This is a genomic window from Paraburkholderia sp. JHI869 (assembly GCF_038900775.1).
Classification (GTDB): Bacteria; Pseudomonadota; Gammaproteobacteria; order Burkholderiales; family Burkholderiaceae; genus Paraburkholderia.
Genome location: NZ_JAYMSC010000034.1, coordinates 1 through 94,387, shown reverse-complemented (window position 1 = coordinate 94,387; position 94,387 = coordinate 1). Strand labels below are relative to the sequence as shown.

The following is a 94,387-nucleotide window of genomic DNA, read 5'->3' as shown; positions in this document are numbered from 1 at the left end:
TTCCTATGCCCTCTCACCCGGGGATGAGCGCCGGCGATATCCATTCCGTCGTGGGCTGGGTGCTCGCTGGAGCGCCTTCGAAGTAGGTTTGCTTGGGGTCAAATTTGACGCTTGGCAGAATGGATTTTGTGTGTGTAGAATCGATTGTTCGTTGGGGCGGTAGCTCAGCTGGGAGAGCGTCGCGTTCGCAATGCGAAGGTCGTGAGTTCGATCCTCATCCGCTCCACCAAGAAAATCAAAGGGTTACAGGTGATTTGCCTGTAACCCTTTTGTGTTTCTGCAGTCCGTGTAACCGCTGTGTAACCGGATTTGGTCAGCGTCAATCAACTTGCTCGATGCGACAAGTGCGTCAGTTAGGTTGGTCTCTCTGCCGCAGTAAGGCGGCCGCAGAGCGAGTGGTCGAAGTGCCCGGCGGTTGGGCGCGGTGTGACGACGGCCCGCGGAAGGTGCTTCTGACCGAACTGAGGCCGCGGTCAGGTCCGCAGGGCGGTCCGTGATTCGGAACATCACCCAGCGGACGCGCACACCGAAACGTGCGGAGTATGGATGCGCAGCCCGTTGCGGACGTGATTGACGACGGGCAGTTCGCTCTTACGTCTGCCAATCGATCCCATGTCCCCTCAAAGCCGGTACGCAAGGCTCGAATAGAGAACTGAAGGGATCAGTCAAGGTGATCCCTTTTGCCTGTTCCGCAATCAATGCGCAGACATGCGCTTCGCGATCTCCCGGGCCAATCCGGCGAACTCGTGAGCGGCTTCGGCCACCTGATCGTTGTAGCCCGAATTCACCCTCCCGCGAAGCTTGCCGATACCGATTCCAAACTCCTGTGCCTGGGGAGCCAAACTATGAAAATCCTTGATTGACGCGAGCTTGTTCGAAGAAAACGGAACTAGCTTAGGGTCGACAGCCCGCAGCACTTCCACGACGCGGTCCCGCACTCGCGGCGCAATCTTCCCTTCCCAATACTCGTGCGGCTTCGTTGAAGTGCGACCGGACGACACTTTGTAAGCAGACGTGACATAGCCGAGATAGGTCGGCCTGCCGTGCAGCAGCTCCTTGCTCAGTTCGCCGGCCAACGCCCGCACCGTCGACCAGTCAGTAATCCACCGAGCAACTGCGCGCCCAACGGTCGACAGAGCGCGGAGCGAGAAAAGGTCAGCAGCCACAGGGGTCGCGAAGTAATCCGAGTCCAAAATAATTGCTCGATTGAGCGGACCCACATTAGGGCCCATGTCGTAAATTACAACGTCGACCCCGTACCTCTTCCCCATGCCTCGGGCCGCCCGAGAAAGAGCGCACATCACATCATAGTCACGCCCTTTGCGCGCGAACGAACCGGTCCATGCTGCAGGTAACTCCTCCTCGTAATCTGCCAATAGCACGTCCCCTGGACACAGATACAAGCCATCGCGAATTTCATAGGCCTCCACTTCCTTGATTGGGCCCTTGCCGTCAACAACCGGCTTGATCGCCGACCATAACGTACCGCCATTTACATCGTCCGACTCGCCGAGCAGGGCGTCCAGCTCCTTCTCATTCAAATAGAACGATGTCAAGTTGCACTGCGGATCCGCGTCGACCATTAATACCCGTACGCCTTGGTCGACTAGTGAATCCGCCGTGTTAACGGTCAAAGTCGTCTTACCGACCCCACCCTTATGATTAAAAAATGCCAACGTCTTCACAAAAAACCCCGCTATTAGATCAACGCGACACGAGGCTATCACCAAAGCTCGATAACATGTTATCCACCGCACAACTCGTACCGTAGGGCGTTCGCATACGTAGGGGCGTGCAAAATCGACGGGATATCGGTTTCAAGGCTGGCGATCGGTAATGAGCAGGACGGGCACGTCGTCCACATCTGTATTCATCCCAGGTCCGGTCGCGAACGAAGGCTAGTTCGGCGGAAGCTCGGATCGAGGTCGTCAGCAACCGCCAACGCCCACTTCCGCCAAGTGAAATATTCGTCCTGGAGTTCAGCGGCGCGGCCTAGTTTACTGTCCAACGTGGTGACATAAGCACGGATCCGTTCCGCCTGTCGCCAATTCTCCGCCTCCGAAACTAATGCTTGGCGACCCCTGTTCTCCTCCTCAGCCTTGCCCCGTGTCTCCCTTTGTTTTCGGTCTTGCTCTAGCCGTCTGATTCCCGCCTCTTTGGATTGTCGCTCGCGTTCCTCCCGTTCCGCGACTCTTCGGGCGGAACCGTGATGTCGGTGGTCGATGGCTGCAAGAACGCCGTCGAGCTGTTGCTCCAGCAGTTGGTCTGCACGATCCGCCAGTTCAGTGTGTCCCGTGCCTTGTTGCTCGATAAACAGTGCAAGCTTTCCCGTGGGCGCCAGCGTCCGCACTGATTCACGCGACCTGTTCCAGCTATTTATTTGATATCGGGTGCCCTTTACTAGCTTCTCGCTGACGCGAATGTCGACGTGGGCACCTGCTTTCGCCAACCTTAGGCGTTGTTCGCCCTTCGCCATATCAACTGCGTACCCAGTCCGCTCCGCCAAGTGGCAGATGGCGTTGAGCAATTTAAGTCCCCGCTTATAGCTGCCTAGGGACAACCGTGCCACGAGTCTCCGGTGCGTTGTGGTAAGTAGTAGCTGGCCGGCATCGCAAAAGTGCAGCCAGCTCGCATATGCCGCGTCTCCGTCAGGCGGATGGTGCTTTCCGGGGTGAGCCTGCTCCCAGTCATGAGCCTTCTTAAGTCGATCGGCCCGTGCAGCGTCCGTTTCCATCTGTTGCCGAAGCCCATAAAGAGCTCGATGCCAGTGATGCAATTCTGCGGCCAACCCAACGCCGAAAGCAGCACCGCGTGCTCGAGCGGGTGCTGGACCGCTTGCATTATTTTGCGAACCTCTGGCATCTGCTTCGACCGCTGGGGCCACCGTTGACACGGGCGCAAGTGCCGGTGGTGCCGATGCGCGCCCTCTCGCAACTAGCGTCCAGTGCCCTCTCGCGGGCACCGGTACCTGAAGGGCGTCACATATGCGCCGAATCTCGGTTCCCGAAATGCCATACTTCTTGCCAACGTGCTTCATTGGAGCGGCCCACACATCTTCGAAGAGCTGTTCACGGTTGAACGAGTTCAATATGCTAGTGTCACGCATCGCACTTTCCCCTTAGTCTTCCGCGCAAACTTGACTGGCGGGAATAGGTTTTAGAAGCGAGCTTCGCCGGACCAGCCACCGCCGCAGAGCTTGATCCAGAAGTTCTAAAAACCTTCCCAAGATTGCCGGTCAAGCCGGTTCGCGCTGGCGGGAAAAATCTTACCGCCCGGCTATGTGTCCCCTTAAAATAGACAAAAGTCCCAACGGCTCAAGGACATGACTACAAACGAAGCGTTTTCCCGGGTGCTGATCGACGCGCTTCTGGCGGATCAGGGTTGGAAGACCACCGATCCGACTCAGGTGCGGTATGAGGTGGTGATGTCGGACGGCACGCGCGCCGATTACGTTCTATGTGATCGGCATGGACGCTCGCTGGCGGTGATCGAAGCTAAGCGCTTCACGACGAACCCGAATGACGCGGCGGAGCAGGCCAAGCGGTACGCCGAGCATCTGAACGTACCGTACATCTTCCTGACCAACGGCGCCGAGGTTCTGTTTTGGGAGTGGCGGAGTCAAGCCTATCCACATCCGGTCAAAACATTCTTCAAGCAGGACGACCTCGAACGCAGGTTCGCAAGCCTCACGGTGCGGAAGGATTTGCTGTCGGTGCCCATCGACCAGAAGATCGTCGAGCGAGATTACCAGACAAAGGGTATCGACAAGCTCTGCACGGAAATGCAGCAGGGCAGGCGCAAGTTGCTCGTCGAAATGGCGACCGGCACCGGCAAGACGCGAACGGCCGCAGCGTTGATCAAACGGCTCTTCGAAGCCAACGCGGTGACGCGCGTGCTCTTTCTCGTGGACCGGATCCCGCTGGCCAAGCAGACCGAGGACGCGTTCGTCGAGCACCTTCCGGATTATCCGGCGTACGTGCTGCGCGCCGGTCGCCGGTTCCAGGACGAGAAACGGATCACTGTGACGACGTTGCAGAGCATGATCAACGTCTACACCGAATACTCGTCCGGCTACTTCGACCTGATCATCTCCGACGAATGCCACCGTAGCATCTACGGCCAGTGGTCCGGTGTTCTCAAATACTTCGACGGGGTGCAGATCGGACTGACCGCGACGCCTTGCGTCGCCAACGTGGACGACGCGCAGGCGGACGAGGAAGACAAACAGTTCGTGCGCGACACGCTGCGGTTCTTCGAGGTCGATGAACCAACGTTCTCGTACAAAATGAAAGATGCGATCCAGGACGGTTGGCTCGTCCCGTATCAGGTCTATGCGGCACGGACGGTGAAGACGGCGGCGGAAGGCGGCTTCGAGGTCCATCGCAAGGATCTGGACTGGTCGGCCATGGACGCCGACACGTCCGCTGAATTCGAGCAACTGTTCGCCAACCGGGATCCAATCATGATTGACCCGGCGGCGCTTGAGCGAAAGTTCACCATCCCTGAGCGCAACCGTGCGATCGTCCGCGAGTTCCGGGACGTGCTGCAGAACGGCTTCACGGACCACAAGGGCGTGCTCCGGATGCCGCTCATCGGCAAGACCATCGTCTTCGCGGTAAACAAGAAGCACGCCGAGACTCTAGCCAACCTGTTCGACACCCAGTTCGCAGACAAGAAACCGTCACCGGACGTGCGCTTCGCTGACTATGTGGTATCGGGCGCCGGGCCGGACGACACGGTTGACGCGATGGCGAAGATCAAGCGGTTCAAGAAAGAGCAGTTCCCGCAGATCCTTGTGTCGGTCAACATGCTCGACACGGGTTTCGACTGTCCGGACGTTGTGAACCTGGTCTTTGCACGGTTCACGCGATCGGCGATCCTGTACCAGCAGATGCGCGGTCGTGGCACTCGCAAAGCCAAGAACAAGCCGGTTTTCACCATCTTCGACTTCGTCGGTGTGGTTGCCTACCACGGCGACGAGGATCCAGTTGGAGAGGGTGGCATCGTGGTGTCGAAGACGCCGCGAACAAAGCAACACGAGCCGACGCGCCTGCTGTCCCTGGACGTGGACGACCACATCGACCCGACCACGCGCGAATGGATCACGATGGACGAAGACGGGAACATGCAGTTCCCTGAAGCGTCACAGCAGCGCGCCGAAGAACTGGGGACACGGTTCGAAGCCTGGCGGTTGCAGCAGACCGTGACCGCCGAGCAAGATCGCTGGCTGCGGATTCTCGGCGCGCAGATTCGCGCAAACGCTGACGATTTGACGGAGTTGTTTCCCGAGCACTTCGCCTACTTCCACACCTTTTCGCAGATGGGCGGACTGAAAGAGGCCGAGCGCGTCTTTGGTTCGAGTGAGGTCGTCCAGAGCCTGATCGATTCACTTAACGCTGCCCTTTTCCCGATCGACGAATCGGGCGCGCCTGACGCACCCGCAGATCAGCCGGTCGCGCACTAACATTCATAAATACGCAAGGTAGCACCTATGCCATTAACGCCGAACATGCGGCGGTCAATCGACCAGATTCGTGATTACCTCTTCGGAGGCGGCTATCCCGATCCAGTGTCGAACGCTGAACAACTGTCGTTCCTGTTCTTCTTCTACCTGATCGAAGGCATCGACGCTGAGAACACCATGAAGGCGCGGGTGCTGAAGCGCCCATATCAAAGCATTTTCATCGGTGATTGGGCGGTGAAGAACCCGCTCAATGCCGACCAAGGGACGGACACCATCCCCCGCGATCGATTCAAATGGTCGGTGTGGGCGAAAGCGATGTCCGGCGAGGCGCTGGTGCGGTTCGTCCGTGACGAGGTTTTCCCGTTTTTCGCCGAAATGGGTGAAAGTGCTGCGCACAACTTCATGGACGGCGCGCGACTGAACATCGCCGACCCCACCGTGCTCACGCAGGTCGTCAACCTGGTGGATGGTCTGCGGCTCGATGCAGCGGACGCCGACACGAAAGGCGACCTCTTCGAACACGTCCTTCGTCAAATTAAGCAGGCGGGCGAACTTGGACAGTTCCGCACGCCACGACACATCATCCGCGCGATCACGGAGATCGTTGATCCGAAGATCGGTGAGACAGTCTACGATCCCGCGGCTGGTACAGCAGGGTTCTTGGTTGCGGCATACAACCACATTCGCGTGGCGAACTCGTCGCCCAACGCGGTCGAGACCGTCGAGGTGGACGGGAAGAATCAACGACGGGGCGGTGGCGACCGACTGTCAATCGCGCAGAACACGGCCCTTCAAAACGCTACGTTCTTCGGCAATGACGTGGACCCGAAAATGGTTCACTTGGCGACGATGAACCTGATCTTGCGTGGTTTGCCCAACGTTCGAGTTCTCCTGCGCAACGTTTTGACCACAACCATCGAGCGGGAGCAGAAGGAAGCGCTGGGTCTACCGGTGGACGGCTATCATGTGATCCTCGCCAATCCCCCATTCGCAGGCCGGATCGACAAAGATCGAGTTGTCGAGGACGTTAAGGTCGGGAACAGTACAGCCACAGAACTTTTGTTCCTCAAATACATGATCGATAGCCTTCGTCCTGGCGGCAGATGTGGCGTTATCGTCCCCGAGGGTGTGCTGTTTGGCACCACCGGAGCACATCTCGAACTGAGACGACAGCTGCTTGAGAACAACCAGGTTGAAGCGGTTTTGTCCCTCCCCGGTGGGGTCTTTCAGCCGTACTCGGTCGTTAAGACGTCCGTCCTGTTCTTCCGGAAGGGAGGTCGGACAAGCAATGTCTTGTTCCTACACGCGGACAACGATGGCTACAAGATGGATGCGAATCACGATTTGCCCATCGAGGCCGACGATTTGCCGGCAGTGGTGCAAAGTTTTCGTGACCGAGAAGCAAGGCTCGCCATTTGGCAGCAGCGAGACGCCAGCGTCGAATGGACGGAGAAATGGTGGTTTGCCGACGAGGACTCGATTCGCGGCAACAGCCTACGACTGTCAGCCGGTCAATATCGTCCTCGAAGCCAGTCGATGACCGAACACCGTAGTTCCATAGAACTTCTCGACGAGTTGGCGGCGCTCGAACGGGAAATCGTGGAAGAGGTTGAAGCGTTGCGGTTGATCGTGCGGAACGGTGAGCAATGAGCGGCATGGTGAAAATACGAGATGTCGTGTCTCGAGATACAGGCACGAGAAATCCCACGCGGCAGCCGGACGAGAGCTTCGAATATGTGGATGTCGCTGCGATCAACAACGAAAGCAAGACTATAGATGGAGCGAGAACACTGTTGGGTGCGGATGCACCCAGCAGAGCGCGACGCCTAATCCAAGCCAACGACGTTCTAGTCTCAACGGTCAGACCCAACTTGAACGCGGTTGCGCTCGTACCGGAACGATTGGGCGGACAGGTCGCGAGTACAGGCTTCTGTGTGCTTCGCGCAAACGGTCAGATTCTGCCCCAATATCTGTACTACTTTACTCGCTCTCGCGGATTTGTCGAAAACCTGTCACGCCTTGTTGCTGGGGCGCTGTATCCAGCGGTCACGGATGGGCAGGTATTGGATCAAGAGATACCGATGGTATCTCCCGAGAAACAAAGGGATGTGGTGGATTCGCTCGCTGCGGCCGAAAGCATCGTCAGACTGTGCACGGAAGCATCTGAAAAAACAGCCGAGCTTCTTCCCGTCATGTTCGTCGAAATGTACGGAGATCCGGCGACAAACCCAAAAGGCTGGCCGTTCCGGCAGGTGTCGGATTTCGTCGAAAAGTTCGAGGGCGGGAAGAATCTTCTGGCAGGATCAGAGAACGGATCGCCATTCCGTATCTTGAAGGTGAGCGCGGTCACGTCGGGACGCTACCTGGAAGAGGAAAGTAAACCAACCCCGGATGGGTACCAGCCGCCAGCCGCGCACCTCGTGCGTGTCGGCGACATGCTCTTCTCGCGCGCAAACACGGAAAAACTGGTAGGCGCGACGGCCCTTGTCGAGAGCACGAACGGGCGAACGCTGCTGCCCGACAAACTCTGGCGTATCGTGTGGTCCGAGCCGGCGGAGCCTGCGTATATGCACGCTCTGTTCCAGTCGCGCTACGTACGTCAAGAACTGAGTCGGATCTCCACGGGTACAAGTTCGTCAATGCGGAACATTTCCCAAGGGCGCCTCTTCGAAGTGAGCCTTCCGGTGGCGCCGTACGACGAGCAGAGAATGTTCGGCGAACGGGCGACGGCAATCAGGTCGATCCAAACTCAGCGTGCTGCCGCGCTGGAAAAGGCGCAGCAAACCTTTGATGCACTGATGGCCGCGGCTTTTCCGTACTAGGAGCGTAGCGGGCGGCCGGTATCGCGCCATTGAATCAACGCAATCACCTTCGCACGAGCGCTACCGACTTCTACGCCGGATTGACTGGACTGCACCTGCCTGACGGTCAGGACAAGTACGGCTTGGGCGATGGTCTGCACTTGCGTCGCGCGTACGAGCACTTGATGAGTTCGTCCACGATGGCGTTCAAGTCGCTCGAAGCGGAGGGGGAGCACCACCCGCACCGGGCGCCGTGGAAGGCAACGACGGGTTCGTCGTGCACTCGGAGTTGGTGATCCCGGCGGAGTAGGCGCCGCCGGGTCATCCTACAACGTGCCATGTAGTGCGAACGGTCACTAGCGTTCTGCTTTGTTTGACGACAAACGTCCTAGATGAAGTGCAGCAACAAGCGCCCGATTGAATTGGTCATGTCTCTGGCGAAGATCGCCAGCCATTTCTGCGCGTCATCCGCAAAATGAGACTCACTGAATCCGTTGCGCGAATTGGCGACGGCATTCGTCATCGTAGGAATCGCATTTACGATCTGTTCTGGGAAAGGGCCACGTGCCTTCAGCTTTTCCACGAGATCATCTTTCACGATTCGGCAGAGCTGGATCAGATCGGAGACGTCAGATCGGGCAACGACGTGCTTATGGACGTAGGCTTTATATAGTCCTTCGATGCAAGTGTATGCGAGTGTCGTCGCCCGGTTATAGTGTTGAGCGTCTATAGCGTGATCGATATCTCGCAGACTGTTATTCAGCTTCTCTGAGTTCCAGAGGTCGAGCGGAACAACGACAATCGGTACAGCGTAACCGCCACCGAAAACGATTGCGCGAATCGCGTCGACTTCATCCTTCGCATGTTGTTCAAATTCATCAATGAGCAGTCGGAACAGCCGAAAACGCTGCTCTTCTTGAAGCCCCATTATCACGTCCCAATAGTAATCACGTCGTGACGTGCTTCTGCCCTTACGCTTCAAGATGTCGATTAACTGGTTGTAGCTGGGCGTTCCCGGATCAATCTGCTGCACGAATTTCAGGAAGCTACCGCCTCCGAGATACGTCGGCGTACCGGTTCGATCCCATAGCGCAAAGAACCGATTGTAGGCTGTTATCCAGTTTACAGACGAAGCACACATGATTGAGATTTCCGTATCCGTAGGCGCAACCACCGCGGTCGCATAGCCTCGAAGTCTACCCAATCACGGATGTAGAATCTTGTCGATAGCGATCCGCTACCGGCAACGCACGAGCGGTTGACGACGGACCATGAGCAATATGGCACGAGTAGATCTATGACGAGACCACCAGTTCTTTACAAGTATCGCCACTTCAATGATCGGACTATCGAACTGTTGTGTGCGGACCTCGTTTACTATGCCGACCCGAGCACATTTAATGACCCGCTCGACACAAAGCCATGCGTAGAAGCCGACTGCGACATCAGCACGCTTGAGCGTACGGTCCACGAGATGGTGCGCCGGCGCGTCTATGCCGAGATGCGTGCTGCGGCAGATGCGGTGAAGTACCGCGGTCCGAAGACGATGGCCCACATCGAGAAGCATAGTGAGGCTGCGGCCCTGAAGATGATCGACACGCTGCAATATCAGGCGTCGGACCCGGAGTATTCCGATGACGTGCTGGATGCGTACGCATTCGTCATCACGAGGGCCATCGAGGACGAACTGCTCCGTCAATACAACAAGGGAATTCTGTCGCTCGCGAGCCGGCATGACTGCCCATTGATGTGGAGCCACTACGGCGACCAACACCGCGGTCTGTGCATCGGGTACACGGTCCCAACTCCCGAACAAGCGCCTGATTGGGTCATAGAGCTGCACGAGGTCGTCTATGGCGGAAACCGGAACGTGCGCGCAAGCCTCGTCGCCGCAATGGTACTCGAAGATAGTACGCAGGCAAGGAGAGAGGTGGACGCAGCCGTCTTATTGCGAAAAGCACCCGATTGGCAGTACGAAAAGGAGTGGCGGCTGCTCGGCTCGCGCGGAGCATCAGATTCGCCGCTGGAAATGACCGAAGTCGTGTTCGGCATGAGATGCGACGGCACTGTCATGCACACGGTGGCGCGTGCTTTGAGCGGACGCGACAAGGAAGTAAAGCTATACGAGATGCACGAGGTTCGTGGAGCGTTCGAGTTGACGCGAAGCGAAGTAGACGTAGGGGAACTGGCTGCGCACTACCCTCGGCGCGCGCGCACGATCTTCGAAGAGTTTGCCCCTTTCGCAGAGGAAGACGACAAACCGCGTTCTTAGGGTCCGGGGGCGAGGTAGTTCGGCGCTGTCGAAATCGGCGCCTTCACTCCTCGAGCCCACCGGAACGGAGGTCTATGGCCGAAATGCTCGGCTCCGCTGGTGGATGTCTGAGACTGGCTCTCAGCGGCCACAGGAGTCAAGACTGCCTCGACGGCCGCTTTCGCAATCGTAGTACCATTGGCGAGTGTAAGGTGGGCAATCAGCGTTCGAGGTCAGCGCGATCCCTCCGGCCATGATCGTGCACCGAACGATCAATCGACGGGCGAGCGCTGGGCGCGTTGGCGGGGTTACATATGGCGGCACGGGGCGAAATGCCCGAAACTTTTGGGACACACCTAGTGCAGCGTCTCATCGTCGCCACCTCGCTTGGCTTCGGTTGCCCGTTCATAGTACCGAGCCACCGCCGCTCGCAAAAATTCGTCGGCCGCCGCTTTGTTCGCCAATTCGTCCGCGTTCGTCTGCGGCGTTGCTTCGTCAGGCTCAACGTCGCGCGCAAACCGCCAGCCAGCCCTCGTGCGCAACCAGAAAATGCAGGCTGAGACCGTTGCCGCGCTATGGTTTTCCGCTGTGGCGATGCGGTAGAGATTCTGAGCGACGGCCGCATTCTGGCGCGTCACGCCCGTGGCGATCTCATCATTGAACGCTCGGCAGAACGTGTTGTATGAAAGCGGCTTGTTCGTCGCCGGGTTGATGACGTGAAGCCGGCAGTCTTCTAGTCGCACGCCGCAGCAGAGCAGCGCCTTTACGACTTCGCGCTGTGTTTCGTCAGGTTCGAATCGTGGTCGACCGTTCTTTTTCATCGGGATGCTCCGGGGGTTTTTGAACCCAAAACACTCACCCTATACAGCTATTAAAAACTCAGGCCACTTCGCACTCACTGGCTTAGCCCTTCGCTCGCGACTTTTTCACGGTGCTCTTGGATCATCGTGGCTCGTAGCGCCACACGCGACACGAATACAAGGCTCGCGTCTCGGCTTCGGCACGCGCAGCCGTCAACCGCTCAGCGAAGTGGGCGATGTTCGGGAGTAGGTCCGAGAGCGGACCGCGTACGGCGCGAGTCATCACGTCGTCGTACAGTCCAGGCGGCCAAGACTCCAGTCCGGCCAGCGCCTTGATCATCTCCACGAGTTCGACGCGCGTCCGGCGCACATCATCAGGCGACAGATACGGGCCCCAAGGCAGATACACGCCGCCGTCCGGGTCCGGGTCGATCAGCGCCCCTTCTTCTGCGTTCAAGAACGCGATGATCTCCGGTTTGTTCGCCGCGACCTCGGGTTTGAGTTCCTCCAGCGCTGAAGGTGGTCCTTTCATCCTCAGACGGTCGCCATCGATCCGTAGATGGACTCCCATCGCACGCGCCCTAGCCAAGATTTCCGGGGCGTTCATACGTCCACCTCAGGCTCGCCGTCGTCGTCCAGGTTGTCCATGTTGTCCAGCTTTTGAAACTGGCCAAGTTGGACAACATGGCTACCTTGAGGCAGGCTCCAATACCACCTATTACCTTCGCCGCGACGCTTTTTGACACCCAGCTCTTCGGATGCACGGCGTACCGTTCGCCATGCGATACCTGCTTCCCGCGCCTCAGTCTCGACGCTTTTACTTGGCACCACGTTACTGCCTAATACTTCGCCCAGGAATTCAATAGCCGAATCGAGCGCGGATTGCTCGCCGCTGCAGTCGTCGTCGTTCGGATCGGTCAGTAAATCGCGAGCCGATCCCACGACCGGTTCGCCCCATGCGATCCGCGAGGCAAAGATGCCGTCGAGTGCTTCGACCTGTTCAAGGTGATAGACGAAGCCACCTTCGTCCGGCCCAATGTTGGATTTCGCGCGGGCTAGGATGCGCCGGTCGTCACCGTCGTCGCCCTTCACCCTCGCGGCCACAAGCACCACGCGCGCAACAGCGACAAAGGCAATCGAACCGTTTACGCGTTGCGCCGGGTCCGCCACTCGGTTGCCTTTGTTGAAATGCGTGATGCCGATAAGCGCGGCGTCAATGCTCGCAGCCAGATCAACCAGCGGTTGCAGGGCGCGGCGCGTCTCGGTGTTTTTATGACTGTCGCCAGTGACGGCGGATACTATCGGGTCAACGACGATCAGCCGGACTTTACCGATGCGCTCGCACGCATCCAGAAGTGCCACCATGTCGCGGGCCGGGTCGAAAAAATGAACCTGGCCGCCGATCCGTGAACCGATCACGAAGAAAACCCTGTTGCGGTCAGCACCCGCTGCGATCAGGCGCGGCAGTAGTGTGTCGGCTGGGTCGTCCTCGCCACTCCATACGAGTACGTTTCCGGGGGCGCATCGCGAGCCGTCCGGCCAGCGTCCGCCACAGGTAATAGTCGCAGCCAGCCCCATCGCGATCGTAGTTTTTCCCTGTCCGGGCGCGCCGGCCAGAATGTGCAATTTGCCTAGCGCCAGCCAGTGCGGCCACAGCCACCGTATCGGTAGGGGCTTCAGTTTCGAACCGTTCACGAGTATCACGCCGTCGCGCGCCATTTCATCAAGTAGCGACGCGTCCGCGTATTCGGTTTTAGACATTCGTCAGCCCTTCTGCGACGCTTACGCGCGAAACGGCCAGCCGGAGACGTTCATATTCGGTGGGCGTCATCGAGCCACGGTGCAGTACCGCACTCAACACGATTAGGATCTCTAGAATTTCGACGTTAACGGCGCCTAGGACCTGCTGCGCGTTAAAACGGCGCTTCGCCGGCTTTGAGGCATGCACGCCATCAAATCGCGGGGGGAACAAGTCGGCCAAATCAATGCCAGCGGCGTTTGCGATATCGGCCACAGGGCAACCCTCGCGAAAGCAATGCAGCAGAGTCGTGCCGTCCGCCGTTTCGGTGATTGCCAACACGGCCTTGCCCGAGCGGCACGCTGGACACCTCGCACGCCAGCGGCCATTGCCGCACGAGCGCACACCGTCGAGTCGATCCAGCAGAGCGGCGGCGGCCATCACGCGACCTCGCCACGGAGCAGCATTGCCAGATCCAGTACTGACCATGCTAAGCGGCCGTTTATGCGAATCGGCCGAATCGGGCCATCTTCACGGCACGCCCACTTTCGAAGTGTTTGTGGCCGACGATGAATGACGGGGGCAGCCTCTTCCGTTGGCAGAGTGTCGCGCCCCTTGGCGACAGCGGCCAATCCCGCGGGAATGGGTTTGTTAGGTTCGCGCATGTCAACGCTCCGGTCACACTACACAGTGCGGCCTTGCGGCGCCGATACATGCCGAAAACTGCATCAGCGCCGAAAGTGTCCGCGCTATGCGGTTCTATGGTTCGGCGTTGATAGTTTGGGATTCGCGGTGCGATTCTCCGATAGGTGCGGGCACGAACGGGCGTAAGCGGGCAAAATCGGGCGAGGGCGGGCACTAGCGGGCGCTAGGCTTTACACGCTTCCTGAAGGCGTCTTTTGTGAGGAACTTCACCTGGCCGCCGTCCAGATACTTCACATACTCTTTTTTGTCCTCCAGCACGTACCCCAGTAGGGGACTCACCTTGTCCTGTGCGAACGCGACAAACCGGGTCCAGCCGCTGTGGTAATCATCCGGCCCGTCTGCCGACCGCATCGAGCGGTCAATGAGCGGAGTAAGCACGTCCCTGTGCGTTTTCGTCTTGTGGCGGACCACACGGTCATCGTCGGTAGCAGGTTTGGGCGGCGGCAATGCATTCGCAAGCGTGTCGCTCCCAGACGCGGGCGCCGTGCGTTGCTCATCGGTTTCGGATTTGTTGCGCGGCATGGCCTGCTGGCCGAGCGCATACGACACCGGCAGCGTCACGCCGTGACCAGGTTGAGCGTCCGTCATCTGCGGAGGCAGCTCAAAGCGCTTCGCCATCTCGCGCACGTATGGTGTCCGATCATCCGACTCGAACGGCACCAGATGCGGCTCAAGCCCCACGTACCTCGGGTTTCGCTGAATCGCGAGTTCGATGAGAAAGGCGCGGCGTTCATCGGCTTGCGCCAACAGCGGCGCGTAGTAGTTGCGCCAGTACGTGTCATGCTCAACGCGCAGCAGCCAATTCGGCTCGACGCCGAGCGAGAGCGCAATGAGTGCCCCCAGTTGCCCGAGTCCGCTCCACGACCAACGATCCCACTGCACGGGGCGCATCAGCTCGAAGTGCTCTACTTCCGCGCTCGACGGCTGCGCGTTACTATCGGCAGCAGCCATGGGACTCGCCTCCTATAAGACGGGTTATGTGGTCAGGCGGCGCGCACCGTTAGCGCGGTAGCGCGCCGCTGTCTATCGATTATTTCACAGCGTGAAGGCTCGGCGCCGTCTGCTCGGGCCTGAACTCAATTCCGGCCTGCTCCAGCATCCAGGTCTCAATCTTCACGTGCCACATCCGCAGCAGATCGAGGGGGCGGCGGCGGTAATGTTTTTCGGCGATGGCCGACGGCTTATGGCCTTGGATTTGGGCGACGACGCCGACAGGGACCTCGACCCACTCCGACAGTGTGCCGAACGATCGGCGCAAGCCATGCAGCGACATGTGCGGCAAACCTGTTGGGAGCAATGCGCGATTGTGCGCATGCCGCGGTTCAGCAATTTTTCCACCAGATGCGGTCTTGCTGGCGAACACCCACTCTGACGGCGCCCAGTGCTCGCCCTTTTCGGCAAGGCGCGCGGCCTGCCGTCTATTGGGTGGAGTCTCGTTCAGTCGTTGCAAATTCAACAATAGACTCGCTAAATACGGCGTCAACGGAATCGTTCTTCCCCCGGTACCTTCCACCTTGTCGTTAATGGTCAAGCTGCGCCAGCGGAAGTCCACGTCTTCCCAACGCAATGCGGCCAGCTCTTCCCGACGAGCGCCGGTGATCAATAGACCTTGCAGATACGCACTGATGACAGAATTCGGAATGGTACGTACCGCCCCAAACCAAGCGGACAGCTGTTCGCGCTGTAAACAGTCATCCTTCGCGACGCTTCGAGGGAGGATCCCTTTGACCTTTGGCGACGCGTAGGCGTCATGTGAGATGGTGTTTGCGTAGGCCTCGTGCGTATCACACCACCGAATGAATGCCTTGAACAGGCCGAACGCGTGAGCGGCATTCGTCGGTCCCCGGGATATTTCAACCTCAAGCCAGTCGGCCATGGTCGTCGACGTGATTTCGGACAACCTGCGAGGCATGAGCGGCGCCAATGGGCCGCGTACCTTTTCTTTGCCACCGCGTTTTGCAATTCCTCCCCCTGGCGAGGACAGGTTGATATGGTCGACAATGTACCGTTCGGATCGGGGTTTTTTGGTTTTGGGCGAAATCTTGGTACGCAGATGATCGAGATAGCGTTCCCACGCTTCGCTGACGGTCGCATCCTGACGACGCTTGGCTACCTGCCTTGCTTCGTGCGCTGCCTTTTGCTCAGCCTCGTGCTCGCGCGGATCAATGCCGCCGTCGATGAGCGTCTGGAGACCACGCGCCCGCTCCTGTGCTCGATCGATCGTCCAGCTTCTCGGATCGCCGATCGTGATTCGCACCGTCGATCCATGTATCTTTCCTTGGAAAATGTAGGCCTTCGCTCCGCCAGCTGTGGCGCGCAAACCCAGCCCAGGAGTCTTGCTGTCCCAGAGAAAGGACTGCGACTTACCTTCAATGCAGCGATGCGCTTCTACCCGAGCCGCAGTGAAATTCACTTTCGCCATCCAACCTCCTCGTTTTGATCTCGCAGCCCGTGTAACCGCTGTGTAACCGGATTATGCGGCATTAAAGGCATTTAGATCAATCTCGAGGAATAGCTGTGTTCAGGATTTGTTTCGTAAATACAATGGTTTATGGAAATTCGCGCATGCGGGTCAATCTCGGGTAATCTCGAGTTGTTCGTATTCGCAATGCGAAGGTCGGGAGTTCGATCCTCCTCCGCGCAACGGCACCGATTTTGGGGCATGTAATGGGGCACGCCAGATAGCTGTCTTGAGAACATCAACACCATTCTTTTGGTGTTTTCGCAACAGTTCAGGAGCCCTCCGCGTCAAGAATTCCCTTTAAAACCTTGCCAGATGGCAGGATAAATTAGTATTGCTGAGGAGCGGTCACTTGCTTTCCTGAATCCGTGCCACGCGAATTGTGACATCCCACCTGCTGAACGTGGCGTATGAAACCACACCGTTGTCGTGCAGTCTGAATGGCACGGACGCATCCACGCCGGGATACGCAGTCGCCAAATCGTAGTCCGCAGCATATGCGAAAAGTTTAACCATGCGTGGTTGATTCATTCCCTGGAGCCACCAGCCTGCCGCCGCGCCTATGGATACTGCCATTACCGCTGCTCCTGCCGCATGACCAAATGAACGCCAAATCAATTTTTGTCGTCCATTTGAAATTGCGTTCCTGAGCGTTGAATCATCGGGTAACAACCGTGCTATGAATAGCAGGGGCGCATTGAGCAAAGGTTGAGTCGATATCAGCGTCGCGGATGCAGCTAAGAGCATTAGCGTATATACGACGAGCGCTAGGAATGCCGTACCGGCAAGCCAAACCCCCGGGTAGCACAGGAGAGACCACATCGCGAGCGTTATTGGATAGTCTCCTGGCGGCAAATGAAGCGAATTCGAGAGAATGAATTTCGCTGGAATGCTGGAGAGCGCGAGCACTACCGCGTGGTAGAGAGCCAGCAGCCCTTTGCCATATGTTTTGCTACCCACATACATGAGTGCTGGGCGAGCTCGAATGCAGAATCCTAGCCCGAAGGACAGCGCGCATACAACTTCTAGGGCCGTGATGAACCACCCGCCAGATCTTAGAACCAGTGATAGTGCACCGATGAGAAAAAGTGTCGAAAATCCGGTCAGGTAAAGCAAGCGTGAGATTCTTGTGCCTTGAGGATTTGCTGCGATTTTGTTGTTCGTCATGATGGATGGTCTATTATTGGCGGGAGATCGATAAATATCTTCAGATTTTGATGGCAATAAAATTTATCCCAGAATCAATTCATCTGAAACATCGAGGGAAGTTGATGCACGCAGGAAGGTCGAAGCATTGTAAAGCGATGACGGAGATATCAGTGAGAATGTATTTGACACCCTTCGGAAAACTAACGATGGGGTGTTTGAGGAGTGGGTTCTGGATGACTCAACGTTGGCGTGGACCGGCTAATTCTTCTTAAATTTTTCAATCCCGTAGAAGGGAAATAAATATTTACTCAGTGTCGATTCCGTAAATTTTCGTTTGATTTCGAGGTGTAGATTTGATTTTAGTTAAGGAGATTATTCAGATTTTCGTTGGGAGTGTGGCAAAATAAGTATGTATTGAGAGTGAGGCTGAACGTTGTTGGAGGGCCGTTGTTCAAAATACTTTGGCCGGCGCATCCCCTGTGCGTAGAGCACACGGTAAGCCGTAACGCCAATTTTCCGAAGCGCTCGAAATCGGATAATAGAAGCCGGCGCACTAAAACCTCAGGCGCGCGCGTACCACTCTCCACGTTGATAGGATGATTCGATGTCTCGCTTACAACAGCAGACCGCCGCAATCGAACAGCTACCCAAAACCAAACAGCAATTCGTCTCAGAAATGTTGGACACCGCGCTCACACAAGCACGGAAGTAGAAAGAGTCTCAATGCAGTAAACGAAGCGCGGGCCATGAGTGTTACCAGCGCTCACAGCCCGCTGACCAAAACCAACTCACAGCAGGAGTTGACCATGGCTGACGCCAATCTTAATGCATCGCGCGCCCATCCCGAACGCCGGGTAACCATCCAGCAGTCCTGGCGGTACCGCAGCCTCAGCTCGCGGGCAAGAACTGACCCGCCGCTTTATCCATGGCTCAAGCTATCCGGCCGATGGCTCGAACTCGCAGGCTTTGAAGCGGGCCAGCGCGTGCGAGTCACGGTGGAGAACAAAAGGCTTGTGATCACACTGGACTGACCCACACGGCAGACCAAAGCCCGCCCCACACGAAGAAGAAGGCCACGAAGCCCCAAGGCTCGTGGCCTTCATACCTTCCACGCCCACCCACCCAAATTTTTTTTGAAAGACTGGATCCAAAAATCCACTTGGAGTAACCTGCCTCACAACTCGCAACAAACCCGCAACCGCAAGCGACGTCCTACCGCACCGCACAAAAATGCCTGCCACCAGCGTCCGCAACACCTCCGGCCTAGCCCTAACCGCCGAAGAAGAGGCCTACCGCTTCCTCCTAGAAGCAATAATCGAAGGCCGCTACGCAGCAGGCCAGCGCATCGTCGCCGAAACAGTCGCCGAACAACTCTCAATGAGCCGCATGCCTATCCGCGCGGCCCTAAAAAGACTCCAAACCGAAGGCCTGATCATCCAGCGCCCCAACCGAGGCGCAATTGTCCGCGGCCTCACAGTAGAAGAAGTCCAGGACATCTTCGACATGCGCATCGCGCTCGAATGCCTGGCCATGCGTGTCGCCGCGCCCCGCTGCACCGAAGCGCACCTCACCAAACTCCAGCGCCTGCTAGAAGACATGGACGCCTGCGTAGGCGACACCGACACCTGGGTCCAGCGCCACTGCGCGTTCCACGAATACCTGTGCGAAATCAGCGGCCGCACGCGCCTCTACCAGCAGATCCACTCGCTCTACACGCTAATCGAAGGCCCCATGCGCCTGTGGATCGAGCAGGCCACCTTCAAGCGCAAACGCGCGCGCGACGCCCACCAGATCCTCATCGAAGCGCTGCGCAGCCGCGACCCCGCGCAAGCCGAGCAGGCGCTGCGCGAGCACCTCGAATCAACCGTTCCCCAGATCATCAAGTTCCTCGAATCGCCCGCGTCACGAGCGTGACGCGTCCGCATCCTAACTGTCGTCGTACCTCACGCAGCTCACGCATGTCACCTTCAGCCAGGAGCCTCTCGATGTCAGCAAAACAGTTCAAGCGTCTTCGTCTCGCCGCCTGCGCAGGCTTCGCGCTCCTCGCGCAGGTTACGGGAACCTCCGCGGCGCAGGCCGCCGATCTGGGTCTCGTGAAAGGCGGCACGCTCACGTACTGTTCGAGCATGGACGCGCCGCCGCTCGCGTCCTACGACGAGAATCAGCAGCCGCGCGGCTTCTCCGTCGACGTGGCGCATGACGTCGCGAAGCAGCTCGGCAATCTCAAGGTCGAGTGGAAGGTCATGTCTTTCAGCGGGCAGATTCCGGCGCTGCAGGCGAGGCAATGCGATCTCGTGATCGGCCAGCTCTTCGACAAGCCCGAGCGCCGCCAGATCATCGACATCGTCGACTACATGTATTCGAGCCAGTCGATCATGGTGCCGCGTGGCAACCCGCGCCACGTGCGCTCGCTCGACGATCTCTCCGGCATGAAGGTCGCGGTGCTCAACGGCACGACCATCAGCACGCTGCTCGACAAGGAGAACGAGAAGCTCAAGGCAGCAGGCAAGCCGCCCATGAACATCGTTGTCTATAGTTCGGATGCCGATGCATTTCAGGCCTTCCGTCTGAATCAGGTCGACGCCTACGGCACCACGTCAGAAAGCGCCGCGCACTTCCAGCAGGTATCGGGCGACATGTTCGAGGAGGCGGTGCCGGGCTTCAATCGAATCGCGACTGGCATTGGCGCGCGCAAGGGTGAGCCGCTTTCGCCGGCCGTGGCGAAGGCCGTGGCCGATCTCGTGAAGAGCGATCGCTACGGCAAGATGCTCGCCACCTGGAAGCTCGAAAACGATCGCCTGTGAGCGCGGAGTGACGCCATGAATTTCAGTTGGGAAATCTTCCGGAAATTCCTGCTGGACCCGAGCCCGGCGTATCTGCACGGGTTGTGGCTCACGTTTTCGATCAGCGCTTGCGCGATCGTGTTCGGCGCCACGCTCGGCCTGATTGTCGCGCTCATGCGGCTTTCGTCGAGTCTGCCGGTGCAGTATCTCGCGCGCGGCTATATCTGGGTCATGCGCGGCACGCCGTTGCTCATGCAGATCGTGTTCCTGTACACCGCGTTTGCCGCGGCGAACATCTTTCACTTTCACGATCTCGACTTCGGCATCATCTCGCTGCCCGGCAACATTCAGGCCGCGGTGCTCGCGCTCGGCATGAATTCGGCGGCGTATCAGGCGGAGATCATTCGCGCGGGTTTGAGTTCGGTGGACAGAGGCCAGTACGAAGCGTCGCGCTCGCTCGGTATGTCTTCGGTGCTGCTCATGCGCCGCGTCGTGCTGCCGCAAGCGTTCCGCGTGATCGTGCCGCCGCTCGGCAACGAGTTCAACGTCATGCTGAAGAACACCACGCTCGTGAGCGTGATCGGCGTGCCGGAACTGCTGCTCAGCACGCAGATGATCACCTCGGTGAACTTCCGCGTGTTCGAGCTGTATCTCGTGCTCGGCATTTACTTCCTCGCGCTCACCACGCTCTGGGGTTTCGTGCAGCGGCGGCTCGAAGCGCACTTCGGCCGCGGCGAGGCGAAGCCGGCTGCGAATACGCGTCTGTTCGGCGCGCAAACGATGAAACTGCTGCGAGGTCGTTGACATGAGCGTTGACATGAACGAAGCACGCGAAATCGTCATCGAGGCGTCGGACATTCACAAGTCGTTCGGCGCGACCAAGGTGCTCAACGGCATTTCGTTGAGCGTCGCGAAGGGGGAAGTGGTGGTGCTGATCGGCTCGTCGGGGTCAGGCAAGACCACGTTCATTCGCTGCCTCAATCTGCTCGAGTCGTACGACAGTGGGCGGGTGCGCGTGAACGGGCATCTGCTCGGCTATGTCGAGCGACCGAACGGCACGCTGGTGCGCGATTCGGCGCGCCAGCTCGCACGGCAGCGGCGTGATATCGGCATGGTGTTTCAGCGCTTCAATCTGTTTCCGCACATGACGGCGCTGGAAAACGTGATCGAGGCGCCTATCCACGTGCTGAAAATGCCGAGCGAAGAGGCGGTCAAGCAGGCGAAGGCGCTGATCGCACGCGTGGGTCTTGCCGATCGCGCCGACCACTATCCATCGCAGCTTTCTGGCGGCCAGCAGCAACGCATCGCCATCGCCCGCGCGCTCGCCATGCAGCCGAAAGTGCTGCTCTTCGACGAACCCACCAGTGCACTCGATCCGGAAACCGTAGGCGAAGTGCTGCAGGTAATGAAGGAGCTGGCGGAAGACGGCATGACGATGGTCGTCGTCACGCACGAAATGGGCTTTGCTCGCGAGGTGGCCGATCGTGTGGTCGTGCTCGACCAGGGAGAGCTGATCGAAGAGGGGCCGCCCGAGCGCATCTTCACCGCGCCTTCGCATCCGCGTACGCAGACTTTCTTGAAGCGGACGTTGCGCACGGCTATGCCAGCATCTGCGTAATAAACGTAGCCAGATGCTGCATCGCCTGAAATAAAACAGACACCAAAGAGGAGAACGCTTCGATGCGTAACTTCGAAACGCCGGGCCGCTCGCTCGTCATGGCTCGCAATGGCATGGCCGCGACTTCGCATCCGAGCGCCACGCTTGCCGCTGTACAGATTCTCGCCGCCGGCGGCAACGCAATGGACGCCGCGATCGCCGCGTGCGCAGTGCAGTGCGTTGTCGAACCCGGCTCGACGGGCGTGGGCGGCGATTGCTTCGCGCTCTATTCGCGCGGCGGCACGGATGACGTGATCGCCTACGACGGTTCCGGCTGGGCCCCCGCCGCAGCAAGCGCAGAACGCCTGCGCGCGATGGGCGTAGAAACGATCGCGCGCCATTCGCCGCACGCAGTCACGGTGCCAGGCGCGGTGGACGCATGGACCACGCTCCATCGCGACCACGGCCGCCTGCCGCTACGCGACGTGCTGGCTCCGGCAGTCCGTTTCGCGGAGGAAGGCTACGCCGTCGCGCCGCGCACCGCGCACGACTGGGCAGCGGAAGTCGAAACGCTCTCGCGCGATGCAATAGCGCGCACAACCATGCTTGTGGATGGCGCCGCGCCGCCCGCCGGCACGACGCACCGTCAACCGCGCCTCGCAAACACGCTGCGCGCAATCGCTGAAACGGGCCGCGACGCATTCTACCGAGGCGCCATTGCCGCGGATCTCGTCGCGCAACTTCAGGCGCACGGCGGCTTGCACACGCTCGAAGACTTCGCCGAATTCCGCGGCGAATACGTCACGCCAATCCGTGCGAAATTCCGCGGCTACGACGTGATCGAGTGCCCGCCCGCAGGGCAGGGCGTCATTGCGCTGCTGCTGCTAAGGCTCCTCGACAAATACGACGCCGAAGGCAGCCCGCTCGACCCCGACCGTCTGCACCGCGAGATCGAAGCGGCAAAGCTCGCCTACGCGGTACGCGACGCCGTGCTAGGCGATCCGCGTCATGGCACCGTCGATGTCGATCGCCTGCTGTCCGACGAATACGTGGACAAACTGCGCAGCCGCATCGACCTGGAAAGCGTGCTGGACCCAGCCGCCGCGCTCACCCAGGTCGAGCACCGCGACACGGTCTACATCACCGTGGTCGATCGCGACCGCAACTGCGTAAGCTTCATCAATTCGTTGTTCTATCCATTCGGCAGCGGGCTGATGGGCAAGGAGTCCGGCGTGATGCTGCACAACCGCGGCATGAGTTTCTCGGTGGAGCCCGGCCATCCCAACGCCATCGCGCCGCACAAGCGCCCGATGCACACCATCATCCCAGGCATGGTTGCGCGCGATGGCCGCGTGCAGATGAGTTTCGGTGTGATGGGTGGCCACTATCAGGCGATGGGCCATGCGCACTTCCTCTCGAAGGTGCTGCATTACGGCCTCGAGATGCAAGCCGCGATGGATCTGCCGCGCGTCTTTCCGCGGCCTGGCACGGGAACGGTGGAAATCGAATCGACGCTGCCAGAGAACGCGCGCGCGGTGCTCGCGGATCGCGGCTTCAAGCTCGTGCCCGCCGCTGGGCCGATTGGCGGCTCGCAGGCCATTCGCATCGATTGGGAGCGGGGCGTGCTGACCGGCGCATCCGATCATCGCAAGGATGGCTGCGCGCTCGGCTACTGAACAAGTACGCGGCAAAAAAGAAAGGGGCGCGAGCGCCCCTTTTCCTTTACTGCTGGATTTCAGCCTCAACCAGCTTCGCAAGCAACGCCAGCGATTCCTGCCAGCCCAGATAACACGCTTCAACCGGAATGATCTCCGGTATGCCCTCTTGCACGACGGTCATTTCCGCGCCGAAAAACACCGCGCGCAATTCGACGGTCGTCTGCATGGTGCCGGGCAGGTGCTGATCCTCGAACACGCCGGTGTATCGCAGCCGTTCGTTCGGCACGAGTTCGAGATATTCGCCGCCGAACGAATGGCCGTGGCCGGCTGTGAAATTCTTGAACGACATCCGGTACCGGCCGCCGACCTTCGCGTCGAGTTCATGAACCGTGCAGGTGAAGCCGTTGGGCGGCAGCCATTTCACGACCGCGCTCGCGTCGAGAAAAGCGCGATAGATGCGCTCGGGCGGCGCGCGCAGCACGCGATGCAGGCGGACGGTGTTCGTTGCCATGTCTAAGCTCCCAGGGTGGTGGATCGCCTTGCAATAGTAGGCCACCCGCCCGGGACTCATCGCCTAAACTTCCCAATACCGAACGCCCGGCTGCACACCGACGGCCAGGCACTGCCCGCAGCCGCCAACCCGCGGCACCCGGAGGTCACCATGAGCGCTCAACCGCTTGCGATGCAGCAGGTCGACTACGAAGGCTTCGAGATCCATGTCAGCGCCACGCCAACCGAAGAAGGCGCGAACCGCTACACCTATACGGCCTACGTCTGCCATCCCGGCGCGAATCCCGCGAAGCCCGGCCACACGGTCACCTACCACGCGGACGGCGACGAAACCTGGCGCAGCGAGCAGGACGCAACCGAGGAGGCGGTGCACGTGGGGCGTAGCATCATCGACGGCACACACCCCGATCTTTCCGTGCTTTCGCTCGTCACCCACGGCTTCTGAGCCCGGCGAGCCGTCTTCGCGTGTGGCCCGCGCGATAAAAGCGGGCCGCATGCGTCGCGAGAGGGAAAGAGGAAAAAGGCCCGGACCGCAGTCCGGGCAAAGCCACCGGATTTCCGGCGGCGGAGGTATTCGTGGGCGTGCCGATTCTTCTGGCGCACCGCGCGCGTTGCACGCGCGGCGCAGAAATAAGCAGCGGGCCCGCTCTCTCTCAATCCGGAGAGCGGGCCCGCCAGGCGATTCACGCGTAGTGCGCTAGCACCACGCGAGCGCCGCAATTACTGGCCGAAGTAGGTCGGCTTGATGTTCGGTTCGCGGCTGCCGGCTTGGGCGCTGCCGTTCGTCGATGCGCCGTAGGCCGTGGCTTCTGCTGCGCCGTTCTGCTGGGCGACGCGCGCCTGGGCGGCTTGCAGGTCTGCCGGATAGTACGGGCTCGAGAGGTTCGGACGGTAGCCAGCCTTTTCCAGCTGGACCAGTTCGGCGCGAACTTGAGCGCGCGTCAGCGGCTGCTGTTCAGCTTGTGCGAACGACAGGGCCGGAGCGGCGAGGACGGTAGCGGCGAGTGCAGCAGCAATCAGATTCTTCATGGTAACAACCTCCGAAAATTATGTTGTCGGTTCGTAATAATCTTGTTGTTCGAACCGTTGATGAGACTTTATTGCAGTGCACTTCAAAGAAAAATACTGCAATCCAGCAAACATCATTACCGTAATTGCAATAATTTCGTGGGTCTGCGGTGCGTCGCTCCGCCTGCGCTCGGCCCGCTGAGGCAAAATAAGGCGCCTGAGGCGGACGGTTACTTGAGACGGCCGCGAATCCCAATCGCTCACTACGAAACCCATTTCGAAGTTCAAGGAGAAACGCCATGAAGAACTCACTCGGCCGCCAGGCGCTGATTGCCGCTGCGCTCGCGGGTCTTGCGACGGCTGGCGCGAGCGTCGCCCAGGCGGACGACACCGTGAATTGCTACGGCGTCGCCAAGGCCGGCCAGAACGATTGTTCGAGCAAGACCGGCGTGCACGACTGCGCGGGCCAGGCCAAGGTCGATCACGACAAGGGCGACTTCAAGACCATGCCGAAGGGCACGTGCGAGAAACTGGGCGGCACGCCGGAAGCATGAGCCTTGCGGCTGAGGCGGCATGCATAAAGGGGAGCGCAAGATGAGTGCGTCAGGCGCGCTAAGCGGCGTGGGCATTGGCCTGCGTCACGCGCACTACGACGCCTTCATGGCGGGGCCGCCCGCGGTCGACTGGATCGAGGTCCACAGCGAGAACTACTTCGGCGTCGGCGGCTACGACCTGCACGTGCTCGAAACCGTGCGCCACGATTTGCCGGTGAGCCTGCACGGCGTGGGGCTCGGGCTTGGCTCGGCTACACCGCTTGAAACTGCGCATCTCGCGAGGCTCGCGCGACTGGTCGAGCGCATCGAACCTGCTGTCGTCTCCGAGCATCTTTGTTGGGGCGCAAGCGCGCAAGGCGCGCTGCACGATCTGCTGCCGATGCCGCTCACGCAAGCCTCGCTCGATCACATGAGCGCGCGCGTCTCGCAGATGCAGGACGCGCTTGGCCGTACCGTACTGATCGAAAATGTTTCGACCTACGTACGATTTCGCGGCGACACCTGCAGCGAGGCGGAATTCCTCGCGGCGCTCGCGCAGCGCACGGGCTGCGGCGTGCTTCTCGACGTGAACAATCTCTACGTGAACCAATGCAACCACGGCGAAGATGCGCTTGCGGCAATGTCCGCGCTGCCGCCGCAGATCGTCGGTGAGATCCATCTGGCAGGGCATCGCGCAACGCCTGCCGCCGTGATCGACGATCACGGCTCGCGCGTCGCGCCGGCGGTCTGGTCGCTGTATGAGGCCGCGCTCGAGCGATTCGGCGCGATGCCCACGCTCATCGAGTGGGACACGGCGGTGCCGCCGCTCGACGTACTGCTCGACGAGGCGTGTCTCGCGCGAGAACGGCTCGCGCAGCACGCGCGTAGCGCAACGGAGCAGCACTCGTGAGCGCGCGCACCACGCTGGCAGCGATGCAGCAAACCTTCGCCGCCGCATTGGACGATCCCGACGCCGATGCGGCGCTAGCCACCGAGATGCTTCCCGCCGACGCCGCGCTATTGCACGAGCGCATGGGCCTTTATCGCGGCAACGCTCGCGCGGCGCGGCGGCTTGCGCTCGCGAACGCATATCCGGTGCTCGCAGCGCTGACCGGCGAGACCTACGTCGATGCACTCGCGCTAGCCTACGCCCGCGCGCATCCTTCGCGCGATGCGGATCTGAATCGCTTCGGCGCGCAGTTGCCAGAATTCATCGAGCGTTACGAGACCGACGCACGCTACGCATATATCGGCGATGTCGCGCGGCTCGAATGGGCACTGCACGCCGCCAATTACGCCGCGAACGCCACGCCGCTCGATGCGCAGCAGTGGCAAGCGCTTGGCGCCGAGCGTCTTGCGCATTCGCATCTCGCGGTGCATCCCGCCTGCGCTGCACTCGCGTTGCGCTTCGATGCCGTGGCGATCTGGCGCGCGCATCAGCCGGGTGGCGTCTGGCCTGAGCGTGTGGATACGCAGTCGTGGGCGCTCGTGGTGCGTCCGCAATGGCGCCCCACGGTGCTCGTGCACACGCATGCCGCGCACACAGCGTTCGTCGCACTGCGCGACGGCGCCACGCTCGACAATGCGCTTGCACAAGCATTCGACATCGACCCCGCTTTCGACTTCGGCGGCCAGTGGCGCGCGTGGATCGAGGCGCATGCAATCGTCGGCGTGCTCGCCGACTGACCCTGCAGCATGACAAGCTCCCAAGCCGTCTCGCGATAAAGCAGAGGAATCCAAACTAAAAACACCGCTCCCCCTGAGTCGCACTTTATTCAGGAGAATAGGCCGCGCCTGGAATGACCGCACTTGCCCGCATAGCAACGCGACACGCTCGCATGCGAGGATGAATGCATACACACAGCATGCGCCCGCCGGCCGTTGTACACTCGATTGCATCCCGGCGTGCGCGACGCCGGGTATCGTCCGCGGCCGGGCGCAGGCAAGCGCCCGGCAACCGGCGCCACTGCAAGGCCAGCCCCCGAAGGCCCGAGATGATGATCCGCCGACCGAACGCCGTGCTTGTCATCGGCATTGCGCTCGCCGCAGTGCTGACGATGGTCGCCGCCTGGGTCATGGCGCAGATGCGGCACGACGCCCTCGCGAGCGCGCGTGCTTCGGCTTCCAACATGGCGCTGCTGTTCGAGCGCGACACCGCCCGCAATTTCGACGTCTACGACCTTTCGCTACAGGCCGTCATCGACGCCATCGACGATCCGCGTCTCGCCGCGCTGCCCGCCGACATTCGCCAGAACGTGCTGTTCGACCGCTCGGCCACGGCGAAGAATCTCGGCGCGATTTTCGTCACCAACGCGGCGGGCGACATCGTGTTCGATTCGCGCTCGGTGCCGCCGCGCGGAGTCAACGTGGCCGATCGCGACTACTTCATCGCGCAGCGCGATTCGCCGCATGTGGGGCTCTTTCTGAGCCACCCGTTCATTCCACGCGACGGGCCGGCCAACGCGACTATCGCCATGAGCCGCCGTCTTTCCAACCCCGACGGCTCGTTCGCGGGTGTCGTGGTCGGCACGATGCGGCTCGATTATTTCCGGCAGCTTTTCAGCGGCGTGGACATCGGCACGAACGGCACGGTGGCGCTCACGCTCGCCGACGGCACGCTGCTCATGCGCCGCCCGTACGATCCGGAGCTGATCGGCAAGAGCGTGGCGGAATCCGTGCTCTTCCAACGGTTCCAGCGATCGCAGGCTAGCGGCTTCTTCTCGCTCGGCCCGATCGACAACGTGCGGCGCTGGTTCGCGCTGCGGCGCGTGGAAGGCTATCCGCTCGTCTTCAGCGTGGCTGTCGCTGCGGACGACATCTACCGTGAATGGCGTGTGCGCGCCTGGATCATCGGCACGCTCACGGCGGTGCTCGACGTCTCGCTCATCGCGCTCGCGCTGATGTTCACGCGACAGTTGCGCCAGCGCGGCGCGCTGGAGGCGGAGTTGCGGGCGCAGGCGGGCACCGACGCGCTCACGTCGCTCGCGAACCGGCGTGCGTTCGAAACCCGCGCGGACCACGAATGGGCGCGCGCGCGCCGCTCGGGCAGCCCGCTCGCACTCGTGCTGCTCGACGTGGACCGCTTCAAGCTCTACAACGACCGCTACGGCCACCTGGCGGGCGACGACGCGCTGGCCGCCGTCGCGCACGCGCTCGGCGCACACGCGCGCCGTGCGGCGGACTGTGCGGCGCGCTACGGTGGCGAGGAGTTCGTGCTGCTGCTGCCCGATACGGGCGAGGCCCAGGCGCTCGCGCAAGCCGAGAAGGTGCGCGCCGCGATCGAGGCGCTGGCGCTGCCACACGCCGACAGCCCGAACGGCGTGCTCACGGTGAGCGTGGGCGTGGCCTGCACGACCCAAAGCGCGTTTGCCGACTGGCGCGCGCTGACCGACGCCGCCGACGCGGCGCTCTACACGGCCAAGCGCTCGGGCCGCAACCTTGTGGCGGCATGGCTGCCCGCCACGACCGACGACGCGCACGGCGCGGATGTCGAAGGCCGCTCTGGCTGACCACTGACCGCGATCAAATTTTACCCGGGTAATATTGCGCAGCGCAATTTACCCGGGTAATATTCGCCCATCGTTGGATCATCAAGAAGGAGAAAACCATGGTGGTGGCGAACGGCTGCACGGCATTTGCAGGTACGCGCCTGATCGCGCGGGGCGCACCGCTTCAGGTGGCGCTGGCGGTCAAGGCGGAACTCGAACGCGAAGGGAACGAAAACGGCGCGCCGGTGCTGGTTTTCGACGACCGCGACGCGCGCCCGGTCGAATTCGATCTGCGCGGCCCGGAAAAGGACATCGAGGCGCGCATCGTTGCGCAGGCGCGCAGCGAACAGGAAGCAGCCGCACAGAGCGCCATAAGCGATGAAGCCGCGGAGCAAGACGCCCCGCGCGGCCGCGGCCGCCCGAAGCTTGGCGTGGTCGCGCGCGAGGTGACGCTGCTGCCGCGTCACTGGGACTGGCTTGGCGCGCAGCCGGGCGGCGCCTCGGTGGTGCTGCGCAGGCTCGTGGATTCCGCACGCCACGCAAGCGAGGCACGCGAACGCGTGCGCTCGGCCCAGGAAGCCGCGCATCGTTTCATGACTGCGCTGGCCGGCAATCTGCCGAATTACGAAGAGGCGTTGCGCGCACTCTACGCGGGCGAGCGCAGCCGCTTCGAAGCGGCGAATGCACCCTGGCCGGAGGACGTGCGCGACTACACTCGGGAGTTGGCGGAATCCGCGTTCGCCTGAACGTGTGAGCAGCCAAGAGCAGGCTCAAATCGCGCGGGCAAAAAAAAACCGCTCAAGCGGGGGAGCGAGAGCGGAGAAGTCGGAGAGTTTACAACTTACAACCTCTGCATGAACTGTCATGGGGACACGCAGCAACGTCAGTCTAGGTCTGGTATCCCGCCCCGAATATAGGAGGAGTCTTAAACTCCATTCGGTATTCACTTAAGACCTCGTATCGACGGCCGCCGGGATTGTTTCGGACGCCCGACATCCGGCTTGCCACGTCGTTTGCGGCTCCGTACACTCCCGCCTGATCTGCATCAAGGGCGGCCGTTGCATCAACGCGTGCGCGCCAACAATCAAAACCACAACCAGACCGCAAATCACGCCGACAAGAGGCACGAGAGGAACCCATGTCCGACTCCTATTTCCCCCGCTGGCGCGCACAGACGGGTGACTCCCGCAGCGTCGTGGCCCCCGACGAGCGCCTTGCCTGGCCGCAGATGTTCGCCATGGGCGTGCAGCACGTCGTCGCCATGTTCGGATCGACCGTCCTCGCACCGCTGCTCATGGGCTTCGACCCGAACCTGTGCATCTTCATGTCCGGTGTCGGCACACTGCTGTTCTTCGTGGTAGTGGGCGGGCGCGTGCCGAGCTATCTCGGTTCGAGCTTCGCGTTCATCGGCCTCGTGATCGCCGTGACGGGCTACGGCGGGCAGGGACCCAATCCCAACATTCCCGTGGCGCTCGGCGGCATCATCGCGTGCGGCGTGGTTTATACGCTGATCGGCCTGCTCGTTTCTGCCGTCGGCACCAAGTGGATCGAAACGCTCATGCCGCCGGTGGTGACCGGTGCGATCGTCTGCGTGATCGGGCTGAATCTCGCGCCCATCGCGGTGAAGGGCGTGAGCGGTTCGACCTTCGACTCGTGGATGGCGATCGTCACCGTGCTCTGCGTGGGCGGCGTGGCCGTGTTCACGCGCGGCATGCTGCAGCGCCTGCTGATTCTCGTCGGTCTGCTGATTGCGTACGTGTTCTACGCGATCATCACGAACGGCATGGGCCTCGGCAAGCCGATCGACTTCTCGATCGTCGCGAACGCCGCCTGGTTCGGCATGCCGAAGTTCACCGCGCCCGTGTTCGACCCGCACGCCATGACGCTGCTCGTGCCGATCGCCGTGATTCTGGTGGCGGAAAACCTCGGCCACATCAAGGCGGTCTCGGCAATGACGGGCTACAACCTCGACCGCTACGTGGGCCGCGCGTTCATCGGCGACGGGCTCGCCACGATCGTCTCGGGCTTCGCGGGCGGCACGGGCGTGACGACCTACGCGGAAAACATCGGCGTGATGGCCGTCACGAAAATCTACTCGACGCTCGTGTTCGTGATCGCCGCGGTCATCGCGATCGTGCTCGGTTTCTCGCCGAAGTTCGGCGCCGTCATTCAGACGATTCCGGGCCCGGTGCTGGGTGGCGTTTCGATCGTCGTGTTCGGTCTCATTGCCGTGACCGGCGCGCGCATCTGGGTCGTCAACAAGGTGGACTTCTCGGACAACCGCAACCTCATCGTCGCTGCCGTCACGCTCGTGCTCGGCGCGGGCGACTTCTCGCTCAAGCTCGGCGGCTTTGGCCTGGGCGGCATCGGCACCGCCACGTTCGGCGCCATCATTCTCTACGCTCTGCTGCGCCGCAAGCCGGCGCAGGAAGCCGCGGTCTAAGCTTCACCGTGACACGCGGCGCCGGTTCTCGGCGCCGCGTTTTCACCCCTTCATTCTGTCGACCCAAGCGTGCGCATCGCGCCTACGCTCAGTTGCGATTGCGTCCGCGCGTCGTCATCGCCGTTTCCGAGAGATCGACTTCGCGCATCAGCTTCGCCAATGTTTCGTCGTTGATCTGCATCTGGTTGCGCAGCTTGAGCAGCGTCGCGCGTTCTGCGCGCATGCCGGCCAGGCGCATTTGCAGCTCCAGCGCGTCCGAGCGGCGCGCGTTCGCGCTGCGGTCGCGGTCGGCGTCGAGCGAGGCGAGGCGCCGGCGGTAGGTGTCCATCACGCGCGCGGTCGTGTCGGCGGCGTAGGTGGCTTCCGATTCGTCGAGATCCTCGCTCACCTTTTCGTGCACCGCATCGACGGCGCGGATGCCTGCCTGCGCCGCCTGGATGCGCGCCTGGCGCTCCTCGGCCGCGTGCGGTCCCTGCGCGCCGCGCCGCACGCCGCGCAGCAGGAGCGGCAGGCCCACGATCGCCACCAGCAGCGACGCGAGGATCACGCCCGTCGCGATGAAAATGGCGCTGTCGCGTCCCGGCAGCGGGCTGCCGTTGGCGAGCGCCACGGGCAGCGAGAGCACGCCCGCGAGCGTCACCGCGCCGCGTACGCCCGCCACCGTCGTGATCGCCACGGTGCGCAGGCCGGGCACCGCGTTCGCCACGCCGTGACGCGCGGCGCCGCGGCTCGCCACCCAGCGCAGCAGCCAGACCCAGCCGAAGCGCATGGCGTAGAGCGCCACGAGCACGGCGGCGATATAGCCGATGAGACGCAGCATCTGCACGTTGCTCGTGTGGTGCGCGTCGAGCAGCGCCTTGCCGAGAATGCCCGGGAACTGCAGGCCGAGCAGCGTGAACACCATGCCGTTGAAGACGAACTCGATCATCGACCAGGTGCTCGACGCGCGCACGCGGGTCGACACCGGCCCTTTGTGCGCGACGCTCGTGTAGTTCATCGTCATGCCGGCGGACACGGCCGCGAGCACACCGGACACTTCGAGGTGCTCGGCGAACAGATACGCCGCGAACGGAATCAGCAAGGTGAGCACGACGCCGGGCGCGGGGTCGCCTTCCTCATTCACGTTGAGAAAGCGCTCGGAGACAAAGCTGAAAAGCCAGCCGATCACCGCCCCCAGCGCGAGACCGCCCGCCGCGATCAGGAAGAAGCTGAGCGTCGCCGCGCGCAGCGAGAAATAGCCGGTGAGCGCGGCCGCCACGGCGAACTTGAGCGCGACGAGGCCCGACGCGTCGTTCATCAGCGCTTCGCCTTCGAGGATGTGCATGAGCTGCGAGGGAATCCGGTCCTTGCCGGCGATGCCAGCGAGTGCGACGGCGTCGGTGGGTGATAGCACGGCGGCGAGCGCGAAGGCCACAGGCAGCGAAATCTGCGGCACGAGCCAGTGCACGAAGTAGCCCACGGCCACCACCGTCAGCAGCACGAGGCCGAGCGCGAGCATGAGGATCGCGCGCCGCTGCATGAAGAACTCGCGCTTGGGCATGCGCCAGCCGTCCGCGAACAGCAGCGGCGGAATGAACAGCGCCATGAAGATGTCGGGATCGAACGTGACGTGCGGATTCACGAGCGGAAACGTGAGCAGCGCGCCAATGCCGATCTGCACGAGCGGCAACGGCAGCTTGACGGGCACGGTGCGCGTGATGACGCCGGACACGGCGACAGCAAGCAGCAGAATGAGAACGGTGAAGAGGATGTCCATCGAAATACTTAGCGGGGGCAAAGCGAGGAAGCGCTGAAGAGGGGACAGGCGCCTCTTTTCACGCGCGGTGCGGCACTGCGTTCTGGCGCGCATTAGAGAGGGGCGCGCCGGTCGCGGGACAGTTTAGCCTGACGAGTGTGTAAGCCGCCGCGAAGCGCGCAGGCGAAGGTGCGGCGAGCGCCACATTTGCCGAAAATGCGGCAATTTGTCCGGCTATGTGCGCCACCACCGAAGCAAAGGCGCGTGGAAAGGCGCACGATATCGGTGCACCTCGCGAGGTCTCGCACGGTGCATGGCGTGCCCAATCGCTGCGCACGCGATGGGCGCACAAGCATTTCCCGATGCGTGCCAGATCGCAGTGCGAGCGAGCACGGACCTTGCTTGATCCCTCCTGTGACGCAATGAAAATCAGGCTACGGAGGAAAGCGCAGGCCGTGTAAAGGCGGACTGCAGCGTCCTTCCTACGCGCTAGAGGATGGCATGATCACAGAGCAACAGGACAAAACGGCCGTGGCCCCCCACGGCTTCGATCTCAGCGTCACTTCGGGGCTGCAGCGCTACAGCGCACACCACGGCGACCTCACGCTCACGAGCGTGTTCCAGCCGGTGTTCAGCCTTTCGCACATGCGTGCGGTGGGCTACGAAGGGCTGCTGCGCGCGCACGATCCACTCGACCGCCCGGTTTCGCCGCTCGACGTGTTCGGCGACGCCGCGCGAGTGGGCGAAGCGCTGCTGGTGGACCGGCTCGCCCAGGGGCTGCATCTGGAGAACTTCGCGCTGCTGGGCGCGGAGCGCGAGTGGCTCTTTCTCAACGTGCATCCGGGCACGCTGATCGAGGCGTACCACTCGGCGGCGCTGCTCGCGAACCTGCGGCGGCTGAACATCGCGCCGCGGCGCGTGGTGCTCGAAGTGCTGGAAGACGACGCGACCGACCTCGACGCCCTCGCGCAGGCCGTGGCGACGTTTCGCGAGCGCGGCTTTCTGGTGGCGCTCGACGACTTCGGCGCGGGCAACGTCGACATTGGCCGCGTGTGGCAGCTCAATCCCGACATCGTGAAGCTCGACCGCATCATGCTCATGCACGCGCAGCATCGCGCCGACATGGCCGCGACGCTGCCCGCTCTGGTGGCGCTGCTGCACGACGCGGGCAAGCTCGTGCTGATCGAAGGCGTGGAAACGGAGCACGAGGCGCAGCTCGCGCTCGCGTGCAATGCGGACTTCGTGCAGGGCTTCTTTTTCGCGCGGCCCGCGCCCGGGCTCACCGACGCCGCGCAGGTGCAAGGTGTGATCGCCGAGGCGACGGAGCGGTTTCGTCAGCAGACCGAAACGCGCGAGCGCGGCGAGACGAGCAAGCTTGTGCCCTATCAGCGCGCGTTCGAACGCGCGGCCGAACGGCTAACGGCTGGCGAGCCGATGGAAGAGGTGTGCTGGAACTTCCTCGCGCTCGATCACGCGGCGCGCTGCTATTTGCTCGATTCGAACGGCAGGCAGGCGGGCCGCAACGTGGTGCTGCGCGTCGATCGCGCGGAGCGCGATGCGCGCTTTCTGCCGCTGGAAGACGCACAAGGCGCGAGCTGGTTGCGCAGGCCGTACTTCCGCTCGGCGCTCGTTATGCCTGGGCGCGTGCATGTGACCGGACCGTATCTGTCGATCAACGAGGCACTGCCGTGCCTGACGCTTTCGATGGCGGTGCAGGTGGGCGAGCGCCTGTGCGTGCTGTGCGGCGATATCGACTGGTTCGAGTAGGCGTGCATCTGCGATCATGTCGTGTTCTTCACGACATGGCGCGCAAAGCATGCAACATGAACGGGTAGTGCTGGAAGTCATCGCGACCACGGTCGCCGATGCGCAAGCCGCCGAGCGCGGCGGCGCGGATCGTCTCGAACTCGTCACGGCGATGGGCGAGGGCGGCCTCACGCCGAGCATCGGCATGATCGAAGCCGTGGTCGAGGCGGTGACGATTCCCGTGAACGTGATCGTGCGGCCGCACAGCCGATCGTTTATTTACGATTCGAATGATTACGCGGTGATGCTGCGCGATGTGCGCGCGGCAAAGCTGGCGGGCGCGAATGCCGTGGTGATCGGCATGCTCACGCCTTCGCGTGAAGTGGATCGCGACGGATTGCAGCGCGCCATCGACGCCGCCGATGGCATGCCGCTCACGTTTCATCGCGCGTTCGACGAAGCGCGCGATCTGCTGGAAGCGTTCGACGTGCTGCTTGGTTTCGAAGCCGTAACGAATGTGCTCACCTCGGGCGGCAAGCCTTCGGTGCTCGATGCGCAGGCGCAAATCGCAACGCTCGTGCAACGCACGGCGCATACGCATTGCACGGTGCTCGCGGGCGCGGGATTGACGGTCGATCGTGTTGCGGATTTCGTGAGCGCAACGCAAGTGCGTGCGGTTCACTTCGGCTCGGGCGTGCGCGTTGACGGCAAGGGACTCGCTCCCGTCGACGAAAACAAGGTGCGGCGCGTGCGTACTCTGCTCGACGCCTGACCCATAAAAAAAGCGCGCGCCATCCAGATGAACGGCGCGCGCTTCGTGGCTTCACTTCACCTTACTTCGCCACCACCACCGGAATGCCGCGCAACGCGCCCGCACCCTTGAACGACGCAAGCGCTTCCTGCACAGCCGCGCTCGTCTTCACGTCGATGGCAAGGCGCGCCGCCAGTTCGCGCTCGCTGCGCTTCACCGCCGCGAGGTTCGCGAGCTTCACGTGGCCATAGCCGCGCACACGCTGATGCAGGCTCGCGAGCTTGGCGATGTCGTCGGCGTTTTCAGCGGTGAGGCTTGCGAACGCACCGCGCAGCGTCGCCTCGTAATCGCCGGCGAGTGCGCGCTCCATGCGGCGCTCCAGCGTCTTGCCGAACGGATCGAGCCACGTGCCGCGCACGCTGCGGCCCTTCTTCAGCAGCCCGAACGCGCTCCACAGCCACTGGCCGAACTGCATCTTGCGCGGAGGCTGGCCGTTCTTCTCGCGCGCGATGAGCGGCGGCGCGAGGTTGAACTTCACGGTGAAGTCGCTGCCGGCCGTGCCTTCGAACTGCGCTTCGAGCGCGGCGCGGAACGCCGGGTCGGCGTGCAGGCGCGCGACTTCGTATTCGTCCTTCACGGCCAGCAGCCGATAGAACGTGGTCGCGACGGCGCGTGCGAGCGATTGCTCGGTGCTCTTATCCGCGCTTCGGGCCGCATCGACCAGCGTGCGATATCGCTTCACGTAGCTCGCGCCGCCGTAGGCGAGCAGACGCGCTTCGCGGTCGGCGATCAGTTCGTCGAGCGTCTGCGTGAGCTTGCGTGCCGTGGCCTTTGCGGCTGCCGCGCGTTGCGTGTCGAGCGCTTCGAGTGCAGCCGGATCGGCGGCCGCCATACGGCCGATGGAGAACGCGAACAGGTTCGCTTGCACGGCCACATTGTTCAGCTCGATGGCACGCGTGAGCGCCGCGAGCGAAACCGGCACGAGGCCGAGCTGCCACGCAAAGCCGAGCATCACGATGTTCGCGCCGATGGTGTCGCCGAGATAGCGCTGCGCGAGTGCCTGGGCGTCGCATGCTGAGAGCGGATCTTGCGCTGAAGTCGCCCCATTGGTCGCCGCGTGCCGCATCTTCGCGAGCAGCGCATCGGCGTGCAGGTTAGCTTCCGGGTTCTGCACGAACGACGCGTTCGGAATCTCATGCGTGTTCACGACGATACGCGTGCGGTCGTGGCGCACCGTTTGCAGCGCGTCGGCGCTCGCGCCCACCACCATGTCGCAGGCGAGCAGCAGGTCGGCTTGCTGTGTATCGATACGCACCTGGTTGAGTAGCGCGTCCGTCGCGGCGAAGCGCACGAACGAGAGCACCGAGCCGCCCTTCTGCGCGAAGCCCATGAAGTCGAGCACCGAAGCGCTCTTGCCTTCCAGATGCGCGGCCATGCTGATGAGCGCGCCCACGGTCACGACACCCGTGCCGCCCACGCCCGTCACGAGGATGTCGTAGGGCGCGTTGTCCAGATGCGTGGCCGGAACAGGCAGCGCATTCACGCGCGCGGCGAGCGCCTGCGGATCAAACGCCGCACCCGCGGCCTTCTTGAGCTTGCCGCCTTCGATCGTCACGAAGCTCGGGCAGAAGCCGTTCACGCACGAATAGTCCTTGTTGCACGAGGACTGATCGATGCGGCGCTTACGGCCCAATTCCGTTTCCACCGGCTCGACCGAAAGGCAATTCGACTGCACGCCGCAATCGCCGCAGCCTTCGCACACTTCCTCGTTGATGAAGAGGCGCTTGTCCGGGTCGGGGAATTCGCCCTTCTTGCGGCGTCGGCGTTTTTCGGCGGCGCAGGTCTGGTCGTAGATCAGCACGGTCACGCCCGGCGTTTCGCGCAGTTCGCGCTGAACCGTGTCGAGTTCGCTGCGGTGATGGAACGTCGTGCCCTTCGGGAACAGACCATGATGGCCGTCGTACTTCTCGGGCTCGTCGCTCACCACGATGAAGCGCGAGACGCCCTCGGCCTCCACCTGGCGCGCGATCTGCGGCACGGAAATGCTACCGTCCACGGGCTGGCCGCCCGTCATCGCCACGGCGTCGTTGTAAAGGATCTTGTAGGTGATGTTGGTCTTCGCCGCCACCGCCTGGCGAATCGCGAGGATGCCGGAATGAAAGTAGGTGCCGTCGCCGAGATTCTGGAACACGTGCGGCATCTTCGTGAACATCGAGTGCGCGGCCCAGTCCACGCCTTCGCCGCCCATCTGGATCAGGCCAGTCGTGTCGCGCTCCATCCACGAAGCCATGAAGTGGCAGCCAATGCCGGCCTGCGCAATCGAGCCTTCGGGCACCTTCGTCGACGTGTTGTGCGGGCAGCCCGAGCAGAAGTAGGGCGTGCGGCGCACGGCGTCGGCGGCGTTCGAGAGGATTTGCGGCGCGACGAGATCGACCACGCGTTCGCGGCGGTCGAGCGCGGGCCGGTGCTTCGCGAGCCACGCGGCGAACACGGGAAGGATGCGCGAGGGACGCAGTTCGCCAAGCTCGGAGAGCAGCAGCGTGCCGTCTTCGGCATGCTTGCCGATCACCGTGGGGCGCGCGCCTTCCTTGCGGTTGTAGAGGTAGTCCTTGATCTGCTGCTCGATCACCGGCCCCTTCTCTTCGATCACGAGCACGTCGGTGAGGCCGGAGACGAACGCGTCGATGCGCGACATCTCCAGCGGGAACGACAGGCCCACCTTGTAGATGCGCACGCCCGCGCGATCCAGATCCTCGATGGTGAGATCGAGGCGGCGCAGCGTTTCCATCAGATCCAGGTGCGCCTTGCCGCAGGTGACGATGCCCACGTTCGCGTGCGGGCTCGGCGCGATCCACTTGTCGATGCTGTTCATGCGCGCGAAGTGGCGCACGGCGTCGAGCTTGGCGGCCAGACGCTGCTCGATGGCGAGGCTCGGCAGATCGGGCCAGCGGTTGTGCAGGCCGCCGGGCGGTGGTGTGAAGCCTTCGGGAGCTTGCCAGTCGGTCTTGATTCCATCGAGATCGACGGTCGAGCCCGACTCCACCGTTTCCGAAATCGCCTTGTAGCCCACCCACGTGCCCGAGTAGCGCGAGAGCGCCCATCCATACAGGCCGAATTCGAGCATGTCGGCGATGTTCGACGGATTCACGACAGGCATGTGCCACGCCATCAACGCAAAGTCGCTCTGATGCGGCATGGACGACGACACGCAGCCGTGGTCGTCGCCGGCCACCACGAGCACGCCGCCGTGCGGCGACGAACCGTAGGCGTTGCCGTGCTTGAGCGCGTCGCCGGCGCGATCGACGCCCGGGCCCTTGCCGTACCACATCGCGAACACGCCTTCGACGGTGCGCTCCGGGTCGGCTTCCACACGCTGCGTGCCGAGCACGGCGGTGCCGCCCAGCTCTTCGTTGATGGCGGGGAGGAAGCGCACGTCGGCGGCTTCGAGCAGTTTCTTCGCCTTCCACGCTTGCTGGTCGACCATGCCGAGCGGCGAGCCGCGATAGCCGCTGATGAAGCCCGCGGTGTTCAGCCCGTGCGCGCGGTCGAGCGCGCGTTGCATGAGCGGCAGGCGGATCAGCGCCTGCGTGCCGGTCAGGAAGATGCGGCCGCGCGTGGCGGTGAGGTTGTCGGTGAGCTTGTAATCAGCGAGAGGCGGCGAAGCAGGCGTGTCGCCGAACGCGGGGCGCGCGGTCATTGGGGGGAGTCTCCGTTCTATTGCATTCGCATGGCTCTTTTGGGAGAGCGGCGAAAGAGACTCTATTTTTTCTCGCCAATGACGGAAATTTTTTGCTAACTCTTCGATCGCACCGGCTATTCGCGCGAGAGCCTGCCCGCGCCGGGCGAATTTGGAGAGAGATTTTCCCTGCCCCGGCGCGATCCCGTCTGCGCGACCCGGTCCGAATTGGTCTTCGGATCAATCCGTCAGATCACGCGCGGCCCGTAAGGCCTCGCGCCGTCGAACGGCACGACATCGTGAAAGTGCGTGTAGTCCATCGTGCTCACGCCGTCCGCGTCGGTCATCAGGTCGACGTAGCGGTAATGCCAGCGGATCTGCCGGTCCGACCAGCTAAAGCGCGCCTGCATGGTCTGCGCGGTGGACTCGTCGGAGCCCTCGATCACGACATGGAGCGTGGCGTGCTGCTCGGCCAGCATCTCGGGCGTGACGCCGTAGAGCGGGCTCGACTCGTCGATCACGTGCATGAGATTCCAGCCCAGCGTGAAAAGCGGATGCTGGTCGCGCACGAGCTTGAGGTCGTGGATGCGCCGCGCGCGATAGCCGTCCGACGAGGTCTCGATGCGGATGAGCCGCAGTTTCGCGCCCGCTTCGGCAATCACGTTCTGACGAGCGTTGGCGGCGCGCGCCATGAGTGTCAGGCGGCCTTCGATGGGATGCACCACCACCTGGCTCGCGAACATGATCTTGGCGCGCGGACGCGAGAAGCGCGCAAACACGAGGCCGGTGGCCAACGCGATGCCCGACATGCCGACGAAAATTTCGAACGTGGCGACGATATGCGCGTAGAGCGTCTGCGGATGCATGTCGCCGTAGCCGACGGTCGCGAGTGTTTCCACGCTGAAGAAGAACGCGCCGAGAAAGCCCTTCGGGTACTGGTTGGCGATGGGCGCGGTGCCGAGCAGGTAGAGGCACGCGAACACGCCGTTCATCAGCAGGAAGAGGGCGGCGAGCGAGGCGAAGAACGTGGGCCAGCGCATGGTGAGCGCCGTGTGGTAGAAGTCGCCCCAGGCCTGCGGCATGCCGTACACGAGCACTTCGCGCGAGGCCACCATCATCTTGCGCGGCTTGCCACGCTTTTTCTGCTTCGGACCCGCAGGGGTGTCGGCCTTGCAGGCGTCCATGTCGACACCTGGCGAATCCTGCGGCGCCGATTCGGCTTGCTGGGCCGCTTCCTGGTTTGCGACGCGCTCCGGCGTTTCGGGCGTCATGGTGATCCTGCGGTTCTGAAGAGGGATGAGGAGCGTAGCAATGCCGAAGCAACGCGGCAAGCCGATACGTTAAGCGTACCGCAAGACGGTAATGGCGAAGCGATGTCGCGCGGGCGAGGGACGATGCGCTAACGCCTCACTCCCGCGGTGCGAGCAGGAGTGAGCGGCAGCGAGGCGCAGCGGCGGCGAGCGTGCGGCTTACGGGAATCCGTGCGGCTTCGGGATGCCCGCACCGTGTTCGATATCGGCGATGGCCTGGCGGCGCGCGGCGTCCACGGCTTGCGTGGGCGCGTCGTAGCCTGCGTTGCCGCCAACCGTGACCCACGGCTGCACGGCCTTGTCGCGATGCGTGATCTGATACTCGGCGTCCCAGCGAGCGCCCTGCATTTCGAGGGGATGCACGTGGATGGCGTAGACGCCATAAAGAAAGAGCTGTTCGGACATGGCTAACCTCCTGTCGACCAGAGTTAGTGCTTCAGCACTTCGTCTGGTCCCATGCACAGCTGACGACCGCACAACGTGCGGCCCCATGCAGAGCACCCCGTCTCATGCAGCGCTGCCGGCAGTCCCTCAGTGGTTCCTGAGCGGGCGCTGGGCACACCCCGCGACTTACAGTTCGAGTTCGCCGAGAATGCGATGCGCCAGCGCCTTGGCTTCTTCGAGAGCCTCTTCCGGCGTGCCCGACGCGGCTTCGACTTCATACACCGCGTTTTCGAGTTCCTCGCCGTCGTCGCGCGCCAGGGAGACCAGGCCCTGGTACTGGCCGGCGTTCATGGGCCGCACAGAGGCGACGGCCGTGTAGATCCCCTTGGTGTAGCTGACGTCTTCCATAACGTGCTCCTCGTGGAAGGAAATCCCTCGAAGGGCCGCGTGGATCGGGCCGCGCACGGTGAAGCGCGCAAGCGTCGCGCCTGACCCGCTACAAGAGGGAAATTCCATGCTAGCACGTTGCCCGCGCGGCTGCGGGGCACGCATATGACGGCGGCGCGGCGCTTTCGTGTCAGCCCCGCGCCGTGCCTTGAGCCTTTAGTCGGCGAGGAGCGCGACGACTTCGTCGAGCGTCGGCGAATGCGCGCCGGGGCGTCGGCATGCGGCCGCGCCCGCGGCGAGCGCGAACGCGAGATGCTGGCGCCAGTCGCGCTTGGGCGCGCTCATGAGGCTGAACAGCAGCCCGCCGATGGAAGCGTCGCCCGCACCCACCGTATCGGCCACTTCGACGCGCGGCGGCGCTGCCTCGATCACCTCGTTGCCCGCATAGAGCGTGGCCGCCTGCGCGCCGCGCGTGACGAGCAGCGTGGCGGCCGGATTGAGCGCGCGCACGGCTTCGATCGCTTCGGCCTCGCTCTTGCCGGCGAACAGCATGCGCAGATCTTCGTCGGAGACCTTGATGAGATCGGCGAGCGCGGCCATGCGGCGCAGGATCGGCTCGTAGCCGTGCGCCATGAGATTGCGGTAGTTCGGATCGAAGCTGATCTTCACGCCGGCCGCGCGCAGCTCGGCGGCGAGCGTGGCGAGCGTTTCGCCAAGCGGCTGGCGCACAAGGCTGATGCAGCCGAAGTGCGCCCACTTCGCGTGCGCGCGCCAGCCTTCGGGCAGCTTCGCGGGATCGAAGGCGAGGTCGGCGCTGTTGTCACCGATGAAGTAGTACGCGGGCGGATGCGTCTGATGCACGATCGCGAGCAGCGGCGCGCGCTCCACGCGCTGCATGAAGCGCATGTCGAGGCCGGCGGCCACGCTCGCGTTCCAGAGTTCGTCCGAGAAGTTGTCGACGCCAAGCGCCCCCACGCTCGCGGTGGGCAGCCCGAGGCGGGCGACCGCGCGCGCGACGTTCCAGCCCGCGCCGCCGGGGTGGGCGCGCCAGTGCGAGTCCATGCCGGGTGCGCCCGGGGGCGAGCTGTGCGGCGCGCCTTCGGGCGCGGGCGTGCGCACGAGATCGGTGAGGATGTCACCGGCCGAGATGAAGGCCGGGAAGCCGGACGAGAAGTCCGGGCCGGTGCTGCAAGTGCTCATCGTCGTGTTCCTCTGATCAGTTCAGGCCGGTCGCGCCGCTGGTTGCCGCTTCCTCGCGGCCCACGACCGGCGCCATGCCGCGTCCGGGCAGCGCGTTCAGCGCTTCGTAGCACGCGCCCATGGTGTGATAGTCGGTCTTGCCGGCGGGGCTCTTCTCGTCACTGTACTTGCGGTTGTCGCAGGTGAGGATGCGGTACCACGCACCATAACGATGATCGACGAAATTCGCCCAGCTGTAGCGCCAGATTTCGTCGTACCAGTCCCAGAAGCGCTCGTTGCCCGTGCGCTTGCCGAGTAGCGCCGCCGTGGCGAAGGTTTCCGCCTGCACCCAGAAGTACTTGTCGTGATCGCACACGGTGCCGTCCGGGCCGAAGCCGTAGTAGAGCCCACCGTGGTCGTTGTCCCAGGCGTGCGCCATGGCGGCGTCGAAGAGTTCGATCGCGCGCGGCAGCAGCCAGGGCAGCGGCCGGTGACGTTCGAGCAGCAGCAGAAGCTTTGCCCACTCCGTTTGATGGCCGGGCTGGAAGCCCCACGGGCGGAAGATATTCGAGCTGTCTTCCTCGTTGTAATGCCAGTCCACCGACCAGTCCGCGTGAAAGTGCTCCCACACGAGCCCCTGCGAGAGCTTCGCCTGGCGCAGCGTGATGTTCGACGCCACGCGCTCGGCGCGGTCGAGATACACGAGATGGCCCGTCGCCTCGTAGGCCGCGAGCAGCGCCTCGGTCGTGTGCATGTTGGCGTTCTGGCCGCGGTAGCCCGAGACGATCCAGTCGGCGCTCGCTTCGTCGGCGTAGAGGCCCGCCGCGCCGTCCCAGAAGCGGTGTTCCATCAGATCGAAGGTCGCGCCGATCATCGGCCGTGCTTCTTCGATGCCGGCCATCGCTGCATGCGAGTAAGCGAGCAGCACGAACGCGAGGCCGTAGCAGTGGCGCGTGGCGTCGAGCATGCGCTTCTTGCCGTCGCGCCAGTCGATCTCCCAGTCGTAGCCTTGCAGTTGCGGGTCCCAGTGGCCTTCGCGCAGGAACTGCAGGCCGTGACGCGCGTATTCCAGATGCTGCGGATCGCCGAACTCGCGATACGCCATCGCATAGTTGAAGACGTAGCGGCAGCTGCTCACGAGGTGCCGCGAGTGCGCGTTGTAGATCGAGCCGTCGTCGCGGAAGTAGTGGAAGAAGCCGCCCGAAGGATCGAGCACGTTCGGCGCGTAGAAGCGCAGCGTGTCCTGCACGTGGCCGAGCAGGAAGCCGCGGTCGCGAAAGCTCGCGACGCCCGGCGCGGCGACGGGTTGTGCGGTGGCGGAGGAGGCGGTGTCGGTCATCGTCATGGCTTTCTCTTCTGGCTTGGACGTGGCTTCAGCGTAGTCTCAACGTGTTTTCAACAGAGCGCGTCAGGCGCTTTGCGGTGTGCTTGCGATGTGGCTGATGGCGTGCGCGGCGACGAGATTCGATGTCGCCGCACCCAGGGTGCTCGCGCGTGCGACAAGCTGCACCGGCAAACGGATCTCGCTCGTGACAGGCGTTTCTTCGAGCAGCAGTTCGACGCCGCGCCGCCCGAGCGCTTCCTTGTCGACGGCGATCGTCGAGAGCGGCGGCGTAGCGTGCGTGGCGCCTGCGATATCGTCGAAACCGATGATGGCGATGTCTTCGGGCACGCGCAGGCCGTTGGCGAGGCACACGCGCATGGCCGCGAGGGCGGCGGCGTCGTTGTAGGCGAACAGGGCGTCGGGCGGCGGACGCGATTCGATGCGCGCGGCGTCGATCAAACGCTGCATGGCGAGCGATGCGCCCGTGTCGGGATCGAGCCCGCCGTCGATGGTCGTTTCGAGCGACGGGTCGAACAAGAGGCCCGCCTCGAAGAACGCGCGCCGGTAGCCGAGCGCGCGCTGCGCGATGCTGTAGTGCGCGAGCGAGCCGCCGATGAACGCAATGCGCCGCCGTCCCAGTTCGAACAGATGCTGCATGGCGAGCGCGGCGCCCGCCGCGTTGTCGATGTTCACGGAACGCAGGCCTGACGCCCACAGGTCGATCAGCACGAGCGGGCGTTGCAGCGCGACGAGTGCGGCGAGCATTTCCGGCTCGACGAAACCCGCCACCGCGATCGCGTCGGGCGCGTGCAGGCGCAACTGCTGGACGGTGTCGTCGGCGGGGCCGGCCGTGAGCAGCGCGGGCACGATGCCGTGTTCGCGGCAGGCGTCTTCCACGCCGTGCAGCACGTGCGAGAAGAACGGGCTGGCGGCGAAGTTGTTGTGCTGACGGTGGAGCAGGAAGGTGAGCCGGCGAATGCGCGGGCGCAGTTGCGCGCAGTCGTAGCCGAGCGCGCGCGCGACTTCGACGATGCGCTCGCGCGTGGCCTCGGAAAGACCCGGCTGGTTTTTCAACGCGCGCGACACCGTGCCGATCGACACGTTGGCGGCCTGCGCGACGTCACGAATGGTTGTCCCCATGATTCCTGGCTTGCGGTGAGCGCGTTGAGCGTTCCGGGAGTGGTCAGGTGTGCGGCGATTGTATAGTAAAAACCGTCGTCAAAAACCCGAATCTACGTTTCGAATTCCAGGTAAATACCAGTAAACAATGAAATAAACGCAAACTTCTATGTTTAGTAAAATTGACTAAACGAGCGCGGGCACGACGGTTGCGGAAAGCCGGGTACCCACATTCGACTTACGGAGGCATCATGCTCGGCACCCTGCTTCTGGTCATTCTGATCCTGCTGCTCATCGGCGCGTTCCCGGCGTGGCCGCATAGCCGTTCCTGGGGTTACGCGCCTTCGGGCACGCTCGGCATCGTCGTCATCGTGGTGGTCGTGCTGGTCTTGATGGGGACGATCTAGCGACGGCTTGGCCGCGAGGAAGCGAAAGCACAACGGGCCGGCGCGCGGCATGAGTCGCGCGGCCGGCCCGCTCTTTTTTGGGGCTGCCAGATGGGGAAAATACAGGCGCGTTACGACGCGCTGGCCGTTTCGCCAGGGTTCGCGCCGAGCGTCGGAAGGAGGTTGGCGCTCGTGCTGCCGTCGATCACGACGAGCCCGGTGGCGTCCTGCTTCGCGCGGCGCTTGGCGAGCGCCGCCAGCGAGGCGATGGCGTCGCTGCTGTGCCGCGCGCTCTCGCCTGGTGCTACGTGCACACAGCCTATCGCCATCGTCACGAAGGCGAAGAACGTGGCGTTGCCGTGGCGGTCCTCGCCGTGAATGCCGCCCGCGAGCCGGTCGCCCGGCGCGTAGAAGCGCTGCGCGCCGTCATTGAACGCGTCTATCGCCTGGCGCGCACGCTCGCGCCACGTCTCGCTCTGGAACAGGATCAGGAAGTCGTCGCCGCCCACGTGGCCGAGGAAGTCGCGCGTGGGGTCGCAGGCGTCGGCGAGCACCGTCGCCGCAAACTTCAGCACTTCGTCGCCCTGCCAGTAGCCGTACTGATCGTTGAAGGGCTTGAACTGGTTCAGGTCGACATAGCACGCGTGAAAACCCGCGTCGTGCGATAGCAGGCGCTCGATATGCGAGCTGATGGGGATATTGCCCGGCAGAAAGGTGAGCGGATTCGCGTAGCGTGCGGCCTGAATGCGCACTTCCGTCACCGCGCGCACGAGGCTCTCGCCTGTGCCGAGCCCAGCGTAGCGGCCGTTGTCGGTGATCACGAAGCCGTCGGCGAGATAGCGCTGGTCGTCGCTCGCGAGGAGCGTGGCCATCTGCTCGACGGTCATCGACTGCTCGATCAGCACGGGCTGGGCGTTGGCGAATTGCAGGCAGGCTTTCTTGCCGAACAGCTCGCGGTGGTAAGGCAGCGCATAGCGGTCCATGAACGCGCGCCGGTTGATGAGCGCAACGGGCGCTTCGTCTTCCACCACGGCCACCGCGTGCAGATCGGGTTGACCGTTGAACAGGTCGAGCACGTCGTTATTGGTCGCCTGGCGCGGCAGCGCGGGCGCGCGCACGAGCATCTTGCTGGCGGGCGCGCCGCCGCCCGCGGGCTGCGTGGCGGCGTTGCGCGTGGCTTCGGGAAACACGGCGATATGGTCCGCGCGAATCGCCTCGCGCGCTTCGCGGGCGAGCACGCGCAGCGGTTCCGCGTTGGGGCGGCCAAAGAAAAAGCCCTGGCCGCAGTCGATGCCCATGTCACGCAGCACGATCAGGTCGGCGGCGTTCTCGATGCCCTCCGCCACGAGACGCGCGCCGCTCGCCTGCGCGAAATGCTGCATGGCGCGCACGGCTTCGAACTTGAGCGCGTCGTTGGCGATGTCGTGGATGAAGAAGCGGTCGATCTTCACGACATCGGGCTGCAACTGCACCCAGAGGTTGAGGCTGGCGTTGGCGGTGCCGTAGTCGTCGAGCGCGAACTGGGCGCCGGCCGCGCGCAACGCCGCGACGACGGGCGAGAAGTTGCGCAGGTCGTGGATGGCGCTCTGCTCGGTGAGCTCGATCACGACGCGCGTGGGGTCGATCGGGCCGTCGAAGAGCGCGAGCGCGGCGTCGCCGGCAGCGGTGAGCTGGCGCAGCGCGTCGGCGCTGAAATTGAGGAACAGCTTGCCGGGGCAGTCGAGCCCGGCGAACGTTTCGATGCAGGTTCTGGCGGCGGCGCGTTCGAGCGCGGCGGTGCATTGTTCGTCGCCGGCGCGCGCGAAGAGGGCGGCGGGCGTTTCGAGCGGCGAGCCGGCCGGCCCGCGAATCAGGCCTTCATAACCGAGGATCGCGCCACCCTCGAAATCGACGATGGGCTGGAAGACGGCGCGCAGCTGGCGCTGGGCGATCAGTGCCCCAACGCCGGGCGTGGCGTGAAGGAGTGGCGCGCGAGCAGACGCAGACATGGACAGGCCAGAACGGGCGAAGACGTTGAACTTAACGGCATATCATCGGATGAATTAAATGAAATTTTGGTGACAGTGCCGGAGAGCCCAATCTTTGGGCGCGCTGAGGATGCGCGGCGGGGAGCGGAGAGAGGGGTGCGCCGGGGGCTTGGCCACGGCGTTTGCTGCAGCGGGGCGACGACGTCTCGCCGCCCCGAATGACGTGTTGAACGACGCTTAACGGCGCGCGGCTGCGGCGGTGCGATCGCTCGCTTCGGCGCGCGATTCGTCGCCCGCGCTGGCGGCGCGCTCGGCGCTCATGTCGCGGGCGCCCCAGCGCTGGGCAAGCGCCGCGCACACCATCAGCTGGATCTGGTGGAACAGCATGAGCGGCAGCACGACTGCGCCCACGGCGTTCGAGGCGAAGATGACCTTCGCCATCGGCACGCCGGCCGCGAGGCTCTTCTTCGAGCCGCAGAAAATGATGGTGATCTGGTCGGCGCGCGAGAAGCCGAGCTTCTTGCTCGTGAAGATCGTGATGCCGAGCGCGAGCGCGAGCAGCACCGCATTCACCACGAGCAGGCCGCCGAGCGCGGTGAGCGGAATGTGATGCCAGAGCCCTTCGTTCACGGCCTCGGAAAACGCGCCGAACACCACGAGCAGGATCGAGCCCTGATCGACGAACTTGAGCACGCCCTTGTTGCGCTCGATCCAGCGGCCGATCACGGGACGCAGCAACTGGCCCGCCACGAACGGCACGAGCAGCTGCAGCACGATGTTCCACACGGTGTGCCACGCCGAGCTGCTGCCCGCGCTCTGGTTCGTGACGATCAGGCTCACGAGCGCGGGCGTGACGAAGATGCCGATCAGGCTCGACGCCGAAGCGCTGCAAACGGCGGCGGGCACGTTGCCGCGCGCAATCGAGGTAAAGGCGATGGACGACTGCACCGTGGAAGGCAGCGTGCAAAGGAACAGCACGCCCGCATAGAGCGCCGGCGTGACGAGCGGCGAAAGCACGGGCTTGAGCGCGAGGCCCAGCGCCGGAAAGAGGACGAAGGTGCTGAGCAGCACGACGATGTGCAGCCGCCAGTGCGTCGCACCGGCGACGATCGCCTCGCGCGAGAGCTTGGCGCCGTGCAGGAAGAACAGCAGGCCGACGGCCACGTTGGTGAGCCAGTTGAAACCGGTGGCGGCCTGGCCGTGCACCGGGAACAGGCTCGCAAGAATCACCGTGCCGACGAGGCAAAGGGTGAAGTTATCGGGCAGGAATTTCGGACGTGCCATCGGACAATCTCAAGTGCGCGCCTGGGCGCCTGGCTGCGCGCAGATCGATGTGCGTGCAACGGGTGAATCGGGACGTCTATTGTCGGCGCAAGCCGATTGAAAAAGCAAATTCATTTGAAGCATCGATTAATGACGGTTACGCATGTATCGCCAACGTCGATGAGTCCTTTATGCGGGATTTCTCATCGACGTGCGAGCGGCATTCCCGAGCCGCAAAAGTCGTCAGGAGTCCGCGCATTCTTCAGATGTTCTGACCTTGCTCGAGCATAAAACGAACCGCTCTCACACTTGCCCGCAGAGCCTTGCTGGACGGCCTTCCGAGGCCGCGGCTGGATCCGGAAAACCCAGCAGTAACATGGTGTTACAACCCTTCGGGCGGCATAACATCTTTTGGCTCGACACCCATACGGCACGCCCATAAATTACCGTCAAAGGGACGCCCGAACCGTTGTGGCGGCAATCGTTACGCGCAGCGCGGCGTGCGTCCCGGGACTGGCCCGCCATGGCCCGAGTGGCGGGTTGCCAAGCGCAAACGTCGGGCAGGTGAAACTTCACAATGCACGTAGGGTTGTCAAAACTGGGACAGTGGGTCTTGGGGGCCGGATTAGCGGCCCTCGTTGTGCTCGCCCATGCTCAGCCCGGTTTTCAAGGGCACGGCGGCGGGGGCGGCGGCTTCGCGCGCGCGCCGTCCATGCCCATGATGCCCGCCATGCACGCGATGCAGGCGCCGCGCGGCGGCGGCATGGCGTGGGGCGGCGGCTACCACGGCGCCCCCGAACGCGCTCGAGGCCCGGCCGCTTATGCAGGCAATGCCCCTTCGCCCATGCGCGTGGCCGACCAGGGTGGCCGGTACGAGCGCGGCGGCAACCGTGCGCCGAACCAGTGGCAAGGGCAAGTCCAGCAGCAAGCTCCGCGTCGCGACTACAGCTATGGCACGCCTTTCGGCGGCTACGGCGGCTATCGCGGCAACCCCATCACGCCCGTGAGCGCGGAATCGCGCCCGGTGCCGCATCCGCCGGCGGACTCGCCGGTGCGTGCGGGCTCGATCCGCGAAGACGTCGCCCGCTACAACGAGGAACGCGGCGGCACCTACCGGCCGTTCCCACGCAACGGCGGCGAGGTCCCGCGTCCGCCGATGCCTTCGCCTTATCGCAATTGAGCGCTGCCCTCGCGGCCGCTTTCGCTTTCTTTCCTCCCTCGCTTTTCCCCGCCTTTTTCTTTTGATTCGCCGCAGTTTTCGCTTCAGGCACTGACCTGTTAGCGCGGCCGAAACACGTCCGAAACAAGTTGCGTTCGTCCACGTCGGGAAAACTGACGCGTGGATACCACACTTTTTTGGAAATCTCTCGTCATACAGAACCCTTTCGTCTCAAATCTCGCTTTCGTTTCGGCGGCGCGTCATTTGCATGCCCGCGCGTGCGGGAGCGCCCCACTGGGCGCGGCTCTGCAGGCTGCCATTCGCAGTAACGCAGCGCAGCGCAAAGCGATGTGAGCAGCGGCAAAAAAGGTTTTACGGACGGCAAACTAATGCGCCCGATATACCGGCAATAACACCGTTTATTTTTGACCATAAAAATGGTCCGCAAAGATGGATCCGCCCAGAACGGCCACGCCTGCGAACGACGAAAAACAAAGCTTTGCGCGAGCGCCTCAGCCGCCCGACACCCTTTTTTGACAAAGACTGGAGAACCCATGAATACAACGGTCAGCCGCGTGCTGCGCACCACCCTGAAGGCGAGCGCGCTCGCCGCTGTTCTTGCCGCCGCGTCGTCGTCAGCGTTTGCGCAGTCGAGCGTCCAGCTCTACGGCCAGATCGACGAATGGGTCGGGGCGACGAAATTTCCGGGCGGCCAGACTGCCTGGAACGTGGGCGGCGGCGGTATGTCCACGTCGTACTGGGGCATGAAGGGCTCTGAAGATCTGGGCGGCGGCTACAAGGCGATCTTCACGCTGGAAAGTTTCTTCCGCGCGCAGAACGGCCAGTACGGCCGCTTCGCGGGCGACACGTTCTTCGCGCGCAATGCGTACGTCGGCATCGAATCGCCGTACGGCACGGTGACGGCGGGTCGCCTCACGACGCAACTGTTCGTCTCGACGATTCTCTTCAACCCGTTCATCGATTCGTACACCTTCTCGCCGATGGTGTACCACGTGTACCTCGGCCTCTCGACGTTCCCGACCTACACGACCGACCAGGGCGTGGTGGGCGACTCGGGCTGGAACAACGCCGTGCAGTACTCCTCGCCTAACTTCAACGGCCTCTCGGGCTCGGCCATGTACGCGTTCGGCAACCAGGCCGGCCAGAACGGCTCGAAGAAGTGGAGCGTGCAGGGTCTGTATTTCCACGGCCCGTTCGCAGCGACGGCCGTCTACCAGTACGTGAACTTCAACAACACGCCGGGCGATATCGGCAGCATCGTGAGCGGCGACACGACCATCATCGGGCTGAAGAGCCAGGGCGTGGCGCAGGTCGGCCTGTCGTACGACCTCAAGTACGTGAAGTTCTTCGGTCAGTACATGTACACGGCGAACTGGCAGCAAGTGGGCAGCTGGCACGTGAACACCGCCCAGGGCGGCGTGACGGTTCCTGCTGGCCCGGGTACGGTCATGGCCTCGTACGCGTACTCGCGCGACGGCGGCGGCCTGAACCAGACGCGCCAGACGGCGGCCATCGGCTACGACTACCCGCTCTCGAAGCGCACCGACGTGTACGCGGCGTACATGTACGACCACTTCGACAACATGTCGAGCGGCCAGACCTACGGCGTGGGCCTGCGCGCGAAGTTCTGATCGGCGGCGTTCGACGCGAAAGCCCCGTGCTGCTTGCAGCGCGGGGCTTTTGCTTTCTGGGCCGCCTGATGCAAAACGCGCCTGCGCGTTTCAACACCCGCATTTGATAAAACGAGGAAAATATCGCCGATTGATTCCCGTTCATTTATGTTCGAATTGAAGGCCGCGCAATGGATACCCTCGTCAGCATGAAAGTGTTCCGCCAGGTGGTGGAGGCGGGCAGCTTCGTTGCGGCGGCCGAGCGCATGGACATGTCCGCTGCCATGGCGAGCAAGCACGTGATGCATCTGGAGCAGCAACTGGGCGCGCGCCTGCTGAACCGCACCACGCGCCGCGTCGCGCCCACCGAGGCGGGGCGCGAGTATTACGAGCGCGTGGCCCAGGCGCTCACCGAACTCGACGAAGCCGGCCAGGCCGTGGGCGCGGCGAGCGTGGTGCCGCAGGGGCGCTTGCGCGTGTCGTCGCTCACGGCGTTCGGGCTGCGTCACGTGATGGGCGCGGTCGCCGACTACGCCGCCGGCTTTCCGCAGGTGACCGTCGATATCACGCTCTCCGACCGCGTGGTCGAGCTGATCGACGAGGGCTTCGACGTGGCGATCCGCGCCGCGCCGTCAGGCCTGAAATCGTCGTCGCTGATCGCGCGGCCGCTCGCCACCGCGCACATCGTGCTGTGCGCCTCGCCCGAGTATCTGCGCCGCCACGGCGCGCCGAAGACCGTGGCCGATCTCGCGCGGCACAACTTCGTCCAGTACGCGGGGGCCTCGGCCCAGGAACTCGCGCCGTTCGCGGAAGGCGCGGGCGGCGTGAAGCCGAAGCCTGGCGGCAACCTCATCGTCAATCACCTGGAAGCGCTGCGCGTGGTGGTGCTGCAAGGCGGCGGCCTGTCGATGCTCGGCACCGAGGTGGTGGGCGACGATATCGCGGAAGGGCGCCTCGTGCCGCTGCTCGTCGACGCGCTGCCACCGCGCGAACTGCCGATCTACGCCGTGTACGCGAGCCGCCGCCATCTCTCGGCGAAGGTGCGCTCGTTCGTCGATTTCCTTGCGGCGCGCTTCTCGGAGCGCGAACTCTGGCCGGGCGTGGAGGCGATCCGCGCGGCGGCGGTCAATGCCGACGCTGCAAGAAGCGCCTCCACTCGGGACTGAAATCAGCGGCCCGCGCCGAGCCGCGCCTTCGTCGCTTCGTACTCGCGCTTCAGGCGCTCTACGAGGTCGGCCACGGAGGGCACGTCGTCCATCAGGCCCACGGCCTGGCCCGCGCCCCACACGTCTTTCCAGGCCTTCGCCTTCGAGGTGCCCGCGCCGAAATCCATCTTCGACTTGTCCGACTCGGGCAGCGCATCGGGATCGAGCCCGACGTTCACGATGCTCTCGCGGATGTAGTTGCCGTGCACGCCCGTGAAGAGGTTCGTGTAGACGATGTCCGCGGCCTTCGCTTCGACAATGGCGTGCTTGTAGTCCTCCACGGCGTGCGCCTCTTTCGTCGCGATGAAGCGCGTGCCCATATACGCGAGATCCGCGCCCATCGCCTGGGCGGCGAGGATCGAGCCGCCGTTGGCGATCGCGCCTGACAGCACGATCGGGCCGTCGAAGATGCGCCGCACTTCGCCCACCAGTGCGAACGGCGAGGTCGTGCCCGCATGGCCGCCCGCGCCCGCGGCCACGAGGATCAGCCCGTCCACGCCCGCTTCGAGCGCCTTGGCGGCGTGGCGCAGGTTGATGACGTCGTGCAGCACGATGCCGCCGTAGCTGTGCACGGCGTCGAGCAGTTCTCGCGGCGGCGCGCGCAGGCTCGTGATGAAGATCGGCACGTGGTGTTCGACGCACACGCGCACGTCGTGCTCGAGCCGCGCATTCGACTGATGCACGATCTGGTTGACGGCGATCGGCCCGATCACGGCCTCGGGGTTCGCGGCCTTATGCGCGGTGAGTTCCTCGCGGATCTGCGTGAGCCAGACGCCCAGCTCTTCGGCGGGGCGCGCGTTGAGCGCCGGAAACGAGCCGACGATGCCCGCCTTGCACTGCGCGAGCACCAGCTCCGGATAGCTGACGATGAACATCGGCGAGCCCACGACGGGCAGCGAGAGGTTTTGCAGGACGGCGGGGAGTGCCATGGGGGAGGTCTCCTTGCGGCGCTTCGAGAGATGGCGGGCCGGGCGCATGCGGCGACAGCATCGACCAGGTGCGATCTAGCTTGATCAGACGCAATCGCGCAGGGAATCGCGGCGTGACGCGATCGCGAAAACGGCCGTTCGATTATAGGCTTGGGGTCGTTCGGGCATCCCGCGCGCGGGATTCGAGGGAGTGCTCGGTTTCTACCGTTGCGGGTCCAAAAGCACATTTTCGAGTCGCGCTCGCCTCATACAATGACCGCAGACCAACAAACACAAGAGAGACTAGCCCCATGCCCTTCGACGGATTCCAGCCTTTCACCGTTCGCACTGCGGGCGGCGTAGACATCTGCGGCGTGAAGGGCGGCGACGGACCGCCGCTATTGCTGCTCCACGGCCATCCGCAGACTCACATGATCTGGCATCGGTGCGCCTCTGCGCTCGCGCAGCACTTCACCGTGATCGCGACGGACCTGCGCGGCTACGGCGCCTCGTCGAAACCGGCCAGCGACGACACGCACGCCGCCTACTCGAAGCGCGCGATGGCGGCCGATCAGGTCGAGGTCATGCGCCACTTCGGCCACGAGCGCTTTCTCGTGTGCGCGCACGACCGCGGGGCGCGTGTCGCGCATCGCATGGCGCTCGACCATCCGAACGCCGTCGAGCGGCTGATGCTTTTGGACATTGCGCCGACGCTCGCCATGTACGAGCAAACCGACCGCGAGTTCGCCACGCTCTACTTCCACTGGTTCTTCCTGATCCAGCCCGAGCCGCTGCCCGAAACGCTCATCGAAGCGAATCCCGACGTCTATATCGAGCGCGTCATGGGCAGCCGCCACGCGGGGCTCGCGCCCTTCGCGCCGAAGGCGCTCGGCGCGTACCGCGCGGCGCTGCGCCAGCCGGGCGCGGTGCACGCCATGTGCGAGGATTACCGCGCCTCCGCGACCATCGACCTCGAGCACGACCGCGCCGATCTCGAGCGCGGCAACAAGGTGGCGTGCCCGTTGCGGGTGCTGTGGGGCGCGGAAGGCGTGATTGAGCGCTGCTTCGACCCGCTCGCCGAGTGGCGCAAGGTGGCGCGCGACGTGAGCGGGCGCGCGCTGCCGTGCGGTCACTACATTCCCGAGGAGGCGAGCGAGGCGCTGGTCGAGGAAATGCTGGCGTTCTTCGAGACCACGGAGCAATAAGTGGCGTGCCGCCGTTTCAGCGCAGCGGCGGCAGGCGGCGCGGCACCGGCGTGGACTTGACGATGGCCGTGCTGGTTTCGGCGCGCTCGGTGACTTTCGCGAGTATCTCGTCGAGTTGTTCGATCGAATGCAGATAGAGCCGGGCGATGAAGCAGTCGTCGCCCGTGACCTTGTCGCATTCGACGAATTCGGGAATGCGCCGCAGCACCTCTTCCACCAGATGCAATTGTCCGGGCAGCGGCTTCACGCGCACGATGGCCTGCAGCGTGTAGCCGAGCGCCCGCGGATCGATCTGCACCGTATAGCCGCCGATCACGCCTTGCGCTTCGAGCCGGCGCAGCCGCTCCGACGTGCTCGGGGCCGAAAGCCCCACGTGCTTGGCCAGTTCGGCGACGCTCGCGCGGGCGTCCTCGGCTAGCGCCGCGAGCAGCATGCGGTCGATGTCGTCGAGCGGGGCGGCGGCGGGCGTTGGGTTCGGACGTCGGTTCATGATTGCACGGGTGCTCCGCCAGGTTGGCCTTTCAATCGAAGGCAAGTATTGCCTCTCGCCTAAGTTTAGCCATGTATTCCCCGCCTTGCAGCCGATAAACTGGCTTCCATATGCGAAGGGCCACGCGCCCTCCGTCCGCTAGAACGAGGATGCAAGCCCATGTCTTCCACCACTCCTGAAATCCGCCGCGGCGCCGCCGAGATGATCGTCGCGATGCTGATGTCCGGCACCATCGGCTGGCTCGTGGTCGCCTCGCGGCAGGCCCCGATCAACATCGCCTTTTTGCGCTGCGTGCTGGGCGGCGCGACGCTCATGCTCGTGTGTGCCGCGCTCGGCCTCCTGCGCCGCAAGCACCTGCCGCTGCGCACGCTCGCGCTCGCTGTGCTGGGCGGTGCGGCCATCGTCGCGAACTGGGTGCTGCTGTTCGCCGCCTATTCGCGCGCCTCGATCTCCATGGCTACGGCCGTCTACAACACGCAGCCGTTCATGCTGGTTGGCTTGGGCGTGGTCATTTTGCGCGAGCGCGTGAGCGCTTCGACTGTCGCCTGGCTGGCCGTGGCCTTCCTCGGCCTCGTTTGCGTGGTCGAGGTGCAGCCCGCCGTGCTCGCGGTGCCCGGCGAGTATCTGCAGGGCGTGGCCTATGCGGCGGGCGCGGCGTTTCTCTACGCGATCTCGTCGATCATCACGCGGCATCTCAAGGGCACGCCGCCGCATCTGATCGCGCTCGTGCAGCTCGCGTTCGGCGCGCTCGCGCTCGCGCCGTTCATCCACTACGGCACGCTGCCGAACACGCCGTTGCACTGGGCGCAGCTCGTTACGCTCGGCATCGTGCACACGGGCATCATGTACGTGCTGCTCTACGGCGCGATCCAGAAGCTGCCCACGGCGATGACGGGCGCGCTCTCGTTCATCTACCCCGTGGTCGCAATCCTCGTGGACTGGTTCGCGTTCGGCCAGCGCCTCGCGTGGATCCAGGTGGTGGGCGCCGCGCTCATCCTGGTCGCGGCGGCGGGCGTGAACCTCGGCTGGCGGATCGTGCCGCAGCGGCGGGACGCGCGCTCGGCGTGAGGGGCATCAAGCGCGTATCGAGTGCGTAGCGCGGGTGGGGGCGCTTCGGCATGCGGCTGTTCCCGCGCGGGCAGCATAATGTCGCGATTCGAACCCGCGACTCCTAGCTCCTCATGACGCCTTCGCACGCCCCACGGGACGAAGCCGAACTCACGCGCGCCAAGCGCCAGGCACTCGCGTTTCTGCTGGGTGCGGCGCTCGTCTTCGTCGGCACGGCGCTTTTTTTCCCACCAGGCGTCGTGACGGACGGCGTCAAGGCGGTGAGCGAAGCCGCGATGGTCGGTGGGCTCGCCGACTGGTTCGCCGTTGTCGCGCTCTTCCGGCGCGTACCGATTCCGTTCGTTTCGGCGCACACGGGCGTGATTCCGCGCAACAAGGACCGCATCGCCGACGAACTGGCGGCCTTCGTGCGCGACAAGTTTCTCGACGTGGGCTCGCTCGTCGGGCTGATCCGCAGCCACGATCCGGTTGCGCGGCTCTCCGGCTGGCTCACCGCGCCGCAGAATGCGCAGCGCCTGGGCGACTACGCGGTGCGCATGATGTCGGGCCTGCTCGGCCTCACCGACGACGCGCGCATCCAGAGCTTCATCCGCGACAGCCTGCACGCGGCGCTCGCGCGCGTCGATCTCTCGAAGTCGGCGGGCGCGATTCTCGACACGCTCACCAAGGACGGCCGCCACCAGGAGCTGCTCGACCAGATGCTCGACCAGCTCGCCGCCGTGTTGCGCGACGAGGGCACGCGCGCGTTCGTTGCCTCTTCCATCGTCGATTGGCTCAAGAGCGACTATCCGACCACCGAGAAGTTTTTGCCGACCGAGTGGATTGGCGAGAGCGGCGCGCGCGTGGTGGAAAGCGCCGTGAACCGGCTGCTGCTGCAGGTGAGCGAGGATCGCGAACACCATTTACGCCAGAAGTTCGACGAGGTCGTGCAAAAGTTGATCGAGCGGCTGAAGAGCGATCCGGCGTTCCTGCGCAAGGGCGAGGAGCTGAAGGCGAGCCTGCGCGAGGGCAGCGCGCTCAACGAGTACACGGGCGCGTTGTGGGACAGCCTGCGCGCGTGGCTGCGCGACGATCTGGAACGCGAAGACTCGGCGCTGCACGCGAAGGTCGCCGCAACGGGCCAGTGGCTCGGCGAGACGCTGGCCGCCGACGCCGAACTGCGCGCTTCGCTCAACGGTCATCTCGAAGACGCCGCGCGCGCGATGGCGCCGGATTTCGCGCGCTTTCTCACGCATCACATTCGCGATACCGTGAAGAATTGGGACACGCGCGAGACCGCAAAGCTCATCGAACTCAAAATCGGCAAGGATCTGCAGAAGATCCGCGTGAACGGCACGGTGATCGGCGGCGCGATCGGCCTGGGGCTCTACCTGTGCTCACATCTGTTCGAGCTTGTGCGCCTGAAAATCGGCTACTGAGATTGATTCGGATTCCAGATCAATGAATCATGCGAGGCATGCGCCATGCCCGCAGCCGTAGGTCATCTGTAGGGAAATCACTGATGCTTCGGGACTTTTGGCGCGAGTATCATCCACTCGACAGTTTGATCACGTCAGAGCTAATTCCAACGCTCGTCCGGAAACGGACGAGCGTTTTTTTTTCGCGTTTTTCCGGCTTTTTCTATGCTGCCCGGCTAGAGCGCAGCCGCCGGCGCTTCAAGGCGTTCGCCGTTCACGACCAGCGCGCCGCTCTTCGCCAGGTCACCGGCCAGTTCACGAAGCAGCGCCGGCCAGTCGTCGTGCGGGGCGATCTGCCGCGCTGCGGCGCGCAGTGACGCGGCGTTTTCGAGCATCGCCACGAGCGAGTCGAAGGTCATGGCGCGCACTTCCAGCAGCTTGAAGACGATCAGCACCTTGAGCGCGTTCTTCGCGTTGCGGGCCGGGTCGGCGCGCAGCCAGGCAAGGCGCGAGAACGCACGCTCCAGCGCCGCGTCGACGTTAGCGAACGGCTTGCCGTGGCCGGGAATGACCGTCCGCACGTCGAGCTTCGCAATGGTCTCCAGCACCGCTTGCTGCTCGGCGAAGCCGCTTTCGCCGTCGAGTTCGGGAAAAATCACGCCGAAGCCATGCTCCCAAAGCGCATCGGCGCTGATGAGCAGACGCGGCCCGGCTGCGTAGAGCATCACAGAGTCGGGGTCGTGCCCCGGCGCGCCGATCACCTCCCATTCGAAGCCGCCTAGCGTGAGCCTTTCGCCCGCCGTGAGCGTGCCTGTGAACGCGAATCGCTCGCAGGTCTGGCCCGTGGCGAGAAAGCTCAGACGCGTCTCGTCCCAGTCGCGCACGATCGTCGCACTCGCGGCGGGGATCAGCGTCGCGCAAGGCCAGTGTGCCTGCAGTCGCGCGTTGCCGCCGCAATGGTCCGAATGCAGGTGCGTGTTGACGATCAGGTCGAGCGCTCGCGAGCCCAGCGCGCGGCGCACGAGCGCAAGGGTTTGCTCTGCGTGTGTGGCGTAGCCGGTATCGACGAGTGCGGCGCGCGCCTCATCGACGAGCAGCACGTTGTTCGACGAAAGCCAGCCGCGCTCGAATACGCGGATCGACTTGGGGAGTGCCGGCGCGGCGCTCATGCCTGTGCGTGCTCGGGTTTCGGCATGACGAGGACCGTCGCGCGGCCCAGCACGAGCAACTCGCCTTGCTGATTCACGGCCTCGCCCGCGAGCTTCACGAGATCGCCGTTCAGGCTCGGCTTCCACCACGCTTCCACCACGCGCCATTCGAACGTGATTGTGTCGTTCGCGTGCGCGGCGCGCTTGAGCTTCATGTCGAACTCGAGCCCGAGCGGCTGCGCGTACTGCGAGTAGTGCGTGGCGAGCAGCGCCATGAAGTGCGCGGTGGGCTGCGTGCCCGAAGCGATCAGGCCACCGAAGCGGCTTTGCGCGGCGTAGGCTTCGTCGTGGTGCAGCGGGTTCAGGTCATTCACGAGCAGTCCGAATGATTTCACCGATGCGGGCGTGAGCTGAAGCGTCGAGCGGAACGTCTCGCCAACCTTCACGACGCGCGCGGCCGCGTTCATTGTTTTTCTCCTTGCGGCTCGAAGCGCCGCGCGACCCATTCGGCGTGCCGCGTGTCTATTGCGTTCCAAACGGCGCGCTTTGCTGCGTCGTCGAACGTGGACCAGTTGGCAATCTCGTCGATGGTACGCAGGCAGCCGTCGCACAAGCCGCTGCGCTCATCCATGCGGCAGATGTTGATGCAAGGCGAGGGCGGCGGCGTGACGGTGTCGTGAAGCGCGGTCATGCTCAGGCGTCGCGCAGCGCGACGTCCACCACAGGCGCGCCAGTCAGCGCTTCGAGTTCCTGCGGCGAGAGGTTGAACACCGCATGCGGATGGCCCGCCGCGGCCCACAGGCTTTCGAGTTCGAACAGATCGGCGTCGATCAGCGTCACGGGTGTCGTGGCGTGGCCGATCGGGCATACGCCGCCAATGGCGTAGCCGGTTTTCTCGCGCACGAATTTGGCGTCGGCGCGGCCGATTGCACCCACGTGCGCGGCCACTTTCTTTTCGTCCACGCGGTTCGCGCCGCTCGCGATCACGAGCACGGGCGCGTCGTCTTCGCGGCGGCGGAACAGGATCGACTTGGCGATCTGCGCGACTTCGCAGCCGAGGCCCGCGGCGGCTTCGGCGGAAGTCTTGCCGGTTTCGGGCAGCATCACGACCGGCTTGGCGTGGCCGCGCTCGCGCAGCATCAGGGCGACACGGCGCGCGGAGTCGGGCAGGGCGTCGAGGTTGTCGAGAGTTTCCGTCATGGGTTGATTTCCTTCGTACTGCGATTCGATATTCGATGGATCGCGCTTCACGAACAGGCGGCTTCGCTGCGCGCCTTCGCAAGCAGGGCTTTGCCCGCGCGCGAGACGTTCGCGCGGCCGATGGCGCTCGAAATGAAGTCGCCCGCCGCCACAACCTGGTTAAGGTCGATGCCGGTGTGAATCCCAAGGCCATTCATGAGGTACAGCACGTCTTCGGTCGCGACGTTGCCCGTGGCGCCCTTCGCATACGGGCAGCCGCCAAGGCCCGCCACCGAAGCGTGGAAAATGGCGATGCCTTCTTCGAGCGCCGCGTAGATGTTGGCGAGCGCCTGGCCGTAGGTGTCGTGGAAGTGGCCCGACAGGCGCTCGCGCGGGAACACCTTCGTCACCGCTTCGAACACTTCGTGCACGCGCTTGGCCGTACCCACGCCAATGGTGTCGGCAATGTCGATCTCGTCGCAGCCGAGCGCGGCGAAGCGCTCCACCACGTCGACGACCGAAGCGACCGGCACTTCGCCCTGATACGGGCAGCCGAGCGAGCACGACACGCTGCCGCGAATGCGCACGCCGTGCTCTTTCGCGGCTTGCGCCACGGGCGCGAAGCGTTCAATGCTTTCCGCGATCGAGCAGTTGATGTTCTTCTGCGAGAACGCTTCGCTCGCGGCGCCGAAGATCACGATCTCGTCCGCGCGTGCGGCGAGTGCGCCTTCGAAGCCGCGCAGATTCGGCGTGAGGACCGAGTAGATCGCGCCCGCGCGGCGCTCGATACCGGCCATGACTTCGGCGCCGTCGGCCATTTGCGGCACCCACTTGGGCGAGACGAACGAGGCGGCCTCGATGTTCGGAAAGCCTGCGGCCGAAAGCCGGTTGATGAGTTCGATCTTCGTTGCGGTGGGAACGAATTCCTTCTCGTTCTGCAGGCCGTCGCGCGGGCCGACTTCGACGATCTTCACTGCGGTGGGTAACGTGGGTGATGCCATTGCTGTGTCTCCAACGAATATTTGAAATGCTGTTGCGATGTTCCGATGTTCAGTAACCGCGCCCGACATGCACCACGCCGCTCACGGTCTCACCGCGAGCCAGCGCGCCGATCTTGTCGGCGACTTGCGAGATCGCTTCGTCGCGCAACGTGAGCGCCGAGCTGTGCGGCGTGATCGTGATGCGCGGCTCGCGCCAGAAGGGGTGATCGGGCGGCAGCGGCTCTTCGCGGAACACGTCGAGCGTCGCCGCCGCGAGCGTGCCGTTGGCGAGCGCTTCGAGCAGATCCTGTTCGTCCAGATGCGTGCCGCGCGCCACGTTCACGAGATATGCGCCGCGCGAGAGCTTGCCGAAGGTACGCGCGTTGAGCACGCTTTCGGTGTCGGGCGTGGCGGGCAGCAGGTTCACGAGCAGCTTGACGCCATCGAGGAAGGCGTCGAACTGTTCGCCGTGCAGCTCGCCCGAATACGTTTCGATGCCCTCGATCGTCTTCATGCTGCGCGAAAAGCCGCGCACCGGCACGCCGAGCGAAGCGACCGCGTGCGCGACCTGCGCGCCAAGCACGCCCAGCCCCAGCACGCCCACCGTGAAGGTCTCGTGCGGATGCGGCGCCAGCACGTGCCATTCGCGGCGCGCCTGCGCGAGCGCGTATTCGTCGAAGCGGCGCAGGTAGCGCAGCACGGCGTGCTGCACGTACTCGCTCATCTGCCGGCCCATGCCCGAATCTTCGAGCCGCACGAGCATGGCGGTGCCGGGCAGCGTGCCCGGCCGCTCGCGCTCGTGGGCGAGGATCGCATCGACGCCCGCTCCCAGATTGAAGATGGCGCGAAGGCCCGGCACGCCGAAGAGTTCGCGCGGCGGGTGCCAGACGACTGCGTAGTCGGCGGGGTCGGTGTCGCCGGGCTGCCACTCGCGCAGCTCGGCGTCGGGCAGGGCGCGCGCGAGGCCGTGCAGCCACGTGGAGGCGTCGGTCTGCGGGAACCAGAAAATGATCTTCATGATGGATGAACCTGTCCCTGGTATGCGGGTGTGGCTGGCCGCGGCGGGATCGCGCCGCGCGCACTGGCACCATTCTACTTTTTCAGGCCCGCGCCCGCCGCGCGAATCGCGGCGCCGCGCCCCGCGGCGTGTCTCGCGCCAGGCCGCACCGAAGGCGCCGAAAAGCTAAGCAAAAAAAATTGGTTCGGCGCGCGCGCCTCGCAAGCCACAATCGATTCACGCCGTGTTCCACCGAGGAAAAAATCATGCTTTCGTGCGCGCAAATGCGTTGGCCGCCGCGCCTCGTCACCGTGCCGGGCCTGCACGGCAGCGACGGCGCCCATTGGCAGAGCTGGCTCGAACGCCAGTTCGCGCGCTCGCTGCGCGCGGAGCAGGACGACTGGGACGCGCCCGATCTCGCGGTCTGGGGCGCGGGGCTCGCGCGGCGGCTGGCGGGCGAACGCGGGCCGTTCCTGCTGGCCGCGCACAGCTTCGGCTGCCTCGTGGCGGCGCATGCGCTGCAAACGGGCGTGCTGGGCGAACGCGGCGCCGACATTGCCGGCGTGCTGTTCGTCGCGCCCGCGAGTCCCGAGAAGTTCCGCTTTGCCGGCGCGTTCGAGGCGCGGCAGCTTCCCGTGCCGTCCATTCTCATCGGCAGCGAAACCGATCCGTGGATGCCGCTCGAAGGCGCCCGCGCGCTCGCGCAGCAACTGGGCAGCACGTTCGTGAATCTCGGCGATGCGGGACACATCAACACGGCGGCAGGCTTCGGTCCGTGGCCGCGCGCGAAATATTTCGTCGATACGCTGGTCCACGGCGCAGCGCCTGGGCGGTTGCGCGACGAGGCGTTCGACCAGAGCGGTCCGGCGTACGCCTGAGGTCAACGAAACAAACCACAGCAAACCGCCGCGCCGTGCTGCGGCCTCAGCTCGACGGGCAATTGCGCGGTCAACGTTTGGGTTTCCCCTGCCATGGCTAACCTCCGCTAAAGGGTTGCACAGCCCCGCAATGCTGAAGCAACTGGCGAGCCTGCTCTGCCCGTTGGCGAGGTCCGCAGAGGCCGGCTCAGTGCTTGAGCGCCGTCCGCAACAACCGTGCCGTATGCAGCGCGATCATCCCTTCTTCGTCGGTGCGGATCGCGAAAACGGGCACGCGGCTTTCGCGCGTGCTCACGCGTTCGTTGCCCTGACTGCTGCCCACCTCGTTGACTTGCGCGTCGAGCACGGTGCCGAAAAGCGGCGCGAGCCGCTCGCACACCTGCGCGCGGATGGGCGCGGCATGCTCGCCGATGCCCGCCGTGAATACGAGGCCATCGAGGCCGCCTAGCACCACCGCGAGCTTGCCCACGTCCTGCGCGATGCGATACGTATAGAAGTCGATCGCGAGCCTGGCCCGGTCGCTGCCGCTCGCAAGCAATTCGCGCATGTCGCTGCTCAGGCCCGAGAGCCCCTTCAGGCCCGACTCCTGATACAGCACCTTCTCGATGGCGTGGTAGTCCATGCCTTTCGCGATCATCCAGAGCACGGCGCCCGCGTCGAGCGCGCCGCAGCGCGTGCCCATGGGCAGGCCGTCGAGCGCGGTGAGGCCCATGGTCGTCTCCACGCTCTTGCCGTCCTTCATCGCGCACAGGCTCGCGCCGTTGCCCAGATGCGCGACGACCACGCGACCGCGCGCTATGTCGGGCGCGACCTGGTGCAGGTGCCTGGCGATGTACTCGTACGAGAGGCCGTGAAAGCCATAGCGCCGCACGCCTTCGCCGTAATAGCTGTACGGCAGCGCGAAGAGCTGCGCCATGATGTCGTTGCCCGCATGGAACGCGGTGTCGAAGCACGCCACCTGCGGCAGTTCCGGCGCGGCCTGACGCACCGCGAGAATGGCGGCGAGATTGTGCGGCTGATGCAGGGGCGCGAGCGGCGTGAGCGAATCGAGCTCCTGGATCACTTCGTCGTCGATGAGCACGGCGTCGGCGTAACGCGCGCCGCCGTGCACCACGCGATGACCGATCGCGGCGGGCGGCGTGTCGCGCAGGCCCACGGCGAGCACGAGGCGCAACAGGCGAAACGCGGCGTCGTGATCGGCGACCTGGGCGACGGGAAACTTCTCGTCGACGATCAGGCGGCCGTCGGCCATATGCGCGACCACGCGCGGCGCGACGCCGATGCCCTCGATCTGCCCGCCCGCGCCATGCAGCGCGCGTGCACCGCCTTCCACGTGTTCGTCTTCGATCACGCGATACACGGAACACTTGATGCTCGACGAACCCGCATTCACGACGAGCACGACATGGCCTTCCGCGGCCGGCTGGGCTTGACTGCTGCTCACAGGATCTCCGTGGCTTTGCGTGCGCGCCGCGCATGCGCGAGCAGTACGGCGATCGCACAACTGCCGATGCGCGAGCGCACGCTGTCGGCGCGGCTCGTGAGGATGATCGGCACGCGTGCGCCGAGGACGATGCCGGCCGCTTCCGCGCCGGCGAGGAAGGTGAGTTGCTTGGCGAGCATGTTGCCCGCTTCGAGGTCGGGCACGAGCAGGATGTCGGGGTCGCCGGCCACGGGCGAGGTGATGCCCTTGATGCGCGCGGCCTCGGCGCTGATCGCGTTGTCGAAGGCGAGCGGGCCGTCGAGCAGGCCGCCCGTGATCTGGCCGCGGTCGGCCATTTTGCAGAGCGCGGCGGCGTCGATGGTGGAGGGCATCTTCTCGGAGACGGTTTCCACGGCGCCGAGTATGGCGACCTTGGGCGTACCCACGCCAAGCGACTGCACGAGGTCGATCGCGTTGCGCACGATATCTGCCTTGTCGGCGAGCTTGGGGAAGATGTTGACGGCCGCGTCGGTGATGAAAAGCGGCTTGTGGTACGAGGGCACGTCCATCGCGAACACGTGCGAAAGGCGCCGCTCCGTGCGCAGGCCGTTCGCGCCGAGCGCGACTTCGTGGAGCAGCTCGTCGCTGTGCAGGCTGCCCTTCATGAGCAGTTCGGCCTCGCCTTCGCGCACGGCGCGCACCGCGAGTTCGGCGGCGGCGTGGCTGTGCGGCGCGTCGATGATGGTGATGCCGTCGAGGCGCAGGTCGGCTTCCTCGGCCACCGCACGGATCTTCGCTTCGGGGCCGACCAGGATCGGCACGATCAGGCCGAGGTTCGCGGCGTCGAGCGCGCCGGTGAGCGAGGACACGTCGCAGGGATGCGCCACGGCGGTGGGCACGGGCGCAAGGCCGCCGCAACGGGCGAGCAGAACCGAATACTTGTCGGGCGATGACGTCATGGCGGACTCCACTTGGGCATGCATCTGAACCATGCTGCGGCGCGCAAAGCCGTAACAGTGTAGACCAGCGTGAACGAGGCAGCCGCAAAGGTGCGCGCGAGGCCGGCGCGGCATCGTGACGCGTCATGCAAAGTGGGTTGGCGGGCACGCCTGTCATGCTTCGTTCACAGGGCAGGGCGATCATGGAGCAGGCAGCTTTGGCCCGTGGCGAACCTTGACTTTCGGGGAGCCGCCGCCTAAGTTTTTAGATGCCGCAGTGCAACATGATCTGGCTCTTTTCACGTCGCGGCCGCGAGGCGCAGGAAGTGCGTACGCGGCCGCGAATATCTTTTGCCGGCCCCGTTGCCCGCAGTACCGCCGCGCCGCGCAGCTTGAGTGCGGGCGGTAGAACAGGGCAGCGGCCAGGTCCCGCGCGTCATTCGTCGTGAAGGCGCGCGTCCACGGCCCGCGCCGGCCTGGCGCTTGCTTGCCGCAAGGCGAGCCGGCGCCCCCTTAAAGGAGATTCGTCTCGTGGCAGTTTCCACCTCCTCGCCGCAACTTTCGTCGCCGTTTTCGTTTTTGCCCACGTTCGCATCGGGCACCGCTTTCTGGCCCTTCGCGCCATTCTGGCCCCTCGCGGGCGCGTCCGACGAGGAGTCTTCGCCCCGCACGCCGCTGACCGAGGCCGCTTCGGCCGTGTCATCGGCTGTGACCAGGGCAATCGAATCGGCACAATCCGCGCCCACGGCCGCGCAGCCGCTCTACGACTATCTCTACGACGCCTGGCAGCGCAGCGTGCTGTTCCTCGACGTGCTGCGCGAGCGCGGCAATCAGACTTACGTGCATGAGCAGGCGGGCATGCCGCCGGTCCTCGCGTTCGACTACGAAGTGATCGTCGACGGCCGCGAACTCGACGATCCCTGCAATTACGCACTCCTGCGCATCAAGCCCGAAGAGGACGTGCCGACCGACCCGCGCATGCGCCCCTTCGTCGTGATCGATCCGCGTGCGGGCCACGGTCCCGGCATTGCAGGGTTCAAGATGGACAGCGAAGTCGGCATCGCGCTGCGCAAGGGTCACCCGTGCTACTTCGTGACCTTCTTCCCGGTGCCCTGCGAAACGCAGACCATTCAGTCGGTCGCGCAGGCGGAAGCCGTGTTCATTCAACGCGTGCGCGAGATGCATCCCGACGCGGACGGCTTGCCGTTCATCATCGGCAACTGCCAGGGCGGCTGGGCCGCGGCGCTGCTCGCCGCTTCCGCGCCCGCGCTGGTCGGCCCGCTCATGCTCGCGGGCTCGCCGCTGTCGTACTGGGCCGGCGTGCGCGGCAAGAACCCCATGCGCTATTCGGGCGGCATGCTGGGCGGCTCGTGGATGTCCTCGCTCGCAGCGGATCTCGGCGACGGCCGCTTCGACGGTGCGTATCTCGTGCAGAACTTCGAGTACCTCAATCCGGCTAACACGTACTGGGGCAAGCTCTACAACCTCTATTCGAAGGTCGATTCCGAGCGCGAGCGCTTCCTCGAATTCGAGCGCTGGTGGGGCGGCCACTTCCAGTTGAACCGCGCCGAGATCGACTGGATCGTGCAGAACCTTTTCGTGGGCAATCACCTCACGCGCAACGAGGTGTTCGCGAAGAACGCGCGCTCGCCGGTGGACCTGCGCAACATCCGCACGCCGATCATCGTGCTCGCTTCGTGGGGCGACAACATTACGCCGCCGCAACAGGCGCTCAACTGGATTCCCGACCTCTACGCGAGCGTCGACGAGATCGTCGCCAACGAGCAGGTGATCGTGTATTGCCTCCACGACAAGGTGGGGCACCTCGGCATCTTCGTTTCGGCGAGCGTGGCGAATAAGGAGCACACCGAACTATTCTCGGCGCTCGACCTGATCGACGTGCTGCCGCCGGGCCTCTACGAAGCGAAGATCACCGACTCGACGCCGGAAGCCGGGCGCCTCGAAGCGCTCGAAGGGCGCTACGAGATCCGCTTCGAGCGCCGCACCATCGACGACATTCTCGCGCTCGACGACGGCCGCGACGACGAGCAGCCCTTCGAAGTGGTGCGCCGCTTCGCGGAGAACAACCAGCGCATCTATGACCTGTTCGTTTCGCCGTTCGTGCGCGCGTCGACCAATGCGTTCAGCGCGCATGCGCTGCGCGAGTCGCATCCGTCGCGCGTGGAGCGCAGCGTGATAAGCGACGCGAACCCCGCGCTCGGCGTACTGCCCGCCATGGCGGAAGCGGTGCGCGGGCATCGCAAGCCGGTCGCGCCCGACAATCCGTTCACGCTGCTCGAAAAGCAGACTTCGGCCACCATCGAGGCGTCGTGGGATGCGTACCGCGACGCGCGCGACGCCTGGATCGAAAGCACGTTCTACAACGTCTACACCGCGCCGTGGGTGCAGGCCTGGGTGGGCGTGGCGCCCAACGAGCCGCTCGAACCCATCGCGCCGCCGCTCATGGAGCTGCGCAAGGAACTCGCGAATTACCGCCTGCGCGCGGCGCGCGCGCATCTCACCAAGGGCACGCTCGTCGACGCGTTCATGCGTATTGCCGCGTACATCGTCGACGAAATGCATACCGTGCAGTACCGGCCGTTCCAGCGCATGCGCGAACTCGCGCGCGAGTATCTCGGCGATCGCCAGCCGACCATTGCCGAGCTGAAGGAAGCGGCGCGCCGCCAGGGCGCGATCGTGCAGCTCGATCCGCAGGCCGCGATCGACGCCTTGCCCGAGATCGTGCCCGACATGAAGCTGCGCCGGGCGCTGCTCGCGGCCGTGTACCGCATCGCGACCGTTTCGGGGCCGCTCGAAGGCGAGCGGCGCGAGCGCTATCGCCACGTGCAGCGCGCGCTGGGCGTCGAGCCGGGCAGCGAAAAGTCGGGCTTGCCGCCGCTCGATGGAGGCGGATCGTCGGGTGGTGATTCGGGTGCTGGCGGCACAACGGCTGGCTACGGCAGCGCCGAACGGGGCGTCAAGGCATCCGCCGCCGCGCAAGCGGCGCAACCCGAGGCCCCGGCGGCTCCCGCGAAGGTCTCCCGCGCGAAGAGCGCCGCCGCGAGCGAGCACGCGACGCCCACGAAGCCCATGCGTGCGGCGCGCGCTGGCGCGAAGGCGAAGGCCGCGGAGCCGGCTGAAGCGACGAAGGCGCCGGCCGCCGCCAAATCGGCGGCGCGCCGCTCGCGCGCGGCGTCTACGCCCACCTCCACGCGTGCTGCAGGCACGACGGCCACGCGCCGCCGCGCAACGCGCAGCGCGGGCGAGTAAAGAAGCCCGTTTCTGTTTCACCCTCGACGCGCCGCATCCTTGCCGATGCGGCGCGTCGTTTTGATGTCGACACATCGGCAGCCGCATTGCCCACTGCACGCTAACTGCATCCGCGGCCATCACCGGCCGTCATCCACTGCGAGGTCAGCCATGCATACCCCACCCGAACGGCCGCTTGTCGGCATGCGCGCGCTCGTCACCGGCATCGCGAACGCCGATTCCATCGCTTACGGCTGCGCCCGCGCGTTCGCCGATCTCGGCGCGCAGCTCGCCATCACCTATCTCAACGACAAGGCCAAGCCTTACGTCGAACCGCTCGCCAACGAACTGGGCGCGCAACTGCTCCTGCCGCTGAACGTCGAGGAAGACGGTCAGCTCGACGCCGTGTTCGATGCCGTGCGCGAGACGTGGGGGGCGCTCGATATCGTGCTGCATTCCATCGCCTATGCGCCGAAGGAGGATTTGCAGGGCGGTCTGCTCGATTCGTCGGCAAAGGGCTTCGCCTATGCGATGGACGTGTCGTGCCACTCGTTCGTGCGCATGGCGAAGCGCGCCGCGCCGCTCATGCCGCACGGCGGCACGCTCTTCGCGATGAGCTACGACGGCGCGAACCGCGTCGTGCCCAACTACAACCTCATGGGCCCCGTGAAAGCGGCGCTCGAAGCGTCGTGCCGTTATCTCGCGTATGAGCTCGGGCCACTCGGCATTCGCGTGCATGCGATCTCGCCGGGACCGCTCAAAACGCGCGCGGCCTCGGGCCTCCCCGACTTCGACCGCATGCTCGCGGAAGCCGTGGACCGCGCGCCGCTCGGCGAACTCGTCGACATCATGGATGTGGGCTACGCAACCGCGTATCTCGCCACGCGCTACGCGCGCCGCATGAGCGGCAACACCGTGTATATCGACGGCGGCGCGCACATCATGGCGTAGAGATCCACTTAGCACGAAAGCGGAAAAGCAAAGCTCGCATCGGTATAAGCCATACGCCCCGGCTCGCTAGAATCGAGCGTTCGGCCTGCTTGCGAAAATCATGCCGGCAGGCCGAAACGCTTTTCAACGACAGACGGGGACCACCATGGCAGGTTTGGGACGCACGGCGCGCTGGCTCGGCGCGGGCATCATCGCATTGAGTGCAGGGGCGGCGCACGCGGAAACGTCGCTGCTCAACGTCTCGTACGACGTGACGCGCGAACTGTACAAGGACATCAACGCGAGCTTCATTGCCGACTATCAGAAGAAGACCGGCGAGACCCTGTCGATCAAGCAGTCGCACGGGGCTTCGAGCGCGCAGGCGCTCTCGGTGCTGCAAGGCCTGCAAGCCGACGTCGTGACGATGAACCAGCCCAACGACATCGACCTGCTCGCGCAGCAGGGCCATCTCGTGCCCGCGAACTGGCGCACGCGTTTGCCCGACGCGAGTGCGCCCTATACGACGACGATGGTGTTCCTCGTGCGCAAGGGCAATCCGAAGCACATCAAGGACTGGGACGATCTCGCGAAGCCGGGCGTGCAGGTCGTGATCGCCAATCCGAAGACGTCGGGCAATGGCCGCTATGCGTATCTGGCCGCGTGGGGCTATCGCAAGCAGCAGGGCGCGAGCGACGCGCAGGCGCTCGACTTCGAGCGCGCGCTGCTGAAGAACGTGCCGGTGCTCGACGCGGGCGGCCGCGGCGCGACGACGACGTTCACGCAGCGCGACATCGGCGACGTGCTCGTGACCTTCGAAAACGAAGTGGCGCTCATCGACACGGGCGTGGGTGCGAAGGACTTCGAAGCAGTCTATCCCTCGGTGAGCCTGCTGGCGGAGCCGCCGGTGACGATCGTCGACAAGGTCGTGGACAAGCGCGGCACGCGCAAGACCGCGCAGGCGTATCTCGACTATCTGTATTTGCCCGCCGCGCAGGAGATCATCGCGCAGCACCATCTGCGTCCGCGCGATGCCGCCGTGCTCGCGAAGCACGCAAGCGAGTTCAAGCCGATCAAGACCTTCACGGTCGAGCAGGTGTTCGGCAGCTGGCAGAACGCGCAGGCCACGCATTTCGCCGATGGCGGCACGTTCGATCAGATCGTCGCGGACCGCAAGTAATTCGGGCTCACGTAACGACAGCGCATAAAAAAGCGCCTCGCAATGTGCGAGGCGCTTTGCTTTTCAGCTTACGGTTTTAGTACCAGCCGCGATGGCCATTCCACTCGCGGCGGCCGTACCAGCGGTGGCCGTCCCAGTAGCGGTCGCCGTGCCAGCCGACCACGACAGCGGGCGCGTAGGCCACACGCACGGGAGGCGCGACGTAGACCGGACGCGGCGCCACATAAACGGGCTGCGGCGCGACGTACACCGGAGCGGGAGCAACATAAACCGGAGCGGGCACGCCGACGTTCAGGCCGACTACCACACCGGCCATCGCGGTTTGCGAGGCGGCCAGGACGAGCGCTCCAGCACCCAGCGCGGCAAAGAGTTTGGTTTTCATTTTGAGCCCCTTCGGTTGAAGAATCGATGGCTTCAATGTAGCCAGGTGCTCGCCGGCTTGAGTTACCAAACTGCAACAAACTGCGCGCGAATTTTACCGGCGGTAATGGGAGGAAAGGGCGCTCCTCCGCTTGGGGCGGGCTTCCCGCATGTTTGGCGCATGCGGCGGTGTTTCAATTCGTGATCGTCGGGGCAGGTCTGTAATCGGCGCGCCGGGCGCGAAACACCCGGCGCGCGCATGGCCGTCACTGCACCGCGACGCTCGCGAAGTTCTGGCGGCCGAACGGGCTCACCTGATAGCCGCTCACGGTGTTACGCGTGATGGCGGCGGCGGTCGGGTAGCCCAGCGGAATCCACAGGGCCTGGTCGCGGATGATCTGCTGCGCGGCTTCGTAGAGCTTCACGCGCTTGGCCTGATCGGCGGTGGCCTTGCCTTCGGCGATCAGCTTGTCGAGCTGCGGGTCGCAAAAGCGCGCGAAGTTGATGCCCGACTGCACCGCATTGCAGCTAAAGAGCGGCGAGAGGTAGTTGTCGGGGTCGCCGTTGTCGCCGGCCCAGCCCATGAAGAGCGTGTCGTGCTGGCCCTGCTTCGCCTGCTTGATCAGCTCGCCCCACTCGATCACCTTGATCTCGGCCTTCACGCCGATCTTTGCGAAATCGGCCTGCAGCAGCTCGGCGCCCGCTCGCGGGTTCGGGTTCAGCACGCTGCCGTTCGGGCGCACCCAGATCGTGGTCGAGAAGCCGTTGGGGAAGCCCGCGTCGGCGAGTAGCTGCTTCGCCTTCGCCGGGTCATACGGATACGGCTGGATCGACTTGTCGTAGCCCCAGGTGATGGGCGGCCAGGGGTTCGTCGCGGGCGTCGCCGTGTTGTCGAAAATCGCCTTGAGGTAGGTCGTGCGGTCGAACGCCATGTTCAGCGCCTGGCGCACCTTCTGGTTGTCGAGCGGCTTCTTCTGCGTGTTGAGCGCGACGAACGCCGTCATGAACGCGGGCGTTTCCACGACCTTGAGCGACTTTTCGCCCTTCGCCGCGGCCACGTCCTGGGGCTTGGGCGAGAGCGCGATCTGGCATTCGCCGGCCTTCACCTTCTGCGCGCGCACGGCGGCGTCGGGCGTGATCGCGTAGATCAGGCGGTCCACCTTCGGCTTCGGCCCCCAGTAGGTCGGGTTCACGTCGTAGCGGATCAGCGCGTCCTTCGTGTAGCTCTTGAGCGAGAACGGGCCCGTGCCCACCGGCTTCGCGTTCAGGTCGACCTGGTTGCCGGCTTTAAGCAACTGGTCGGCGTACTCGGACGAATAGATCGAGGCGAAACCCATCGTGAGGATCGAGAGGAACGTGGCGTTCGGCTCGTTGAGTTCGAACTTCACCGTGTTCGCGTCGACCTTCGTGACCGACTTCACGAGCTTGACGAGCCCCATCGACTGCGCGTGCGGGAAGCCGCTCGCGCCTGCCACCTTGTGCCACGGATTGTTCGCGTCGAGCATGCGGTCGAACGTGAAGACCACGTCGTCGGCGTTGAGCGTGCGCGTGGGCTTGAACCATTCGGTCGTCTGGAACGCCACGTTGGGCCGCAGATGGAACGTATAGGTCAGGCCGTCGGCGCTCACTTCCCACTTCTCTGCGAGCGAGGGCACGACCTTCTTTTGCGCTTCGTCGTAGGCCACGAGCGAATTGAAGATGACGTCGGCGGACGCGTTGGTCGTGACGAGCGAGTTGAACTGCACGACGTCGAAGCCATCGGGGCTCGACTCCGTGCAGACCGTCAGCGGCTTGGCGAGCGCGGGCGTGGCCGCGAACGCGCAAGCGGCGCCGAGCGCGGTCGCAAGCACGAATCCAGGCACAAGCGTGCGCGCGGTGGGCGAGGTGAAGCGCATGGGATCTCCGTAGTTCTGCGGTGGCGGGCGGCGCCCCGTTTTGTTCGCGATTTTGTTCGCTGCGGGAGAGGCGAGAAGACTATGAAGGGCGTCCGGACGAGCCAAGCTTATCGAAGGGAATTTGCCGAGACAACAATTTAATCCACATACCCATATGGCATGCGGACCCCGTGCAGCGAGCCCTGGTGGCTTACTGGCTCGCCGCGCGCGGCTTGCGCGGCGCCTTTTCGAACACGCGGTCGTAGACCCAGCGCGGCAGCGCGCGCAGCATCGTGGCGGCCACGCGCATCGGCCACGGGAACACCGCGAACGACGTGCCGCGGGCAATGGCTTGCGCGGTCTTCGCCGCGAACTGGTCCGCGTTCATCAGGAAGGGCATGCGGTAGGGGTTCTTCGCCGTCATCGGCGTGCGGATATAGCCCGGCGCGATGGTGACCACGGGCACGCCGAACGGACGCATTTCCACACGCAGCGCTTCGAGGTAGGCGAGCGCCGCGGCCTTCGAGGCGCTGTACGCGCCCGAGCCCGGCAGCCCGCGCACGCCGGCCACGCTCGCGATGCCCACGAGCGTGCCGCGCCTTGCCTGCGCCATCGCCGAAGCGAACGGCTCGAAGGTGGCGACCATGCCGAAGTAGTTGGTGTCCATCACGTCGCGGAACGTGGCGAGATCGCCTTCGCCCGTCAGCACGCCGCGGCTCACGCCCGCATTGGCGATGACGATATCGGGCATGCCGTGCTGCGCGATGAAGTCGCGCGCGGCGGCGGCGAGCGCATCGGCGTCGCGCACGTCGGCGGGATAGATGGAGATGGGGTGATCGGGGTGGGACTGCCGGAAGCCGGCAAGGGCCTCGCCGCGGCGCGCGACGAGCCCGAGAATCGCGCCCTGCCGCGCGTATTCGGCTGCGAGCGCGGCGCCAATGCCGCTCGACGCGCCGGTGATGAAGACCTTCAATGGCGCGTCTTGCATGGCACTGTGCATCACATCTTCTTCGCGCGGATTTGCGAGATGATGAAGTCCATCACCTGGAGCGTGCCCGGCAGCGCCTTGTCTTCCGGACCCTGGACCATGGCCGGGCCGGTTTCGTACTTGCCCTGGATGGCGATGGTCGGCACGCCGTCGATCTTGTAGGCGTCGAGCAGGGCCTTGTCACGCTGCAGCGCGCTCTGCGTCGAGAACGAGTTGTACGCTTCCATGTACTTCTTCGAATCCACACCTTGCGTGGCGAGGAACTTCGCCTGCTCTTCCGGCGTGAGCAGGTAGTTCTTGTTCACGTGGATTTCGTGGAACACGACCGGCGTGAGCTTCTGGGCGAGGCCGAGCGCGTCGAGCGCGTAGTACATCTTCGAATGCGGGATGAAATCGTCACGGAATGCCACCGGCACGCGCTTGAAGACGACGTCCGGGCCCTGCTTCTTGATCCACGATTCGAGGTACGGGTCGAACGCGTTGCAGTGCGGGCAGCCGTACCAGAAGAATTCGATCACCGAGATCTTGCCCGCGGGCACGTCGAGCGCCTGGGGCGCCTTCAGGACCGTGTAGTCCTTGCCGGCCACGGGTGCGTCGCCCGAGGCGTGGGCCACGCCGGCGATCAGCGAAAGCGAGAGAAAAAGCGTACCGAGAAGTCGTTTCATGGCGTAGGAATCCACTGTTCTTGGACCGGCGGCGGCCGGTTGTTTGCCGCAGGACGCCGCTCACGCGAACCTGGCGCGTGCGGGTGCTGCGCGGATGTTGCTTGCGTATTGCTTATTGCGGGCGCCGCGCCGCGGGATGCGCGGCGCGGACGGCGATTACTGCTTCGTGAAGCGGATGACGGCCGTATCGATACCGGCATCGGACAGGCGCTGACGCGTCGAGTTCATATCGTCGAACTTCGTGAACGGACCGATGCGCACGCGGTAGTACGTCACGCCGCCGGCGTCACGCTGCGTCACCTTCGATTCGAACCCCTGGAACGCGAGGCGCGCGCGCTGCTGCTCGGCGTCGCCCGACGTCTTGTACGCGCCCACCTGCAGGAAGTAGCCGGTGTTGGCGTCGCCCGGTGCGGGCGTGGCGCTGCCGGGCTTGGCGGCCGGCGGCGTCGGCACCGCGTTGGCGGGCTTCTGCGGCTGGTTGTTCGCGAGGATCTGCGCCGGGTTGCTCGTCGAGTTGCTGGCCGACTGCGGCTTCTTCGCGATAGCCGTGCCGCTCGTGACGTTTTCACCCGTCGACGGCTGCGGCGCGACGGCCATACCGTTGTTGTTGTTCGCACCCGAGGGCGGCACTTCGACGATCTGCGGCTCTTCGAGCATGCCCGAGGACTGCGACTGGTTCGTGGTCTGGCCCGGCGCCGTGTTGGGCGGCGTGCTTTGCGCGGCCTGCGGCACCGGCTGGCCCGGCGACTTGCCTTGCAGCACGCGGTTCGGGTCGACCTGCTCGTTGTTCTGACTGACGTCGGAAGCGGCCGCCGGCGCGACCTTCGAAACGAATGGCGTGGGCGCGCGCGTGATATAGAGCGCCACCACCACCGCGATCGCAAGGCCGACGATCAGGCCCAGCACGATGCCGAGAAAGGTTCCCCCGGACTGCTTCGACTGCTGTTTTGTAGTGCGGCGCGGTTTTGCCATCGTCTGAATCACCTGCAAACAAGAGAATCCTGGAATGGCCGTCCGCGCGAGGCGGCGGCCCCAAACGTGTTGCTGTGCGCGGGTATCGCAGTCTGGCGATTGCCCGCGCGTCTCGTTACATGCGCTCGGGCGCGGACACGCCGATCACGGCCAGGCCGTTCGCGAGCACCCGGCGCGTGGCCGCGAGGAGGGCGACGCGGGCGTCGCGCTCGGCGACGTCGTCGACGAGAACGCGTTCGGCATTGTAGAACGAGTGAAACTCAGCGGCGAGTTCGCGCAGGTAGAACGCCACCGCGTGCGGCGCGAGTTCGCTGGCCGCATGCGTGAGCATGTCGGGGAACTCGCCGAGTTTCGCAATGAGCGCGAGCGCGCGTTCGCTCGCGAGCGGCGCGAGATCGACCTTGGGCAGCGCGGCCAGATCGCCGCCGAACTTGCCCTGCCAGTCGCCGAGAATCGACGAGATGCGCGCGTGCGCGTACTGCACGTAGTACACCGGGTTTTCGTCGTTTTCCTTCAGCGCGAGGTCGATGTCGAACACGAATTCGGTGTCGGCCTTGCGCGAGATGAGGAAGAAGCGCACGGCGTCGCGGCCGCGGCGGATGGTCGCCTCGTCGAGCAGGTCGGGCGAGACTTCGCTGCCGGGGTTCGCGCCGCCCGACCATTCGATCAGGTCGCGCACCGTCACGTAGCTGCCCGCGCGCTTGGAGATTTTGACTTCCTGGCCGTCGCGCATCACCGTGACCATCTTGTGCAGCACGTAGTCGGGATAGCCCTTCGGAATGCCGATGCCGAGCGCCTGCAGGCCCGCGCGCACGCGCGCGATGGTGCCGTGGTGGTCGGAGCCCTGGATGTTGATGACCTTCGTGAAGCCGCGCTCCCACTTGGTGACGTGGTAGGCCACGTCGGGCAGGAAGTAGGTGTAGGTGCCGTCGGACTTGCGCATCACGCGGTCCTTGTCGTCGCCGTAGTCGGTGGTCTTGAGCCACAGCGCGCCTTCCTGCTCGTAGGTCTCGCCCGAAGCGACCAGCGCCTCGACGGTCTTCTCGACGCGGCCTTCCGTGTACAGCGACGACTCGAGGTAGTAGCGGTCGAACTTCACGCCGAACGCCTGCAAGTCGAGATCCTGCTCGTGGCGCAGATAAGCCACGGCGAAGCGGCGGATCGCTTCGAGGTTTTCCGGGTCCTTCTCGCCCGTGACGGGCTCGCCGTCCTTGGCCGCGACGGTCTCGCCCGCGAGATAGTCGCGTGCGATGTCGGCGATGTATTCGCCGTTGTAGGCGGCCTCGGGCCATTCGGCGTCGCCGGGCTTGAAGCCGCGTGCGCGCGCCTGGGTGGACACGGCGAGGTTGCCGATCTGCACACCTGCGTCGTTGTAGTAGAACTCGCGGTGCACGTCATAGCCTTGCGAGCCGAGCACGTTCGAGATGGCGTCGCCGAGCGCGGCCTGACGGCCGTGGCCCACGTGCAGCGGGCCCGTGGGGTTGGCCGAGACGAACTCGACGAGCACGCGCTTGCCGGCTTCGCGCTGCGAGCGGCCGAATGCCTCGCCCTGCTCGAACACGGCGCCGATCACGGCGCGCTTCGCTTGGGCGGTGAGGCGCAGGTTGATAAAGCCGGGGCCGGCCACTTCGGCGGCCTCGACGAGCCCTGCGGCCTCGGGCTGGGCGAGCACGGCGTCGACGATCTGCTGGGCGAGCTGGCGCGGGTTCGCGCGCATGGGTTTGGCGAGCTGCATCGCGACGTTGCAGGCGACATCGCCATGCGCGGCGACCTTCGGGCGCTCGAGCGTGATCGCGGGCACGACGAATGCGGCTTCGCTCGCGCCTTCGGTGGCCTTCGCCACCTGGGCTACGGCTTGCGCGAGCAGGGTCTCCAAGGTGTGTTTCTGTGCGGGCAGCATGCTGGTTGCAAGTCCTGTGCGGGTAATGGGATGCGGGGCCGGCGCTTAAGGGGGATGGCCTCAGGCTGCCGGCGCGGACCGCCGAATACGGGTGAGGGCGCGCCGGCCTTGCGGCAGGCCGCCTGCCATGCGCCAATGCGCGGGCGGCCTCGTTGCGGCAGGCGGCGTGGCGGCGTACCGGACGCCGGAACGACCGGGCGCCGCGCCCTGCGGGTAATTCCGTCCTGACGGATTTTAGCAGGTGCTAATATGTGAAATGAGGTAGCGCGACATGGGCCGCCTTGACCCGTCTGGCTTCGCAAGCCGGAGCGTCACGCGCAGATCCAAAAAATCATAAAGGGAACAGACATGCTGGTTACTTTTAAATGCCATGCGGCGCCTGATGTCATGATGCTGGAGAACCTCGCACAATACCTTCTCGGCATCATCGGCAAGCGGCTCGGCCCGCACGGCGTGATTACCCACGACGAACTCGACACCGCCATCGCCAAGCTCGAAGCGGCCATCGTCACGGACAAGAAAGAGCGCCACGAGCAGGAGGGCCACTATCACGAAGGCGAGGATGGCCACTTGCATCACGAACTGCCTGTCGGCCTCGCGCAACGCGCCTTTCCTTTCCTCGATATGCTGCGCGCCGCAAAGAAGGAAGACAACGACGTTCTGTGGGGCATTTGAGGTCCCTGGTCGAGGTCGCTGAGCGGCAAAGCCGTGGTTGCGCTGCGCCCATTGCGCGCACCGGCTAGCGTGCGACGCCGAGGCTGCCCCGGCTGAATCGACGCTCCAAAAGCAAAGAGCCCGCATTTGCGGGCTCTTTGCTTTGGTCCAGCGTTTTTCACATCACTCGCTGGCGGGCGCCGCCTCGGCAGCGGAAGCCTCCGACTTCTTCATCTTCTTTTTCTTCGGCTTCTTCACGTGCTTTTCGGTGGGCGCCGAATACGACGTCGCCGGGCTCGCCTGCTCCGGCGCGGAGGCCGGCTGGGCGAACGACGGCTGCGCAAGCGCCGCGACGCCGAAGGCGGTCAACATCAACATCAGCTTCTTCATACGATTTCTCCGTCGAGGTTGCTTCGATTTTGCGTTTTAAGGATTTGCTGATGATCGAGCCGGCGCGGCGTTGCCGCGTGTGGCCGGGCGTCATGCAGGCGATACCGGGTCTTGCCGGGCCATCTTACAAAGCCGAAAAATCGCGCGCGCGTAATCTTCACCTTGCCGGATGGCATATGTCGGGCGGTGACAACAGGCGGTAGTACAGCGGGAGAAAGCGCGCCACCCCGGGGCGGCGCGCTGTGTGGCCTGGAAGCGCGGCTTAGAGCTGCGGCGCGAGCGCGCGGCGGGCGTCTTCGTCGGAGAGCGACATGCGGCGCGCGTAGTCGGCGAGCTGGTCCTGGCCGATCTTGCCCACCGAGAAGTACGTGCTGTCCGGATGCGCGAGGTAGAAGCCCGAAACGCTCGCGGCCGGCAGCATGGCGAGCGATTCCGTCACGCTCATGCCGACTTCGCCCGCCTGCAGGAAGTCGAACATGTCGCGCTTCACGAGGTGGTCCGGGCAGGCCGGGTAGCCCGGCGCCGGGCGAACGCCCGCGTACTTCTCGGCGATCAGCGCGTCGTTGTCGAGCGTTTCGCTGGCCGCATAGCCCCACAGGTCGCGGCGCACGCGTGCGTGCATCGCCTCGGCGAACGCTTCCGCGAAGCGGTCCGCGAGCGCCTTGAGCATGATCGCGCTGTAGTCGTCGTGGTCCTTCTCGAACTGCGCTTCCTTCACGTCGACGCCGATGCCCGCCGTGACCGCGAACATGCCGATGTAGTCGGCCACGCCCGAGTCCTTCGGCGCGATGAAGTCGGCCAGCGAGCGGTTGGGGCGCATCACGCCGTCCACCACGGGGCGCACCGACTGCTGGCGCAAATTGCGCCACGTGAGCGCGACTTCGCTGCGCGATTCGTCGGTGTAGATTTCGATGTCGTCGTCGTTGACCGTGTTCGCGGGCAACAGCGCGATCACGCCGTTGGCCTGCAGCCAGCGGCCTTGAATCAGGCGCGAGAGCATCGACTTCGCGTCGGAGAACACCTTGCGCGCCGACTCACCCACGATTTCGTCGTTGAGGATCTGCGGATAGGGGCCGGCGAGATCCCACGTCTGGAAGAACGGACCCCAGTCGATGTAATTCGCGAGCTCGTTCAAGTCGAAGTTCTTGAACACGCGGCGGCCGATGAACTTCGGCTTCACGGGCTGGAAGTTCGCCCAGTCGATCTTCGTCTTGTTCGCGCGCGCTTCTTCGAGCGTCACGAGCGGCGTGGCCTTCTTGTTCGCGTGCTGGTCGCGAATGCGGTCGTAGTCGGTCTTGAGATCGTCGATGAACTTCGTTGCGCCTTCATCCGAAAGCAGGCTCGACGCCACCGAAACCGAACGCGACGCGTCCGGCACGTACACGACCGGGCCTTCGTAGTGCGGCGCGATTTTCACGGCCGTATGCACGCGCGAGGTGGTCGCGCCGCCAATCAGCAGCGGAATCTTCTTGATGCGGAAGTAGTCGTCGCGCTGCATTTCGCTCGCCACGTAGGCCATTTCCTCGAGCGACGGCGTAATGAGCCCCGAGAGACCGACGATATCCGCGCCTTCGACCTTCGCCTTCGCGAGGATCTCGTTGCACGGGACCATCACGCCCATGTTGACCACTTCGAAGTTATTGCACTGGAGCACCACCGACACGATGTTCTTGCCGATGTCGTGCACGTCGCCCTTCACGGTCGCGATGACGATCTTGCCCTTCGCTCGCACGTCGGCGCCCGATTCGGCGAGCAGGCGCTTTTCTTCCTCGATGAACGGAATGAGGTGCGCCACGGCCTGCTTCATCACGCGCGCCGACTTCACGACCTGCGGCAGGAACATCTTGCCCTGGCCGAACAGGTCGCCGACGATGTTCATGCCGTCCATGAGCGGGCCTTCGATCACGTTGATCGGCCGCCCGCCCGCGCCCATGATCTTCACGCGCGCTTCTTCGGTGTCCTCGACAATGAAGTTCGTGATGCCGAGCACGAGCGCGTGCGCAAGACGCTTTTCCACGTCCTGGTTGCGCCACTCGAGGTTCTCTTCCTTCTTGGCCGCGCCGGTCTTGAACTTGTCGGCAATTTCGAGCAGGCGGTCGGTGGCGTCGTCGCGGCGGTTGAGCACCACGTCTTCCACGCGCTCGCGCAACTCGGCGTCGAGGTCGGCATACACGCCGAGCTGGCCCGCGTTCACGATGCCCATGTCCATGCCGGCCTGAATGGCGTGGTAGAGGAACACGGTGTGGATCGCCTCGCGCACCGGGTCGTTGCCGCGGAACGAGAACGACACGTTCGACACACCGCCGCTGATCTTCGCGTAGGGCAGGTTCTGCTTGATCCAGCGCGTGGCGTTGATGAAGTCCACCGCGTAGTTGTTGTGTTCCTCGATGCCCGTCGCCACCGCGAAGATGTTCGGGTCGAAGATGATGTCCTCGGGCGGGAAGCCCACTTCGTTCACGAGGATGTCGTAGGAGCGCTTGCAGATCTCGGTCTTGCGCGCGAACGTGTCGGCCTGGCCCTGCTCGTCGAACGCCATCACCACGCTCGCCGCGCCGTAGCGGCGAATGAGCTTCGCGTGATGCACGAACTGCTCCTTGCCTTCCTTGAGCGAGATCGAGTTGACGATGGCCTTGCCCTGCACGCACTGCAGGCCCGCTTCGATCACGTCCCACTTCGACGAGTCGATCATGATCGGCACGCGCGCGATGTCGGGCTCGGAAGCGATGAGGTTCATGAAGCGCACCATCGCCGCCTTCGAGTCGAGCATGGCTTCGTCCATGTTGACGTCGATGACCTGCGCGCCGTTCTCGACCTGCTGGCGCGCAACCGCGAGCGCCTCGTCGAACTGGCCGTTGAGAATCATCCGCGCGAAGGCCTTCGAGCCGGTCACGTTGGTGCGCTCGCCCACGTTGATGAACAGCGTGCCTTCGGTCACGTTGAAGGGTTCGAGGCCGGAAAGCCGCAGGGTATGGTCAGTCATGGCGTGGGACCGGATCGTATGTTGTCGGATGTGAGCGGGGGCTTTCGAGCCGTTTCGTCAGGCGGCGTCGCGATACTGGCCGGGCCAGCGGCGCGGCTTGATTTCGGCGAGCGCCTTCGCGATGGCCGCGATGTGCTCAGGCGTCGTGCCGCAGCAGCCGCCCGCCACGTTCACGAGACCGGCGCTTGCGAATTCCTTGAGCAGTGTCGACGTATCGGCGGGCAGTTCGTCGAAGCCCGTGTCGCTCATCGGGTTGGGCAGGCCGGCATTCGGATAGCACGAGACGTAGGTGTCGCACAGCTTCGCAAGCTCGGCGATGTACGGGCGCATGAGCGCCGCGCCCAGCGCGCAGTTCAGGCCGAACGTGAGCGGTTTGGCGTGGCGCAGCGAGTTCCAGAATGCCTCGACCGTCTGGCCCGAGAGAATGCGGCCCGAGGCGTCGGTCACGGTGCCCGAGATCATGATCGGCAGATTCTCGCCCGTGTCTTCGAAGAGCTGGTCGAGTGCGAAGAGCGCGGCCTTGGCGTTGAGCGTGTCGAAGATCGTCTCGACGAGGAACAGGTCGCAGCCGCCGTCCATGAGCGCTTTGGCCTGCTCGTAGTACGCGCGGCGCAGTTCTTCGAACGTGACGTTGCGCGCGCCCGGATCGTTTACGTCGGGCGAGATGCTCGCCGTTTTCGGCGTCGGTCCGATTGCGCCCGCGGCGAAGCGCGGCTTGTCCGGCGTCGAATACTTTTCGCACGCGGCGCGCGCGAGCTTCGCCGACTCGATGTTCATCTCGATGGCGAGCTCGCCCATGCCGTAGTCGTCCTGGGCCACCGTGGTCGCGCCGAACGTGTTGGTCTCGATGATGTCCGCGCCCGCCGCGAGATACTGCTCGTGAATCTCACTGATGATTTGCGGCTGCGTGAGCGAGAGCAGTTCGTTGTTGCCCTTGATGTCGCGCGGATAATCCTTGAAGCGCTCGCCGCGGTAAGCGGCTTCGTCGAGCTTGTAGCGCTGGATCATCGTGCCCATCGCGCCGTCGAGAATCAGGATGCGCGAGGCGAGCAGCGCGGGAAGCGCTGCGCCGCGCGTGTATTTGGCGTCCCCGGCGGGGCGCGAGGCAAGGGCTGCGGGCTGGTTCATGGGATCGCGGGCGGGCGTGGTGCCGGTTGAACTGGGAAACCTCACATTGTAGCCGCTGCGGCAATGGGCCGCTGTCGGCGGCGTCGCGCGCAGGCAACCCCTGTGGCGCGCGCCGAACATCCAAAAGAAAACCCCGCACGGCAAGCCGGACGGGGTTTCGTGTGAAGGACGCTGCGCGTTGAGTGCCGCGGGGTGCGCTAGCGTCAGTGAAGCACGACAGGTTGCTGCATGAGGCTATCGAACTGTCCGAGGAATTCGTCGACTTCGTCGAGCGACTGGTCTTCGTCCATCAGCTTTTGCACGTCTTCGCGAAAACGTGCCGCCATCACGCCGTCGATGAAGATCTCGCGGCGTGCGTTCTTGTCGACGATCTCGTAGCCGCCTGCGCGCATGGCGCTGTGGCCGTCCTGCGGTGGGAACTCGACGACGCAATAGTTGGGACTGTTGTAGATCATTTGCATGGCGACACTCCTTTTTCCTGTGCTCCCTGACCTTCTCGGTCAATAGTTGGAGCGTTCGTTCTGGAATTCAAGGGGTGGGTCCCGCATCACCTCTTATGTGGACTGCTCTCCCTTTTTATACTTCACTTCTCAACGGCGTCTGCTGCCACTGCCATGATGCTTTTACTTCGAACTACTTAGACCAACTGCTTGAGAAACGTTTCGAGCAATGCGGTGAAACGGTGCGACTCCTCTACCGGGGCCAGATGCGCGGCATCGAGCACCACGAAATGCGACCCTTCAATCGCTTTTGCAAGGGCTTGCGTGACGGCCATGGGCGTGCCGCTGTCGTGGCGGCCCGCGACTGCGAGCGTCGGCACGCGCAGTTGTGCGAGCCTTCTTTCCACGTCGAAATCGCGTATCGCCTCGCAGGCCATCGCATAGCCTTCTGAAGGGGTCCGTAATAAAACGTCACAAATCCGCTCGACAGTCGGCGCATGCGCGTGCCGGAAGTCGGCGGTGAACCAGCGCGCCATCGTCGCGTCGACGAGCGCTCCGAGACCGTCGCTGCGCACCGTGGCGGCGCGATCGTTCCATGTTTCGCGCGCTTGTAGCGGCGTGTGGCTTGCCGTGTCGCAAAGCGTGAGCGTCGTCACGCGTTCTGGGTAATCGAGCGCGAACTGCTGCGCGATCATGCCGCCCATCGACATGCCAACGAGATGCGCATGCTCGATGCCGGTTGCGTCGAAAAGCGCATCGAGGTCGGCGGCAAGATCGGCGATGCCGAAGGGCTCGCTCGCAACGGCGCTTGCGCCATGACCGCGCACGTCGTAGCGCAGCACGCTGTGGCGATGGCGAAAATGTCCTGCGAGCGTGTCCCACACGCCGAGACCGCCGCCCAGTTGGTGAATGAACGCCAGCGCGGGCCCACCGCTCCTGTCGTCGAAGACATAGTGCGTATCGATGCCGTTGACAGTCACTTGCATGGGTTCCTCCTTCGCCTTCCAGGCTGGGAGTCAAGCCGTTTGCGAGGTACTGCATGCACGCGATGCTAGTGGAGCAATCCGCGCGCCTGGGGCACGCAGATGATGCGCGATGCGATGTTCGTTAGCTTGTGTGTCGCGTCCCTGTTTGCTGCGCTGGTTTTTCGCTATTTATTCGGTGGTGCCGATTTTGTCCGTGTTTGCAGCGGTATATCGGTTTGTTCGTGCTGGTCCGTAGTGTTCGCGCGGTGTCGTGCTGCCGTGTTTCGTCTGCTTGTTTTTTGGGCCCTTCGTGCTGCGCGCGATGCCTTGCGATCCTTGACCTATGGCTCGATTCCAGTATGCGCTATTTCGCGAGATTGTGTCGTGAAGCGGGCCATCCGGATCGAGCAGTGCGTGCGCTTGCGCGCTCAGGGATGCTCGGGTGCCGGGCCCGGCGAGACGGCCGACGGTTGCGCTTCATTCGTGGACGGTTGCGGCGGTGAATCTGTCTGCGTATTGGCGGATGGTGACGGCGCTGCCGGCGCTTGTGGTTGCGGTGCAGGCGCGGCTTCCGGTGTTGCGGATTGTGCCGATGTTGTGTCGGGTGCCGCGTTGGGCGTCGTGGCGGTCGTGGCGCGCGATGTTGCGTCTGGTGTTGCGTCGATCGTTGCGCCGGATGAAAGTTTCGGCGATGCGTTCGCAGCGCCTTCGTTCGCAGCGCCTTCGCTCGGCGGCGTGGACTCGCTCGTCGCCGTGTCAGCGGCCGGCACCGTGAGCGCGCCACGCCACACCAGTTCGAACTGGTTGCCATTCGGTTCGGTCTGCACGAGGCGCACGGGCAGCCAGCCGAGCGACGGCGCGAGCCACACGTCGATGCGCCGCTTGTCGCCCTCGCGGCGCGGCAGACGCATGAAATGGCGCGCCGTGACGTAGCCATGATCGGTGCTCACTGTTTCGTCGCCGATCGTGGTGATGGGCCAGGTCTCGCCGCTGTCGTTGTCCGCGACATAGAACTCGCGCGTGACGCCCGGCTTGTATGCGTCGGGGTCGCCGCGCACGAGGCTCGCGAGCTGCATCACCATGCTGAAGCGGTCCTGCGCGCCATCGGGCAACGCAAGCGAGTTCGGCGTGCGTGTGAACACGATCTGCTTGTCGGTGCGGTTGAAAACCGTCACGTCCGATGGACGATGGCCGCGCTTTTCGATGTACTGATCGGGCGCGAGGCCGAAAGCGTCCACGCGGCCCTTGCTGGTCCAGCTGAACTCGCCGACGAAGGGCAGGGGCACGCGCACGACCATCTCGTAGCGTTGTGCATCGCTCGACCAGTGGATCGTGCCCGGCTGATTGCGCACGCCGTTATAGAACGTGTCGTATTGCAGTTCGCCCGACGGGGGCACCGAAAACTTCAGTCCGTGCGAAGCCTGCGCGGCTTGTGCCGAAGGCTGCTTGTCGTTGCCGGGCGCTGCGTTTGCCGTGCCGTTTGTGCTAGTCGTGCCGGGGGCGCTCGCGCTTGCATCCGATGCGGCTGCGGGTGCGGACGCCGCCTGCGTATCCGGCGGCGAGGCTGGCGCTTTGGGGTGCGGCTTTGGCGGCGTCACGGCGTGCAGCGTGTGCGGCTCGGCGGGCTTTGGCGTGGGTTTGGGCGCGGCATGCGCGGGCGCCGCCGCGGGGCCCGCGGGCCGTGCCTCGCGTTCGATGCGCTCGGGCTTGAGGAGCGCCACTTGCACCGGCACGCGCACATGCGCGACAGGCGGCGGTGCGCCGTGATGCCGCTCGAACCATTCGGCCGCGAGCCAGTGGAGCGCCGTGACCGCGACGAACACGCCCACCCAGCGCCACGCGCGCACGCGCTGGGGCGTGCGGGTGTCGGTGTCGAGGCGGCGTGCCTCGCGTGGAGCGGCTGGGGTGGACATCGGCGGGTCGTGGGTCGGTATCTGTCGTACGTTACTGTGACACAACCCGTCGGGTGCGCGCAGAAAGGCAGACGCCGTGCGAGTCGGGGTCGCAAGGATGCCGGCCGAGGCTTTCCGCTCTCAGCGCGGTGTCGGACTGTACCCCAATTCGTAGGACAGCTTTTCGGCGCACGCACGCAACGCTGTATCCACCGCGCCATTCCAGCCGATATCGAACGCGCCTTCGTGGCCGAGCGCGATGAGCCCGAGCGCAAGCTCACCGCTCGCGTCGAAAACAGGCGTGCAGAATGCGTGGATGGTTGGCAGCAGCATGCCTTCCACGCGCGCCGCGCCATGCTCGCGAACTTCCGCGAGCGCGCGTTCGAGCGCTTCTGCGGTGCGCGGCGTCGAGCCGTATGAGTAGTGCTGCGCGCCTGCGAGTTCGCGCTCGATCATGGGCGCGGTCTTGCTGCGCGGCAGATAGGCGGCGAATAGCAGGCCAGTGGCGGAGCTGAGCATCGGCATGACGTCGCCGAGCTTGAGCGATGCTTTCGCGGGGTGGCTCGACTCCAGCCAGTGCACGACGGTCGGCCCCTGGTTGCCCCACACGGCGATGCCCACGGTGATGTCGAGCGCGTCGCGCAGTTCGGTGAGCGCGAGGCGCGCGAGTTTGACGCCGTCCACGCGCGCGAGGCGCGCGAGCCCAAGCTGCAACGCGAAGCCGCCCAGTTCGTAGCGCCCCGAGAGCGGGTCTTGCGCGACCACGCCAAGACGCATGAAGCTCACGAGATAGCGATGCGCCTTCGCCGGGCTCATGCCCGCGCGCTGCGCGAGGTCGCGCAGCATCATCGCGCGCGGCTCGCTCGTGAGCACCTCGAGCAGGCGAAAGCCCACTTCGATCGACTGGATGCCGGAGCGCAGCTTTTCTTCGCCGGTTTCGGCGCCTTCCGAGGCCTCAGCGGCATCGAGGGCGTCAGCGAGATCTTCGGCGTTCGTGGTATCGGTGGCGTCGGTGGCGCTCGCGCGCGGCGAGGCGGATCGGACGGTTGGCGGCATGGAGGCGTTGTGGTGTTCGAACGTACGACGACTGAGTGGCAACTGCAGACATACGGCGCGCCCGCTTGGGGCCTGCCGATTCACCATCGTAGAATACATTTCCCTTATCGTCACTCACGTCTGATTCCATGAAACTTGCCACGCTGAAGGACGGCACCCGCGACGGGCAGCTGATCGTCGTTTCCCGCGACCTGCGCAGCGCCGCCATCGCCGACGCGATCGCCCCCACGCTGCAGCGCGTGCTCGACGACTGGCGCTTCTACGCGCCGCAGCTCGCCGAGCTGTACGACGCGCTCAACTACGGGCGCGCGCGCAACGCGTTCAGCTTCGACTCGCGCGACTGCATGGCGCCGCTGCCGCGTGCGTACCAATGGGCAGACGGCTCGTCGTACGTGAATCACGTCGAGCTCGTGCGTCGCGCGCGCGGCGCCGAGATGCCCGCCGAGTTCTGGACCGACCCGCTCATGTACCAGGGAGGCAGCGACGACTTCATCGGGCCGTGCGACGACATCGTGTGCGCGTCCGAGGCGTTCGGCATCGACTTCGAAGCCGAAGTCGCCGTCGTGACCGGCGACGTGCCGATGGGCGCAAGCCCCGACGAAGCGCTGCGGGCCGTGCGGCTCGTCACGCTCGTCAACGACGTCTCGCTGCGCAACCTCATTCCTGCGGAACTCGCGAAGGGCTTCGGCTTTTTCCAGAGCAAGCCGGCCAGCGCGTTCGCGCCGGTGATGGTCACGCCCGACGAACTCGGCGAGCACTGGCGCGAAGGGCGCGTGCACCTGCCGCTTATCGTGCACTGGAACGGCAAGAAGGTCGGCCAGCCCGACGCAGGCACGGACATGGTCTTCCACTTCGGCCAGTTGATCGCGCACGCCGCGAAAACGCGCAATCTGCGCGCGGGCGCCATCGTGGGTTCGGGCACGGTGTCGAACAAGGACGCCAAGCGCGGCTACTGCTGCATTGCCGAGAAGCGCTGCCTCGAAATGATCGAAAGCGGCCAGGCGAGCACCGAGTTCATGAAGTTCGGCGACAGCGTGAAGATCGAGATGCTCGACGAAGCGGGCAAGTCGATTTTCGGCGCGATCGATCAGGCGGTAGTGTCGCTCCACGGCGAGCAGTGAAGCACAAGCGACACGCAAGCGCTGAAGGGTTTCGCCGGATGCCGCGCGCCACGCGTGCGGCTACACTGGCGAACGCCTTTTTTCTTCACGAGCAACGAGGGGATCAGTAAAAGCACGAGCCGTAGAAGCACGCAACATCCAAACGTAAAACGACAAGGAGACACCGTGAACGCTTCTCGCCCCAGCCGTCTTGCTGCACGCATCGCCTGGCTTTTCAGCCTCTGTGCGCCCACGCTTGCGCTCGCGCAGGTCAAGATCGGCCTCGTGCTTTCACTCACCGGGCCGGCCGCCTCGCTCGGCATTCCCGCGCACGACACCGCTGCGATGTTCCCCACCGAAATCGCGGGCCAGAAGGTGCAGTACATCGTGCTCGACGACGCCTCCGACACGACTCAGGCCGTGCAGGACACGAAGAAGCTCATCGACGAACAGCATGTCGACGCGATCATCGGCTCGTCGATCACGCCCAACTCGCTCGCAATGCTCGACGTGATCGCGCAGGGCGAGACGCCGACCATCTCTCTCGCTTCGTCGGCGAAGATCATCGAGCCCGTGGACGACAAGCGCCACTGGATGTTCAAGACGCCGCAAACCGACGCGATGATGGCCGGCGCGATCATGGAGCACGCCGCCGCGCACAACGTGAAGACGCTCGCCTATATCGGCCAGGCCGACGCGCTCGGCGAGACGTTCTACGCGGAAATCGCGAAGGCCGCGCAGCAGCGCAACATCAAGCTCGTCGCGAACGAGCGCTTCAATCGCACCGATCCGAGTGTGACGGGGCAGGTGCTCAAGATCGTCGCAGCGCACCCGGATGCCGTCGTGGTGGGCGCGGCAGGCACGCCCGCCGCGTTGCCGCCCAAGGCGCTCAAGGAGCGCGGCTACAAGGGCGTCATCTATCACAACCACGGCGTGGGCAACCGCGACTTCCTGCGTGTGTGCGGCACCGACTGCAACGGCACCTTCCTGCCTGCGAGCCCCGTGCTCGTGGCCTCGCAACTGCCCGAAGACCAGCCTGGCCGGCGCCTCGCGCTCGACTATATTTCGCGCTACGAAGCGCGTAACGGCGCGGGCACCGTGTCGGCGTTCGGCGCGTACACGTGGGACGCGGGCCTCTTGCTCCAGAATGCGATACCTGTTGCGCTCAAGGCGGCGGCGCCCGGCACGCCCGAGTTTCGCCACGCGCTGCGCGACGCGCTCGAAGCGACGCACGACCTGCATGACACCAATGGCGTCGTCAACATGAGCACCACCGATCACCTCGGCCTCGACGCGCGAGCGCGCGTGATGGTCGAGATCCGCGATGGCAAGTGGGTGTATCAGCCGCATTGATGAGCGGCACTGCCATCGCTTTCACGTAATCAGCAATCCGAAGCAAAGGAGGTCCGCCCATGAACGATCCTTTTTACGCCCGCTATCAAGCACTGCGCGTGCGGCGGCACGAGCATGGCATCGTCGAGATCGTGATGAGCGGCGAGGGCGCGAACAAGAGCGGACTCGCGACCGCCGACGCCCATATGCACCGCGAACTCGCCGAGATCTGGCGCGACGTGGACCGCGATCCTGACGCGCGCGTCGCCGTGATTCGCGGCGAGGGCAAAGGCTTTTCGGCGGGCGGCGACTTGCAGCTCGTCGAGGACATGGCCACGCATTTCGACGTGCGTGCGCGCGTGTGGCGCGAGGCGCGCGACCTCGTGTACAACGTGATCAACTGCGGCAAGCCGATCGTCTCGGCCATGCATGGTCCCGCTGTTGGCGCGGGGCTCGTCGCCGGGCTGCTCGCCGACATTTCCATTGCGACGAAAACGGCGCGCATCATCGACGGCCATACGCGTCTGGGCGTCGCGGCGGGCGATCACGCGGCGATCGTGTGGCCGCTCTTGTGCGGCATGGCGAAGGCGAAGTACTACCTGCTGCTGTGCGAGCCGGTGAGCGGCGAGGAGGCGGAGCGCATCGGCCTCGTTTCGCTCGCGGTGGACGAGAACGACCTGCTGCCGAAGGCATTCGAAGTGGCGAAGCGTCTTGCGAACGGTTCGCAAACCGCCGTGCGCTGGACCAAGTACGCGCTGAACAACTGGCTGCGCATGGCGGGGCCGACCTTCGACACGTCGCTCGCGCTTGAATTCATGGGCTTTGCGGGACCCGACGTGCGCGAGGGCGTGCAGTCGCTGCGCGAGCGGCGCGCGCCGGATTTTCCGGGCGGCGATCCGTTCTGAAGCGTTTGAGTTCGTGCTTTATGCCGCGCTTTTGCCGATTTCTACTTTTACGCGCGCTATCATCGAAGAGATCGTTTTGCGCCGCCCACGCGCGCGCATTTGACCACCTATTTATGCGAGGGAGATCCGCATGACCGACCAAGCAGGCTCCATGCCGCCGTTCCCGGGCTTTCCAGGCTTTCCGCCCGCAGAAATGCTCGACCAGATGTGGGGGATGATGCGCCTCACACCGTTCGGCGGCTCGTTCCCAGGCAACTTCGCAGGCGGCGAACCGGGCGTGGCGCAAGCCTTCGGCCCGCCGCTTTCGATGATGACCGACATGATGACGCCGCTCACCAACATCGAGGAACTCGACAAGCGCATCACCGATCTGCGCGCCGTCGAGCAATGGCTCAAGCTCAATCTCGGCATGCTGCAGTCCGCCATCCAGGCGCTCGAAGTGCAGCGCGCCACGCTCTCCACGTTGCGCGCGTTCGGCGCGTTCGCGCAGGCGCAGATGACCCCGACGCACTCCGAGAACGAAGCGCCGAGAGCGGGCGCCGCGCGCGAGCGCGCCGCCGAGCCTGAAGCCGCGAGCGCAGGCGCTGCATCCGAGGGCGCGGCATCCGCGCCGCCGGGCTTTGACGCGGGTTCGTGGTGGAACCTCGTGCAGGCGCAGTTCAACCAGCTCGCGCAGTTCGCGATGGCGCAGCCGGCCGCTGCCGCTGAGGCGGCGCAAGCCGCCGCAGCGGCGGTGAGCGAGGCGCAGGCGAAGACCGAAGCCGCTACGGTCAAACGCAGCAGCACCGCGAAACGGAGCGGCGGTAGCAGCAGCGGCGGGGGGGGCAACAGCAGCAACAGCAGCAACGGCAGCACCAGCAGCGGCGCAGGCCGCAGTGCGCCGCGCGCCGCGAAGAAGGCGCCGGCGCAGCCGGAATAAGGCGCGTCGCGTCACGTCGCGTCACGAAGAACCGTCCCGCTGTAACAGCGGGACAAGCGCGTAACAACAGCGGGGAGCGTCGGCATCATGCGGCTTGCGCTCGTGATGATGGGCGGCGGCGCGCGTGCGGCCTACCAGGCCGGCGCGTTGCGCGCACTCGCCGAACTGGCCAGCCAGGCCGAGCCGGCGCGCCGCGCCATGCCCTTCACGGTGATCTGCGGCACCTCGGCGGGCGCGATCAACGCCACCTCGATCGCGAGCCACGCCGATCAGTTCGCGCACGGCGCGGCGCGCCTCGTCGACGTCTGGTCGGACATGCGCGCCAGCCAGATCTATCGCACCGACTGGCCCGGTGTCGCCGCTGCGGGCGCGCGCTGGCTCGCCGCGCTGGCGTTCGGCTGGGCGGCGTCCAGCGTGGGCGCGCGCGCCGCGCCGCGCACCTTGTTCGACAGTACCCCGCTCGCGCGCATGCTCCCGCACGCGCTGAACTTCCACCGCATCGAACAGATGCTCGACGAGCGGCTGCTCCATGCGCTCGCCGTCACGGCGCTCAGCTATTCGTCGGGGCGGCACGTTACGTTCTACCAGGCGAGCGAGCCGATCACCGCGTGGCGTCGCGCGCAGCGCACCGCGCGCATGGTCGCGCTCACGCCCGCGCATCTGCTCGCTTCGGCGGCGATTCCGTTCGTGTTCCCGGCCGTGCGGCTCGAACTCGACGGCCGCCACGAATATTTCGGCGACGGCTCGATCCGGCAGATCGCACCGCTCTCGCCCGCCATTCACTTCGGCGCGCAGCGCATCGTCGTGCTGGGCGCCGCTGCGCCCACGCCGGAAGTGCCCGCGGCGCGCCCCGACATCGACCGGTATCCGACGCTCGCGCAGGTTGGCCAGCAGGTGCTCGCGAGCGTGTTCCTCGACGCGCTCGGCGCCGATATCGAGCGCATCGAGCACGTGAACCGCATGGTGCTGCAACTGCCGCACACGGTGGAGCCGGAAAGCGGCTGGCGGCATGTCGAGGTGCTCGCGATCGCACCGAGCGAGCGTGTCGAGCTGATCGCCGCGCGCCATTTGCAGCAGTTGCCGCGCTCGGTGCGCATGCTGCTGGGTGCGATGGGCGGCAATCGCGCTTCAGGCGCGGCGTTTGCGAGTTATTTGCTGTTCGAGCGCGAATTCACGCGTGAGTTGATCGAACTGGGTTACCGCGACACGCTAGCCCAAAGCGATGTTCTCTTGACTTGGCTCAAAGCTCCGACAGACGGCGCGATCATGGATTTGGGGGTGCGGCGGAACTGAAACACCGGCATGCTATTATTGTGTAAGGTTTTTCTGGTCGTTTGTGGGAATTGCAGGCGGCGCTGTGGCACATCGCCGCGCAGGTTCCAGGGCCTTGACGGGCGGGATGTTCGCCCACTGGAAAATCGGCCGGCACGGTGTGGCATAAGGACATCGAGCGTGGGATACGAGAGTGCGACATTGTGTCGCACGGGTCCGCGACGATGGCTTGCACGCCTTGCGGGTATCGGTAGTGATCAGCGGTATCAGGCGGCCGGGTTCGAGGAACGGAGCAGCTACCCAGAATCCACGACGGCGCCTTCATTCCGGTTGGCTGGATTGTCGTGGGGCAACGCGTGTTGCGTTCCCCGGTCTGCGATTGCGTCCAGAGGGCCGGATACCGCGTAAAATTAAATGCTTTTTGCCTGCGCGGCCGCGTTTTACGCGGATCCCGCGGCACGCTACGAATTCGTTGTGCGCGCGTTTTGCGCAGATCAGGGGCGGGACTATGAACACGATGCTTTATCCGGAACTTTACAAATCGCTCGAATCGGTCCGTTGGGACATGGAAAAGGACATCCCCTGGGACAAGTTCGATGCGTCGCTCCTCACCGATGAGCAGGCCGCGACCATCAAGATGAACGCGATTACCGAATGGTCGGCGCTGCCGGCCACGGAAATGTTCCTGCGCGACAATCATCACGACAGCGACTTTTCGGCGTTCATGAGCGTGTGGTTCTTCGAGGAGCAAAAGCATTCGCTCGTGCTCATGGAATACCTGCGCCGCTTCAAGCCGGAAATGGTGCCGACCGAAGAAGAGCTGCACGCCGTGCGCTTCGAGTTCGATCCGGCGCCGCCGCTCGAAACGCTCATGCTGCACTTCTGCGGTGAAATCCGCCTGAACCACTGGTACCGCCGCGCCGCCGAATGGCACACGGAGCCGGTCATCAAGGCTATCTACGAAACGATTTCGCGCGACGAAGCCCGCCATGGCGGCGCGTATCTGCGCTACATGAAGAAGGCGCTGAACAATTTCGGCGACGTCGCACGCGCGGCGTTTGCGAAGATCGGCGTGCTGATGGCTTCGGCGCGCCGCACCGAAAAGCCGCTGCACCCCACGAATCTGCACGTGAACCAGGCGCTGTTCCCGCGCGACACCGTGCAGTCGCGCCTGCCCGACCCGGAATGGCTCGAGCGCTGGCTCGACGAGCAGATCCGCTTCGACGACGGCTGGGAAAAGAAGGTGATCGAGCGTATTTTGCACAACCTCTCGATCCTGTTCGAGCGCACGTTCAGCACGGCGCAGGAACTGAACCGCTATCGCAAGGAAGTGGTGCAGCGTCTGCAGGCCGAGCAAGGCACGCAGCAGCCGGCCTGACGCGCCGGAACATCTCGCGTGCGCCCAGGCGCGCCGCGAACGGGACGGCCCGAGCGCTCTCGCGTGACGGGCCGTTTTCATTGGCGGGCTTGCTCATTTGACCTGCGCCCCTCTTTTTATCCGAGCCTCATTCCATGCCCGCTTCCTTCGAACGCAAGATCACGACCCGCGACGCGCTCGCGCAACTGCGCGCCTCGCTGCCCGGCCCCGTGGTGTTCACCAATGGCGTTTTCGACATCCTGCACCGCGGGCACGTTACTTATCTCGCCGATGCGAAGGCGCTGGGCGCCACGCTGATCGTCGGCGTGAATAGCGACGCTTCGGTGAAGATGCTCGGCAAGGGCGACGACCGTCCCATTAACAACGAAAACGACCGCATGGCACTGCTGGCGGCGCTGGAGAGCGTGGACTGGGTGGTGCAGTTCGGCGAGCAAACGCCGGTCGAGTTGATCGAAGCCGTGCGTCCGGACATTCTCGTGAAGGGCGGCGACTACGACATGGACGCGCTGCCCGAATCGGCGCTGGTGCGCGGCTGGGGCGGGCGGGCGCTTGCGATCGCCTTCGAGCACGACCGCTCCACGACGAAGCTGCTGCAGAAGGTGCGCGCGCAGGAAGGATCGAAGTAAGTTCCGGCATCGG

83 protein-coding genes, 1 tRNA gene and 1 pseudogene are annotated in these 94,387 nt (G+C 64.3%); 40 read left to right on the top strand and 45 right to left on the bottom strand.

Going from position 1 to position 94,387, the window contains the following annotated elements; all coding sequences use genetic code 11:
• Together VSR72_RS36565 and VSR72_RS36560 are read left to right on the top strand one after the other, a co-directional pair.
• Positions 1–86, top strand: a pseudogene (locus VSR72_RS36565) (cytochrome C); the annotation flags it as partial.
• A 67-nt stretch (positions 87–153) separates the two neighbouring features.
• A tRNA-Ala gene (locus VSR72_RS36560) sits at positions 154–229 on the top strand.
• A gap of 466 nt (positions 230–695) precedes the next feature.
• Here VSR72_RS36560 and VSR72_RS36555 read toward each other — a convergent pair.
• Complete coding sequence (locus VSR72_RS36555) at positions 696–1,685, bottom strand: AAA family ATPase (protein WP_342957100.1); 990 nt, start codon at positions 1,683–1,685, stop codon at positions 696–698.
• A gap of 185 nt (positions 1,686–1,870) precedes the next feature.
• Complete coding sequence (locus tag VSR72_RS36550; protein WP_342957099.1) at positions 1,871–2,476, bottom strand: hypothetical protein; 606 nt, start codon at positions 2,474–2,476, stop codon at positions 1,871–1,873.
• Between the two features lie 846 nt (positions 2,477–3,322).
• Between VSR72_RS36550 and VSR72_RS36545 the strand changes: the two genes are divergently transcribed.
• Genes VSR72_RS36545 through VSR72_RS36535 form a run of 3 tightly spaced genes read left to right on the top strand, consistent with a single transcriptional unit; the run spans position 3,323 to position 8,286 of the window.
• The gene (locus tag VSR72_RS36545; protein ID WP_342957098.1) at positions 3,323–5,464 is read left to right on the top strand and encodes a DEAD/DEAH box helicase family protein; all 2,142 of its coding nucleotides are present in this window, start codon (positions 3,323–3,325) and stop codon (positions 5,462–5,464) included.
• 27 nt (positions 5,465–5,491) lie between these two features.
• Positions 5,492–7,114, top strand: coding sequence for an N-6 DNA methylase (locus VSR72_RS36540; RefSeq protein ID WP_342957097.1), 1,623 nt, complete (start codon positions 5,492–5,494; stop codon positions 7,112–7,114).
• On the top strand, positions 7,111–8,286 hold the full coding sequence (locus VSR72_RS36535) for a hypothetical protein (protein ID WP_342957096.1): 1,176 nt from the start codon (positions 7,111–7,113) through the stop codon (positions 8,284–8,286). The genes VSR72_RS36540 and VSR72_RS36535 overlap by 4 nt, the downstream gene beginning before the upstream one ends.
• Positions 8,287–8,653: 367 nt before the next feature.
• Here the strand turns inward: VSR72_RS36535 and VSR72_RS36530 are convergent, their stop codons facing one another.
• Entirely contained in the window at positions 8,654–9,406 is a 753-nt protein-coding gene (locus VSR72_RS36530; protein ID WP_342957095.1) for a HEPN domain-containing protein, read from the bottom strand.
• Positions 9,407–9,562: 156 nt separating this feature from the next.
• Between VSR72_RS36530 and VSR72_RS36525 the strand changes: the two genes are divergently transcribed.
• Complete coding sequence (locus VSR72_RS36525) at positions 9,563–10,537, top strand: DUF2971 domain-containing protein (RefSeq protein WP_342957094.1); 975 nt, start codon at positions 9,563–9,565, stop codon at positions 10,535–10,537.
• Positions 10,538–10,872: 335 nt separating this feature from the next.
• Here VSR72_RS36525 and VSR72_RS36520 read toward each other — a convergent pair whose 3' ends face one another.
• The 7 genes from VSR72_RS36520 to VSR72_RS36490 form a co-directional block, all read right to left on the bottom strand.
• On the bottom strand, positions 10,873–11,337 hold the full coding sequence (locus VSR72_RS36520) for a hypothetical protein (RefSeq protein ID WP_342957093.1): 465 nt from the start codon (positions 11,335–11,337) through the stop codon (positions 10,873–10,875).
• 121 nt (positions 11,338–11,458) lie between these two features.
• Positions 11,459–11,923, bottom strand: coding sequence for a hypothetical protein (locus VSR72_RS36515; RefSeq protein WP_342957092.1), 465 nt, complete (start codon positions 11,921–11,923; stop codon positions 11,459–11,461).
• Positions 11,920–13,077, bottom strand: coding sequence for an AAA family ATPase (locus VSR72_RS36510; RefSeq protein ID WP_342957091.1), 1,158 nt, complete (start codon positions 13,075–13,077; stop codon positions 11,920–11,922). Before VSR72_RS36510 ends, VSR72_RS36515 begins: the two co-directional genes overlap by 4 nt.
• Entirely contained in the window at positions 13,070–13,498 is a 429-nt protein-coding gene (locus VSR72_RS36505) for a hypothetical protein (protein ID WP_342957090.1), read from the bottom strand. Before VSR72_RS36505 ends, VSR72_RS36510 begins: the two co-directional genes overlap by 8 nt.
• Before the next feature lie 414 nt (positions 13,499–13,912).
• Positions 13,913–14,710 carry a hypothetical protein gene (locus tag VSR72_RS36500; RefSeq protein WP_342957089.1) on the bottom strand — a complete coding sequence of 266 codons (798 nt, stop codon included), beginning with the start codon at positions 14,708–14,710 and terminating at the stop codon, positions 13,913–13,915.
• A gap of 79 nt (positions 14,711–14,789) precedes the next feature.
• Positions 14,790–16,181 (bottom strand): integrase family protein, encoded by a 1,392-nt coding sequence (locus tag VSR72_RS36495; protein WP_342957088.1) that lies wholly within the window; start codon positions 16,179–16,181, stop codon positions 14,790–14,792.
• 387 nt (positions 16,182–16,568) lie between these two features.
• Positions 16,569–17,387: a hypothetical protein gene (locus VSR72_RS36490; protein ID WP_342957087.1), complete on the bottom strand. Its 819-nt coding sequence runs from the start codon at positions 17,385–17,387 to the stop codon at positions 16,569–16,571.
• A gap of 728 nt (positions 17,388–18,115) precedes the next feature.
• On the opposite strand from VSR72_RS36490, the gene VSR72_RS36485 reads away from it, so the two are divergent.
• The 6 genes from VSR72_RS36485 (at position 18,116) to ggt (ending at position 23,425) form a co-directional block, all read left to right on the top strand.
• Positions 18,116–18,400: a SymE family type I addiction module toxin gene (locus VSR72_RS36485; RefSeq protein ID WP_342957086.1), complete on the top strand. Its 285-nt coding sequence runs from the start codon at positions 18,116–18,118 to the stop codon at positions 18,398–18,400.
• A gap of 199 nt (positions 18,401–18,599) precedes the next feature.
• A complete protein-coding gene (locus VSR72_RS36480) occupies positions 18,600–19,283 on the top strand; it encodes a GntR family transcriptional regulator (protein WP_342957085.1) in 684 nt (227 codons plus the stop codon).
• Positions 19,284–19,354: 71 nt separating this feature from the next.
• Entirely contained in the window at positions 19,355–20,173 is an 819-nt protein-coding gene (locus VSR72_RS36475; protein ID WP_342957084.1) for an ABC transporter substrate-binding protein, read from the top strand.
• Between the two features lie 15 nt (positions 20,174–20,188).
• Positions 20,189–20,956, top strand: a complete 768-nt coding sequence (locus VSR72_RS36470) for an amino acid ABC transporter permease (RefSeq protein ID WP_342957083.1) — start codon at positions 20,189–20,191, stop codon at positions 20,954–20,956.
• A gap of 13 nt (positions 20,957–20,969) precedes the next feature.
• Positions 20,970–21,770: an amino acid ABC transporter ATP-binding protein gene (locus tag VSR72_RS36465; protein WP_342957082.1), complete on the top strand. Its 801-nt coding sequence runs from the start codon at positions 20,970–20,972 to the stop codon at positions 21,768–21,770.
• A gap of 62 nt (positions 21,771–21,832) precedes the next feature.
• Positions 21,833–23,425 carry a gamma-glutamyltransferase gene (gene ggt, locus VSR72_RS36460; protein WP_342957081.1) on the top strand — a complete coding sequence of 531 codons (1,593 nt, stop codon included), beginning with the start codon at positions 21,833–21,835 and terminating at the stop codon, positions 23,423–23,425.
• Positions 23,426–23,471: 46 nt separating this feature from the next.
• On the opposite strand, the gene VSR72_RS36455 is transcribed toward ggt, so the two are convergent.
• The gene (locus tag VSR72_RS36455) at positions 23,472–23,918 is read right to left on the bottom strand and encodes an SRPBCC family protein (RefSeq protein WP_342957080.1); all 447 of its coding nucleotides are present in this window, start codon (positions 23,916–23,918) and stop codon (positions 23,472–23,474) included.
• A gap of 150 nt (positions 23,919–24,068) precedes the next feature.
• Between VSR72_RS36455 and VSR72_RS36450 the strand changes: the two genes are divergently transcribed.
• Positions 24,069–24,362, top strand: coding sequence for a hypothetical protein (locus VSR72_RS36450; protein WP_342957079.1), 294 nt, complete (start codon positions 24,069–24,071; stop codon positions 24,360–24,362).
• A gap of 275 nt (positions 24,363–24,637) precedes the next feature.
• Here VSR72_RS36450 and VSR72_RS36445 read toward each other — a convergent pair whose 3' ends face one another.
• The gene (locus VSR72_RS36445; RefSeq protein WP_342957078.1) at positions 24,638–24,946 is read right to left on the bottom strand and encodes a DUF4148 domain-containing protein; all 309 of its coding nucleotides are present in this window, start codon (positions 24,944–24,946) and stop codon (positions 24,638–24,640) included.
• 278 nt (positions 24,947–25,224) lie between these two features.
• On the opposite strand from VSR72_RS36445, the gene VSR72_RS36440 reads away from it, so the two are divergent.
• The 6 genes from VSR72_RS36440 to VSR72_RS36415 all read left to right on the top strand — a co-directional run bounded on the left by VSR72_RS36440 (position 25,225) and on the right by VSR72_RS36415 (position 31,389).
• Positions 25,225–25,479 (top strand): DUF2282 domain-containing protein, encoded by a 255-nt coding sequence (locus VSR72_RS36440; RefSeq protein WP_342957077.1) that lies wholly within the window; start codon positions 25,225–25,227, stop codon positions 25,477–25,479.
• 40 nt (positions 25,480–25,519) lie between these two features.
• On the top strand, positions 25,520–26,368 hold the full coding sequence (locus VSR72_RS36435) for a DUF692 domain-containing protein (RefSeq protein WP_342957076.1): 849 nt from the start codon (positions 25,520–25,522) through the stop codon (positions 26,366–26,368).
• Positions 26,365–27,144 carry a putative DNA-binding domain-containing protein gene (locus tag VSR72_RS36430; RefSeq protein WP_342957075.1) on the top strand — a complete coding sequence of 260 codons (780 nt, stop codon included), beginning with the start codon at positions 26,365–26,367 and terminating at the stop codon, positions 27,142–27,144. The genes VSR72_RS36435 and VSR72_RS36430 overlap by 4 nt, the downstream gene beginning before the upstream one ends.
• 308 nt (positions 27,145–27,452) lie before the next feature.
• Positions 27,453–28,967 (top strand): sensor domain-containing diguanylate cyclase, encoded by a 1,515-nt coding sequence (locus tag VSR72_RS36425; protein ID WP_342957074.1) that lies wholly within the window; start codon positions 27,453–27,455, stop codon positions 28,965–28,967.
• Between the two features lie 98 nt (positions 28,968–29,065).
• Positions 29,066–29,692, top strand: a complete 627-nt coding sequence (locus tag VSR72_RS36420) for a DUF2239 family protein (protein WP_342957073.1) — start codon at positions 29,066–29,068, stop codon at positions 29,690–29,692.
• A gap of 392 nt (positions 29,693–30,084) precedes the next feature.
• Positions 30,085–31,389, top strand: a complete 1,305-nt coding sequence (locus VSR72_RS36415) for a solute carrier family 23 protein (RefSeq protein ID WP_342957072.1) — start codon at positions 30,085–30,087, stop codon at positions 31,387–31,389.
• A gap of 88 nt (positions 31,390–31,477) precedes the next feature.
• Here the strand turns inward: VSR72_RS36415 and VSR72_RS36410 are convergent, their stop codons facing one another.
• Positions 31,478–33,145, bottom strand: coding sequence for a Na+/H+ antiporter (locus VSR72_RS36410; RefSeq protein WP_342957071.1), 1,668 nt, complete (start codon positions 33,143–33,145; stop codon positions 31,478–31,480).
• A 480-nt stretch (positions 33,146–33,625) separates the two neighbouring features.
• Here VSR72_RS36410 and VSR72_RS36405 point away from each other — a divergent pair, with 480 nt between their 5' ends.
• Positions 33,626–34,891, top strand: a complete 1,266-nt coding sequence (locus tag VSR72_RS36405) for an EAL domain-containing protein (protein WP_342957070.1) — start codon at positions 33,626–33,628, stop codon at positions 34,889–34,891.
• A gap of 49 nt (positions 34,892–34,940) precedes the next feature.
• Positions 34,941–35,642: a copper homeostasis protein CutC gene (locus VSR72_RS36400; protein WP_342957069.1), complete on the top strand. Its 702-nt coding sequence runs from the start codon at positions 34,941–34,943 to the stop codon at positions 35,640–35,642.
• 61 nt (positions 35,643–35,703) lie between these two features.
• Here the strand turns inward: VSR72_RS36400 and VSR72_RS36395 are convergent, their stop codons facing one another.
• The 7 genes from VSR72_RS36395 to VSR72_RS36365 all read right to left on the bottom strand — a co-directional run bounded on the left by VSR72_RS36395 (position 35,704) and on the right by VSR72_RS36365 (position 45,021).
• Complete coding sequence (locus tag VSR72_RS36395) at positions 35,704–39,318, bottom strand: indolepyruvate ferredoxin oxidoreductase family protein (RefSeq protein WP_342957068.1); 3,615 nt, start codon at positions 39,316–39,318, stop codon at positions 35,704–35,706.
• 227 nt (positions 39,319–39,545) lie between these two features.
• Complete coding sequence (locus tag VSR72_RS36390; protein WP_342957104.1) at positions 39,546–40,481, bottom strand: ion channel; 936 nt, start codon at positions 40,479–40,481, stop codon at positions 39,546–39,548.
• Between the two features lie 285 nt (positions 40,482–40,766).
• Complete coding sequence (locus VSR72_RS36385; RefSeq protein ID WP_342957067.1) at positions 40,767–41,012, bottom strand: hypothetical protein; 246 nt, start codon at positions 41,010–41,012, stop codon at positions 40,767–40,769.
• Positions 41,013–41,177: 165 nt separating this feature from the next.
• A complete protein-coding gene (locus VSR72_RS36380) occupies positions 41,178–41,399 on the bottom strand; it encodes a hypothetical protein (RefSeq protein ID WP_028201740.1) in 222 nt (73 codons plus the stop codon).
• Positions 41,400–41,594: 195 nt separating this feature from the next.
• A complete protein-coding gene (locus VSR72_RS36375) occupies positions 41,595–42,578 on the bottom strand; it encodes a carbohydrate kinase (protein WP_342957066.1) in 984 nt (327 codons plus the stop codon).
• Positions 42,579–42,594: 16 nt separating this feature from the next.
• A complete protein-coding gene (locus VSR72_RS36370) occupies positions 42,595–43,896 on the bottom strand; it encodes an AGE family epimerase/isomerase (protein ID WP_342957103.1) in 1,302 nt (433 codons plus the stop codon).
• A 69-nt stretch (positions 43,897–43,965) separates the two neighbouring features.
• Positions 43,966–45,021: a LacI family DNA-binding transcriptional regulator gene (locus VSR72_RS36365; protein WP_342957065.1), complete on the bottom strand. Its 1,056-nt coding sequence runs from the start codon at positions 45,019–45,021 to the stop codon at positions 43,966–43,968.
• Between the two features lie 230 nt (positions 45,022–45,251).
• Here VSR72_RS36365 and VSR72_RS36360 point away from each other — a divergent pair, with 230 nt between their 5' ends.
• Positions 45,252–45,407: a DUF3309 family protein gene (locus VSR72_RS36360; protein ID WP_042296285.1), complete on the top strand. Its 156-nt coding sequence runs from the start codon at positions 45,252–45,254 to the stop codon at positions 45,405–45,407.
• A 110-nt stretch (positions 45,408–45,517) separates the two neighbouring features.
• Here the strand turns inward: VSR72_RS36360 and VSR72_RS36355 are convergent, their stop codons facing one another.
• Complete coding sequence (locus VSR72_RS36355) at positions 45,518–47,374, bottom strand: phosphodiesterase (RefSeq protein ID WP_342957064.1); 1,857 nt, start codon at positions 47,372–47,374, stop codon at positions 45,518–45,520.
• 216 nt (positions 47,375–47,590) lie between these two features.
• Positions 47,591–48,637, bottom strand: a complete 1,047-nt coding sequence (locus tag VSR72_RS36350) for a bile acid:sodium symporter family protein (protein WP_342957063.1) — start codon at positions 48,635–48,637, stop codon at positions 47,591–47,593.
• A 592-nt stretch (positions 48,638–49,229) separates the two neighbouring features.
• On the opposite strand from VSR72_RS36350, the gene VSR72_RS36345 reads away from it, so the two are divergent.
• From VSR72_RS36345 to VSR72_RS36335, 3 genes are all read left to right on the top strand, one after another.
• Positions 49,230–49,796 carry a hypothetical protein gene (locus tag VSR72_RS36345; protein WP_342957062.1) on the top strand — a complete coding sequence of 189 codons (567 nt, stop codon included), beginning with the start codon at positions 49,230–49,232 and terminating at the stop codon, positions 49,794–49,796.
• A gap of 533 nt (positions 49,797–50,329) precedes the next feature.
• Positions 50,330–51,427, top strand: a complete 1,098-nt coding sequence (locus tag VSR72_RS36340) for a porin (protein ID WP_342957061.1) — start codon at positions 50,330–50,332, stop codon at positions 51,425–51,427.
• Positions 51,428–51,597: 170 nt separating this feature from the next.
• The gene (locus VSR72_RS36335) at positions 51,598–52,572 is read left to right on the top strand and encodes a LysR family transcriptional regulator (RefSeq protein ID WP_342957060.1); all 975 of its coding nucleotides are present in this window, start codon (positions 51,598–51,600) and stop codon (positions 52,570–52,572) included.
• 2 nt (positions 52,573–52,574) lie between these two features.
• Here VSR72_RS36335 and VSR72_RS36330 read toward each other — a convergent pair whose 3' ends face one another.
• Positions 52,575–53,540: a nitronate monooxygenase family protein gene (locus VSR72_RS36330; RefSeq protein WP_342957059.1), complete on the bottom strand. Its 966-nt coding sequence runs from the start codon at positions 53,538–53,540 to the stop codon at positions 52,575–52,577.
• 290 nt (positions 53,541–53,830) lie between these two features.
• Here VSR72_RS36330 and VSR72_RS36325 point away from each other — a divergent pair, with 290 nt between their 5' ends.
• Entirely contained in the window at positions 53,831–54,724 is an 894-nt protein-coding gene (locus VSR72_RS36325) for an alpha/beta hydrolase (RefSeq protein ID WP_342957058.1), read from the top strand.
• A 16-nt stretch (positions 54,725–54,740) separates the two neighbouring features.
• Here the strand turns inward: VSR72_RS36325 and VSR72_RS36320 are convergent, their stop codons facing one another.
• Positions 54,741–55,214, bottom strand: a complete 474-nt coding sequence (locus tag VSR72_RS36320) for an Lrp/AsnC family transcriptional regulator (protein WP_069265154.1) — start codon at positions 55,212–55,214, stop codon at positions 54,741–54,743.
• A gap of 159 nt (positions 55,215–55,373) precedes the next feature.
• On the opposite strand from VSR72_RS36320, the gene VSR72_RS36315 reads away from it, so the two are divergent.
• Positions 55,374–56,282 (top strand): DMT family transporter, encoded by a 909-nt coding sequence (locus VSR72_RS36315; RefSeq protein WP_342957057.1) that lies wholly within the window; start codon positions 55,374–55,376, stop codon positions 56,280–56,282.
• Positions 56,283–56,395: 113 nt separating this feature from the next.
• Complete coding sequence (locus VSR72_RS36310; protein WP_342957056.1) at positions 56,396–57,700, top strand: DUF445 domain-containing protein; 1,305 nt, start codon at positions 56,396–56,398, stop codon at positions 57,698–57,700.
• A 215-nt stretch (positions 57,701–57,915) separates the two neighbouring features.
• Here the strand turns inward: VSR72_RS36310 and VSR72_RS36305 are convergent, their stop codons facing one another.
• Genes VSR72_RS36305 through VSR72_RS36280 form a run of 6 tightly spaced genes read right to left on the bottom strand, consistent with a single transcriptional unit; the run spans position 57,916 to position 62,004 of the window.
• Positions 57,916–58,848 (bottom strand): MBL fold metallo-hydrolase, encoded by a 933-nt coding sequence (locus VSR72_RS36305; protein ID WP_342957055.1) that lies wholly within the window; start codon positions 58,846–58,848, stop codon positions 57,916–57,918.
• Positions 58,845–59,294, bottom strand: a complete 450-nt coding sequence (locus VSR72_RS36300) for a MaoC family dehydratase (RefSeq protein ID WP_342957054.1) — start codon at positions 59,292–59,294, stop codon at positions 58,845–58,847. Before VSR72_RS36300 ends, VSR72_RS36305 begins: the two co-directional genes overlap by 4 nt.
• The gene (locus VSR72_RS36295; protein ID WP_342957053.1) at positions 59,291–59,518 is read right to left on the bottom strand and encodes a DUF1289 domain-containing protein; all 228 of its coding nucleotides are present in this window, start codon (positions 59,516–59,518) and stop codon (positions 59,291–59,293) included. Before VSR72_RS36295 ends, VSR72_RS36300 begins: the two co-directional genes overlap by 4 nt.
• Positions 59,519–59,520: 2 nt before the next feature.
• Complete coding sequence (locus VSR72_RS36290; RefSeq protein WP_342957052.1) at positions 59,521–60,027, bottom strand: YbaK/EbsC family protein; 507 nt, start codon at positions 60,025–60,027, stop codon at positions 59,521–59,523.
• Between the two features lie 47 nt (positions 60,028–60,074).
• A complete protein-coding gene (locus VSR72_RS36285; RefSeq protein WP_342957051.1) occupies positions 60,075–61,007 on the bottom strand; it encodes a hydroxymethylglutaryl-CoA lyase in 933 nt (310 codons plus the stop codon).
• A 49-nt stretch (positions 61,008–61,056) separates the two neighbouring features.
• Positions 61,057–62,004 (bottom strand): glyoxylate/hydroxypyruvate reductase A, encoded by a 948-nt coding sequence (locus VSR72_RS36280; protein ID WP_342957050.1) that lies wholly within the window; start codon positions 62,002–62,004, stop codon positions 61,057–61,059.
• A 245-nt stretch (positions 62,005–62,249) separates the two neighbouring features.
• Here VSR72_RS36280 and VSR72_RS36275 point away from each other — a divergent pair, with 245 nt between their 5' ends.
• A complete protein-coding gene (locus VSR72_RS36275; protein ID WP_342957049.1) occupies positions 62,250–62,861 on the top strand; it encodes an alpha/beta hydrolase in 612 nt (203 codons plus the stop codon).
• A 187-nt stretch (positions 62,862–63,048) separates the two neighbouring features.
• Here VSR72_RS36275 and VSR72_RS36270 read toward each other — a convergent pair whose 3' ends face one another.
• Positions 63,049–64,305, bottom strand: coding sequence for an acetate/propionate family kinase (locus VSR72_RS36270; RefSeq protein ID WP_342957048.1), 1,257 nt, complete (start codon positions 64,303–64,305; stop codon positions 63,049–63,051).
• Positions 64,302–65,243 (bottom strand): bifunctional enoyl-CoA hydratase/phosphate acetyltransferase, encoded by a 942-nt coding sequence (locus VSR72_RS36265; RefSeq protein WP_342957047.1) that lies wholly within the window; start codon positions 65,241–65,243, stop codon positions 64,302–64,304. The genes VSR72_RS36270 and VSR72_RS36265 overlap by 4 nt, the downstream gene beginning before the upstream one ends.
• 510 nt (positions 65,244–65,753) lie before the next feature.
• Between VSR72_RS36265 and VSR72_RS36260 the strand changes: the two genes are divergently transcribed.
• The 3 genes from VSR72_RS36260 to VSR72_RS36250 all read left to right on the top strand — a co-directional run bounded on the left by VSR72_RS36260 (position 65,754) and on the right by VSR72_RS36250 (position 70,578).
• Complete coding sequence (locus VSR72_RS36260; RefSeq protein ID WP_342957046.1) at positions 65,754–68,492, top strand: DUF3141 domain-containing protein; 2,739 nt, start codon at positions 65,754–65,756, stop codon at positions 68,490–68,492.
• Positions 68,493–68,642: 150 nt separating this feature from the next.
• Positions 68,643–69,422 (top strand): enoyl-ACP reductase FabI, encoded by a 780-nt coding sequence (gene fabI / locus VSR72_RS36255; protein WP_342957045.1) that lies wholly within the window; start codon positions 68,643–68,645, stop codon positions 69,420–69,422.
• A 145-nt stretch (positions 69,423–69,567) separates the two neighbouring features.
• Entirely contained in the window at positions 69,568–70,578 is a 1,011-nt protein-coding gene (locus VSR72_RS36250; protein ID WP_342957044.1) for a sulfate ABC transporter substrate-binding protein, read from the top strand.
• A gap of 76 nt (positions 70,579–70,654) precedes the next feature.
• Here the strand turns inward: VSR72_RS36250 and VSR72_RS36245 are convergent, their stop codons facing one another.
• The 6 genes from VSR72_RS36245 to argS form a co-directional block, all read right to left on the bottom strand.
• On the bottom strand, positions 70,655–70,960 hold the full coding sequence (locus VSR72_RS36245; protein WP_342957043.1) for a hypothetical protein: 306 nt from the start codon (positions 70,958–70,960) through the stop codon (positions 70,655–70,657).
• Between the two features lie 244 nt (positions 70,961–71,204).
• On the bottom strand, positions 71,205–72,833 hold the full coding sequence (locus tag VSR72_RS36240; protein WP_342957042.1) for an ABC transporter substrate-binding protein: 1,629 nt from the start codon (positions 72,831–72,833) through the stop codon (positions 71,205–71,207).
• A gap of 190 nt (positions 72,834–73,023) precedes the next feature.
• Positions 73,024–73,800, bottom strand: a complete 777-nt coding sequence (locus VSR72_RS36235; protein WP_342957041.1) for an SDR family oxidoreductase — start codon at positions 73,798–73,800, stop codon at positions 73,024–73,026.
• Positions 73,801–73,811: 11 nt separating this feature from the next.
• Entirely contained in the window at positions 73,812–74,465 is a 654-nt protein-coding gene (locus VSR72_RS36230) for a thiol:disulfide interchange protein DsbA/DsbL (protein ID WP_342957040.1), read from the bottom strand.
• A gap of 156 nt (positions 74,466–74,621) precedes the next feature.
• Positions 74,622–75,455 (bottom strand): SPOR domain-containing protein, encoded by an 834-nt coding sequence (locus tag VSR72_RS36225; protein ID WP_342957039.1) that lies wholly within the window; start codon positions 75,453–75,455, stop codon positions 74,622–74,624.
• A 97-nt stretch (positions 75,456–75,552) separates the two neighbouring features.
• Positions 75,553–77,337, bottom strand: coding sequence for an arginine--tRNA ligase (gene argS / locus VSR72_RS36220; protein ID WP_342957038.1), 1,785 nt, complete (start codon positions 77,335–77,337; stop codon positions 75,553–75,555).
• Between the two features lie 348 nt (positions 77,338–77,685).
• Here argS and VSR72_RS36215 point away from each other — a divergent pair, with 348 nt between their 5' ends.
• On the top strand, positions 77,686–78,012 hold the full coding sequence (locus VSR72_RS36215; protein ID WP_324158899.1) for a DUF1840 domain-containing protein: 327 nt from the start codon (positions 77,686–77,688) through the stop codon (positions 78,010–78,012).
• 162 nt (positions 78,013–78,174) lie between these two features.
• On the opposite strand, the gene VSR72_RS36210 is transcribed toward VSR72_RS36215, so the two are convergent.
• From VSR72_RS36210 to VSR72_RS36180, 7 genes are all read right to left on the bottom strand, one after another.
• Complete coding sequence (locus tag VSR72_RS36210) at positions 78,175–78,381, bottom strand: acid-shock protein (protein ID WP_342957037.1); 207 nt, start codon at positions 78,379–78,381, stop codon at positions 78,175–78,177.
• A 262-nt stretch (positions 78,382–78,643) separates the two neighbouring features.
• Entirely contained in the window at positions 78,644–81,391 is a 2,748-nt protein-coding gene (metH, locus tag VSR72_RS36205) for a methionine synthase (RefSeq protein WP_342957102.1), read from the bottom strand.
• A gap of 27 nt (positions 81,392–81,418) precedes the next feature.
• Positions 81,419–82,489, bottom strand: coding sequence for a homocysteine S-methyltransferase family protein (locus VSR72_RS36200; RefSeq protein ID WP_342957036.1), 1,071 nt, complete (start codon positions 82,487–82,489; stop codon positions 81,419–81,421).
• A gap of 203 nt (positions 82,490–82,692) precedes the next feature.
• A complete protein-coding gene (locus VSR72_RS36195) occupies positions 82,693–82,950 on the bottom strand; it encodes a DUF3567 domain-containing protein (protein WP_028201771.1) in 258 nt (85 codons plus the stop codon).
• Between the two features lie 176 nt (positions 82,951–83,126).
• Positions 83,127–83,915, bottom strand: coding sequence for a 3-oxoadipate enol-lactonase (pcaD, locus tag VSR72_RS36190; protein ID WP_342957035.1), 789 nt, complete (start codon positions 83,913–83,915; stop codon positions 83,127–83,129).
• Between the two features lie 407 nt (positions 83,916–84,322).
• The gene (locus tag VSR72_RS36185) at positions 84,323–85,807 is read right to left on the bottom strand and encodes a DUF3108 domain-containing protein (protein WP_342957034.1); all 1,485 of its coding nucleotides are present in this window, start codon (positions 85,805–85,807) and stop codon (positions 84,323–84,325) included.
• A 120-nt stretch (positions 85,808–85,927) separates the two neighbouring features.
• A complete protein-coding gene (locus VSR72_RS36180) occupies positions 85,928–86,842 on the bottom strand; it encodes an IclR family transcriptional regulator (protein ID WP_342957033.1) in 915 nt (304 codons plus the stop codon).
• 128 nt (positions 86,843–86,970) lie between these two features.
• Between VSR72_RS36180 and VSR72_RS36175 the strand changes: the two genes are divergently transcribed.
• The 7 genes from VSR72_RS36175 (at position 86,971) to rfaE2 (ending at position 94,374) form a co-directional block, all read left to right on the top strand.
• Positions 86,971–87,963: a fumarylacetoacetate hydrolase family protein gene (locus tag VSR72_RS36175; protein ID WP_342957032.1), complete on the top strand. Its 993-nt coding sequence runs from the start codon at positions 86,971–86,973 to the stop codon at positions 87,961–87,963.
• 201 nt (positions 87,964–88,164) lie between these two features.
• The gene (locus VSR72_RS36170; protein ID WP_342957101.1) at positions 88,165–89,295 is read left to right on the top strand and encodes an ABC transporter substrate-binding protein; all 1,131 of its coding nucleotides are present in this window, start codon (positions 88,165–88,167) and stop codon (positions 89,293–89,295) included.
• Between the two features lie 59 nt (positions 89,296–89,354).
• Positions 89,355–90,179, top strand: coding sequence for an enoyl-CoA hydratase/isomerase family protein (locus VSR72_RS36165; RefSeq protein ID WP_342957031.1), 825 nt, complete (start codon positions 89,355–89,357; stop codon positions 90,177–90,179).
• A gap of 130 nt (positions 90,180–90,309) precedes the next feature.
• Positions 90,310–91,098, top strand: coding sequence for a PhaM family polyhydroxyalkanoate granule multifunctional regulatory protein (locus tag VSR72_RS36160; RefSeq protein ID WP_342957030.1), 789 nt, complete (start codon positions 90,310–90,312; stop codon positions 91,096–91,098).
• Positions 91,099–91,185: 87 nt separating this feature from the next.
• Positions 91,186–92,391, top strand: a complete 1,206-nt coding sequence (locus VSR72_RS36155) for a patatin-like phospholipase family protein (protein WP_342957029.1) — start codon at positions 91,186–91,188, stop codon at positions 92,389–92,391.
• Positions 92,392–92,878: 487 nt separating this feature from the next.
• Positions 92,879–93,748, top strand: coding sequence for an acyl-ACP desaturase (locus VSR72_RS36150; RefSeq protein ID WP_042265644.1), 870 nt, complete (start codon positions 92,879–92,881; stop codon positions 93,746–93,748).
• Between the two features lie 134 nt (positions 93,749–93,882).
• Positions 93,883–94,374 (top strand): D-glycero-beta-D-manno-heptose 1-phosphate adenylyltransferase, encoded by a 492-nt coding sequence (gene rfaE2 / locus VSR72_RS36145; protein ID WP_233879068.1) that lies wholly within the window; start codon positions 93,883–93,885, stop codon positions 94,372–94,374.
• The last annotated feature ends 13 nt before the right edge of the window (positions 94,375–94,387 follow it).

Coding starts and splice junctions, on each gene's coding strand:
- VSR72_RS36550 (WP_342957099.1), bottom strand. CDS start 2,476: ATGGCGAAGGGCGAACAACGCCTAAGGTTGGCGAAAGCAGGTGCCCAC.
- VSR72_RS36545 (WP_342957098.1), top strand. CDS start 3,323: ATGACTACAAACGAAGCGTTTTCCCGGGTGCTGATCGACGCGCTTCTG.
- VSR72_RS36540 (WP_342957097.1), top strand. CDS start 5,492: ATGCCATTAACGCCGAACATGCGGCGGTCAATCGACCAGATTCGTGAT.
- VSR72_RS36535 (WP_342957096.1), top strand. CDS start 7,111: ATGAGCGGCATGGTGAAAATACGAGATGTCGTGTCTCGAGATACAGGC.
- VSR72_RS36530 (WP_342957095.1), bottom strand. CDS start 9,406: ATGTGTGCTTCGTCTGTAAACTGGATAACAGCCTACAATCGGTTCTTT.
- VSR72_RS36525 (WP_342957094.1), top strand. CDS start 9,563: ATGACGAGACCACCAGTTCTTTACAAGTATCGCCACTTCAATGATCGG.
- VSR72_RS36520 (WP_342957093.1), bottom strand. CDS start 11,337: ATGAAAAAGAACGGTCGACCACGATTCGAACCTGACGAAACACAGCGC.
- VSR72_RS36515 (WP_342957092.1), bottom strand. CDS start 11,923: ATGAACGCCCCGGAAATCTTGGCTAGGGCGCGTGCGATGGGAGTCCAT.
- VSR72_RS36510 (WP_342957091.1), bottom strand. CDS start 13,077: ATGTCTAAAACCGAATACGCGGACGCGTCGCTACTTGATGAAATGGCG.
- VSR72_RS36500 (WP_342957089.1), bottom strand. CDS start 14,710: ATGGCTGCTGCCGATAGTAACGCGCAGCCGTCGAGCGCGGAAGTAGAG.
- VSR72_RS36495 (WP_342957088.1), bottom strand. CDS start 16,181: ATGGCGAAAGTGAATTTCACTGCGGCTCGGGTAGAAGCGCATCGCTGC.
- VSR72_RS36490 (WP_342957087.1), bottom strand. CDS start 17,387: ATGACGAACAACAAAATCGCAGCAAATCCTCAAGGCACAAGAATCTCA.
- VSR72_RS36485 (WP_342957086.1), top strand. CDS start 18,116: ATGAGTGTTACCAGCGCTCACAGCCCGCTGACCAAAACCAACTCACAG.
- VSR72_RS36480 (WP_342957085.1), top strand. CDS start 18,600: ATGCCTGCCACCAGCGTCCGCAACACCTCCGGCCTAGCCCTAACCGCC.
- VSR72_RS36475 (WP_342957084.1), top strand. CDS start 19,355: ATGTCAGCAAAACAGTTCAAGCGTCTTCGTCTCGCCGCCTGCGCAGGC.
- VSR72_RS36470 (WP_342957083.1), top strand. CDS start 20,189: ATGAATTTCAGTTGGGAAATCTTCCGGAAATTCCTGCTGGACCCGAGC.
- VSR72_RS36465 (WP_342957082.1), top strand. CDS start 20,970: ATGAACGAAGCACGCGAAATCGTCATCGAGGCGTCGGACATTCACAAG.
- ggt (WP_342957081.1), top strand. CDS start 21,833: ATGCGTAACTTCGAAACGCCGGGCCGCTCGCTCGTCATGGCTCGCAAT.
- VSR72_RS36455 (WP_342957080.1), bottom strand. CDS start 23,918: ATGGCAACGAACACCGTCCGCCTGCATCGCGTGCTGCGCGCGCCGCCC.
- VSR72_RS36450 (WP_342957079.1), top strand. CDS start 24,069: ATGAGCGCTCAACCGCTTGCGATGCAGCAGGTCGACTACGAAGGCTTC.
- VSR72_RS36445 (WP_342957078.1), bottom strand. CDS start 24,946: ATGAAGAATCTGATTGCTGCTGCACTCGCCGCTACCGTCCTCGCCGCT.
- VSR72_RS36440 (WP_342957077.1), top strand. CDS start 25,225: ATGAAGAACTCACTCGGCCGCCAGGCGCTGATTGCCGCTGCGCTCGCG.
- VSR72_RS36435 (WP_342957076.1), top strand. CDS start 25,520: ATGAGTGCGTCAGGCGCGCTAAGCGGCGTGGGCATTGGCCTGCGTCAC.
- VSR72_RS36425 (WP_342957074.1), top strand. CDS start 27,453: ATGATGATCCGCCGACCGAACGCCGTGCTTGTCATCGGCATTGCGCTC.
- VSR72_RS36420 (WP_342957073.1), top strand. CDS start 29,066: ATGGTGGTGGCGAACGGCTGCACGGCATTTGCAGGTACGCGCCTGATC.
- VSR72_RS36415 (WP_342957072.1), top strand. CDS start 30,085: ATGTCCGACTCCTATTTCCCCCGCTGGCGCGCACAGACGGGTGACTCC.
- VSR72_RS36410 (WP_342957071.1), bottom strand. CDS start 33,145: ATGGACATCCTCTTCACCGTTCTCATTCTGCTGCTTGCTGTCGCCGTG.
- VSR72_RS36405 (WP_342957070.1), top strand. CDS start 33,626: ATGATCACAGAGCAACAGGACAAAACGGCCGTGGCCCCCCACGGCTTC.
- VSR72_RS36400 (WP_342957069.1), top strand. CDS start 34,941: ATGCAACATGAACGGGTAGTGCTGGAAGTCATCGCGACCACGGTCGCC.
- VSR72_RS36395 (WP_342957068.1), bottom strand. CDS start 39,318: ATGACCGCGCGCCCCGCGTTCGGCGACACGCCTGCTTCGCCGCCTCTC.
- VSR72_RS36390 (WP_342957104.1), bottom strand. CDS start 40,481: ATGGACGCCTGCAAGGCCGACACCCCTGCGGGTCCGAAGCAGAAAAAG.
- VSR72_RS36385 (WP_342957067.1), bottom strand. CDS start 41,012: ATGTCCGAACAGCTCTTTCTTTATGGCGTCTACGCCATCCACGTGCAT.
- VSR72_RS36380 (WP_028201740.1), bottom strand. CDS start 41,399: ATGGAAGACGTCAGCTACACCAAGGGGATCTACACGGCCGTCGCCTCT.
- VSR72_RS36375 (WP_342957066.1), bottom strand. CDS start 42,578: ATGAGCACTTGCAGCACCGGCCCGGACTTCTCGTCCGGCTTCCCGGCC.
- VSR72_RS36370 (WP_342957103.1), bottom strand. CDS start 43,896: ATGACCGACACCGCCTCCTCCGCCACCGCACAACCCGTCGCCGCGCCG.
- VSR72_RS36365 (WP_342957065.1), bottom strand. CDS start 45,021: ATGGGGACAACCATTCGTGACGTCGCGCAGGCCGCCAACGTGTCGATC.
- VSR72_RS36360 (WP_042296285.1), top strand. CDS start 45,252: ATGCTCGGCACCCTGCTTCTGGTCATTCTGATCCTGCTGCTCATCGGC.
- VSR72_RS36355 (WP_342957064.1), bottom strand. CDS start 47,374: ATGTCTGCGTCTGCTCGCGCGCCACTCCTTCACGCCACGCCCGGCGTT.
- VSR72_RS36350 (WP_342957063.1), bottom strand. CDS start 48,637: ATGGCACGTCCGAAATTCCTGCCCGATAACTTCACCCTTTGCCTCGTC.
- VSR72_RS36340 (WP_342957061.1), top strand. CDS start 50,330: ATGAATACAACGGTCAGCCGCGTGCTGCGCACCACCCTGAAGGCGAGC.
- VSR72_RS36335 (WP_342957060.1), top strand. CDS start 51,598: ATGGATACCCTCGTCAGCATGAAAGTGTTCCGCCAGGTGGTGGAGGCG.
- VSR72_RS36330 (WP_342957059.1), bottom strand. CDS start 53,540: ATGGCACTCCCCGCCGTCCTGCAAAACCTCTCGCTGCCCGTCGTGGGC.
- VSR72_RS36325 (WP_342957058.1), top strand. CDS start 53,831: ATGCCCTTCGACGGATTCCAGCCTTTCACCGTTCGCACTGCGGGCGGC.
- VSR72_RS36320 (WP_069265154.1), bottom strand. CDS start 55,214: ATGAACCGACGTCCGAACCCAACGCCCGCCGCCGCCCCGCTCGACGAC.
- VSR72_RS36315 (WP_342957057.1), top strand. CDS start 55,374: ATGTCTTCCACCACTCCTGAAATCCGCCGCGGCGCCGCCGAGATGATC.
- VSR72_RS36310 (WP_342957056.1), top strand. CDS start 56,396: ATGACGCCTTCGCACGCCCCACGGGACGAAGCCGAACTCACGCGCGCC.
- VSR72_RS36305 (WP_342957055.1), bottom strand. CDS start 58,848: ATGAGCGCCGCGCCGGCACTCCCCAAGTCGATCCGCGTATTCGAGCGC.
- VSR72_RS36300 (WP_342957054.1), bottom strand. CDS start 59,294: ATGAACGCGGCCGCGCGCGTCGTGAAGGTTGGCGAGACGTTCCGCTCG.
- VSR72_RS36295 (WP_342957053.1), bottom strand. CDS start 59,518: ATGACCGCGCTTCACGACACCGTCACGCCGCCGCCCTCGCCTTGCATC.
- VSR72_RS36290 (WP_342957052.1), bottom strand. CDS start 60,027: ATGACGGAAACTCTCGACAACCTCGACGCCCTGCCCGACTCCGCGCGC.
- VSR72_RS36285 (WP_342957051.1), bottom strand. CDS start 61,007: ATGGCATCACCCACGTTACCCACCGCAGTGAAGATCGTCGAAGTCGGC.
- VSR72_RS36280 (WP_342957050.1), bottom strand. CDS start 62,004: ATGAAGATCATTTTCTGGTTCCCGCAGACCGACGCCTCCACGTGGCTG.
- VSR72_RS36275 (WP_342957049.1), top strand. CDS start 62,250: ATGCTTTCGTGCGCGCAAATGCGTTGGCCGCCGCGCCTCGTCACCGTG.
- VSR72_RS36265 (WP_342957047.1), bottom strand. CDS start 65,243: ATGACGTCATCGCCCGACAAGTATTCGGTTCTGCTCGCCCGTTGCGGC.
- fabI (WP_342957045.1), top strand. CDS start 68,643: ATGCATACCCCACCCGAACGGCCGCTTGTCGGCATGCGCGCGCTCGTC.
- VSR72_RS36250 (WP_342957044.1), top strand. CDS start 69,568: ATGGCAGGTTTGGGACGCACGGCGCGCTGGCTCGGCGCGGGCATCATC.
- VSR72_RS36245 (WP_342957043.1), bottom strand. CDS start 70,960: ATGAAAACCAAACTCTTTGCCGCGCTGGGTGCTGGAGCGCTCGTCCTG.
- VSR72_RS36240 (WP_342957042.1), bottom strand. CDS start 72,833: ATGCGCTTCACCTCGCCCACCGCGCGCACGCTTGTGCCTGGATTCGTG.
- VSR72_RS36235 (WP_342957041.1), bottom strand. CDS start 73,800: ATGCAAGACGCGCCATTGAAGGTCTTCATCACCGGCGCGTCGAGCGGC.
- VSR72_RS36230 (WP_342957040.1), bottom strand. CDS start 74,465: ATGAAACGACTTCTCGGTACGCTTTTTCTCTCGCTTTCGCTGATCGCC.
- argS (WP_342957038.1), bottom strand. CDS start 77,337: ATGCTGCCCGCACAGAAACACACCTTGGAGACCCTGCTCGCGCAAGCC.
- VSR72_RS36215 (WP_324158899.1), top strand. CDS start 77,686: ATGCTGGTTACTTTTAAATGCCATGCGGCGCCTGATGTCATGATGCTG.
- VSR72_RS36210 (WP_342957037.1), bottom strand. CDS start 78,381: ATGAAGAAGCTGATGTTGATGTTGACCGCCTTCGGCGTCGCGGCGCTT.
- VSR72_RS36200 (WP_342957036.1), bottom strand. CDS start 82,489: ATGAACCAGCCCGCAGCCCTTGCCTCGCGCCCCGCCGGGGACGCCAAA.
- VSR72_RS36195 (WP_028201771.1), bottom strand. CDS start 82,950: ATGCAAATGATCTACAACAGTCCCAACTATTGCGTCGTCGAGTTCCCA.
- pcaD (WP_342957035.1), bottom strand. CDS start 83,915: ATGCAAGTGACTGTCAACGGCATCGATACGCACTATGTCTTCGACGAC.
- VSR72_RS36185 (WP_342957034.1), bottom strand. CDS start 85,807: ATGTCCACCCCAGCCGCTCCACGCGAGGCACGCCGCCTCGACACCGAC.
- VSR72_RS36180 (WP_342957033.1), bottom strand. CDS start 86,842: ATGCCGCCAACCGTCCGATCCGCCTCGCCGCGCGCGAGCGCCACCGAC.
- VSR72_RS36175 (WP_342957032.1), top strand. CDS start 86,971: ATGAAACTTGCCACGCTGAAGGACGGCACCCGCGACGGGCAGCTGATC.
- VSR72_RS36165 (WP_342957031.1), top strand. CDS start 89,355: ATGAACGATCCTTTTTACGCCCGCTATCAAGCACTGCGCGTGCGGCGG.
- VSR72_RS36160 (WP_342957030.1), top strand. CDS start 90,310: ATGACCGACCAAGCAGGCTCCATGCCGCCGTTCCCGGGCTTTCCAGGC.
- VSR72_RS36155 (WP_342957029.1), top strand. CDS start 91,186: ATGCGGCTTGCGCTCGTGATGATGGGCGGCGGCGCGCGTGCGGCCTAC.
- VSR72_RS36150 (WP_042265644.1), top strand. CDS start 92,879: ATGAACACGATGCTTTATCCGGAACTTTACAAATCGCTCGAATCGGTC.
- rfaE2 (WP_233879068.1), top strand. CDS start 93,883: ATGCCCGCTTCCTTCGAACGCAAGATCACGACCCGCGACGCGCTCGCG.